This is a genomic window from Granulicella tundricola MP5ACTX9 (genome assembly GCF_000178975.2).
Lineage (GTDB): Bacteria > Acidobacteriota > Terriglobia > Terriglobales > Acidobacteriaceae > Edaphobacter > Edaphobacter tundricola.
In genome coordinates, this window is sequence record NC_015057.1 from 229996 (window position 1) to 345338 (window position 115343).

Here is a 115343-nt window from a genome sequence, read left to right on the forward strand (position 1 = left end):
CGGATGCCCTCCACAAAGGATGTAGCCGAGAAGGCGGATGAGGGTGAGTTTGTGTGTTAGCGAACGGTACTCCCTCTCCCCCTGTTTTTATCCAAAGTATTCATTCCAGATACTTTATGGTGAAGTATGAGTGCAAAGTATTCATTCTAAATGATTTATTGGTAAAGTATTCATTTTGAACGGGTTATAGGTTAGCTGTGGCTTATATCAGCTCCCTGGCGAAAAGCCTGAGTTGATCAAGATTGATAAAAGCGATCAAGACTGATTAAGGCAGAGGTGCGTTTTTTGTTGTGGATGTGGATGAGGTTCACGACGGTGGTTCGTCCTGGACCTCTGGGATTTTCTCTGTACTTCTATTTTATCAAGGTGCGGGGGGGCAAATACCCCAACTATTTTATTGGTATAAGTGGTTTTGATTGTTATAGTTGTGGGGATTTTTGGGCTTCCGGGGGCTTGACAACGGAGTTTTGGGTTGTTTTCCTGGAAAATAGTTGTAAGTGATTGATGGGGAATGAGTTGTGGTTGCTGGCGAACGTCAGGCCGGGTGAGGGTTGTTCCGCTAGAACGACAACTACGGAGGTTCTGCGCTCCGCGCAGAATGACGGCTGACGGCTGACGGCTGACGGCTGGCGGCTGGCGGCTGGCGGCTGGCGGCTGGCGGCTGGCGGCTGGCGGCTGGCGGCTGGCGGCTGGCCGGGAGGGTAGCGGTTGGAGTTGGCCTACTTCCTTCAGGGAGTTGTGCTGCTCCAACCCATGTCCGAGAATCCGGACATGGGGCACCCAGTTGTGGTGAGGGTGAGATTTTTGGTGGGTGGGGGCGTGCTAAGTTTTGAGGTGTGAAAACCTCTCTTTGTTCTTTGGCTTGCTCTCGGCGTGGTTTGGTTTGGGTGGTGGCGGTTCTGGCGGGTGTCGGAGGAGTGGCTGCGGGGCAACGTGTGACTGCTCCGGTGCCGGCGGCGGTTACACGGGATCTCGATCCGGGGCTGATGAAGGTGATTGACGGGGCGAGGGCTGTCGATAACCATGCGCATCCGGTTTTGCCGCCGCCGAACGATAAGACCGACCGTGAGTTCGATGCGCTACCGGTGGACAATATGGAGGCGGAGACCGATACGGTGGCTTGGCGGACGGATAATCCGCAGCTTCCGGAGGCTTGGAAGGCGCTTTGGGGGTTCGACGGGAAGGTGCCGCTGGATGAGGCGGGGATGAAGGGCTTGAACGCCGCCCGGGAGAGGGTGAAGGCGGCTAAGGGGACGGGATATGCGGCCTGGGTGCTCGATGAGGCGGGGGTTGGGACGATGCTGGGGAATCGGGTTGCGATGGGGCCAGGGGTGATGCGGCCGAGGTTTGAGTGGGTGCCTTATGCGGACGCGCTGCTGCTGCCGCTGGATACGAGCAGGTTGGCGAAGGGGTCGCCGGATAAGGCTCTGTTTTATCCGATGGAGGATACGCTGCGGGGTAAGTACCTGAAGGCGCTGGGGATGGGGGCAGTTCCGGGGACGCTGAGTGAGTATCTGGCGAAGGTGGTGACGCCTACGCTGGAGCGGCAGAGGGCCGGCGGGGCGGTGGCGGAGAAGTTTGAGGTGGCTTATCTGCGGGGGTTCGACTTTACGGTGGTGACGCGGGAACGGGCGGCTGCTCTTTACGCGAAGGGAGCGCTGAGCGCGGGTGAGTATAAGGAGTTGCAGGATTTTCTGTTCCGGTACATTGCGCTGGAGTGTGGGCGGTTGGGGATGGCGGTGCATCTCCATGTGATGGCGGGGGGTGGCGGGTACTTTGGGGTGGCGGGGGCCGATCCGCTGCTGCTGGAGCCCTTGTTCAATGATTCTGCGCTGAGGAAAACGAAGTTTGTGATGCTGCATGGGGGTTGGCCGTTTGTGCGGGAGGCCGGGGCTCTACTGCAGAAGCCGAATGTTTACCTCGACTTATCTCAGGAGGCGCTAACCTTTTCTCCACGGACTTTGTCTGGGTGGCTTAGGGAATGGCTGGAGACCTATCCCGAGAAAGTCATGTATGGGACGGATGGGTATCCGCTTTCGGACGCGATGGGGTGGGAGGAGGCTACGTGGATTGCGGATCGGAATGTGAGGCTGGCGCTGGGACTGGCACTGACGGGGATGCTGCGGGATGGAGAGGTGACGCGGGAGCGGGCGGAGGGAATTGCTACTGAAGTGCTTCGGGGGACGGCTGCTGGGGTTTATGGGTTGAGGTAAGGGGTGAGCCGGCTGACTATCATAACGACTCGGCGGCGATATCGGCGAAGGCCTGGGTGGCCGCGTCGAGGTGGGCCTCCATTTCGCGGGCTTTGCTCTTGCCTACGAGCTTTGCAACGGTCTGATTGAGTTCATCTCTCACCTCTGCGCAGGCGGCCTTCACCGACTCACCGCGTGGCGTCATTCTGACGACCTTAGCGCGAGTGTCGGTGAGATCCGGCACCTGCTCCAGATACCCCTCACGCTCCATCTGCTTCAATTGCTGGCTCATGGCCTGCTTGGTCACGCCCGCACGCTGGGCGAGCGTGGTTGAGCGCGTGCCGCCTTCGTCAAGCAGCCACAGAACATTGGCGGAGGCAAACGGGAAGTCGACGTATCCACGCTGGGCAAGCCTGGCCACGACGGCTGTGGTGTGGGCACGCGCGGCTGTCAGGAGGCCTCTGGCGACATTGGGCAAAAGTTTGTTCATGGTAATTTGGTAAATTTGGTTGACTATCCACAAACCGTATGGGAAGCTTGTGGGTAATGGTCAATTTAGTTGACTAATTTCGCAGAGCCACTTTAGGTGGCCTGAAAGGAATCATATGGCAATCCTTCTCAATATCCAATCGAGCCCGCGCGGAGCGGATTCGCTGTCTCGCATCCTCAGCCAAGAGTTTGTGTCTGAGTGGAAGCAAAACCACGGCGATGGGACGGTCGTTCTGCGTGATCTTGCGGAGACCCAGCTTCCCTTTATCAGTGCGCCTTGGATTGGCGGTATTTTTCTTCCGGCAGAACAGCGATCGACGGCGCAGCAGGATGCGATCAAGGTCTCGGACGAGTTGATTGCGGAGTTGTTTGCGGCGGATCACATCCTGATCGGGACGCCGATGTATAACTTCACCGTTCCTGCGAATCTGAAGGCGTGGATTGACATGGTCGTGCGTCCGAAGGTCACGCACTCGGGACCGCCGGAGCGGAGAGGGCTTGTCACGGGGAAGCGCTGCACGATCATCATCGCCTCGGGCGGCGTCTACGATGAAGGCCTTCCGGCGGCGGCTTCCGACTACGAGTCCGGCTATCTCAAGCGCATTCTCGGGTTCATTGGGATCACGGAGGTTGAGGTTGTGATGGCGGGTGGAACGGCCGCGGCAGCCTTTGGAGCGACGACCATGGAGGAGCTTGCGGGCCAGTTTCGACCGGCTGTGCTTGCGGCAGCTCAGTAGAGCGATCGGAGTATGGGCGTTCGCGAGCGACAGGTCAGAGTCCGGCAAGATTGGACTTTGGATGTCGCTCGTGGATCGTGAGCTGGGAACCAAGGCTTCGCCCTTGACTGATCTGTGTCTATGCCTCTATGTCTATGCCGCGCCTTCAGCAGTTTGTATGCGGGCGGATTTCGTGCGACGGGAGTGGACTGATGGTTCAGGTGGCGGGGTGGCAGCCTTGACCGTGTGCTCGGGATGGGGCATCCAAAGAGTAAGCGATGTAAAGTTAAGGAAGCGGCTACATTTCCCTAATGAATCGTGGATTGTGTAGTATGCGGCACGGCGGACTGTGCTGTTAAGAGATTGATTGAGAAGAGGATCTGGACGATGGCAATGACGACGAATGTGAGCGCACCGGGGATCGGCAGCGAGAGAACGAAGACCGATTTGCGGGCGATGTCGATTGCCACGGCACTGTTTTTTCTTTGGGGATTTCTTACGAGTTTGAACGACATCCTGATTCCGCACCTGAAGGGGATCTTCGAGCTGAGCTACGCGCAGGCGCTACTGGTGCAGTTCGCGTTCTTCTCCGCTTATTTTGTGTTTGCGCTGCCGTCCGGCAAGCTGGTGGACTGGCGCGGGTATAAGCAGACGATGGTGATCGGGCTGGTGGTGATGGCGTGCGGAGCGCTGCTGTTTTTACCGGCTTCGACCGCAGCGAGCTTTGCGCTCTTTCTGACGGCGCTGGTGGTGCTGGCGGCGGGGATTACTTGTCTGCAGGTTTCGGCGAATCCTTACGTGACGAGCCTGGGACCGGAGAATACGGCGGCGAGCCGGTTGAATTTCTCGCAGGCGTTCAACTCGCTGGGGACGTTTCTGGCTCCGCTGGCCGGGGGCGCGTTGATTCTGGGTGGGACGCAGATGGCTCCGGATAAGCTTCACTCGCTGGCTGCGGCGGCGCGGCAGGCTTACCGGGCGGAGCAGGCTTCGTCGGTTCGGCTGCCTTACTTGGGGATTGCGTTGGCGCTGCTGGCGTTGGCAGCGGCGCTGGGGCTGCTGAAGCTGCCCTCGGCTTCGACGAATGAGTACACGCAGGACTTCCGGCCCGGGGAGCTGAACGAGGACAAGGGGAGCATCTGGGGGCATAAGTGGCTGCTGCTGGGGGCGATGGGGATCTTTGTTTATGTGGGGGCGGAGGTTTCGATTGGGAGCTTCCTGGTGAACTACTTTGGGCTGCCGCAGATTATGAGCATGAGCGAGCAGACCGCGGCCAAGTATGTCAGCTTGTACTGGCTGGGGGCTATGATCGGGCGGTTCATCGGGTCTGCGCTGCTGCAGAAGCTGCGGACCGGGATGGTGCTGGGGTCGGCGGCGATGATGGCTTGTTTGTTGGTGCTGGTCTCGATGGCGACGCATGGGCCGACGGCGATGTGGGCGATTATTTCTGTGGGACTGTTCAACTCCGTCATGTTCCCGAGCATCTTTACGCTGGGGCTGGCTAACCTGGGGGCGCTCACGAGTAAGGGGTCGAGCCTGATGGTTTGTGCGATTGTGGGCGGGGCGCTGCTGCCGCTGTTCGAAGGCTTTCTGGCGGACCGGGTGGGCGTGCAGCATGCGTTTATCGTGCCGGTGCTCTGCTATGTGTTTATTGCATTCTTTGGGTTTTCAGCGCGGAATCTGATGACTTCTACGGAGAAGGTTTCGGCTTAGAGACGAAGGCGTAACGCGGACGAGACGGATTGAAGTACGGATCAGAGCGGATTTGAGGCGAGGCTTGGGCTTGGCTTTGGGTCCGCTCTTTTGTTGAGTTGGATTGCTGTATAGCAGCTACATTTGGTTTTGGAGATTGTGCGATGAGCAATGTGATGAAGCGGTGTGGGTGGGCTGAGAGCGATGAGCTGATGCGGGGGTATCACGATGAGGAGTGGGGGGTGCCTCAGTATGACAGCCGGGCGCTTTGGGAGATGCTGATGCTCGAAGGGTTTCAGGCGGGGCTTTCATGGGCGATCATTCTGAAGAAGCGGGAGGGGTTCCGGAAGGCGTTCAAGAAGTTCGATCCGAAGAAGGTGGCGAAGTTTGGCGAGGCGGATGTGGAGCGCTTGATGGGGGATGAGGGGATCGTGCGGGCTCGGGCGAAGATTCTGGCGACGATCGGTGGGGCGAAGATCTTTTTGGAGATGGAGAAGAGCGGGGAGGATTTCTCGGAGTTTGTGTGGGGGATTGTGGGTGGGACGCCGATTGAGGGGACGGGCGTGGTGATGGCGAAGACGGAGCTGTCGGAGCGGATGTCCAAGGAGCTGAAGGAGAAGGGCTTCAAGTTTGTGGGGCCGGTGATTGTGTATGCGTGGATGCAGGCGGTGGGGATGGTAAACGATCATGCGACGGGGTGCTTTCGTCGGACCGAAATGGGAAATGGCTGAGAGTTCTTTGGGGCAATGAGCGGGATGCAAGGGGAGTGAGGCACTGCCCGATGAGAGAATCGGGGCGGCTTTCATGGATCGTTCCAATGCTTTGGGAGTTCAGGGTTTAGGACAAACGATCATTTCTGCCCTGATAAAGCAGAACGGCCCAGCATCTCTGCTGGACCGCTCCATCCACTGAAGGAGACTTATGCGAAACCTGTTTCGCGTTGAGGCCTCGGGTCAACTGGAGGTACCAGGACTCCTAATCCTGGCACTTGCTGGTTTTCTCGCTGTACTTGCCGCAGCTGCTCTACTGCTGCTCAGGTAGTTCACTCACTCCTTCCAAACGGCTGGAACCGTTTGGGAGGACTACAAGAGCTATGACTGATGAGATTCCTGGGCGTGGAAAAAGTCAAGAATAGTCTTGGATCAAAGTGTGTTCTTGGTCCCGAAGTGGTCTTGTAGGGGCGGGATGAAGATGTAATTGGGCCTTTCTTTTCACTTTGAGGAGCGATCAAGGATCAATGGGATTCGAGCTATACTGGGAGCGAATCGCGGACCCTGCGGGGTGCGGCTCATTCCGCTGCAAGGCGAGATCTCGTTGATCGACAGGTATAACTTATGGCATTGAAGAGCACGAACTCCATGACGGCGCGGGTTGAAGGATCCTTCAAGCAGCTCTCTTCTGCTGCGCAGACACTGCACAGCGCCACAGACGATTTGAGCAAGGTGATCCGTCAACTGGACGTGAGCCTGAAGAAGCTGGGTCTGGGCTTTCCGGCATGGGTGCAGGTGAGCGGTGAGGCCGACGAGGTTCAGTACCTGAGCCACGATCTTGGCTATGCGAAGGTGGATGGGAAGTGGGGTCTCGCACTGCGCGAGGTGACCGGCAACCACCTGGATACGGACGACGACGCGGAAGAGATCTGGGGCTTCAACGATGCGCCGCGTGCGCTGCGCGTGGATGCGGTTGGGAAGATTCCCGACTTGCTCGAAAAGCTGCTGGCGCAGACGGAAGAGACGACCAAGAAGCTGCAGGCGAAGATTGCCCAAGCTGCCGAGCTGGCGAGCGTGTTCTCCGACCTGACGGGCGGGGTTCCGGCGCTGCCGCAGTGGAATCGTCATGGGATTGCGTCTGAGAGCGCACGTGAGATTGAGGGCAACGGTGGGGAGAAGCCTGCGGCGGCCTCGTTTCGCGAAGGCGTCTCGTTCCCGGGCGAAAGGGCGCTCCCGGTCGAAAAGCCGCTCCCGGCGGAACGCAGCTAAGGATCACGAGCAGGAGATTCTGGATCACGACGCGCTGCTCCGGGCGATGCTCTACGAGCCTTTCCCGGGGGGCGCGGCGGTGGTGCTGACTCAGCTTGGACTGCTGGAAGAGGGACAGGCCGAAGGGCTTGGGGTCCGAACTTTTGATGCTGAGAGTGGCCGTTTGTCGCTGGCGATGGACGACGGGCGCGTGATAGAACTCGTGCGTGCGACCCATGCGCGGATTGAAAACCGGTACGCGGTGCTGGTGCGTGCGGGCGGACTTGCGGAGGATCGCGGGTTCATACAGATCGACCGGAATTTTGGAGTTACGGATTTGCTGAAGCATCAGGTTGTGTATCCGGAGACCGCGCACGACGAGCCCGTCTCTCACGTCTCCGAGGATGAGATGGTGGATGCTCCCTCGGATGAGGTTGTGGACGACGAGACGACCAGGATTCATGAGGTGAAGAGGCCCGTGGAGACTCAGGTTACGGCTTCAGACGAGATTGAAGCTTCAGGGGACGACAAGGCTGACGCTATCGTGGCTGAAGCGGCTGAGGCAGAGGTGGAGCCGTTGGCTGAGGTGGAAGAGGCCAGGATTGAGGATTGGGATTGGGCTGAGCCTGTCAGGCCTTTCGAGCCTGTAGATGAGGCGAAGGCTGTATGGATCGAGCCCGTCTTCGAGGTTGTGCCGGACGTTGAGGCTGGGCGTGTTTCGCAGGTCGAAGCAGAGGTTGAGAGTGTTCCTGTTGTCGTGACGGAGGCTGAAGATCTGCCGAACGTCGAGACGGAGGCGCTGGCGGTAGCCGAGGCTGAGTTGGAAGACGAGTCAGTGGCTGCGGCTCCCGAGGTTCATGCGGAGGACGAGGCTGATGCGGCTCGGATGAGGTACTACCGTCCGTTGGTGGAAGCGTTTGAGCCGGATGTGGTGGTGATGTTTGGGTGGATTGCGGAGACGGGGACGATCCAGACGTACGAGCACCGGGCGACGGGACGGTACATGCATATCGATGGGGCGAGCGGGCTGTTTTACGACCAGACCCGTACGCCGATCAGCCAGGCGGCTGCGCTGCGGCATGCGATGCCCACGGACTCTGTCCGGGAGCGGGCGAAGGCTGCTTTCTTTGAGGAGCCTCCTATTGAGGAGACTCCTGAGGCACCGGCTATGCTGGCTACGCGGCAGAGTGTCAGGGTGAGTGACGAGGCTCCGCATGGCGATGAGCTTGGGCTGGATACGTTTGTGCGGAAGGATGCAAACGGTGGCGAACCGAACGAGCGGGAGAGCTGGCGGAAACGGATTGCGGGACTGGGTAGGACGTTTCGGCTGGGGAAGAATATGGGGCGGGGCGAGGAGTAGGTCGGTTGTTGGAAGTACAGAGACAACGACAACGGCTTGGCATTGAACAGTTTCGAGTCGTGAGTTTCGAGTTACGAGTCAGGCGTTAGAAGACTTCCAAGCTTTGGGTCAGCCAGGTGTGGGCTGCTTTGGATTGAGCTTTGAGGAATTGGGCGTGGGTGGCGGTGAGCTGGGCCAGGGCCAGGGTAGCGGTGGGTGGGATGACAAGGGCGACGATCAGGAGGGATTCCGCAGCGAGGACGCGGCTTTTCTGTGTCTGGAGCTCCATGCGCGGGCGGAGTTGGAGTAAGAGGGAGCGGGCGGCGAAGTAGGTGGCGAGCGCGCTGAGGGGGATGAGGATGAAGGCGGGGATGGCCGGAGGGCGGATGATTGCGGCGAGGGTGTAGAGGGCCAGGCAGAGATCGATGAAGGCCCTGATGAGACGGAAGCGGCGGAGGTTGAGGAGCAGGCCGAAGAGGGCTGCAAGAAGGCACGCGGCGGCGGCGAAGTCCAGGAGCAGGTTTGCGAGGAGGTTGAAGGCGAGCCATAGGGTGACTGCGGCCGAGACGATGGAGGCGAAGACAATAGACAAACCGATGCGCCGGGTAGAGCGGGGTTGGGGCGGGGGTAGCGTTGGCCTGGTGATGGGGATTGGGGGACGGGTTCTTTTGGGAACGGTGGGGGTGAAGGTGTTGGGGCGGAGGGGGGTTTGGGTGGGGCTCTTTGAGACTGGCTTGAGAGTGGGATAAGGGTCCAGGCCTCTGAGGAGGATGGTGCGAGCGCACCAGGGGCAGGCTTTGAGGTGAGGGGAGAACTCATGGCGCGGGTTGACGGTGCAGGTGCTTAGGGATTGGCCGAGGTCGCGGAGGGCCTGCTGCCATTCTTTGGGCGCTGGGCGGGAGGCTGGGTGGGTGTGGCCCTGGATGAAGGCTCGGAAGAAGAGGCCCTGAAGGGTGGGCGGGAGCATGTCAAAGGGCGGCGCGGAGGGCATGGGGAGGATGCGTTGGTCGATGGTGGGGGCGTAGGGATAGTCGTTGTTGGCGATGCGGAGGTGGAGGGATGGAGCCTCGCCGCGGGCCTGCCAGATGCCGGAGTATGGGTGGACGCCTTCCATGACGAGGAGGAAGATGAGGACGGCGAGGGCGAAGTCGTCGTGCGCGGGGGCGCGGTCGACGCGGGTGAGGTCGAGGCCGTGGAGTTCGGGGGCGAGGTACTCGGGTTTGGCGACGGTGCAGCGGAAGGGGCCGGCTTGCATGGAGTCACAGTCGACTAGGGTGACGAGAGCTTGATCGGAGACGAAGAAGTTGCTTTCGTTGATGTCGCCGATGACGTAATGGGCGGCGTGGAGGGAGTCTACGACGGAGGCTATGTTTTCAGCGGTGCGGAGGAGATAGGACCAGGTGAAGTTGGGGGCTTCGAGGGTTCGGCTGGCGGGGTTGTAGAGCTTGAAGAGCTCGCGGTTGCGGGAGAGATCGAGGCGCGGCATGGTGAAGCCGATGCCCTGCCCTGCTGCGTTGAAGAGGACATCCTGGGGCCAGCAGATGGAGACGTGGCCGGCGGATCGCATGGGATCGTGCGGAGGATGGGCGAGCATGGCGCGGAGCTTTTCGAGCCGCTCGGGCGTGGGATGGGAGTAGATTTTGGCGGCGGTGCGGGGGTGGCCTTTGAGGGCGTGGATGGTGGCTTCGCCGCCTTTGCCGATGGGCTCGGCGAGGGTGATAAGATCTCCGGCCTGGGTGCGGAGGATCATGGACGACGCTTTCGGGATTTGGTGGATTGCTTAGACTTTTTCTTTGTGAACTGCTGCGCGGCGGGCGAGGGCTTGTTCCAGGAGCTGGAGAGTGGTTCTGGGGCGGGTGTTGGGGTGGCGGTGGGAGCAGGTTGGGGAGTGGGCTTTTGTGGTGCTGCTATGGGAGTGGCTGGTTCGGATGCGGGCGGTTCTGGGGTGGCTGGCTCACTTGCTGCTGGTTCGCGGACGGCGAGGATGAGGGTCTTGTCATCGTCTGTGAGGGCATTGACGCGGGCGGAGGTGAGGATGGCCTCGAGTTCCTGGACGGCTTGATTGTGGGTGGCTTCGGGGGCGGCGACGTAGTCGAAGAGGGGGTGGAAGAAGGCGGGGTGGGCGGTGTTGGTGGCGTGATGGAGGGCGAGGACCTCGACTCCGTCTGTGAAGAGGGCGAGGGCGGCGATGCCTGAGGCGGGGAGGATGGTGAGGACGGCGGCCTGGAGGTAGTTGTCGCCGGTGAGAAAGTCGGTCTCGTTGATGTACTCGGAGAGCCTGGGGTGGGAGAGGACGTGGAGGTCGCCGGTGGGGCTGCGGGAGACGATGGCGCCATCGCCAAGCTGGATGAGGGCGATGTGGTCCGGGGTGAGGATCGCGACGAGGAGGGTGGTGGCGAGATCGCGGAGGGGCTTGGTTTTGGCCAGGGTTTGGAGGGACTTGCGGGCGTGGGTGAGGGTCTGGGTGAGGAGGGTTCGCCAGGCGGCCTCAGTTTGAGGGATTGTGGTGAGTTGCGTGGTGAGGTGGTGGATGGCGGCTCGGACGGCGGTGGTGGAGCCTTCACGGGCGCGGAGGGCGGAGCCGGCACCATCGGCTACGGCGAGGAGGGTGATGGCGTTGGGGAGGGTCGCCTCTGCCTGGGCGTCCTGGCAGAGGAGGCCCGACTGCTGGTGGCTGGAGCCGGTGATGGATGCGGCGAGGACGCGCCAGGTCTGCATGGAGGGCTAGGCGGGTGAGCCGAAGGTGACGGCGGGGAGCGCGGTCTGCTCGTCGGCCTTGCTGCGGGAGATGCCTTTCTGGCTGGCGGAGACCCAGAGGAAGAGCTCGCGGAAGGAGAGCCCGTCGAGCTTGAGGACGCGATCCGTGATGGCTTTGAGGGTGTCCATGTCTGCGTCGCCTACGCCTACGGCGAAGAAGGTGAGGCCGCGTGCGGCGGTCTCGCGGCGGACTACGGCGGCGGCTTGCAGCCACTCGTCCGTGGGGGTGCCGTCTGTGATGAGGAAGACCCAGGGCTGGTAGTAGGAGAGGCCGGCTGCCTTGTACTCGGCTTTGCGGATGTTGATCATGCGGACACCTTCGTACATGGCTTCGCCCATGGGGGTGCCACCGCCGGTGGTGAGGACGGGGGCCTGGAAGGCGCCGGCGGAGACCCAGGGCTGGATCTGGCGGGTGATGCCGCCAAAGGTGATGATGGCGATCTCTACGCGGCGGCGGGCGAGGGCGTCATCCTGGATGTCGTGCTCGAAGGAGCGGAGGCCTTCGTTGAGGGCGTCGATGGGCGCGCCCTTCATGGAGCCGGAGGTATCGAGGAGGAAGATGCAGGCGCAGCGGGGATCAGGGTTGGTGGCGAATTCCAGGTTGAGCATGGGCGTGCGAGGCTCCTCTTGTGTCTCTTGTGGAGGATATCTCTGGACAGGAGGCATGGGAAGAACGTTTTGAGGTTCGGAGGGTAAGGTTACCGCTGAGTGGCAGCGGGGTTACTGCGATTGGTGGAGCTACGTTCTCTGCTTAGACTCGACGATGGCAACGCGCTCGTGGAGATCGGTCATGTTGCGGAGGATCGCCAACTTACGGTTGTGCAAGGCTTCAAAGACTTCGTCAAAACGGCGGTCGACAGAATCAAAACGCGCCTCAATACTCTCAGGCATGACGTCAGTATGTTCGTCTACAGTCTTTGCGCGCTGGTTGAGGACTACATCACGCCTGCTGCCGACGATCATGGACAACACGATGAGAGCACTAGGGATGCCGATGGAAAGCAGCAGTTGGATGTTCGTTACGATAGTCCCCTCCACTGCCGCGATGGTAGCAGAGCGCGAGGGTTACCAGGTGTAGTGGACGGTGTAGGTGTAGGTGGTTTGTCCCTTTGCGGGAACCTGGAGGGGGATCTCGATGGTGTTGCTGTCGCGCTTTTTGGAGTCGGTGGATTGTTCGGCGATCTTCCAGTTTTCGCCGCGGTTGAGGTGCTCGATGACCGTGACTGAGGCGGTGGAGGGCTTTTGGTTTTTGAGGGTGATGGAGTAGGTTTCGTCGAGGGTGTGGGCGCGGGTGTCGGAGTGGAAGTCGGTCTGGTGGCGCTCTCCGGTGATGTCGAAGGCGTTGCCTACGGCGAGCTTGATGGTCTCTTCCGTGGGGGTGTGGCCGATCTGGGTTTCTCCGACGAACTCAAGCTGGCCGCCGGCGCTGCGGCGATAGAGGCGGATACGGCCTGCAGGCATGGGGATGCCGAGGTGGTTAGCGGTTGAGTTCTTGAACTCCTCGCGGACGGAGACCTTGGTGTTGCTGCCGGTGTTGAAGGTGCGCTGGTAGTTGGGGTTGCCGGGATAGAACGGGGAGAAGCCTGCGCCGTCGTACTCGTAGACGCGGGACATGGTGACGTCCGTGGCGTTGAGGAACTCGACCTGCTTGGTCTCTCCGTCGCGGAGGGTGACGGAGCGGTTGAGATCGTAGAGGTGGAAGTCATCAAAGGCTTGCTGGGTGACCTGGGGAGCCGGCGCGGAGCCGGCCATCGCGCGCATCTCGTACATGGCGCGGCCGTTGACCGGTAGTTGCTGGAGCTTGGCGACGTCTCCGGCCATGAGCTTGATGTGGGCGTCTGCGAACTCTGTGCCGGTGTTGTTGTGGATGGTGACGGCTCCGACGACCTCGCCGCGCTCCGTGGGGCCTACGTCCCTGGTTTCAGGGGCGATGACGTTGTAGGTGCTCTGCCAGCTCATGCCGTGGGTGATGTAGGCGAGTTCTGCGTCGAGGCGGGCGGCGTGGGGGGAGTAGATTTGCCAACGGAGGGTGGGTTTGAGGAGGAGGCCGTCTGTTGAGGCGGGAAAGAGGGGGGTGCCGGGGAGCAGGAACTGGAGGTGGCCGCCGGAGTTGATGAGGGGCTGCTCTCCATTGCGGCCGGCGCGGATGATGGTGCCCTGAACAGTGGGGAGTGGGGCTCCGTTGGGTCCCGGACCTGGCTGGAAGTCGATGGTCTTGCCTTCGAACTTCTCGAGGAGGGAGTCCTGGTTGATGACGCCGGCGTCGTAGTTCTGTTCTGCGATGGTGAAGGAGAGTTTTGAGGCGGGGTCGCGGAGGACTACGGAGTCTGGCTCGAGGGAGCGGGTGACGTTGGTGGTGGTGACCTCCGTGGGGCCTTCTTTGAGGTCGAGCGGGACGTGGGAGCGGACTACGGCGAAGTCCTGGTTGTAGATGGTGAGGGAGGTCTGGGCGGATTGTTGGGCGAGAGCAGGCGAGGCGATGAGGAAGGCGGCGAGGATCGGAGTGTGTTTCATGAGTTTTTCTTTCCGGGCGGGTACTCCCCCACCCCCGTCAAAAGTATGTAAAGTATTCCATCCAATTGGACTTAGGTCCGGACATCCGAGCGAAAGTCTTTGTTTGACGCTTTGTGAGCCGCAAAGTCTTCATTCCAGATGAGTTATTGGTTGGCGAGGAAGCTCCACCCGAGCTTTTCCTACTGATTTAATTATAGTCTTTTGCGCCAGGGAACATGACATCTTTATTTCCTTTGGAATGTGAGACTTAGGTGGTTTTGGGGCTTGACAAGCGAATTTGCTGGTGTTTTTGAGGGTGTTTGAGAGCATTTTTTTTCTTTCCTTCGTTTTTGTTGTTCTGAATTGGGAAACAGCAACAGCAACAGCAAAAGAAAATACGGGGGTCCTTCGCTACGCTCAGGATGACGTGCATCTAGGGCCGTGTTGAAGGAGATCGCTCAAGATGACGTGCAGTCGAGGTGTATTGAAGCAGGGCGTGCAGTTGAGGTCGGTTAATAGTTCGTTAGTACATGAGGGCGGGGCGGTGGTCTGTGGAGTTTTTGAGTTTGAGGCGGCTGATGTGGACTTCCTGCGGGGTGTTGGGGAGGAGGGATTCGAGGTCGAACTGGTCTGTGGGGCCGGTGCGGATCTCGCTGTAGCGGTAGACACCGGCTTCGCCTTCGGAGTTCTCTGCTCCATGCATGGGGCGGCTGAGGAAGTGCTGGGCGTCTTCGAGGGTGGCTGCGGTTTGGTGGTCGGAGGCGGACGTGGTGAGGCCTTCGGCGGCGTAGGAGCGGATGAGCTTGGTCCAGTAACGGGTGAGGAGGTCTGTGTTGGAGAAGAGGTCTGCCCAGATGATGTCTCCGTGGACGGCTACGACGACACCGATGGCATGCTGCTGGCGGAGGGTGGCGAGGATCTGCTCGCGGGAGTGGGCGAGGTTGGACGAGGCTTCGTCTACCTTTGCGCTGACGGCTACGGACTGGAGGGCCTTGGCATAACTGGTGGTGGCGAGGGGTTGAACGTTGACGTCAGGGCGGAGGATGGTTACCTGTCCGTGGATGGCGCCAGCGGATGGAGCAGGCGGTGCGGCGGCCATGGCGGTGATGGAGTTGCTGACGGAGTTCCAGACCTGTTGCTGATCGCGTGCGACCATGGCCTGCTGGCGGACGGCGGGCTGGACCATGAAGGATTGGGCGGGGCTGTTGGCGGTGGTGCCGAACTTGTCTGAGGATTCTGTCCAGCGGCCGTGCTCGATGCAGAAGACGGAGAGGTCAATGGGGTCTGCGCCGATGGGGACGATGCGGTCTTTGGCGATGATGCGGTCCTGCTTGCCGCCGGTGACGATCTCTCCGGCGAGGAGAAGCAAAGGGCGCTGGGAGTGATTGACGAGGACGAGGGTGTTGACCTGGTCGCCGCGGTATTCGGGCTGGGCGATGGCGGGGTGCGCCCCGGAGCGGGAGCGGACGAGGCCGTGGACTCGACCGGCTTCTGTGACTTCTACCTCGCCGCTGCGGAGACCTTCGTCGAGGGTGAGGAAGGGATCGTCAGGAGAGGCTTTGGCGTTGGTGAGGACTACGGGAAAGAGGGTGAGATCGCCGGATTCGATTGGCTTGAGGATCTTGTAGGTGAACTCGGATGAGATGGGGCCGGCGTGGACCGGGGAGAGGAGGCCGGTGGCCAGGATCAAGGCGAGAGGGATGGATAACAGACTGACAGCACGCGGGTTCGTCATGATGGGTTCAGCTCCTTTTTGGCCTTGTGTGCCGCTTGATTGAGGAACGTGGGTTTGGGGGGAGCTTGCAGATTATTTTTTGGGAGATTGTAAGGGCAAGTGCAAAATGCAAGAACAAGAACAACTGCAACTGCCAATACGGAGGTTCTGAGCTTCGCTCAGAATGACGGGCTTTATGGGGAGGTCGGGCTTTATTGGCGTATCTTGAAGGCGTGGATTCTGTGTCGCTCCAAGACGCGGTGGTGCTGGAACCGGAGGAATCTCGGGGGGTGATGGGGGTGGCTTCCGAGGCGGTGCTCGATGAGCTTTGGCGGGGGGCTGAGGCGGAGAGCGTGGGGTTGAGCCGGGCGGAGTTTGTGGGGGCTTTGGTGCGGGTTGGTGAGAAGTGCGGGTATGGATTGGGGGCTGGGGTTGTGGCTGGGACCGCCGAGAAAGAGCGGTTCTGGCGGGGGTTGCAGGGGGCGGACCTGGCGTTGGCGCAGGCTTGTGCGCTGGGGCGGGAGGTGGCCTGGGAGAGATTTGTGGCGCGGTTCAAGGGGCCGCTCAGGCGGGCTGCGGTGGCGATGACTCGGTCGTCTGGATTGGGGGAGGATCTGGCGGACTCGCTTTACTCCGAGCTGTATGGATTGAAGGAACGGGATGGGGTGAGGGCTAGTCCGCTGGCTTCTTACTCCGGGCGTGGATCTTTGATGGGATGGCTGAGGACGACGCTGGCGCAGAGGCATGTGGACCGGCACAGGAAGACGGGGCGGGAGGAGCCGCTGGAGGATCATGAACCCACGTCCGAAAGTCCGGACGTGGGGCACCCCGTTTACGAGGCTGCTCTGGAAATGGCGGTCAAGTTGGTGCTGGGTGGATTGGGGGCGGAAGAGCGGTTTCTGCTTTCGGCTTACTTTCTGGATGGGCGGACACTGCTGGAGATTGGTGGGTTGCTGCGGGTGCATGAGGCTACGATCAGCCGCCGGGTGAAGCGGTTGACGGGGGATGTGACGAAGCGATTGCTGAAGGAGCTGCAGGCGAGAGGGTTGAGCAAGCGGGCTGCGGAAGAGGCTTTGGGGACGGACCCCAGGGATATTTCAGTGAATTTGAGGAATGTGCTGCAAAGTTCAGGGAGTGGAACGTTCTCTGAGAAGACGGGTTTGCGATGAGTGAGTTGATACAGGCCGGGCAGCATCTGGATGCGGACACGCTGAATGCGTTTGTGGAGCAGGAGCTGCCTGAGCATGAACGTATCGCTTGCCTGGCGCATCTGGGGGAGTGTGCTCGGTGCAGGGAGATTGTGTTTGTGGCTGGGGGAGCCGATGAGGTTGAGGTTGTGACGGTGGTGGCGCCGGAGCGGGCCTGGTGGCAGTGGGGTTCGGTGGCTTGGAGTGGGGCGGCGGCGGGGATTGCTGGTGTGCTGGTGGCGGTGACGATGCTGCATGGGCGGCACGCGGGGGTGGATCGTGTGGCTCAGGTTGAGGCTCCGGTGGCGGAGGCGTTGGGGTTGAAGGCTCGTGCTGCAGCACCACCTGCCGCCTCGGATGCCAAGGCCAAGGCAGCCGCGCCAAACCTAGCGAAAGCGCTCCGGTATGCAAAGCCAACTCCGCCTAAGGCTGTGTTTGAAGAACCCGAGGAGGCCGTTGCGAATGGTGCTTTGCAGGCACCGTTGCTGGGCAGGGATAAAGTCGTGACGATGCATGGATCGGCAACTGCGGGCGGGGTTCTGGCAGGATCGGCTGTTGCGGATGTGGCTATGCAAGCGCAGGTTTCAAGGCTGGCTACGGCTCCGGCTCCTGTCGCGACTACCGCTGCGCCGAAGGCCCTTCCGATGTACTCCCGGGTGGTGGGCAAGGCTTCCGCGATGCCTCAGACAGTGACTGTAGAGGCGAATTCTATGGCGCAGATCGTGGTGACGCAGCCGGCGCCTGTCGCGGGAGGGCTTGCCATGCGAGCTATGAAGACGGCGGCTGCTCCGATCGTTCTGCCGAACCGGCTGGCGGTGGCGGGCTCTGCTGAGTGGGGCGGGCGAGTCGTGGCTGTCGATACAGCGGGTGGTGTGTTCTTGAGGGTCGACGGTAATGCGGGTTGGACTAGCGTACGACCGGTCTGGACTGGTAAGGCCGTGGGCGTTGATGCGGGAGGGACTGCGTTTCGGTTGAGGGTGGTGGACGGGAGCGTGTGGGTGAGTGGGGATGGAGTGGAGTGGAAGCCTGCGGCTAAGGAGTAGGCGGGGTGGTTCAGGCTGTGGTGGTTTCGCCTAGCCACTTTGGGTTCTGGGCTGTGCCGTCGAAGTGGGCGGAGGTCTTGAAGAGCTCGTACTTGCCCTGGGATGCGGCTTCTTTGGTTCGGGCGAGGAGGGATTGGACCTCAGCCTGCGACATGGGCTTGAAGGTGCGGGCGGCTTCAAGGGCCTGGTCCAGGACCTGCTGGTTATCGATGCCGGTGATGAGGACGGAGACGGGTTGGGTGAAGCCGTAGTGGAGGGCTTCCATGGGCTGGACGGTTTTGCTGTCGAGGATGAAGTGATCGCCGAAGGTCTTCATGGCGAGGACGCCGATTCCCTGCTTGATGGCGACGGGCATGACCTCGTGGGTGAAGGAGCGGAAGTGCGCGTCCATGACGTTGATGGGCATCTGGACGGTGTCGAAGTGGAAGTTGTGACGCTGCGCGGTTTCAAGCATGCGGAGGTGGACGGCGGGGTCTTTGTGGCCGGTAAAGCCTATGTAGCGGATCTTGCCGGCCTGGCGGGCAGCTACGGCGGCTTCAATGGCTCCGCCTGCGGCGAAGATGCGGTCCGGGTCTTCCATGCGGATGATCTCGTGGAACTGGACGAGGTCGATGACGTCTGTCTGGAGGCGGCCGAGGGATTCTTCTAGTTGCTTGTTGTAGGCGTCCGCGGTGCGGCCGTCCATCTTTGACATGAGGAAGACCTTCTGGCGGTAGCCGGAGGACTTGAGGGCCTGGCCCATGCGGACCTCGGAGATGCCGTCGTTGTAGTCCCAGCAGTTGTCGAGGAAGGTGATGCCTTTGTCTACACCGGCGTGGATGAGCTTGATGCTTTCGGCGGGGTCTTTTTGTTTGCCGAGGTGGAAGCCGCCCATGCCGATGGCGGAGACTGTCTCGCCGGTGGTGCCAAGCTGGCGGTAGATCATGTCCGGGGACTGGGGGCGGGTGGTTGGGGCTGGGGTCGCTGCGGCGGCGGAAGCTTTTGTGGCTATGGCTGCTGTTGCGGCGGTGGCGGATTTGAGGAAGTCTCTGCGCTCCATGGTGGGTGGCTCCAGTCGGAGAGTGAGATGCGGACTGGAGGTGGAGGGTTACGGGAGTGGTTGGCGGGCGAAGAGTTGGGTTTGGGGGTCTTCGTAGATGAGGTGCCACTGGGGGCTGTGGAGGAGGAGATAGGGGAAGGGACCGCCGCGGGGGAAGAGGACGTGGGTGATGCGGTAGCGGTCTAGGATCTCAAAGACCTGGTTGGCGTTGAGGACACTGGCGTAGTCCTTCATGATGCCTTCGTGGACGAAGATGTCGGTGCGGCCGTCGAGGAAGACGGGGCGGGTGGGGATGTTCCAGGTGAGGTAGCCGCCCCAGTCGTAGAAGTTGAGGATGCGGGCGTTAGGGGGGAGGGCTCGGATGGCGGGGAGGGCGGCTTCCGGGAAGACCGCGGCTACCTGGGCGTGGAGTCGGGTTTGGGTGGGGTAGAGGTGGGCTACTCCGAAAATCAGGATGGCTATGGCTGCGGCGTTGATGAGGGGTTTGTTTGGTTTGGCGGCTTGATGGCCTAAGAGATCTTTGAGGTCCAGGGCGAGCAACGGGGAGAGGACTATTGCGGCGAGGAAGAGGAAGCGGGAGTAGGTGAGGGCGGCGTAGATGGTGATGGAGGCTAGCAGCAAATCTGCGAGGAGCCAGGTGCGGCGGCGGATGAGGTTGAGGGCGGCCATTCCGAGGAGGACGGCGAGCATAAGCTTGCCGCGGAAGAGATGGAAGTCGAGGCTGGCCCACTCTTCGACGTAGAGGAGGGTGAGTTTTTGCTGGAAGGCTACGTCTAGCGGGTAGGCTACGAGACGCCAACCGTAGGGATTGAGGAAGAGGGCGGCGAAGGTGAGGGCGGTGATGAGGAGCCACTTGTTGCGCTCGGGCCGGGGCCATGCGGTGGTGGCGATCGAGCCCCAGGTGACGGTGATGGAGTTGGCGGCTATGAAGACGAGGAGGAAGACGAAGCCGATGAGCCAGGAGCCGTGCAGGTTGATCCAGAGGAAGAAGAGTGGTGGGAGGGCCCAGGTGTAGTTTTTGTTTTCCTTGTAGGTCCAGAGGATGAGGAGCTCGGCGATGAGGCAGAGCCAGCCGAAGAGTAACGTGCGCGGGGCGAGGGAGACGGTGGCTAGTAGGGCTGCGATCCAGGTGGTGAGGAGCGCTGCGCGGATTTCGTGCGAGCGGAGCCAGGCGAGGAGGAAGATGCCGAGGATAATGGCTTCCGCGAGGAGCATCATGACGGCGAAGAGACCTCGTTCACCGAAGTGGAGGAAAGCGTAGTAGTAGGGGAGTTCGGAGAGCCACTCGAAGTTGATCCAGGGGTGGCCGTTGACGGTGAAGGTGTCAGTGTCGGCGCGGATGAAGTGGTGGGTGGTGACGAGGTGGCGGGCGTTGGTGAGGTGCCAGTAGACGTCCGGGTCGGTGATGGGTGGGTCGGTGTTGAAGGCGGCGAGGACGAAGACTACGGCCATGAGGGCCGCGATGAGGACGGCGGGGAAGATGAGGAGGCGGGAGAGCGGGTTGGGGGTGGGGCTCGGCACCATAGGGCTCCTCATGGGGTTGGGATGAGGATAGCCGATGGGGTGGGTGGTGGGAGTGTGAGTGCAACGGCAAAAGCAGATGCAAAAGCAATAGCAAAAGCAACAGCAAGTGCAAAGACAAATACGGAGGTTCTGAGCTTCGCTCAGAATGACGGATTTATTGGGGTGAATGGCGGTTGTGGTGGGGCGAGAGTAGTGAAGGGTTCGGTTGGTGGGGTGTAGGTGGTGAGCCAGGGGACGTGGAGGGCTTCGTGGGCGGCGTTGAGAAGGGTGGCGGTGGGGGTGTCTTCTCCGAGGTGCCAGATCATGAGGCCGCCTAGCTGCTGCTCTACGGCGAAGGCGGTTTTGTGGCGGATGCTGGTGGGGTCGTCGTAGGTCCAGAAGGCGTCGCCGTCGTAGAGCCAGGGGGATTGGGAGGACTCCTCGCGGTAGACGGTGGATTTGGCGATGAGGGCTTCGATGTAGGGATAGGGGCGGTCGCCTCGGATGGGTTCGCCCTGCTGGAAGAGGCCGTTGTTTTCCCTGGAGACGACGTGCCAGCCGTAGCCGTAGAAAGGCAGGCCCATGAAGAGCTTGGAGGCAGGGACGCCGGCAGCGATCCAGGCTTGAACGCTTCCCTGCACCGAGCCTCCGAAGCCACCGGGGCGGGCGTTTGAGAACGGGGCGATGAAGCCGGTGGAGCGGGCCCAGGGGCCGGTGTAGTCGTACGACATGATGCCGATGTGATCTACGAGGCGGGCGATGGCGGGGAGGTTGGCGGGGTCGCCGGTCATGCGCGGGCTGGGGCCTACGGCGATGGAGAGGAGCGCGCCGGGGTGGACGGCTTCGGACTGGCGGCGGAGCTCGGTCAGGAGGGCGAGGAAGTTGGCGGAGTCCTCCGGGTGGGGGAACTCCCAGTCAACATCTATGCCGTCAAAGAGGCCGGGGGCATGGACGCCAGGGGCAAGGTCGCCGCGCAGGAAGAGATCGACGCAGGAGGCGACGAAGGCCTGGCGCTGGGCGGCTTGGGCGTCAGCGGCGAAGTCTCGGGCCTGGCCTTCCAGCGAGATGAGGATCTTGAGGTTGGGGTAGAGGCGCTTGAGCTTGAGGAGTTGGTTGAAGTTGCCTCGGAGGGACTGGGTGGGGGTATCGGCTATGCCGTCGAGGCTTTGGTCCGCAGGGACGATGCGGGTAGTGTCGGCGTTGGGATCGGCGATGGAGCAGCGGCCGTTGGTGACGAAGGCCTGGGCGTAGATGAGTTGGTCAAGCTTTTCCGCGGCGTGGGAGGTGACTAGGTTCTTGACGGTGTACTGGGGCTGATCGTAGAGGCCCCATTGGGGGAAGTAACCGGTGAGGAGCGGGGTCTGGGCGTGGAGCGGTAGTACGGGAGTGAGGATGATTGCGACGAGCGAAAGCAGGAGACGAGAGAGACGCATTACGAGATTGGACGCGCGGTTTGGCTGCGGGGACTCTATGCAGGAGCGTTGGAGCGGGATTGAAGCGGAGTGGAATTCTTTTCGATGGTTTGTTGACTGGGGCGATGTTAGGATTGCCGCGAGTTGAAAGGAGTTTGTGCGTGGCTATTAAATTTCATCCTCAGTGGAAGATTGCCGATCCTTGGTATACACAACGGTACGGCTCGTATCAGGTCTTTCTCGATTCAGTGAATCAACAACAGATCATGGCGGCCCTATGGGCTGCGAATGGTCACTTCCGGGGCCAACCGTGGGTCACCGAGATCCTGCAGGATGCGGCGAGCACGTCGCAGCATAGCTATGACGTGACGATCGAGCAGGGCGTGCATCAGCCTGAGAGCTACGCGGGTGAAGACGGCTTCATTCTTCACTTCACGATGCGCAACTCGCGCGGCAGGGCCTATCACCTCTACGTGAAGCAGAAGGATAACGGCGCACTGACCATTAACGAGATCAGCTTTATGCGGAACGGTGCGCAGGTCCAGGTTTTCTATAGCTAACCGTTTCAGGGCGTCTTTGTACCAGGGCCATCTTTGAAGATTCGATCAGAATAGAAGCTCCTCCCGCCGGGCATGCGTGAGGGGCTTTCGTGCGTAGGGGTGACGGAGGTTGCGAAACAATTTGGGATGGGGTGTCGTCCTATGAGAATCTAAGCCATTCCCTTTGCGCTGCCGGGCCTTGTGTTGTCGAGGCCAGGTGCGAGATGTTTCATTCCGATTGATTCGAGGATTTGTTTAATGCCGATTCGCCCCAGCCTGTTTCTGAGTGCCGTGCTTTGCAGTGCGGCCGCGTTTGCGCAGAGTGCGCCTATCAAGATTGTGGCCGACCTGTCCGAGGCCCCGCGACGGTTGTATCACGCTGAGATCGACATTCCGGTGAAGAGCGGGCCGCTGACGCTGACGACTCCGAAGTGGATTCCGGGGAACCACAGACCGACGGGGCCGGTGGACGACATTACGGGTGTGGTGTTTACGGCGAATGGCGAGACACTGAAGTGGCGGCGTGACGATGTGGATCTGTACGAGTTCCACCTGACGGTACCGAAGGGCGTGACGAACGTTCATGCGCATCTGGACTTCATCGTTGAGGGGCGGGTGACGGATCACATGGCGGTGCTGGAGTGGGAGAAACTGCTGCTGTATCCGGCGGACAAGCCGGGGCGTGAGATTGCAATTCAGCCGAGCATTACGGTGCCTGCGGGTTGGGGGATCGGGACGGCGCTGCAGCCTACTGGGGCGGGGACGAATGCTGTGAATACGGGGATCGGCGCGAAGGATCATGGGCCTACGGCGGGTGCGACGACGACCAACTATGCGGCTACGACGGTGGAACAGTTGGAGGATTCACCGGCGATTGCGGGGCAGTACTTTCATGAGTTTCCGCTGGCTCCGGAGATGGGTGTGAAGCACTATATCGACGTGGTGAGCGATCTGCCGGAGGACTCGAACCTGCGGCCTGATCTGCTGGCGGAGACGGCCAACCTGGTGCGTGAGGCGAATGCGGCGTATGGGTCGCACCACTACAACACGTATCACTTCCTCCTGACGCTGTCCGATGTTGCGGGCGGAGAGGGTTTGGAGCATGGGCAGTCCAGCGACAACGGTGTGGGCGAGAAGGCCTTCTCCACGGCGCATCCGGGAAGTGATCTGCTGGCGCATGAGTACACGCATAGCTGGAACGGGAAGTATCGGCGGCCAGCTCGTTTGTACCAGGAGAAGTTTTCTACGGCCGAGCAGGGTGACCTGCTTTGGGTCTATGAAGGCATGACGCAGTACATGGGGAATGTGCTGGCGGTGCGGTCTGGATTGAAGACGAAGCAGCAGTATCTGGATACGATTGCGACGACTGCGGCAGGGCTGGATACGAAGGCTGGGCGGCAGTGGCGCTCGACCGAGGACACGGCGATTGCGGCGAGTATTCTGCGTGGCGGCAGCCCGGCGTGGTCCAACTGGAAGCGTGGGCAGGACTACTACCAGGAGGGTGCTCTGCTCTGGCTGGATGCGGATACGAAGATCCGGCAGTTGACGCAGGGAAAGAAGTCGCTCACTGACTTTCAGCAGATCTTTCTGGCCAAGGGCGGGAGCACGGGTCCGATGATTGCGCCGTATGAACGGCCGGAGTTGATTGCGGATCTGAATACGATTGCGCCGTATGACTGGGCTACGTTCCTGCGGGATCGGGTGGATGCGATTACGCCTCGTGCGGATGTGGCGGGGATCGAGCAGGGTGGATACAAGCTGGTGTATCTGGATCATCCTCCGAAGCGTGAGGCGGGTGAGGGGCCTCAGCGTGGGGGCGGCGGGCCGGATGTCTGGTACTCGCTGGGGATCCGGATCGGCGGTGGTGGCCCCGCGGGACGGGGCGGCGGCGGTGAAGGGACGATCAGCGATGTGAGATGGGGTGGGCCGGGGGATGATGCCGGGCTTTATCCGGGGCAGAAGATCGTCGCAGTGAACGGGACGGCCTTCAGTGCGGAGGCTTTGATTGCCGCGGTGAAGGGGGCCAAGGGGACGTCTGAGCCGATTCATTTCCTGGTGGAGCATGAAGGGGCGGTGAAGACCGTGGACCTGAGCTACCACGATGGGGAACGGTATCCATCGCTCGAACGAGTGGATGGGACGCCGGATTTCCTTGGGGATATTGCCAAGCCTCTGGCTGCTCCGGTGACTGCTGCTAAGTAAAGCTGGAGTGATGTGAAGGCGGCGCGGAGATCACTCTCGCGCCGATTTTGCATTTTGGGTGATTCAAGTGGAGGCGGTCGTTTGCTTCCGCAAACGATACCCCACCCTGTCGCGATGAAGCCGCGCCGAGGATGGGGCACCCGGGTTACTGGTCTTCTGCAGGGCGGGGTTGGGTGACGAGGACTGGCGGTTCGCGGTGGTGGGTGAACTGCTCGTAGGCGAAGGCGTAACCGAGGAGGTCGCCGTCGTGCCAGGGGCGGGTTGAGAACTCAATGCCGGTGGGGAGGCCGCTGGCGTAGAAGCCTGAAGGGACGACTATTGCTGGGACGCCGATCTTGTTGACCCAGCCGGTGTTGCTGTGGGGGCCGCTGGAGGGGCGGCCGTCGGGCTGGGGGATGGTCTCGTCGTTGGGTGGCATCTGCAGGGCTGGGTAGACGTAGCCGTCGAGGTGATAGCGGTCAAGGCCTTCGTTGTAGGCGGCCAGCATGGCTTGCTGCGGGGCGAAGAAGGTGGCGTTGGCTTCGGGGTCGGACTCGAGATCGCGCTGGGTGACGGCGGGCTGTCGAGGTGAGTTGGAGCCGATGATGTTGCCGGGGATGGAGGAGCCGGTGGTTTTTTCGAAGTCGGCTATGGAGTGGTATTGGGTGGGGCCGTAGTCGCGGAGGAAGTGGTCCATGCCCTCGCGGAGATAGGGGCGGGTGGTGACGGGCATCCTGGCGAAGGACTCGGGCAGGAGGTCATCCGCGATGACGATGGTGGCACCGGCTGCGCGGAGCTCGTCTAGGGCCTTGAGGAAGAGGGCGCGGGTCTCGGGGCGGAGGGTGCTGTCACGCGACTGGCCCATGGTGGAGGTGGTTGGTGTAGAACTCTGCGCAACGATGAAGGCGGGGACACCGAGGCGCTTGCCTTTGAGGGCGTCGGGCTTGAGGTAGGCCGTGTAGGGGGCGGGTTGGGCTTTGGTGCCCGAGGCTTTGGTGCGGAAGTCTTGTGGGTCTTCTCCGGCCATGACGCCGAGAGCTATGGCTGCGTCGGTGACGTCGCGTGCGATGGGACCGGTGTTGTCTCGGAGCCAGTCCAAAGGCGCGATGCCGGCGATGCTGACGAGGCCTCGCGTGGGTAGGATGCCGACCACTGCGCTGGTGCCGGAGGGCATGCGGATGGAGTTGGCGGTGTCCGTGCCGGTGCCGAGGAGCGCGAAGTTTGCTGTGACTGCGGTGACCGTGCCGCCGGATGAACCGCCAGGGGAGAAGCGTGCGTCGTAGGCGTTGCCGGTGCGGCCGAAGGCGGAACTCTTGTTGGTGTCAGACGCGGCGAAGTCCGGCATGTTGGTTTGAGCGAGGAGGATGGCTCCGGCCGCGCGGAGTCTGGTGACGACGGTGGCATCCTTGGGTGCGACGAGTTCCTTGCCGGGGATCTGGAAGTCCTTCCAGCCGTCGTAGGTGATGAGGCCCTTGATGCTGGTGTTGGACTTGATGACCATGGGGATGCCCCAGAGAGGGCCGGGGTGGAAGCTCTTGCCTGCCTGTGCTGCCGCCTTATCTTCCGAGGCCGCCGTGGCTAGGGCGGCGGCGGTGTCTACGTGGATGAGGGCTTTGTAGCGGGTGTCGTATTGGGTGATGCGATCGAGATACCACTGGGTGACCTGGACGACGGTGTAGCGGTGAGTGGCATAGAGGGATTGGAGCGAGGGGATGGTGGCTTCGAGAAGATCGCGGTCCAACTGGGCCTTGGTGGCTGGAGGCGTTGCGAGGAGCAGAGGCGTGGTGCAGAGGAAGAGCGCAGCGGCGCTGAGGGAACGGATGGAAGTGAGGCGGATCATGAAGGCTCCTGAGGTCTGCGCGAAGTTCCTTGATTCTGTCATAGGTATGCCCTTGCGTTGATGCATGACGCGATGAGCTTGTGTGAACGGGCGATCAGAGCTTCGTGAAAAGAGTTGAGAAAGTTCTTGCGTTCGGAAGCGTCACTGCCTATAACTGGGTCTATAACGAAAAATCAGTTTTCACGGAACCGCAAGGGTCCGCTGAATCCCTGCGCGTCTACGCGGAGAGGGCCTCTCCGCGCAAGCTTCACTTCTCTATCGCGTTCCAAACGCCTGTGAACCCTTAGGAGTCTTTATGCTTTCGCACTTCAAGCGCAATGCCATCGTGGCATCCATTGCAGTCTTTTCCGCGGGCGCGCCTATGCTGGCGCAGACGTTCCACGGCACCGTTTCTGGTACGGTGAGCGACTCCAGCGGCGCCGTCATCACCGGGGCGAACGTACAACTGGTTAACCCTGCAACCGGGGTCATTTTGAACGCTACGTCGAGCAAAGCGGGCGAGTTCAACTTCCAGGAGCTGCCGGTTGGCACCTATACCCTCAGCATCTCCATGAGCGGATTTCAAAGCCGGAAGATCGAAGCGATCGACGTGGCTGTGACGAAGATCGAGAACTTTCCGGTTGTACTCTCGCCTGGTTCTGCCTCGACCGAGATTGAGGTGACTGCGAGCGGCGTGCAGGTGGATACACAATCCAGTGCGCTGGTTGCGGTTATCGATTCAAAGGCGGTGGAAGATATGCCGTTGAACGGACGTGACTTTACCCGTCTGACGCACTTTGCGCCGGGTGTTGCGGCGATCTCGAACTCCGTAAATGGATCTCGCACAGCGAGCATCAACTTCCAGTTGGACGGCGCGGATAACGTCGATCCGTGGCTTGGGATTGTGGCTTCCAATCAGGGCGGTATCGCTTCAGTTCCGGGTGGATTGATTCCGATTGAGGCGATCGATCAGTTCTCGATGCAGTCGGGCGGTGAGGCGGACCAGGGGCGCAACGCGGGCGCGAACTCGAACATGGTGATCAAGTCAGGCACGAATCACATCCATGGCGACGTGTTCTATTTCGACCGCAATGAGTTCTTTGCGGCGCTTTCGCCGGTGGCAGGAGCCGGGACGCGTAAGACACTTATCCGTAATCACCAAGGCGGCTTCACACTGGGCGGACCGATCTGGAAGGATCACACGTTCCTGTTTACGGCGGGCGAGATTCAGATTGCGAAGGCGAACGTTGCGCTTTCCGACACGGTTGTGTCAGATGCATGGATCACGGCTGCCACGGCCAATATTGCAGCGTTCAACAAGGCGGGCGCCATCGATCCAATCACGAAACAGCCCTATGCAGTGAGCGCCCTCAGCACGAACCTCTACAATCTGCTGTACCCCGCAAATTCAAAGGGATCGGCGGCGACGACGAACAATTATTTTGCGAGCGGCACCTCGAATTACAACAGCTATAACGGGATCGTCAAGCTGGACCATCACTTCAGCGATAAGCAAAGCCTTTCGCTCCGTTACTTAGGGACGACCGGAACGCAAACTGCGCCGACTGCGTCTGACTACGCACAATACTTCCAAACTGCGCCGATGCACATTCACAACTTCGGCATCATCCATAGCTACATCTTTAGTCCCCGGTTGCTGAACACGGTAACCTTTGCGACCAACTACTTCCTGCAGACGTTCAATGACGCCGATCAAAACTTTCATCCTCAGGCGAACGCAGGGCTGAATCTTGGGATCACCAATGCCATCATCGCAGCAGGTGCACCGAGCATTCTGATCACGGGCTTCGATCAGACCGGTGCTACCCAGCCCTCCGGGCGTACCGATGTGACTGGACACGTTACCGATAACTTTCACTGGACGCTGGGCAAGCATGAGCTCAAGTTCGGCGGCGAGTATCGTCACTCCAACGTGAACCAGCTTTACTTCTCAAGCGCGCGTGGAACGTTTACGTTCGACGGCTCGCGTGGTCCCTGGTCAAGCTCAGCCGGTACACAGCTTGCGGATCTTTCCGACTTCCTGATCGGCGCTCCGACCGCCTCCTCAGGCGCCCGCCTGCTCCAGGGGAACGCTCAACGTGTCTGGACCTACAACACCGAGGACTTCTGGGTGCAGGATGACTTCCAGGCGACGAAGAAGTTGAGCCTGAATTACGGTATCCGCTACACGGTCCCGGGTGTGATCCAGGCGGCAGCGAACGATATCTATCAGTTCGTCCCTGGTACGACGCCTGGTTTCCAGAAGGGCTACTACCCGGAGTACTACAGTGGCGTCGCCCCTCGCATAGGCTTCTCCTATGCCCCCTTTGCGGATGAGCGGACCGTTATCCGCGGATCGTATGGAATCTTCTATGACTTCCCGGCGATGAGCAGCTGGATTACGGGTACCACAACCAACGGCGGTGCAGCCTATGCACAGAACAACCCTGCCGGCCCGGATGCCGCCGTCATCTTCAACCAAAGCGGTTTCGAGTGGGCGCAGAACGTAAATCCCTTTGTGGGCGCGGCTGCTCCTCAGGTGGGTGCGTTTGGAGTGAATCAGAACTTCAAGATGCCGCGAGCCACGGTTGTCAGCTTCAATGTGGAGCAACAACTCTCGAAGTCAACTCTCTTCTCGGTTGGATATGTCGGTTCGTTTGGCTCTCACCTGGAGAATCTGTACAACATCAACCAGCCGGTTGCGAACGGAACGAAGGTCGCCAATACGAACCGTCCTTATGATGCAACGACCGTGTACCCCAATGAAAATCCCACCTTTCAGGGACAGAAGCTGCTGGCGATCAATCAGCTGAATTTTGAAGCTGCCTCCAACTTCCACTCTCTGCAGACGACTGTGAAACAGGCTTTGTGGAAGGGTATTACCGCCACCTTGAATTACACCTGGTCAAAGTCTATGGATGATGCGTCCAGCAGCACGACCCCAATGAACAGCTACAACCTGCACCAGGACTACGGGCAGAGCACCTTCGACAATCGCAATGTCGTCAACGGATTCGTCATCTACAGCATTCCTCAGTTCGGTCACTTCATGCCGAAGCTGACGAAGGGTTACCAGGTCAACGCCTTGTATACCTATTCCAGCGGAAACCCAATCAGCCCGCAGTACAGCACGAACGTCGACGGAACGGGTGAACTCAAGGACCGGCCCAACTACACAGGGGTGAGCCCTTTCACTGGCGTGCAACTCGCTACGAGCACAAGCTCACAGCGCACTTACCGCTATCTGCAGAACCTGGTCTCAAACCCGTCGTTCACATGCCCTGGAGCGGTCTCCACCTCAACTACCAACCCCGCCGTCTGCCCCACAACCGTTACGGGTGTCTACGGGAATGAAAAGCGGGACAACTTTACTGGTCCGAACTTCCGTACTGTCGATTTCTCGTTGATCAAGCACACGCCTGTCACTGAGAAGGTCATGTCTGAGTTCCGCGTTGAGATCTTCAACATCTTCAACTTCAATAACTTTGCCCCACCCACGGTCACTGCAACAAGCAGCTCGTTTGGAATCATCAGCAATACCCGTAACGGTGCTGCATCACCGGGTATCGGCTTTGGCGAGCCATTCAATATTCAGTTTGCTTTGAAGCTGACCTTCTAACCTTTGCAAGCAGGTCATCCCTATGTGCGTCCTGAAAAATGATTCGTAGATCTTGTTGCAATGCTTCTACTGGCGGCCACTCTCGGCCGCCAGTTTTATTTAGACGATGGCGAAAAGGGCAGAGTTTACAGAGACGCGTCAGTTAAGACGAACAATAACGTTTGTAGCACTTTACCCGGCCAAGAGCGTAATCGCTGGCCGGGTTTCTTGTGTGTGCCACGAAACTTTTTCGGGTGATTGACCATCCATCTATCCGAGGTAACAACTTTGGGCTCCGTTCGATTGCGTCGATGGCTTTGTGTCTCTGGTTGGAGGAGGACGTCCGATCAATGAGTGAAGAACAGCAAAGAGGAAGCAGCGGAGCGGAGTTGGGGGCGTCGTTTGAGGCGCATAACTCAGAGTCCTATGGTGGCGATGTCGGCCGAAGCTTCACAGAGAAGAACGGCGAAGAAGAACGGCACAAGCGCGAACACAAAAGCCATGCGTGGATCTGGATCACGGCGATCATTGTGATTGTGGTGGCTATCCTGCTGGTGGAACGTGGGAAGAGCGATAAGACTTCGACCAAAGCTGGGGCGGGTGGCGCGGCGGCCGGCAAGAGCGGTGGCGGGCGCGGACAGCAGGGGCCGGCGGCTATTACGGTGGGGCAATCGAAGACCGGCAACATCAATGTTTATGTGGATGCTCTTGGAACAGTGACGCCAACCAACACCGTCACGATCTACAGCCAGATCACTGGGAAGGTGATGGCGGTTTACTACCGCGAAGGACAGATTGTGAGGAAGGGTCAACCGTTGATCGATATCGATCCACGGCCTTATGAAGCGACACTCACACAGGCCGAGGGAACGCTTCAGCACGATCAAGGTGTGCTGGCTGAGGCGCGGATCGACCTGGAGCGGTATCAGATTGCTTTTTCAAAGAACGCGATTGCGCGGCAACAGCTCGAGGATCAGCAGCAGGTTGTGCTGCAGGATGAAGGGACCGTCAAGACGGATGAGGGCACGGTTGCTTACGACAAGGTGCAACTGTCGTACTGCCATATCGTTTCTCCGATCAATGGGCGGGTGGGATTGCGGCTTGTCGATCCGGGTAATACCGTGTTCTCCGGTACGGGATCGACGCTGGTTGTGGTGACGCAACTGCAGCCGATTACGGTTGTGTTCAATGTGTCCGAGGATGATCTTCCTGCGATTCAGGCGCAGTTGAAGGGTGGCCGGACGCTTGAGGTCGATGCATACGATCGGGCAAATGATAAGCAGATAGAAGCGGGCAAGCTGAACTCGTTGGATAACCAGATCGATACGACGACTGGAACGGTAAAGTTCAGGGCTGGCTTCAATAACACCGGACTGACGCTGTTTCCGAATCAGTTTGTGAATGCGCGGCTGCTGGAGAAGACGTTGAAGGGGACAGTCCTGGTGCCTTCAGCGGCGGTGCAGCATAACGGCACACAGGCCTTTGTGTATGTGGTGAAGCCCAACAAGACGGTTGGCGTGCAGAACGTCACCGCGTTGACGAGCGATGAGAAAGATACGGCTGTGCAAGGGCTTGGGGCCGGTACGGATGTGGCTACGAGCGGGTTCGACCGGCTGGAGAATGGAGTGCCGGTCCTCATCAACCAAAAGGCTCCAGGACAGGCAGCGGCACAGGGGCACGGCAGCAATGGCTCGGCTGGCGGAAGCACAACGCCATGAGTCCTTCACGGCCATTTATTCTGCGCCCGGTTGCGACTGCTTTGTTGATGGTCGCCATCTTTCTTGCGGGTGCGGTGAGCTACTTCCAGCTTCCGGTGTCTGCACTGCCGGAGGTCGATTATCCGACGATCCAGGTGCTGACGTTTTATCCGGGAGCCAGTCCGGATGTGGTGGCGTCCGGAGTTACGGCACCGCTGGAACGGCAGTTCGGCGAGGTGGCTGGGCTGAGCCAGATGACCTCAACGAGCGCGGGCGGTGTGTCCGTGATCGTGATGCAGTTTCAGCTGAGCCTGGACATCGATGTGGCCGAGCAGGAGGTGCAGGCTGCCATCAATGCGGCGCAGAGCTATCTGCCGGCGAACCTGCCTACGCCACCAATCTATAGCAAGTCGAATCCGGCGGATGCTCCGGTGCTGACGCTTGCGCTGACCTCTAACGAGATGCCTTTGAGCCAGGTGGAGGATTTGGCGGATACGCGACTGGCACCGAAGATCTCACAGATCTCCGGCGTTGGTTTGGTAAGTATTTCAGGCGGACAGAAGCCTGCGGTGCGTATCCAGGCGAATCCTACGGCGCTGGCGGCCTATGGCGTGAATCTCGAGGATCTTAGAAACTCCCTGACCGGGAACAGCTTAAACTCGGCGAAGGGTAACTTCGACGGGCCGACGCAGGACTACACGATCAATGCCAACGACCAGTTGCTTTCAAGCGGCGACTATAAGTCCGTTGTCGTGGCTTATCGTAATGGTGCTCCGGTGATGTTGGGCGAGGTGGCTAAGGTTGTAGATGGCGTTGAGAACTCCACGCTGGCAGCCTGGATGAACCAGACGCCCGCGGTGATTCTGAATATTCAACGGCAGCCCGGGGCGAATACGATCCAAGTGGTGGACAGCATCACGAAGCTGCTGCCGCAGTTGGAGACGACTCTGCCGAAGGCTGTACATGTGCAGATCGTGACGGACCGAACGACGGCGATCCGGGCTTCCGTGAAGGACGTTGAGTTCGAGTTGATGCTGACCATTGGGCTTGTGGTCATGGTCATCTTCCTTTTCCTGCGGAATGTGGCGGCGACGATTATTCCTAGTGTGGCTGTACCGATCTCGCTGATTGGAACGCTGGGAGTGATGTATCTGGCGGGCTATAGCCTCAACAACCTGACGATGATGGCGTTGACCATCTCAACGGGCTTTGTGGTAGATGACGCGATCGTCATGATCGAGAACATCTCGCGCTATATCGAAGAGGGTGAAGAGCCGATGGCGGCGGCGCTGAAGGGCGCGGAGCAGATTGGGTTTACGATTCTTTCTTTGACGATTTCGTTGATCGCTGTGTTGATTCCGCTGTTGTTCATGGGTGATATCGCGGGACGGCTGTTCCGGCAGTTTGCGGTTACGCTGGCGGTGACGATTGTGATCTCGGCGTTTGTGTCTCTGACGCTGACGCCGATGATGTCGGCTCGTCTGCTGAAGTACACGCCGCCAGAGGAACAGGGCTGGTTCTACGATAAGTCCGAAGAGGTGTTCGAGAGCATCATCCGGTTCTATGGGCGGACTCTGCGGTTCGTTCTACGGTTTCAGACGATCACCCTGCTGGTTGCTGTGGCGACGCTGATCCTGACGGTGGTGCTGTACATGACGGTGCCGAAGGGCTTCTTCCCGACGCAGGATACAGGGATCATTCAGGGGATCACGCAGGCCTCTCCGACCATTTCCTTTGAGGAGATGAGCAAGAAGCAGGAGGATGTGGCGAAGGTGCTGCTGGCCGATCCTGCGGTGGAGAGTATCTCTTCATTCATCGGCGCGGATGGAACGAACACGACGCTGAATAGTGGGCGTATTCAGATCAACCTCAAGCCTTTGGAGGATCGGGGGATCTCTGCGCCGGACGTGATCGACCGGCTGGGGCCGAAGCTCGAAAAGGTCGAAGGTATCAAGCTTTATATGCAGCCCGTGCAGGATCTTACCGTCGATGACCGGGTGAGCCGCACGGAGTATCAATACACGCTGGAGGATCCGAACCAGGCTGAGTTGAATACTGTAACGCATGACTTTGTGGCTCGGCTGAAGAAGCTGCCAGAGCTTGCAGACGTTGTTACGGACCAGCAGCTTGGCGGGGCTGCTGCTTCACTAGTGATCGACCGGGCTACAGCTTCACGGTTTGGGATTACGCCGACGACGATCGACAACACGTTGTACGACGCGTTTGGGCAGCGGCAGATCAACACCATGTACACGCAGTTGAATCAGTATCATGTCATCCTGGAAACAGCGCCTGAATTCCAGAAAAACCCGAACAAGCTGAACGATATTTATATCCAGGGCTCGACGAGCGGGACGGTCGCGGCGGTAGCTTCGAGTTCAGGTGGAACGTCTTCTGGCGCAGGGGCGGGAGCTACGGCACAGACCGGAAACGCACTGCTTACGGCTTCTTCTACGACCGGAGTGGGGTCTTCCGCATCTTCAAGCTCGGCACTCTCTTCAAGTTCTTCAAGCAGCGGAAGCTCTTCGCTGACGACGGTGAATGGCTCGTCCGCACTATCGAGTGCTGCCAATAGTCAGACGAGCACGACAGCGTTGGGGAGTGTCAGCTCTGCAGCAAACACATCGTCCAGCACCAATACTGCGACGAACGGAACGACGCGGTCAGGCTCAGGGACGTCGACTGCTTCGGGTAGTTCCGGAGGATCGTCTTCGAGTTCGAGTGGAACGATTTCCAATCCAGTGCCGCTGAGTGCGTTCACACACTTCACGAATTCCAGTGAAGCGCTCTCCATCAATCACCAAGGGCAGTTCCCTGCTGTGACGATCTCCTTCAATCTGGCAGCGGGCTACTCCCTGGGGCAGGCGCTGGATGCAATCAATAAAACGATCAAAGAGGCGAATCTGCCGGCGAGCGTGGTGAAGGACTACCAAGGCACGGCTTCGGCGTTTGAGGGCTCGCTGTCGAATGAAGGGTTGCTGATCCTGGCTGCGCTGGTGACGGTTTATATCGTGCTGGGTGTGCTGTACGAGAGCTTTGTACATCCGATCACGATTCTTTCCACGCTGCCTTCGGCTGGTGTGGGTGCTCTGCTGGCGTTGCGGTTCTTTCATCTCGATCTGGATATTGTGGCGATCATCGGGATTATTCTGCTGATCGGCATTGTGAAGAAGAACGGCATCATGATGGTGGACTTTGCTCTGGAAGCAGAGCGCAATGAAGGCAAGAACGCTACCGAGGCCATCTATCAGGCTTCCCTGCTGCGTTTCCGGCCGATCATGATGACGACGATGGCGGCGCTATTGAGTGGCCTTCCGCTGGCGTTTGGGTCCGGCATTGGATCTGAGTTGAGAAAGCCGCTGGGTGTTGCGATGGTCGGCGGACTTTTGTTCAGCCAAGTGCTGACGCTATACACGACGCCGGTGATTTATATCTTCTTCGATAATCTTGGTGCGCGGTTCTCCAAGCGTCCGAGCAACAAGACCGCAGCGCAGGGTAAGAATGTGCATGAAGCGCAGGCGGAGCACGCATGAATCCTTCGCGGCTTTTTATCGACCGGCCTATCGCTACGACTCTGCTAACGATTGCCGTTGCGATCGCAGGGTTCATTGCCTTTGCCGTATTGCCGGTGGCTCCTCTGCCGCAGGTGGACTTTCCGACCATTACGGTTGCAGCTTCACTGCCTGGTGCGAGTCCGGACATTATGGCTTCCTCCGTGGCTACTCCGCTGGAGCGCCAGTTCGGGCACATTGCAGGTGTGACGGAGATGACGTCCTCCAGCACGCTGGGGACGACGAGCGTTACGCTGCAGTTCGATCTGAGCCGGAATATCGATGGGGCGGCGCGCGATGTGGAGGCGGGGATCAATGCGGCGCGGACGTATCTGCCTGCTAACCTGCCAGCGAATCCGACTTACCGGAAAGTGAATCCGGCTGACTCACCGATCCTTGTACTGGGATTGCAATCGGATAATTATGACGTGCCAACGCTCTATGACGAGGCGTCGACCGTGATTGAGCAGAGGATCTCGCAGATCACGGGTGTTGGGCAGGTGACGGTTGTAGGTGCATCCCTGCCGGCTGTACGGGTGGAGTTGAACCCCACGCAACTTGCGAGCTATGGGATCAGCCTTCCGGCGGTGCAGCAGGTGATCGCGGGGCAGAACTCAAATGTGGCGAAGGGTCAGATCTCGAACGGAAGTACGACCACCGATATTCTGGCGAACGATCAGATCTCGAAGGCTGTGGCTTATCGTCCGCTGGTGGTTGGTTATCACAATGGCGGCGCGGTGCGGTTGCAGGATGTCGCGGATGTGGTGGACTCGCAACAGACGGTGCGGCAGGCTGGATTTCTGGACGGCAAGCCGTCTGTGAATATGCTGATCTTCCGGCAACCCGGCGCTAATATCATCACGACCGTGGATGCGGTGAAGGCTGCGCTGCCTTCGCTACAGGCCTCCATCCCCAAGGGCGAGCACCTGATCACCATTCTGGACCGGACGCTGACGATTCGTTCTTCCGTGAACGACATTGAGCTGACGTTGGTCATCTCTGTGATCCTCGTCATCCTGGTGGTGTTTGTTTTTCTGCGGAATGTGCGGGCTACGCTGATTCCTGCGGTGGCCGTGCCTGTTTCGCTGATCGGCACATGCGCGGTGATGTATGTGTGTGGGTTCTCGCTGGATAACCTCTCCCTTATGGCACTGGCGATTGCGAGCGGATTTGTGGTGGATGACGCCATCGTCGTAATGGAGAATATCTCGCGGCATTTGGAGGAAGGCTATACGCCCGTGCAGGCTGCGTTGAAGGGTGCGGCGGAGATTGGGTTTACTGTGTTCTCCATCTCCGTGTCCCTGATTGCAGTATTCATTCCGCTGCTGCTGATGGGTGGGATCATTGGCCGGCTGTTCCGGGAGTTCGCGATTACTCTTTCCGCGGCGATTCTGGTGTCCATGGTGGTAAGCCTTACGACTACTCCGATGATGTGCTCGCGCGTGTTGATTCCGGAGAGCGAGATCGAACATGGGCGGTTGTACAAGTGGAGCGAGCGGGGGTTCGATTTGATTCTGTCGGGTTATAGACGGACGTTGAACTGGACGCTGGACCATCCTGCGTTGATCCTGCTGATCTTTCTGGGGACGCTTGCTTTGAATGTGTTCCTGGTGATCAAGGTTCCCAAAGGATTCTTTCCGCAGCAGGATACCGGTGCCGTGCAGGGAGGGATGCAAGGGCCACAGGACACTTCTTTCTACGGGATGCGAGATGCGGTGCAGCACTCCGTCATGACCATCAAGAACGATCCTGGTGTGCAGCATGTGATGGGCTTTACGGGTGGTCAGGGAGCGACGAACAGCGGGTTCGCGTTCATCGCACTTAAGCCGCTGAATGAGCGTAAGGCGAGTGCGGCGACCATCATCAATCGGCTAAGACCGAAGCTTGCGAAGATTGCCGGAGCGGCTACCTTCCTTCAGCCTGTTCAGGATATTCGGATCGGCGGACGGCAGGCGAACGCACAGTATCAGTACACGCTGGAGGCTGAGACCACAGCGGAGCTGACGCAATATGGGCCGGCGCTGCTGTCCAAGATGAAGGCCACGCCGGGCTTTACGGATGTGAGTACGGATCAGCAGAACAAAGGACTGCAGGCACTCCTAACGTATGACCGCCCTACAGCCGCCCGGCTTGGCGTTACGCCGCAGCTCTTGGATAACACGTTGTACGACGCGTTTGGGCAGGCTGAGGTCTCTACGATCTATACGGAGTTGAACCAGTACTACGTGGTGATGGAGGTCGCGCCGAAGTACTGGGCTTCACCGCAGGGTCTGAAGGATGTGTTCGTTATACCGAACTCGGGTGGAGACGCGGTGCCTCTGGATTCTGTGCTGAAGTATGCGCCTTCCACCTCGCCGCTGGCTGTAAACCATACGGGACTGTTTCCTTCTGTTACCGTTTCCTTCAATCTTGCGCCCAACGTCTCGCTGGGTGAGGCCACGCAGAAGATTACAGAACTGCAGCAGCAGCTTGGGTTCCCGCAGTCTGTGCATGGGCAATATTCAGGAACGCTGGAGGCGTTTCAACAGTCGCTGGGCAGCGAGCCGTATCTCATACTGACGGCGATCCTTGCGGTCTACATCGTACTTGGCATTCTGTATGAGAGCTTGATCCATCCGTTAACGATTCTTTCGACGCTGCCTTCAGCTAGCCTGGGAGCTATGCTGGCGCTTGTGCTGACCAATACGGAGCTGGATGTGATGTCGATTATTGGCATCATCCTGCTGATCGGCATCGTGAAGAAGAATGCGATTATGATGATCGACTTTGCGTTGAACGCTGAGCGCAACGAAGGTATGAATACGCGGGATTCGATCTTTCAGGCCTCGCTTCTGAGATTCCGCCCGATCCTGATGACGACGATGGCGGCGTTGTTCGGCGCGGTTCCGCTGGCGGTGGGCACCGGGATTGGGTCAGAGCTGCGGCGGCCTTTGGGAATCTCAATCATCGGCGGGTTGATTGTGAGCCAGGTGCTTACGCTTTATACGACGCCAGTTATCTATTTATTCATGGACAACCTGCGGCTGAAGCTTGCAGGCGATAAGAGCGCGCGGTTGCTCACGGCGAGTGTAGCGGCTCGATGAGAGGTTTAGTTATGGGAAACAAGCTGGTTCTGAGTTTTGCGGCAGCGGGCGTAATGGTGTTGAGCGGATGCCGTGTGGGTCCGCGTTATGTGGCGCCCGCGCCCCCTGCTCCGCCGGCCTATAAGGAGTCTGCGCCAACGGCTTACAGCGGCGCGACCGATGCTGTGTGGCAGCCTGCTCAACCGCAGGATGCGATGCTAAAAGGTAAGTGGTGGGAGATCTTTCGTGAGCCGGAGTTGAATGGCCTGGAAGATACCTTGAACATCGACAATCAGAATATTGCGCTTTATTTTCAGAACTTCATGGCTGCTCGATCGCAGGTTAAGCAGGCGAAGGCGAGTTACTACCCGACCGTTGGTGTTGCTCCCGCTTATACGAGGGAGAAGTCCCCAAGTACTTTACGGGGTGTCGGAGTTTCAAGCGGCACGACCACCGGGACGGGCACGACTGGAACAACGGGAACTACCGGGACCTCTACGACCTCAACCGGTGGCACGTATACGGATCTTTCGCTGCCGTTCGACGTATCGTGGGAGCCTGATCTTTGGGGCAAGATTCGGAACACGGTGCGCGAGTATCAGTACGCCACGCAAGTCAGTGCGGCCGACCTCGAAAACGAACGGCTTACCGAACAGGCCGACTTGGCGGAGTACTACTTTGAGCTTCGTGGACAGGATGCGTTGCAGCAGGTTTATGACGCCACCATCGATGCAGATCGGAAGTCGCTTGATCTGACAAAGGTACTCGTAGAGACCGGGATCGACAGCCCGGAGGCGGTGGCGCAGGCTGAGGTGACGCTGAAGAACGCCGAAGAGGCTGGTGCGGGAGTGGCGCAGAATCGCGCGATCTATGAGCATGCGATTGCGACGCTGATTGGCAAGCCGGCTTCTAGCTTTTCCCTGCCGGTGAGAGCGGCTACACCAGCGGCTCCGGCCATTCCGGTTGGCGTGCCTTCACAGTTGCTGCAGCGTCGGCCGGATATTGCCGCCGCGGAGCGAACGATGGCCGAGGCGAATGCGCTGATCGGCGTAGAGAAGGCCGCTTACTATCCGACGTTGAGCCTGACCGGGACTGGTGGCCTGGAGTCTTCGCACATCAGCTCCCTGTTCTCCGTACCGGCGTTTTTCTGGACGCTTGGGGCTTCCGCTTCAGAGACGATCTTCGATGCGGGACTGAGGAAGGCCACCGTTGCGCAGTACACCGCGCAGTTCAACGCAGACGTTGCGAGCTACAAGGAGACTGTGCTGACTGCGTTCCAGCAGGTGGAGGATTACATCGCTACCCTGCGCGTGACGTCACAACAGATTGCGAAGCAGCAGGAGGCGATCGACGCGGCACAGCGGTATGTCGACATCGCGACCGCTCGCTATCAAACCGGGCTCGATCCTTACCTGAATGTGATCAGCGCGCAGACTACTTTGCTCAGCGATCAACAGACCCAGGTGACGTTGAAGGTCAGCGAGATGACTGCAGCGGTACAACTGATTCAGGCACTGGGTGGAGGATGGGATACTGCCCTTCTGCCTGGAGCAAGCCAGGTCAATACAAACGGAGCGGTGCGGCAGGTCAGCCAGACGCCCTAATCAACCTTTCGCAAGGTAGGCGAAGCGAAAGACGAAGAGCGCTGCGAGAAGATAGAGCATCCAGTCCTGACGACGGGCTTTTCCGGTGAGGAGTTGGATGAGGGCGTAGCTGGTGAGACCGAAGCTGAGGCCATCGGCGATGGACCATGTGAGCGGGATCATGACCAGCGTGAGAAACGATGGGATGGCGATCTGGGGATCGCTCCATTCGATCTTGCCGAGGCCCGTGAGCATGAGAGCTCCGACCAGGATGAGCGCGGGGGATGTGGCGTAGACGGGGATGGCTCCGGCTAACGGGGCGATGAACAAGGCGATGAGGAAGAGCAGCCCGGTGACGATGGCGGTGACGCCGGTGCGGCCTCCGGCTTCTACTCCCGCGGAGGATTCGATGTAGCTGGTGACGGTGCTGGTGCCGGCTAAGGAGCCGACTACGGTGGCTGTGGCATCGGCGAGGAAGATGCGGCTCAGACGTGGGATGGAGTGGTCGGGCGCCATGAGACCGGCGCGTTCTGTGACGGCTACGAGAGTGCCGATGTTATCGAAGAGATCGACGAAGAGAAAGACGAAGACGATCTCGAAGACTCCGAACTTTGCGGCTCCTCGCAGATCGAGATGGAAAGCGGTTGCCTTGATTGCGGTGAGGTCGAAGGGCGTGGGCTGCCAGTGAAGCTGATGGAAGGCGAGTCCGGCGAGCATGGTGCCGAAGACACCGAGAAGCATGAAGGCTTTGACTCTCAGGACTTGAAGCACTGCAATGAGGAGAAGGCCGAAGAGCGCCAGCAAGGTGGCGGGGGCGCGGAGGTTGCCCAGGGCTACCGTGTGGGCGGAACTGGTGACGATGAGGCCGGAGTTAGTCAGGCCTACGAAGGCGATGAATAGCCCGATTCCTCCGCCGACGGCTGCGTGGAGTTGGTGAGGAATCGCGGCGACGAGACGCTGACGTATGCCTCCGAAGGTGAGCAGGAGGAAGATGATGCCGGAGAGGAAGACCGCTCCGAGCGCTGTCTGCCACGGTACGCCCATGCCTTTGACTACGGTGTAGGTGAAGTATGCGTTGAGGCCCATGCCGGGGGCGAGGGCGAGCGGGTAGTTGGCGATGGCTCCCATGAGGATGCTGCCAAACGCGGCGCACAGGCAGGTTGCAGCGGTAACTGCGGCGATGGGCATTCCGGTCTGACTGAGAATGGCTGGGTTCACGAAGATGATGTAGGCCATCGTGATGAAGGTCGTGAGGCCGGCGAGAATCTCAGTCCGCCAGGTCGTGTTGTGCGCGGTGAAGCCGAAGTACTGTTCGAGACGGGTGCGCATGAGCGTCGCCTTGGTGATGCAGGAGTGGGTTCAGGATAGCTTGAGTTGAGGATCGTGCAAGACGAAATGCTATGCTTGCGCATCCGCCTTTCATTCAGGAGCCTCTTATGCTGCGACGTGTCGCTGTCTTCGCCTTTCTCTTGATGGTGGGCTGGTGTGCGTATGCCAACGCTCAGACGAAACCGTGGCCGATCAAAGTTGTGATCGTGACGAGCTTCGAGATCGGCAAAGACACCGGCGATATTCCGGGCGAGTTTCAGCTTTGGGTAGAGCGGGAGCATCTGACTGAGTCGCTGGAGTTCGCAGGCGGCGTGCATCCAATTCTGACCAATGCGGATCACTCGGTAATCGGAATCGTCAGCGGGACGACGCTGGTGAATGCGACCGCCTCTGTGATGGCTTTGGGGCTCGATCCGCGCTTTGACCTTACGCACGCTTACTGGCTGATCAACGGGATCGCGGGTGTCGATCCTGAGGATGCATCGATCGGCTCTGCGGCTTGGGTTCACTACACGGTGAGCGATATCTCACGGTTCATCGATCCACGGGAGATGCCTTCGGACTGGCCTTACGGATACTTCACCATCGGGGCTGTAAAACCTAACGAACTGCCGCCTGCGAATGGGATCATTCATGATCGACAGAATGTCTATGAGTTGAATGGAGCCTTGACGCAGTGGGCCTACGAGCAGACTAAAGGCGTCGAGTTGTTGGATGTGGATGCGGTGAAGACGTTCCGTGGTGAGTATAAGGGCTACCCAAATGCGCAGCGGCCGCCATTTGTGCTCGTGGGTGATACGTATGCGTCAGACTCATACTGGCATGGCGCAAAGATGACTCAGTACGCCAATGAATGGGTGAAGCTGTTCACCAAGGGGCATGGGCAGTTTGTGATGACGGATATGGAAGACTCCGGGTACGCGGAGGCTTTGCAGAGGCTCGACCGGATGCACCGCGTGGACTATCAGCGTGTGATGCTGCTGCGGACGGGGAGCAACTACTCCATGCCTAGACCGGGGCACACTGCCGTCGAATCGGTGACAGCACCTTATATTGGGACGCGGCCCGCGGTTGAGAATGCGTTTCGTGTCGGTGACGTGGTGGTGCGGGAGATCCTGGCGCACTGGACTCTTTATGCGAACAAGATTCCGGGACAGTAACTACTGGCGCTGATAGCGTTTGAGCACATCGTCCAGCGTGAGGACGCCTTCGAGAGCTCCGCGCATGGCTCGGTTGGAGACCGGAAGCAGCGGCCAACGGCGGAAGTGCGGGAGAGCGCTTGCGAGTTGCTGATCCGGAAAGATGAGCGGTGTGCGCTCGGGGCCTAAAGCCTGCTGAAGAGGAAGGCTCGGGTCAATGGAATCTTCTTCGGCATCCAAATGAGCGAAGAGCGTAGTGAGCTCGGCGTTATAAGCCGCGTACCAGGTAGCGTCTGAGCATTGAATGAGGAAGATGGTAGCTTCAGGGCTCGTGGTTCGTCCGTTCAGTGCGATACGAGTGTTTGCGACCGTGTCCGCCCCTTGCAGGATGGGGACAGATACAGGCTGCAGCGCATCTTCAAAGTGGAGCTCACTCTCCTCGCGTTGCTCTTCCATGGAGGGCAGGTAGAGGCCGTCCTGATGCGTGAAGAGCTCGAAGATGGGGACGGGCTGTAGGGCTCTTGAGATAAGGTACGCGATCGTGTTGGCCAGGATGACGGGAAGAATGATCGAGTAGTTGCCGCTGACCTCCAGAACCATGAAGACGGAGGTGAGGGGGACCCGGAGAAATGCCGCAAAGAGTACGCCCATGCCAACCAGCGCGTAAGAGCCAATGGAGCCGGTGAGGCTGGGGAAGAAATGATGCTCGAATGAGCCGACTGCGGCGCCGAGCATCGCGCCGGTGAAGAGGGTCGGAGCGAACATGCCGCCGGGGGTTCCGCTCGAGAAGGAAAGGGTGGTGGCGATAATCTTGAACGCCGCGAGCAGCAGCAGCATCTTGAAGGCGAACTGGGCGTGCATGGCCTGGTCGATAGCGCCGTACCCGGCACCCATGACCTCCGGGAGACCGAAGTAACCGATGCTGCCGACGAGGAGGCCGGCCAGGGCAGGCTGCATCATCTGGAACCACTGCGGCTGCTTGCGAAGAGCTGGACGAAGCCAGCCGAGAGCTTTGGCGAAGACGAGGGAGGCTACTCCTCCGACGATGCCGAGGACCGCGTAGGCCAGGAGCTCGCGTGGGTCGCGGAGGCTGATGGCGGGGATGCGGAACATGGGGGACGCCCCCCAGAACCAACGGGCGACCACGACGGCCGCGACCGCGGAGAGGACGATGGAGCCGAGGACTGCGGAGGTCCACTGACCGATGACCTCCTCGATGACGAAGAGGATGGCAGAGATGGGGGCGTTGAAGGCGGCGGCGAGGCCGGCGGCGGCCCCCACCGGGGCGAAGAGGCGGAGCCGCTCGCGGGAGAGGCCTACGCGGCGGCTTATGAGGGAGGCGACGCCTGCGCCGATCTGGAGGGAGGGGTCCTCCGGGCCTAGGGAGTGGCCGCTGCCGATGGCCAGGGCGGCCAGGAGGAACTTGCCGATCATGGTGCGGATGGAGATGTAGCCGTTGTGGATGTAGAGGGCGGCCTTGGTCTGGTTGACTCCGCTGCCTTTGACCTGGGGGAAGACGTAGCGGGTGAGGAGTGCGATGGCGATGCCTGCGAGGCAAGGCGCTACGAGGAGGCGGGTCTGGTGCGGGGCGGGCGCGGAGCCCTGGAGCAGGACGCTGAGCCACTCGATGGCCATGCGGAAGCTGACGACGAGCAGGCCGGAGATGATGCCGATGAAGATGGAGAGGAGGAGGAAGAGGCGTTCTTCGCGCTGCGGGAGGGGTTGGTCTTCGGAGATGGTGGGCATCAGTGTCTGCGCCTCGGTTCTGGTCTGGCGCCGTATTTCCGGTAGTAGGTGTAGGCGTTGTCGGGGTCTCCGGACTGCTCGAACATCTCTGCGAGGGTGAGGTCTGAAGCGGCGGTATCGGGGGTGTTTCCGGCGGCTATGAGGAGCTCGGCGCGGGCGAGGGGGAGTTCGTGCTGATCGATGAGGTAGGCGGCGAGCTCGAGGCGGACCTCGCGGCGGCGGGTTATGGCATCTCCCTGCCAGGCTCCGAAGATGGAGGCTCGGTAGAAGTCGATGGCCTCATGCGCGGTTCCCTTTTTGCGGGCGAGGCGGGCCAGCTGGAGGTTGATGTTGCCGTCGCCGGGGTGGGCTTCGTGAAAGGCCTCGTAGTAGGCGGTGGCCTCGTCTGTGCGACCGTCGTTGGCGAGGGCCTGGGCCAGGAGGAGCTGGTAGGGCTCGTCGTCGGGTGCGTAGGTCAGGGCCGCGCGGAGGTCGATGATGGCCTCGGCGGGTCTTCCCTGCTGGATGGCCTGCTCTCCGCGCTGCGACCAGCGCTTGCCCAAGTCCTCGCGGTGGCTCTCGAAGGAGTGGAAGAGGAGGGTGGTCACGCCGTAGAGGACGAGGGCGATGAGCGCGAGGGTGAGGAAGGTGATGCTGTCGCGGAGGAGGAGTTTTCGCTTATCTAGAGTTGCGGGGGGCGCTATCGTGGTGGAGTCTAAAGCCATACCGTTGTTAACAGTTTAGCTCTTCGATGCCGGTCCACCCTCCCCCACCCCCGGTAAAAGGATGCAAAGTCTTCATTCTTTTGCGGTTAGGTCTGGACATGCTGCGCGAGGTCTTGATTCTATTGGAGACACGGCTGCAAAGTCTTCATTCTGATGTGCTTATCGTTCTGGCTCAATGGAAATGCTTGAATGGGACTTAGAGAGGATCACGACGGTGATTCGTCCTGATTTAATGGATACTTCTATTTTATCAAGTTGGGCGGGGTAAATACCCCAACTATTTTCAAGTTTTATCTCTTTTGGAATGAGACGTTTACATCATTTTTGGCTTGCTTAGGGGCTTGACACGCGATTTTTGGGCCAAAAGCGAGGGTGCCCGTTGTGGGCACCCTCGCTTTGTTGGAGTTACAGGCGATTCGTTAGAAGCTGAAGCGACCCTGGAAGGAGATGGTGCGGCCTCCGAGGGCTGTGGTGTCCTGTCCGAAGTTGGCGGCGATGTTGGTGTTTACGCTGCCGGGGTTCAGATTGAGGATGTTGAAGAGATTGAAGACGTCCGCGCGGATCTCAAAGCGAGCGCCTTCACCCAAGATACGGGTATTGGGGATGCCGAAAGACTTGGTAAGCGAGGCGTCCACGTTGCGGTAGTTGGGGCCGTCAAAGGAGTTTCGAGCGGTTCCCGGCTGCCCCGGAAGGGCAAGGTTGGCTGACTCGACTCCATTGGAAGACTGGATCAGGTTGGCGTAGTTGGGAACGTTGAAGTATTTGTTGTTGAAGGCAACGACCGTCGTTTGCCCGTTGACGACGGCTGTGAGGGGGATGGCCGTGTTGTTGGGGTTGGCGAAGTTGCTGCCGTTGATGAAGGCATGGTTGCTGTGATCGTTTCCGGCTCCGCCAAGGTACTGCGGACGGACATTCTGATAGCCGCACTGCTGGCAGTAAAGCGACTGACCGATGCCGTACGAGGGCGAGAAGGGGAAGCCGGTGTGGTACTGGAAGATGCCGCTGAGCGACCATCCGCCACCGATCTTCTCCAAGGCGCTGTGGCCCTTGAAGAAGACGGGCTGCCAGAGGCCGAAGATCTTGACGGACTTACCGACGTTGAAGTCCGACCGACCGTAGGAGAAGGCTGGGTTGGCAGGGTAGTAGGGGTCTTCATAGTACGGACCGGAGCCGTTGGTGTCCATGCTCTTGGACCACATGAACTGCCCGTCAAGCGAGAGCTGACGGGAGTTGTGCTTGGCTTCCAGGAGCAGGGCGTTGTTGTTGGCAGAGCCTTCGTTATCCCAGAAGTCTCCGCCGCCGTTGGGAACGAGGGGATTGAGCGCGGCCCCGGAGACGACGGCCAGGGAGTTGGGTGTCTGGTGGCTGATGAGGTGGCGGCTTACGCTGCCCTGGTAGCCCGCAGAGAGGACTGCGATCCTGCCCAATTGATACTGCGTATCCAGCGAGAAGTGCTGGGTATAGGTTGTGGGAAGGCTGCCGTGTCCGTCCCCGATGATGATGATATTTGCATTGCCAGCGGCGGGCAGACCGTTGGTGTTATACGCGGCTTTTGTGAATGGGTTTGCGGCAAATCCGTTCAAGGAGGTGGGGCTGCTGGAGATGCCATAGATGATGTCTCCGCCGTTCGTTCCAGGATTGGAGGGGCTGGCAAAGGAGAAGTTAGCCTGATTGGCCAAACCGGGGTTGAAGCCGGAGTTTGCCGTGATGGCGATCTCTTCCTGGTTGTAGTTCAGACCGTAGCCGCCGCGGACGACGAGGTTGCCGTGGAAGGCGTCCGGGCTGTAGTTGAAGCCGAGCTGCGGGCCGAAGTTACCCTTCTGCGGGGTCCAGAGGCCGTCAAAGTTGCGAACGCGGAGCCCGGTGAAGGAAGCTGTTCCTGCGCCGAGCTGGACTCCGTTGAGGTTGCCCTGCTTGGCATAGAGCGGCCCAAAGTAGGAGTAACGGATGCCGGCATGCACGGTGAGGTTGGGCAGGGCCTTCCAATCATCCTGAACGAAACCGCCAAAGAGGTTTTCCCGATCGTCCGAACGGCTGGAGCCGGGGAGTCCGGTTGCGGCGTTGAACTGGCCGCTCTCCGCGTAGGGAGCGTCATTGAGGAAGTCCCAGACGTTGTAGAAGTTGTAGCTTGGACGGCCGATCGGGTTGTTGAGGTAGTGGAGGTTGGTGTAATCGCCGCCCATCTTGATGGTGTGCGCACCAGCTACCTTGGTCAGGATGTCCTTGTAGCCATAGGTCCACTGGTTGAGGATGCTGCCGAGGGAAGAGCCGAACTGGTTGATCGTGGCCGAGGAGGTTCCGAAGTAGGTGATGTTGTCTTGCGGAAGACCCACTGGCTGCTGAGGGTTTGATGTGATCTCATTCCAGCGCCAGCCTGAGGCATTTGCACGAACCTCATTGAGCAGGTTGGACGAGAAGGTGTGGTTGTAGATGACCGAGAAGGCATCATTAACCTGAGCGTGGTTGAAAAGGTTGTAAGCGCGGGCTCCGCCGTTGTAGTTTGTGGTGCCCTGGGGGACCCAGTAGATGGTGAAGGAGAGGTGATCCTTCTGGGTGACGTTGCCGTCCATGCGACCGTTGAACTGGCGATAGTATGAGCTGGACGGGGTGGCGGTGCTGTAGAAGGCTACGTCCGCAACGCCATCGAGGCCGCCTCCAACGCCTGGGTTGTTGGCGGTTCCGTCCGCGGTGAGATCCTGCTTGCCGAGGCCGGTCTTGACCGGCGATCCGATGTCCAGGCCCTGGCCGGCGATGGTGCGGCAGTTGACGCCTTCGACCCGGCCGACGAGCGCGCAGGTCTCGCCGGTAGTGACAATGGTCCCCGCTACCGCGCTGCCGGGGAAGTTGAGGAAGGTGGAGGCGATGCTGCCGGATGGTGCGGCGGCGCGGAAGGCCGTGGTCTCATACCAACCTGTGCTGGTGGCTGTGGAGTTGTTGGGCGAGGACTCGTAGGCGAAGAAGGCGAAGAGCTTGTCACGCCAGATGGGGCCACCGATGGAGCCGCCGTACTGGTTGAAGCGAGCGGTATCACGCAGCGGGGTACCGACGCCCGTGGAAGGCTGGAAGGCGTTGAGGCCGGGGCGATGGATGGCGATGAAGGCGCTGCCGTGAAGGTGGTTGGTGCCGGCCTTGGAGGTAACGAGGGTCTGGGCGCCGCTGAAGCGGGAGTTCTCTGCGTCGTAATCGTTGGTGACGATGCGGACGTTATCGATGGAGTCTTCCGTGGGAGTGATGACGGAAGCGCCGCCCCAGACTGCAGAGACGGTACTGATGCCGTCGATGGAGATACCGTTGGCGTCATTACGGGAGCCGTTGGCGTTGGCCTGAGGACGGTTTTCCGTGGGAGCCGCGCCACCCGAACCGGAGCCGCCGGGTCCCTGGTTGCCGGGGAGGGAGTTGACACCGCCTCCTGCTGACTGGGAGCCATCGCTGACCGCACCAGGCGCCAGCTGGGTGAGGGTGAAGACGTCACGGTTGAAAGATGGGAGGTGCTGGATGTCGTTCGCACTGATGGTTGCGCCGATATTGGCGGTGGAGGTGTCCAGGATAGGGTTTTCTGACGCGTCCACCGTGACGGTCTCAGAGACGCCGCCGAGTTCCAGGGGGACGTTGAGGTTGTTGGGCTGCTCCGGGATGAACTGGAGGTCAGACAGAACTTTGGTCTTGAAGCCGGGGACGGTAACGGTGAGCTTGAAGTGATCTGCCGGGAGGGCGTTGAAGTTGAAGACGCCGGATGCATCACTGGTATGGGTGACGGTGGCGTTGGTGGCCAGGTTCTGCAGGGTCAAGGTGGCGTTGGGGACGGCTGCGCCGGTGTTGTCCGTGACGGAGCCCTGGACCGAGGTGCGGAACTGCGCGTAGGCGCTGGGCACGGTGAGGCTGAGGGCGGACGCGGCGAGGCCGGTGGTGAAGGCGGTGCTGAGGAGCATCCGGGAGAGTAGGGCTGATGGTTTGGTTCGGGACTGACTGCGGGGTTGGGTCTTGGTTCCTTGCATACTGCCTCCAGTGAAGCCTTGGGTGTTGCGAATTTTGGTGTGAGGGCGTCCGCTGATGGGTGTCTGCCGATGGTTTGGCGGGCGGGGCGCTCACTTTCGGGTGGTGCTTGCGGGGCTGGGGTCGGATGCGCTTCTCACAAAGGAATCCCGGGGAAGGCTTTTAGGCAAACGATTGAGCCGTTGGTGAATATGCTCTTCCGGGATAACGAGTGTCAAGCGATTCGATGCGAAAAGGAGGGAATTTGGGTTGATGAGGTCAACGGGGGTGTAGGTGGATTCCCGAACCGGGCTGGCAATATTGGGGATGGGGGCGGGGGACAAAGGTTTGTTTTGAGCGAATGGGCGGGAGTTTTCAATGAGGAATCGTTTCCAGACGAGGGGTGAGCAGGGTATAGTTCACCTTGATTCTGGCGAGGAAAAACCTGTGCGCGTGATGAAGACGGTGGTTGCGGCGGCTTTGGGGATGGGGCTGATTTTCGGTTCGACGGCTGGCGGGCAGGAGTTGCCGCGGGTGGAGATGCGGGATGGGCGGGCTTCGCTTTTTGTGGATGGACGGCCGTACTGGGTGCTGGGGGCGCAGGTGGATAACAGCAGCGGCTGGCCGGAGAGGCTGGAGGCGCTGTGGCCGGCGACGGAGAGGATGCGGCTGAATACGCTCGAAGTGCCGGTTTACTGGGAGCAGATGGAGCCTGCCCGGGGGAAGTTTGAGTTTGGGGTGGTGGATGCTTTGATGGCGCAGGCCAGGGCGCATCATGTGCGGTTGGTGATGCTTTGGTTTGGGACGTGGAAGAATGGGCGGTCGCACTATGTGCCGGGATGGGTGAAGGCGGATACGGTGGCTTATCCGCGGATGAAGACTCGGGAGGGCAAAGCGATTGATGTGCTGAGTCCGAATGCTCCGGCGAACCTGGCGGCGGATCAGGCGGCTTTCACGGCGCTGATGCGGCACCTGAAGGAGACCGACCAGCAGCATACGGTGGTGATGATGCAGGTGGAGAATGAGTCGGGGTCGCTGGGGAGTGTGAGGGACTTTGGGGCTGATGGGGCGCGGGAGTTTGCGGGGGCGGTGCCTTCTGAGTTGGTTCGGGGGTTGGGGAAGAGGCCTGGGACTTGGGCGCAGGTTTTTGGAGAGGATGCGGATGAGACGTTTGCTGCGTGGTCGGTGGGGCGGTATATCGAGCAGGTGGCGGCGGCGGGGAAGGCGGAGTTGGGGCTGCCGATGTATGTCAATAACTGGCTGAAGAGTCCGCGGGGGTATCCGGTTGAGACGGTGCCGGGGGAGGACTATCCGAGCGGCGGCCCTACGGTGAATATGCATGGGGTTTGGAAGATCGCGGCTCCGTCGCTGGCGCTGCTGGCACCGGATGTTTATGTGCCGAATAGCGAGCAGTACAGGGGGGTGATGGAGGCTTTTCATACTCGGGGGAATGCTCTGTTTATTCCGGAGAGTTTGGGGTTTGAGCCTTTTCCGGGGGCCAGCGGGTATGGGAGATATCTGTACTACGCGCTGGGGGAGGGGGCGATCGGATTTGCTAACTTTGGGCTGGAGCGGGTGAGGCTGGAGGGGATGGATGCGGAGACTTCAGCGCAGATTGAGGGGTTTCGACTGCTCGGGGGGTTTGACCGAGAGCTTGCGAAGCTGGCGTTTGAGGGGAAGGTGAGGACGGCGGTGGAGGAGAATGGGATCGCGCAGAAAGAGATTGTGCTGGGCTCGGGTTTATCTGCTGTAAGGGTGGTGGTTTCTTTTCCTCCGGCTTATGATCCTCCGGCTTCTCCGGTCTCTGTGAGCTCGGATACGACTCAGTTGCATGAGGGGCGGGTTGTTGTGGGGGAGCTGGGGGGTGGGGAGTTTCTGGTGGCGGGGATCGACTGCAGGGTGATGTTTGAGGCTCCGGTGCATAGCAAGACGCAGGTGCAAATGCTGACGGTCGAAGAAGGGCGGTATGACGGGGAGACTTGGGTGCCGGGACGGCTTTGGAACGGCGATGAGACGGACTATGGATTGAACTTTGGCGGTAAGGGATCGCTGCTGAAAGTGAAGATTGGGAGCTACTGAGATGAAGACAATTTTGGCGGGGATGATGATGAGTTTGGCTTGCTGTGTGAGCGCGCAGCAGCCGTGGCAGAAGATACAGATGGTTTCGGCGGATGAGGTGAAGAAGGGGTGGGTAGCGCCTGCGGCGGAGTATGGGCCGGAGCCTTACTACGGGTTGAATGGGGCGGTCGACGCGAGCGTGTACGAGCGGGATCTGGATACGATGAAGCGGCTGGGGTATGGGGCGGTGACCGTGCAGGCGGGGTACGGGATGACGCAGGCGTATTTGTCGCCGGAGTATATGGGGTTCTTCCGGGAGTTTGTGCTGGCGGCGAAGAAGCGGGATATGCGGGTTTGGATCGTGGACGATGCCGGTTATCCGAGTGGGTTTGCGGGGGGCAAGTTTACGGAGCTGCATCCGGAGTTGAGGATGCAGGGGTTGGCTGTGGCGGCGAAGTATCCGGCGCAGGGTGGTGAGACCGTCAAGCAGGCTGTGGGGGCGGGGACGGTATCTGTAACGGCGATTGATACAGATGGGAAGACTGTGCCTGTTCCGGTTACAAATGCCGGGATTGCATGGACGGCACCGGCGGGGAGCTGGACGGTGATGGTGGTGGAGCACAGGTTTATGACCTCGCCTACGCGGTCCGACACGAATCCGAAGCGGGTGAAGGATGGGTCGCAGTCGCTGGAGGACTATATGGACCCGGCGGCTACGGCGGTGTACCTGGCGTTTACGCATGAGGCTTACAAGAAGGCGATTGGGGATGAGTTTGGCAAGACGGTGATGGGATTCCGAGGGGATGAGCCGGATTACTCGATCGGCGGGCTTCCGTGGACGCCGAAGTTCTTCGATCATTTCATGGCAGTGAAGGGCTATGACGTTCGGCCGTATGTAGCTTCGTTTCTGATTCCGATGGCGAAGGAGACTCGGGATGCGAAGCTGACCGAGGTGCAGAAGCGGGCGCGTGCGGATTATTACGATGTGATCTCGCAGATGTTTCGGGATGGGTTCTTCAAGCCGCAGGGTGACTGGTGCGCGGCGAATCACCTGGAGTACCAGGTCCATCTGAACCATGAAGAGATGGAGATGCAACTGGTGAAGAGTGAGGGTGAGTTCTTCCGCGATATGAAGTACGTGCAGGTGCCAGGGATCGATTCGATCTGGCACCAGATCTGGACGGATACTGTTTCTGATTTTCCGCGCCTGGCTTCCTCGGCCTCGCATGTTTACGGGCATCCGCGTGCGTTTACGGAGAGCTTTGCAGCTTACCGGCCGGAGCCGGATGTGACGATGGCCCGGTACATCCTGAATGAGCAGTTTGTGCGCGGGGTGAACCTGGTGGAGACGATGTACTTCCCTGCCTCGACCGGCGGTAAGGGCGGCCCGGCGAAGTATATGCAGGACCCTGCTTATCCGGCGCTGCTGCAGTATGTGCGTCGGATGAGCTATGTGATGTCGATGGGCAGGCCCGATGCGACGGTGGGGCTGTATCTGCCATCGAGTTCGATGTGGATGGGCGATGCTTCGTCCGATGCCATGTTTGTTTCGACCGAGCGGCTGCTTTCAGAGCATCAGATCGACTTCGACATTGTGAGTGAGGATGCGCTGGGCGGTGAGTTGAAGGTTGATGGGGCGGCGTTTGTGACGGCGAGTGGCAACAGGCTGCGGACGGTGGTTGTGCCGGGTGCGAGTGTGTTGTCCGAGGCGGTTGTGGCTCGGCTGAAGAAGTTTGCCGCTGCGGGTGGGCACGTGCTGTTCCTGGGACGGACGCCAGGGCTGGTGTTTGGCAGGACTTTGCTGGATGCGCGGGCGGCAAAGACAGATGAGTTTGCATGGGCGAAGAGTGTGACAGATGTTCAACTGCCTGAGACACCGACGCCTCCTGCCTATCCTCCTACTGTTGCGCCAACAGAGCTGCTTGCGGCTCCTACGATTGTTCGTGCGTTGTCTGCGGTGACGGGCTTTGAAGAGATGAAGCTGGCGCACGAGGACAGTGCGCTACGGTATACGCACCGGAGGCTGAAGGATGCGGAGGTCTATCTGTTCTTCAATGAAGGGGCCGATGCGAAGACCGATACCGTGATGCTGCAAGGCTCGGGGGGCAAGAAGATTGAGGCGTGGGATGCTGAGACTGGGACGGTCCGCGCGGTTGTGGCGAAGAAGATGGACGGCGGAGTTTCTGTGCCGCTTGATCTGAAGGGGTATGAGACCCGCATACTGGTGGTGAGGTAAGCGGAGGAATCAAAATGCCCGGACCTGGCTGGTATTTTGTGTGGTTTTTGATGTTGGGGAGTGCTGTGGCGCAGAGCACTCCTCTTGAAGGCAGGCTGCGGGAGATTGCCGCTGCGCATCATGGCAAGGTGGCAGTGTTCGCGGAGAACCTGAAGACGGGTGAGACGGTTGGCCTGGACGCGGACAAGGTGGTGCAGACGGCGTCCGTGATCAAGCTGACGATCCTGTTCGATGCGATGGAGCAGGTGCGGGCGGGTAAGGTGAAGCTGGATGATGCGATTGTGTTGAAGAAGAGCGGCCAGGTGGGCGGCAGCGGGATTCTGCAGTTGTTCGATACGCCGCTGACGTTGACGCTGCGCGATGTGTTGATGCTGATGATCACGCAGAGCGACAACACGGGAACGAACCTTGCGATCGATAAGCTGGGACTGGCGAATATCAACGGCGAGACTCGCGCATTGGGGCTCAAAAATACTTGGCTTTATAAGAAGGTGTTTACGCCTGCGACTGAGCCCATGCCCGCGGATCAGAAGATCTACGGGCTGGGTAAGACGACCGGGCGCGAGATGGCTAAGGTGCTGGAGCGGATCTACAAGTGCCAGTTCATCACTGCGCCCAAGCCTGGTGACGAGGCTTTATGTACGGAGATGCTGGGGATGCTGAACAAGCAGGGCTCTCGCGATGGTGTGCCGCGGTATCTGAACAACGACTCGGCCGTGGGGAACAAGACGGGGGCACTGGAGGCGGTGAGGGCGGATGCGGGGATCGTGAGTACGAAGGCTGGGCCGGTGGTGATGTGCCTGTTTACGTACGAGAATGCCGACCGGCGATGGACCGCGGATAATGAGGGCGAGGTCACGATTGCGAAGATGAGTAAGGCGATCGTTGAGGCGTGGTCGCCTGAGGGGATGGATGCTGCGGGGTACAAGGTGAGTGTGGGTAAGTGAGGATTTCCAATGAAGTGCGGGCTTTGAAGAGAAGGCTTACGACGGATCAAAGGGAAAGACGGATCAGAGCGGGATAGTACAAAGGCTAAGGCCGTGAGCGTTGAGAGGCTAAAAGAGGAGGCCCTGGCCGTTGGCGAGACTCCATTCTTCGTAGGATGCCAGGTCTAGTTCTGCGATGACCTCTTTTTGCAGGGCTTTGAGGAGCTCGCGGCGGCGCTGGTCTTGCGTCATGCGGGTCAAGGAGGCCGCGATCTGGGGGTCTTTTGCCAGCCGGGTGCGGAGGGTTTTGAACTGGTCCTGGAGCTCGTCCGGGGTGAAACGGGACTCGATGGCTTCAGTGGCTTGATCAAGGCACCAGGACTTGTAGCGGTCGCGCAGGTGCATCTCCGCGAGGTCCTCCGCGGCCTGAGCTTCCCGGTGCTTGACGGTGCCGTTGGTGCGGGATTTGGCTTCGCTGCGCTTGATTGCGGAGGGGAAGGTGGTAGGGATGGGCTGGCCGGATTCCAGGAAGGCGATCATGAAGCCGGCGGGGTTTTTGATGCGTCTGCTACCGTTGCGGCTTAGGTCGCGGGAGATTTCGGAGTCGAGGTACTCAAGCTGCTCCTGCACGGCGGCGAGTTCCCTGCCCTGGGCGAGGCTACGGGCCTTTTCCGGGTTGATGCCGCGGGCGATGAGGGCGGCGGAGATCTCTGACTGCTCGTTGGTGAGCTGGAGGATGGGGGCGGCGCCGTTGGCGGGGTGCGTGAGCTGGCGGCGCTGGGTGCTGGCGATCACGTCCAGAATGGCTCGGCCGGGGGTGAGGATGAGCTTGAAGCCTTTTTTGGACGACATGGGGGCTATGTCCCATTTGCGGAGGTAGCCGATGCCAACGAGGTCGTCAAGCGAGAGGCCCATGGTCTCGCGGATCTTGGAGACGTGCTGGTAGGCGCGGACGTTGAGGAGAGCGCAGAGCTCGGCGTAGTCCTTTTCCACGTCCTTGCCGTGGCTGGCGTAGAACCAGACGTAAAGATAGACGAAGATGCCCTTGGCGGTGGGGCGGACGAGCTTGCGGTACTGGGTGAAGTCCTCCGGGACGACGTAGGACTGATTGAGATTTTCAAGGAGCCAGTCTTCGAGCTCGACCGCGAACTGGACGGTCTGGTGGGAGCCGTTGAGGTCGCTTTCACCTACGCGCGTGAAGCTGCGGAAGACGTGGACCGTTTTGTTCATGAACTGGCGGCGGGAGGAGGAGTAGATGATCTGCTCCGACGTGATGGTGGTGTCCGCCATGCGCATGCCCCATTGGTTGAGGTCTTCGTAGTTGGCGCCGGAGTCTGAGAGGCCCAGGGCTTTGAGCATGGAGTAGCCGGAGAAGCGGATGGGGTTGGTGATCTCGCCTTCACGGAGCTTGCGTTCCATGGCGATCTTCATGAAGGCCATGTATTTGTCGCGGTCGGCGGTGCTGGGGAGGCCGAGGGAGGAGCGGAACTCGGCGGATGCGCGGATTTTCTTGCCGTCGCGATTGACCCACTGCTCGATGCGGCGGGAGAGGTCCGGGGCGGCAGAGCGGCGGTCATGCGCGCTGAAGAAGCCTATCTGGAGGAGATTCTTCTCGAACCGGATGAGATCAATGGCATCAGGCACGGCAATCGCGGTCTGGGTTGCGGCTTGTGAGGATGCTTTCTTGGCCAATGTCGTCCGTCCGGGTGACTGCCTGTAATTGTGCTACAAACAGCAGGACTATGAGGCAGAAGTAAGTACTTTGGATGTGGAGAAGTGGTTTGTTTGCGTCAGATACGGTGCAAATATTTCCAGCGGAGTTCGGGATGATTTCCAGCCGGGTTCGGAATGGCTTCCGGCTGGGTGCGGAGCGGGGTTCCAACGGGGTGCGGAGGGTGTGCCAACCGGGTTCGGGTTGAATTCCAGCGGGGTGCGGGGAATTTCCAGCTGGGTGCGGAGGGGTGTGGTGGGGATTTTGGGACTGGTTTTCCACTCAGGTTCGGGATTAAGGGCTTGCAGTTGCTTAACAAATGGTGCAAATGGGGCTCAGAGCCTGAGTTGGGCTGGAACTTCTTCCAGCCGGGTTCGGGGTGTCTGGTTCCGGAGAACGTTTGGTTTCCAGCCGAGTTCGGGGCTTGGCGGAGGTTCTGGTAACTAAGTGTCTTGCTTGCAATGTTTATGGAGTTTTAAATATCGCTGATTTTGCTGCTGATCACGATCTTGTTTTCCAGCTGGGTTCGGGTTGCGGGAGTTGGAAGTTGCACCATGTATGGTGCGGGTTGGAGGTCTGGTTTCCAGCCGGGTTCGGTGTTAACCGGCTGGATTCCTCTTTGAGTAGGGTTTCTGAGCGTTGGCTTTGAACTTAATTTCCAGTGGGGTTCGGGAGTTTGGGTTGGGGCGATTCCTGTGGGTTAGCGGCGGTCGAGGAGTTCGCGGATGGCTTCGCTGTAGGTGAGGTGGGCGGCGTCGGCGAAGGCGAGGAAGTCGGCGTAGAGGGAGATGGGCATACGGATGGAGAGTTGGCGGGTCTCCTCGATGGGGGCTCCGCGGGGGGTGCGGCGGCCAAGGATGGGGGCTGGGATGGGTGCGGGAGTGGGGGCTGGGGTGAGATCGCGGCTGGAGTGGTCTCGGCTGGAGAAGCCGTGCTGGGCGGCTAGTTTGTCCGAAACTTCTGGATTGAGGTGCGGGCGCGGAGTGGATTTGGGGACGCTGGCGAGGAGCTCGCGCAGGTTGGCGGAGGGCTTGATGGGTTCTTCTTCTTTGTTTTCTTCGAGATCGAGGAAGTTGCTCATTTGGCGGGCTCCTTTGCTGCTTCTGGTTGCTGGGCGATGAGGGCGACGAGTTCGGTGGCGAGCTGGTCTGCGTTTTCGTAGGCGGCGGCGAGGTTGCCGGCGCGCTTATCGCCTACGAGCTCCTGGAGGGTGAGGCGGAGGTTGAACATGGCTTTGAAGGCCTGACGCTCGGCTAATGTGGTCTGGAAGCGGGGGATGCCGGCGGCGAGGAGGTCTTGCTCGAGTTCTTTTTGGGAAGCGGAGACGGGTGCTCCGGGTGCGGGGGTGCGGGTCATGAGGATTCTAAAGAGGATAGAGCGGGTGGAATCGAAGCGACGAACGGCTTTTTCTTCATCCTGGACGATCTTGATGGCTTTGCTGGCCTGGCGGACATCGATGGCGCTTGCCTGGACGGGGACGATGACGAGGCCGGCGGCGGAGATGGCGCGGGAGACGAGGAAGCTAGCAGTCCCCTCTAAGTCTATGAAAACAAACTGGAAGTGGGGGACCTGGGCGTCCAGGACGTCGAAGAAGTTGGATTCGTTGACGTCTGCGATGACGGTGAGGGTGGAGTTGGATTTGCCCTTGATCTTCCAGTCCTGAATGGGGCGGTTGGGGTCTGCATCGATGATGCAGACGCTGGCTCCGAGGTGGGCCAGATGTGTTGCAAGGATTAGGGTTGAGGTGGATTTCCCTGACCCGCCCTTGGGGTTTGAGACTGCGATGACCATGCTGTATACCGGCTTTCTAGCGGCTAGGTAGCTGGTAGTACTGTACTGCTGCTGTCTGCTATATAGCAACTACATTGCGTTTTATGGTGGTGTTTCTGCACCACAAATCACCATGCACTCACCACAAATGACCATAACGAGATAACAGGTGAGATCGATGAGTGTTTATTGCTATGTAGTTGCTACATTTCAGCTGTATAGCTTATAGATAGCTGCTGTGTAGTTTGTAGTTCACTAATTTGGACGCCTTGAGGAGTGGTGGGTAGCTTCCATGGCTTCCAGTTCGAGGAAGAGGGCTCGGGAGTCATCGTCGGCCAGGTTGGGTGGGGTAAGGGGCTTGATTTCGAAGCGGCGGGCCATCTCGTCGCCATCTGACTCCATGGACTGGGCGAGGCTGTAGAGGTGGCGGGCAAGCTGTTCGATGGTGGTGAAGCGGATTTCGAGGCGGCCGGTGGTGAGGTTGATCTCAGGGGGGAGTTCGGCGAGGGAGATGGGGTGGCGGTCGCGCTGGATGAGGGTGCGGAGACGGCTGCGGGGGGGTGGCGGCGGGTCTTTGCGGATGTCTTCAAGCTTGGCGGAGGGGTCGTCCGAGACGCGCATCTGCTCGAGGAAGGCAGCGAGCGACTCGCGGGCGACGAGGCGGGAGCGTCCGATGAGGGTGGTGGGGAGCATTTCGAGCAGGAGTTGGGCGGCGCGGGGCTGGAGCTCGAAGAGGGTTTCAATGTCCTTGCGCTCGTAGTGGGAGCGGACGGAGGAGTCTACGGTCTTGCGGATCTGGTGGAGACGGGGGAGCCAAGAGATTGGTCGGGGCATGGTTAACCTGCTTTTTCGCGATATTTGGACTATTTTCAGTGCAAGTGAGGCGTGTGGACAGGGTACCGGATAGGTGCGTGTTCGCGCAATATCCCCTCGGGGAGGGCTGAGGTGGCGCCCGCAGGAAGACTTTTCGACTATAAGGTCCGGTGGGCGCGGGTGCAACGGGCTGACTGCGGGATTCGGACCTCCGTGGAGCTCTCCTGAGAGGTTTTCACGGTACGTTCACTGTTAGACCATCCATATTCATCCAGCGTCAATCCTTCGTCGTTTTAAGCCATGCATAATCAGGCAATTGGCCCCCGATCGGCGTGATTCAAGCAACTCCCTTCCTTAAGGAAAGGCTCGCCGCTTAGTGTCTGCGAAAGCTTACTGCAAAGGCTTCGCTGAGGACGCCCGGAGGCCGGAGAGACCAAGGAGAACGATCGCATGTCGCAGTACGAAGATGAGAAGAACGACCGCCGCAACGATGAGGCGAAAGCCACGAACGTCAACCCACGTAGACGCTTCCTGAAGAACGCGATGTTTGGTGCGGGCGGTGTGGTTGCCACGGCGTCGCTTGCCGGATGCGCGGATGGATCGCATGCCGCAACCTCCGATACGGTCACGTTCACGGTGCCGAGCCATGTGTATGGGGATGTGCCCTTCGGCGTGAGCGCTACGGCGATGTCCTCTGGACAGATCACGTATACGGTGGTCTCCGGCCCTGCGACGATTGCGGGTTCGACGGTGACGTTGACGGGCGTGGGAACGGTGGTGCTGCAAGCCTCGGCTGCTGCCGACAGTAGTTATGCCGCTGCGATGCAGCAGGCGAGCTTTACGGTGGCACCGGGTACGCCGGCGATTGCCTTTACCGTACCGAGCCTTGCGTTTGGGGATGCCCCGTTTACGGTGGCCGCGACCTCAAACTCCACGGGTGCGTTTACCTACTCCGTGGTCTCCGGCCCTGCGACGATCAATGGCGCAACGGTGACGCTGACCGGTGCCGGCACGGTGGTGCTGCAGGCCTCGCAGGCAGCGGCGACGCCCTACGCGGCCGGCACGCAGAAGGCTTCGTTCACGGTCTCCGCGGGCGCACCGGCGAACACGCAGGTTCCGTCGGCTGCGGCGTGGAAGTTTGGGATCATGGCCGATTCGCAGTGGTACCAGACGGATGATGGCTACAACCCATTTTCAGTCGCGGTGGACATTCGCAACCATGTGCTGCAGCAGATGATCAACAACAAGGTGAAGTTCGTGGCGCATGTGGGCGATCTGACGAGCAATGCGGCGAACAGCGGTCAGTCGTTGGACATCTATGGGCACGCCTTGTTCTGCCAGTCGCTGTATAACGCTGGGATCGGGTACTTTACGATGCGCGGCAACCATGAGGACAGCTCGGACTGCGCGACGGCGCTGCCGATCGCGTTTCCGCAGACGCAGACGGGTGTTCACAATAGCGCGCCGGCGGTGGTGACCGGCTACAGCAATCCCGATACGAAGACGCTGCCGACGCCCGTGAACACCGGCGCGCCGTTTACGCTGGGGACGAACCTGAGCAGCCCTGACCCATGGGGGACGGGGGATCTGAAGGGACTGAGCTACTCGTTCGACTACAACAATGCGCGGTTTGTGACGCTGGACCAGTTCACTCCGTCCGATGCCGCGACCAATAAGCAGTACAGCATCACCACCAGCGTGGCTGCCCAACAGCCCTGGATTTCTGCGCAGCTTGCTGGCCGGACGGCGGGCAGCCATGCCTTTTTGCTGACGCATAAGGGACTGAATCTGCCGTATCACACGGACGTTTTGCTGGGGAACGATCCGAGCCAGAACGCTACGGCGACGGATGCCTTTATGGCGAGCCTGTCACAGAACGGGGTTCGGTACCTGATCTGTGGACACGACCATATGCACGACCGCAGCATTGTGACGGCGAACGACGGCAAGAGCTCCCCGGTCACGCAGCTTGTGTCGTCTTCCAACAGCAACTACAACTACTTCCCGCGCAATGCGACTGTGTCTCCGGGGGACAAGCTTAACGATTCCTATACGAGCGTGCGCCGCCGCAAGATCGTCGCACAGGAGCTGAACACGTTTGGCTACTACATCGTGACCGTCGATGGTCCGAATGTGACGTTTGAGTTCTACTCGTCGCCTTCGTATGCGGCGTTCGATCTTGGCCAGCACCAGTGGGATCTGGCGAGCGTGACGACCGTTCCTGCGACTCCGCCGCTGAACTTCTCACTCCACGAGACGTTTGGTTACAGCCTGGTGGGCAAGGACTTTCAGATCCCGTTTGGAAGCGCGTTCACGGTGGTCTCCGACACGTCTCCGAACGGCACGGTGGCGAAGCTGCTGAGCGGCTCCAATGTGGTGCAGGACACCGACTACAGCGGCTACCAGTTTGTGCGGTCTGTCAGCACAGGCTGGGCGACGGGCTCCGGTGCCCAGGTGAGCGATATCTTCTACCTGTGGGGACTCCACTCCACGCTGGTGAGCTCACAGAGTGAGACGTATGCGCTGCAGATGAGCTACAACGCCGGGGTCAGCTCTGCGTTGTTGAATGCGGGCAAGGTCTACATCGGCGCGATTGGGGATGGCGGCGGCTGGGTCAACGCGGCGAGTGCGAACTTTGGCGGAACTCCGGTGTTCGTGCTGGGTGCGTGGAACTCCAGCTATCCGCTTGGGACGTACGGTGTCGATGTGGCTAATGGCGTTGCGTGGGCAGTGGTGAACTACGACGGTGTGTTTGCGGTGACGCAGACCAGCTAACCACGGAGATTGGCTTATGGGGGAGCAGCTGCCGAAGAGGCAGGCTGCTCCCCCTTTTTCGTCCGGCTGTGAGGGTTGGGCGGCTAGATGGCTGGGTCGGTTTGGGGTTCGGCTGCCGGGCTTGTGGTAAGGGCCTGGTTTCTGTCGCGGAGGTGGAGGAAGGGGACTTCGACCATGCGGTAGAGGAGGGTGGCCGCTATGAGGCAGAGGATGGCTGTGAGTGCGGCGGCGGGCCAGGTGCGGTTGTTGGTGAGCCAGGGGATGGATTGGCGGGCTACGTGGGCGACGGCTTTGTGGGTGAGGTAGAGGCTGAAGGCGAGGGTGGCGAGTTGCTCGGTGGCGGGGATGCGGAGCTTTAGGGGGCCGTTGGTGGCGAGGGCGGAGGCGACCCAGAGGGTGAAGCCGAGGGAGAGGAGCGGGAAGGCGAGGAGGACGCCGAGGGTGCGGTCGGGTGAGGGGTAGTCAAAGCCGAGGGTGGCCATGGCGGCGAGGACGAGGAGGGTGCCGGTGAGGAAGGTGGCGGTTCCGCGGGATTCGAGGCGGGACCACCATTGGGGGCGGAAGAGGCGCAGGGTGGCGAGGGCGACGCCGCTGAGGAGGCCGTCGAGGCGGGTGTAGGTGGGGTAGTAGATTCGCTTCATGAAGACGGGCCAGAGGTCGTCGTCTGAGGCGGCGCGGACGATGTGGGAGAGCTCCCACCAGCGGAGGCAGATGCCGGCGAGGAGCAGGACGGTGAAGGCGGCGAGGGTCTTGCGAAGGGATGGGCGGCGGGTGAGGGCGAGGACGGCGAGGGGGAGGATGAGGTAGAAGTGCTCCTCGATGCAGAGGGACCAGGCGTGCGAGAAGGCGAGCTCGGCGGGGTAGTGCATGAAGAGGTTGCTGGTGAAGGTGAGGAGCTTCCAGGCGGCGGGGAGATGGGGCTGCTCGCGCCAGAGGGGGACGAAGAGGTAGAGGGCGACGACGGTGAGGTAGGCGGGGAGGATGCGGAAGGCGCGGCGGCGGTAGAAGTCGAGGATGCTCGATTGACCCAGGGGCCGGCCCTGGGCGTGGGGTTTGAGGAGCTGGGTGCCGATGAGGAAGCCGCTGAGGACGAAGAAGAGATCGACGCCGATCCAGCCGAAGCGCTGAACGACGCTGAGGGATGGCGGGAGGAAGGGTGCGAGATGGAAGATGACGACGGACACGATGGCGAGGGAGCGCAAGGTGTCCAGGCCGGGGAGTCTGGATTGGGGTTTCAAGAGGGGCCTGCCGGGGGCGAGATGGTTCACCGTAGCATTGGGGGCTGTGGAGAGTTGGGTGGGGAAGCTGGAAGGTTAACGGGTGGCTGTGGGTGGCGGCTTTCCAGGGATAGGAGGGAAAGATGGATATGGATGGTTATGGTTCGGGGTGGGGTGCGGATTGACTTTCGGGGGGATTGGTAATTTACTTGGAGTTATCCCTAGTTTCATGAGTCCGTAACGCGCGCTCGCGGCCGGAACTCCCATTTGCTCGTATCTGCCGGAAGTGTGTTTCCGGATGGCCGGGTCAAACGTTTGAGCGATATGTGTGTTTTGCAAGGAGCCTGTACCGATGAAGTTCTGCCAAGGTCTGTTTCGTCCCCGTTTTGTTGCTGCTTATCTGGTTTTGCTGGCTGGGTCTTTTGTGGGTGCAGCGGCGCAGGATATTACTGGAACCATTAGTGGAACGGTGACCGATGCGAGCGGCGCGGCGATCAAGGGCGCGACGGTTACGCTGACGAATACGGATCGCGGGCAGGATGTTCGGACGCTGACGACGAATGGGGCGGGGTTCTATACGGGTACGTCGCTGCCGCTGGGCGTCTATACGGTCAAGGTGGTGGACGGCGGGTTCAAGACGGAGTCGGTGACGGGGCTGGTGCTACATGTGGATGACAGCCTGACGGTGAATCGGCAGTTGCAGGTGGGCAGCACGGATCAGAGCGTGACAGTGCAGGCGGATGCGCTGGCTGTGAATCTGGAGAACTCGGCTGTGTCCGGGTTGATCAATGGGACGCAGGTGCGGGAGTTGACGCTGAGCACAAGGAACTATGAACAGTTGCTGAGCCTTCAGCCGGGTGTGGCGTATACGGGTGCGACGGATCAGATCTACCTGGGACCGACGAATCCGCTGGGCGGCGCGAATACGGTTGCGTTCTCGGTGGGCGGGCAGAGGACGAGCGCGAACAACTGGACGATCGACGGTGCGGATAACGTGGACCGTGGATCGAACCTGACGCTGCTGGCGTTTCCGAGTGTGGACGCGATTGCTGAGTTCCAGACGCTGCGCGGGGTGTACTCGGCTCAGTATGGACGATCTGCCGCGGGGCAGGTGAACGTGGTGACACGGTCCGGGACGAACCAGTTCCATGGCAGCGCGTATGAGTTCTTCCGCAACGACGTCTTGCAGGCGAACAACTACTTCAGCAACTTGTCGGCACTGAAGCGTCCTCCGCTGCGGTACAACGATTTTGGTTACACGATCGGTGGACCGGTCTTCATTCCGAAGATCTACGACGGACATGACAAGACATTCGTGTTCTTCTCGCAGGAGTTCCGGCGGGTGATCACATACTCGCCGGTGACGATGTATCTGCCGACGGCAAACGAGCGGACGGGTCTGTTTCCGGTTGCGGTGTGCGCGAACGTGAACTCCAGCGGTTCGTGTAATAACGCGGGCACGACGCAGCTTACGACGATCTCTCCCCTGGCCCAGGCTTATTTGAAGGATATTTACTCGACGCTGCCGCTGCCGAATCCGGCTGCCGGGCAGGACATGCACCAGTTCACGTACAACGGGCGCAACGTCTATAACGACACGCAGGAGTTCTTCCGGATCGACCAGGCGTTTGGGCAGAAGTTCAATGTGTTCTATCGCTTCCTGCATGACAGCATTCCGACGCAGGAGCCTTTCGGCTATGGCTCCGGGTCGGTTGGATTTCCGGGTGTGCAGAACTCGCAGACGACGTCTCCGGCGACGCAGCACCTGGGCCATGTGACGTATGTGGCGACCCCGACACTGCTGGTGGATGGCGGGTATGCGTACTCGTTTGGCGCGATCATCAGCCGTCCGGTGGGAACGGGCACGCTGGCTGGTTCTCCGGACATCAAGGCGACGCTGCCTTACCCGGTGACGCTGGGCGTGGTGCCGAACCTGTCGTTTACCAGCCTGACGGGCATCAACGACGCGGGCAATTATAACGACTACAACCGGAACCACAATATCTTCGCGAACGTGACGAAGGTGATCGGGAACCACACGATTATTGTGGGTGGGACGTTCGATCGTTATCAGAAGACGGAGAATGCGACGGGCGGCAATAACGGCACATTCTCGTTTACGGCGACGACCGCCCAACTTCCTACCGCGACGAAGGCGCTGAACAATGCGGATCAGCTTTACTACCAGAGCTTTGCGAACTTCCTGAGCGGCACGGCTACGGGCGGGTTTACGCAGACGGCGCTGGCGCGGACGCCAAACCTTCATGCGAACACGTATGAGGGTTACGTGCAGGACAACTGGAAGGTGACACCTCGGCTGACACTGAACCTGGGCGTGAGGTATTCGTACTTTTCCCAGCCGACGGATTCGAGCGGACTGCTTTCAAACTTCCTGCCTTCGACGTATGTTGCGGCGAATGCGCCGACGATCGATTCGACCGGAAGCATCTGCACCGTGGCACCTTGCGCGAATGCGTACGGGATCAACGGTACGGTTCCCAATGCGAGCTACGATCCTCTGAATGGACTGGCGTTCGTGAACCCGGCGATCGGTCATGCTTCACCCTACGGGAACAAGGTTGGGCAGGCAGATACGAAGAACTTTGGGCCGCGTCTAGGTCTGGCTTGGGATGTGTTCGGGACGGGGAAGACGTCATTCCGCATGGGATATGGACTTGCGTACGACGCGACACTGTTTGGCGACTACGAGATCAATGCCTTCAACAATCCTCCTGCGACGGCGGTGGCGAACTACACGTTCACGTCGTTCGACAATCCTGCAGGTGCCGGTGCGACTACGGCGGCTGCCGTGACTGCGCTGCCGACGATCTATTCAGAGTCCGAGCACTACCACACGCCTTACTCGCAGCAGTACTCGCTGGATATACAGCAGCAGATGACACCGAGCCTGATGCTGGATGTGGGTTATGTGGGGAGCCACGACACGCATTTGATCGGGTATATCGATATCAACTCGTTGCCGGTAGGCGCGGCGAAGGCTGCCGGTCTGATTCCCACGGGCGGGATCATCAACTCGACGCAGACGAAGGTGCTGAACCAGATCCGTCAGTACAAGGGTTATGGCGGCATGTATGGGGACGACACGATCTTCACGTCCAACTACAACTCGCTTCAGGTTGCGGTGAAGAAGCGCTTCCGGGGCAAGAGCCAGATCAATGGGGCGTATACGTGGCAGCGTCTGCTGACGAACAGCCCGGCGGACCGGAGCGGCGCACCGCAGGATCGGTTCAACATTCGGAACGAGTATGGGCGGAGCGTCCTGGACCGGACGGACTATGCGTCGATCGACTTCATCTATGAACTGCCGTTCTATAAGGACCAAAAGGGATTGGTAGGGCGTGTGGTTGGCGGCTGGGAGGTCTCCGGGATTGTGGCGCTGGACTCTGGCCTGCCGATCACGGTGGCCGCCAGTGCGGGCAATCCGATCAACGGCGTGACGTTTACGGACGCGGGCGGGCTGGGCATCATCGGATCAAGCCCTGCGGGTTTCCGGCCGGATCAGTTGTTCGATCCGCGTAACGGGACTGGGCTGAAGACTCGGCAGAAGTGGTTCAACACGGCTGCGTTTGCGGCTCCGAGCGCAGCCCTCGGGCAGCCGGGCAATGCGCGTCGCGGAACGATCATCGGGCCGGGGTTCAACAGGGAGGATCTGGGCATCTTCCGGAACTTTCGGATCTTCCGGGAGTCGGAGTTCCAGCTACGCGGTGAAGCGTTCAACGTGCTGAATCACACGAATCTGGGCGCTCCTGCAGTTACTGCTACGACTGCTACGACGTTTGGAACGATTACGAGTGCGCGTGAGGCTCGTATTCTGCAGATTGGTGGGAAGCTGAGCTTCTAAGGGGCTTGGCTTTCAGGCTGGTCGTTTTGACCGGGCGGCGTTCGCTTTATGCGGACGCCGTCTTTGTTTTGAGTGGGGTGTTGCGTGTTGGAGTGGTGGCTTGGAAACCCATGTCTCAGAGTCGAGACATGGGGCACCCAGATTCTTGGCTAGGTGGTGGGGGTTGCGGCGGGTTTGGGGGTGGGCTTCTTCTTTTTGGGCTTGGGTTTGGTGGGAGCCGGGGGTGGCGGGGGTGGGGCAGGGGCAGGGGTGGCAAGGGCTGTGGCGAGCTGGGCGCGGAGGCTGGTGATCTGCTTGTCCTGGGCGGTGGCGTCGGTCTGGATGGAGTCGCCGAGGGTGCGGCGGGCCTGATCGAGGGCGGCGAGGGACTTCTGGAGTCCGTCTGCCTGGGGGCGTGGGGCGGTGAGCTCGGCGGCGTTGGAGACGCGGAGGAGGACGTCATAAAGGGCGTTGATGTTGCGGAAGACGGGGAGGAGGGCGGTGACGGAATTAGGGGTGGCGTCGGCTGCCTTGACGAGCGGGGGGAGTGTGGAGTCGAGGTCGCGCTGGATGGAGTCGAGGTTGGTGCCGGCTGCGTCGCGGATGGGTGCGGGGGCCTTCCACTTTTCCACGCGGACGAGGATGAGAGTGGCGCGGAGGGATTCGACGGCGGGCTGGAGGGTTGTGGAGGGGGGCGGGGCGGCTGGGAGGGCGGCCGTGGGTTGGGTTGCGTTTTGCGCCGGAGCGGATGCCGGCTGCGCCGCGGGGACCTGAGGGAGGGCCGCGAAAAGGAGTGCCAGGGGGAGGAGCGGCATGACCATTGGCTTCATGGTAACGCGATTGGCCGAAAAATGAACCTTTTACGAGTGTTTTGGGGTAGAGAAGGGGCTGTGTGGGGGGAGTGGCGGAAGGGCCTTCGTTCGCAAGGACTTAGCTGAAAATGATGAAGGCCGTGAGGGGTACGACGTTCGATTTCAGGTGCATGTCATCTTTTGCCGGGTGGTCGATTTGCATTGAGCTCTTGACATGGCGTGGAGGGAACGGCAATCTGATGACGTTACTTTTCCATTGCTAAGAACTGTCCAAAATTTTTCTGAATGAAGGCGAGTGGTTTTCGCTGTGTTCGGGTTTGTCTCGTCATCCCGCTTTCTGGTCTTGTGAAGGACACCATGGTTATCCGGTCGCTGCGCTCCCTTTTCTCCTTTGCCGCTGTTGCGGTTCTGCTTCTTTCCGGCTCCTCTGCTGTGCAGGCGCAGGCTTCAGACGCCGGTAGTTTGAGCTCGGCTGTGGCGGTGCCTTCGCGGATTACGGCGAAGGTGGATAACGCGAGCCGGGTGACGCTGGGGCATACGATGCACCCGCTGGCGAATGCTGCGAACGACCGGGGTGCGCTGGCTGACGCGACGCCGCTGAACCGGATCCATGTGGTGCTGAAGCGGAGCGACGCGCAGGAGGCGTCGCTGAAGGGGCTGATTGGGGATCTGCATAATCCGAGCTCGGCGAGCTATCACAAGTGGCTGACGCCGGATCAGTTCGGCAAGCAGTTTGGGCCTTCGGATGGGGATATCGCTGCGGTGCAGACGTGGCTGCAGAGCCAGGGATTCGCGGTGGGGACGCTGAATGCCGGGCACCAGACGCTGGAGATCTCTGGAAATGCCGGAGTTTTCAAGAAGGCATTCGGGGCGGAGATTCACAAGTACCTGGTGAATGGGCAGACGCACTTTGCGAATGCATCCGATCCGCAGATTCCGGCGGCGCTGGCTCCGGTGTTCGGTGGATTTACTTCACTGAACAACTTCCGGCTGAGGAGCTATGCGAAGGCGCTGGGCGAGGCCTCGTATGAGCCGGCGACGAAGAAGGTAACGCCGAGCTGGACGACCGGGGATAGCTCCGGGGTATCTTTCGCGCTGTCGCCCGCGGACTTTGCGGTGCAGTACGATCTGCCGGCGACTTCAACGGGGACCACCGGTGCAGGGCAGACGATCGCGATCATCAACGACTCGAATATCAATGTTTACCTGGTGAACCAGTACCGCAGCCTGTTTGGCTTGCCAGTCAATGCTCCGACGGTGATTGTGGAGGGGCAAGACCCAGGAGTAGATGGGATCAATAATCCAGCGGGGCCGAACGGGGATTCGGTAGAAGCGTACCTTGACGTGGAGCTTGCGGGTTCGGTTGCTCCGAACGCGGCGATCGATCTGGTGATTGGCGCGGATACGGAGTTGCAGACCGGGTTGTTCCTGGCGGCGGAGCGCGCGGTCTATAGCAATATTGCGCCAATCATCAGCTTGAGCTTTGGCGGATGCGAGATCAACCAGGGAACCGGGAACCAGTTCATCAACAGCCTGTGGCAGCAGGCGGCGGCGCAAGGCATCACGGTGCTGGTTTCAAGCGGCGATAACGGCTCCGCGGGTTGCGACAACGACAATACGCAAGACTATGCGGTCAGCGGACACGCCGTGAACGGGTTGGGGTCCACGCCGTACAACGTCTCCGTAGGCGGAACAGATTTTTATTACAGCACTTATGCGCAGGGAATCGGCAGCACGGTGCTGACGACGCAGCTTGGAAACTATTGGAGCCTGACCCCGAACAACAGCACGCCGACGACCACCATCAAGCAGGTTATTCCAGAGCAGCCCTGGAACGACAGCCAGTATGGATTGAATATCGAGAGTGCTTACCAGAACAGCGGAGGCCAAGATACCTCAATTGCGGGCGGAAGCGGCGGGCCAAGTACGTGCGGGATTTACTCGACAACTGGGACGACTTGCTCTCCATATCCGAAGCCGAGCTGGCAGACGGGCGCGGGCGTGCCGGCCGATGGCGCGCGCGATCTTCCAGACGTCTCTCTGTTTGCAGCGAACGGCCTCAATCTGAGCTACTACCCTATCTGCGCGTCCGATGCCGACTGCCAGCCTGTGGCCGCAGGCTCGACGGTGCAGTTCTATGGGGTGGGCGGAACCTCGGCTTCGACGCCGGCGTTTGGCGGCATCATGGCATTGGTGAATCAGCTCTATGGTCGCCAAGGGCAGGCAAACTACACACTGTATCCGCTGGCGACGCAGTTTCCGGCGGCGTTTCATGACGTAACGGTGGGGACGAACTCGGTGCCGTGTGCAATAGGATCGACGAACTGCATTGCGGTGACCAATCCGATTACGTTGGGAGGGACCCAGGAGGGTCAGATCGGCACAGGGACGACTGCACAATACAACGCGACGGCGGGCTACGACCCGGCGACGGGTCTGGGTACGATCGATACGAACGTATTATTGGCTAACTGGAACAAGGTGACGTTCGCGGCTTCGACGACGACGTTGACACCTTCCACGACCACCTTCGCGCACGGGACGGCGGTGACCATCTCCGGCGGTGTGACGGGGAAGGGAACCCCGACGGGTACAGTTGCGCTGATGACGGATAGCGGCACCTCGTCGCAGCAAGGTCTGACGGACTTTACCCTTGCCTCCGGCAACTACACTGGTAGCGTCACGACCTTGCCAGGCGGTACTTACAACATCTTTGGCGTCTATAGCGGCGATGGAACGAACGGCGCGAGCACCTCCGGGAAGACATCGGTGACGGTAACACCGGAGGCTGGTGCGCTGGCGCTGGACCTGCTTTCAGGAAGTGTGAATTCCAACGGGCAGATCGCGCCATCGGTTCTGGGCGCGAATGCGTCGATCCAGTATGGACAATACTTTTCTCTCAGTGCGATCGTTGCTCCTACATCCGCGCTGGCTGCGGACCGGAGTTGCACTTTTGCAGGGAACTTCGCTTGCAGTGCCGGGTTTACGCGTCCCACGGGGAATGTGGTCTTTTCCGACAGCGGCACGGTTGCGAATACGGCGCCGTTGAACGCGGAGGGCGTGACCTCGTATTCGTATGCGCCCACGGTGGGGAGCCACTCGATCACGGCCGCCTACTCCGGCGATCCCAGCTACAACGCAGTGACTTCGAGCCCGGCAGCGCTCACGGTGACCAAGAATACGCCGAACCTCACGTATTCCACCATCAATGTCAACAACAACGGTCAGGTTATCGGCGGCCAGCAGAGCGTCATCACACTTCTCGTGGAGAACAGCATTAGCCTGAACGGGCTGTCCGCAGCTCCGACCGGGACGGTGACCGTTACGGGCGGTCCTGCAGGAACGCCTACAAGCGTGACGCTGACGCAATCGGTCGATTACTACTATGGGGCACCGATCGGCATGGCGACGATCATCGTTCCGGCAAATGCAACCCCGGGTAATTACAAGATCAGTCTGACTTATAACGGGGACAGCAACTATGTGACCAACGGCGGAAGTGTCTCGCTGACGTTTGTTGCAGGCTCCGGGCTGACGTCTACGACGACCGGTACGCTTTCCGCACCCTCTTCGACTCCGGCTGCGCTGGAACAGGTGACGGTGACGATTGCGGGTCAGAGCGGAAAGGCCGCGCCGACAGGCACGGTTTACGCGCTGGTTTCTGACGGCAATCCGAATCAGAACCAGAACGTACTTATTCTGAACTCTGCAAAACTTCCTACAAGTACGACAAGCAACGTGACGGTGACGCTGGCTTTCAGCTCCGCCAGCCTGCTTCAAGGCACGAACACCGTTACGTTGTTCTACGCGGGCGACTCCACATACAACTCGTCTTCCGGAGTTGTCACCATTCAGAACCTGCTGTCTGACTTTACGCTGACGGCGGCCACGCCTAGTGTAAAAATTCCTGCTTCCGGGACGGTAACGGACACGTTGAATATCGCTTCAACCAACGGCTTTACGGGGTCGGTGGCGCTGAGCTGTTCTGCTACGGGCGGAGTAACGTGCACCGTGAATCCTACGGTTACGTTGACAAGCGGGCAGACGCTGCCGGTCACGGTGACGCTGAACGGTGCGGGCGTCACGACGTCTGGCAGCTACCTGGCGACCATCACCGGCGTAGATGCGACCGGCAAGTATGTTCATACTGCGGGTATCCAGGCGATTGTCGGCGCCATCAGTACGACGCCGAACTTCTCCTTGAGCCCGGCTTCCTCGTCGGTTTTGGTGGCGATCGGCGCGACCGCTACGGACGTGGTGACGGTGGCTTCACTCAATACCTTCAATAGCGCGGTTACAGTGACCTGTGCGGGTGTGGCCGGGGTAACTTGTACCGCGGCCCCGGCGACGGTTACCCCTGCGAGCGGCGGGAGCGCGACCTCCACGTTGACACTTACCGGCGTGACGGCGGGGACCTACAGCGTGGTGGTGACCGGGACGTCAGGGACGCTGGTGCATACCGCGAATGTATCCGTGACGGTGACAGGTCCGGTGGTGCCTGACTTTACGCTGACGGCTGCTTCGAGCACGGCTTCGATCACGCTGGGGACTGCGCCTACGACCACCGATGTGATTACGGTTGGGGTGGTGAATGGGTTCAACAGCGCGGTTGCACTGACCTGCGCTGCGCCGACGGGTGTGACCTGCGCTCTGAATCCCACGTCCACTACGGGGGCTGGGACTTCGACGGCTACGCTGACGGGCACGGTCGCTGGAACGTATAGCGTGGTGGTTACCGGGATCTCGGGGACGTTGAGCCATACGGCTACGATCTCTGTGACGGTGAGCGCTGCGCCGGTTCCTGGCTTCCTGCTGAGTGCGAATGCGCAGGCGCTCTCAGTGGTCGGCGGTCAGTCTGTTCAGGATGGCATCAACGTGACGGCTGTCAATGGGTTTACCGGTTCGGTGGCGTTGACGTGCAGTGCGCCTTCCGGGCTTACCTGCTCTGTGGCTCCTGCTTCCGTCACGCCTGGCACGGCGGCTAACCTGACGATCACGACGACGACCTCCGCTGCGAAGCTGGAGGGTGCGCCGAGTGGCCTGTTTGGAGTGGCCGGCGGTACAGTGCTGGCAGGGTTGGTCTGCCTGCTGATTCCGGGTAAGAAGAGGCGTTGGCCTGCGCTTCTGGCTGTCATGTTCTGCGCTGCTGCGCTGGGGATGGCGACTGGATGCGGCGGCGGTACGCCGTCTAATCCGAGCATGAACTACAACGTGAGCGTAAGCGGGACGTCGGGCTCGATCACGACAGCTACGACGGTGGTTGTGACGGTGACGACTCGGTGATCTAACCGCAAAAAGGAAGGTGCAGCCGAAGAATTCGGCTGCGCCTCTTTATTGAGTGACTGCTTTATACGGTTTGGTCGCGGGCTTGTTCGAGGGGTGCGATCTCGAGCTTCTTCATGCTCATCATGGCTTTCATGACGCGGGCGGCGGTGGCGGGGTCCGGGTTGCTGAGGAGCTGGGCGAGGTTGTTGGGAACGACCTGCCAGGTGATGCCGAACTTGTCTGTGAGCCAGCCGCACTGCATGATGGTGCCGCCAGCGGCAAGCTTGTCCCAGTATTCGTCGATCTCGGCCTGACCTTCACAGTGGATGACGAAGGAGATGGCGGGCGTGAAGGCGAAGTGCGGGCCTCCGTTGAGTGCGGTGAACCTCTGGCCGAAGAGCTCGAAGTCCGCGGTCATGACGGAGCCGGGCTTGCCTGGGCCGGTCTCTCCGTAACGGGCGACTCGGAGCTGCTTCGAGTCCGGGAAGGTGGAGGTGTAGAAGTCCATGGCTTCTTCGGCTTGATCGTTGAACCAGAGGAAGGGGGAGACTTTCTGGGGTTGTAGGGTCATTGGGTTGCGCTCGTGAGGTTGAAGGTTGCGCCCTGGGGGTCGAGGCAGTGGGCGATCCAGGCTCCGCCGGGGACCTCGTGCGGGCCTTGCAGGAGCTGGCCGCCGGCTTCTTTGGCTCGCTCGACTGCTGCGGTGACGCTGCCCTCTACGGTGAAGTAGAGGCCCCAGAAGGAGACGGGGAGGTTGGGCGGTTTGTTCATCATGCCGCCTCCTTGGGGGCCGTTGACGACGAAGGTCTGGTAGAGGCCCATGGGACCCATGTCTACGGTCTGGGCTTTGGTCCAGCCGAAGAGGTTGGAGTAGAAGGCCCAAGCGGCGTCGAGGTCTTCCGTGAGGAGCTCATGCCAGCCCACGTGGCCGGGGGTTGCGGGGGTGGCTTCGCGTGGCTCGCCGTTGCCCCAGAAGAGGACGAAGGTTGCGCCATGGGGGTCTGCGACGACGGCGAAGCGGCCTACGCCGGGGATGTCTTCCGGTGCCCGATGGATGACGCCGCCGGCGTCTTTGACGCGGGCGGCGAAGGCGTCTACGTCATCGACGCCGATGTACATCATCCAGGTGGGTTTGGCGCCGGCGGCGGCGAGGTGTTCCCGGATGGGCATGATGCCGCCTACGTCTGTTGAGGCGGCGGAGAGGAGGGTGTAGTAGTCGCCGGGCATGCCGGCGTCGCGTGCGGACCAGCCGACGACGCTGGTGTAGAAGGCCTGGGCCGCGGGGACGTCGGAGGTCATGAGGTCGAACCAGACGAAACGGCCGTTGGGGTATGTGCTCATTTCAGGGATTTCCTTTTGGTTGAGCTGAGGTCAGGAATACGTTAGTCGAGTGGGTGGGGGGAGGCAAGTGAAAATCGCAACCACCGGCGGTTTGCTGCGAGAATGGAGAGCATGAATGTTTGTGCTCGGTTGGTCCGTATCGTTTGTGGGATGGCTTTGGTGGTTGTGCCGGCTGGGCTGTTTGCCCAGGCGAGTGGGTATGAGGCGGTGAATCCGTTCATTGGCACGGGTGCGGATGGGCATACGTATCCGGGGGCTACGGTGCCGTTCGGGATGGTGCAGTTGAGCCCGGATACGCAGATCAACTCGTTCAAGCACAGCTATAAGTGGGCGGCGGGATACCGGTATGAAGATGGGACGATTCTGGGGTTTTCGCATACGCATTTTTCGGGTGCGGGGCACTCGGATCTTGGGGACTTTCTGGTGCAACCGATCTCTGGTGAGGTGAGGCTGGAGCCGGGTGATGCGAACCAGCCGGGTTCGGGCTATCGGTCTGGGTTTAGTCATGCGACGGAGGTTGCTAAGCCGGGGTACTACGCTGTTACGCTGGCGGACTATGGCGTGCGTGCGGAGTTGACGGCGACGGCGCGGGTGGGGGTGCATCGGTACACGTTTCCTGCGGGGAAGCCGGCGCATGTGCTGATGGATATGCGGTCTTCCATCTATAGCTATCCGGGCAAGGTGCTGTGGTCCAGGCTGCGGGTGAGGAATGATGGGACCGTGACGGGGATGAGGGAGACTCGCGGGTGGGCTCCGGGACGTCAGCTTTACTTTGCGATGAAGTTCTCCGTCCCGATGGCAACGCATGAGATCTACGACAAGGAGCCTCTGCCGGTGGAGTACAGGGGCTTCAAGACGCCGGGCAATAATGCGGCCGATACGCAGGCGATGGAAGGCCGCGGGCTGATTGGGGTGTTCGACTTTGGCGAGATGAAAGGGCCGCTGGTGGTGAAGGTGGCGCTTTCGCCGACGAGCGAGGATGAGGCCATGGCGAACCTGAACGCGGAGGTTGCGGGGTTCGACTTTGACGCTGTTCATGCGCAGGCGAAGGCTACCTGGGAGAAGGCGCTGGGTGCGGTGCAGCTAACGGCTGCTCCTGATATGCGGACGAATTTATATACGGCGCTTTATCACGCGCTGCTGGCTCCGGGGACTGCGATGGATGTGGATGGGAGCTATCGCGGGCCGGATAACCAGGTGCATCATGCGGATGGATTTCATTTTGTGAGCAGCTTGTCTTTGTGGGATACGTATCGGGCGGAGCAGCCGCTGATGACGCTGCTGGAGCCTGAGGCGCGGACGACGGACCTGGTGCGGTCGCTGATGGCTTCACAGCAGGAGAGTCCGTTTGGGATGCTGCCGGTGTGGCAGTTTCAGGGGATCGAGACGTGGTGCATGATTGGGTATCACGCGGTGCCGGAGATTGCGGATGCGGTGATGAAGGGGATTGGCGGGTTCGACGCGAACAAGGCGCTGGATGCGATGGTGGCGACGGCTGACTATGCTCCGTATGGGCATCTGGGCGAGTACATGAAGCTGGGGTATGTACCTATCGACATCAGCAATGCGGGTACAGATGGAAGCTCGCACGATGAGTCGGTTTCGCAGACGATCGAGTATGCGTATGACGACTGGACGATCGCTCGGGTGGCGCGGAAGCTGGGGCGTAACGATGTAGCCGTGCGGTTCGAGAAGAGGGCAGGGAACTGGAAGAATGTGTTCGATACGGCGGATGGATTCTCTGAGCCTCGGAAGGCGGACGGGAGCTGGCGGGTGCCGTTCAATCCGGCCAAGGCTGGTGCGGGCAGCGGGTTTACGGAGGGGAATTCGTGGCAGTACTCGTGGTATCAGCCGCAGGATGAGGCGGGGCTGATCAAGCTTCTGGGTGGCGATGAAAAGCTTGTGGCCAAGCTGGATGCGATGTTCAATGCGAAGGTCGATCCGAAGGACTATGCGGATGTGGAGGATATGGCGGGGCTGATTGGGCAGTATGTGCATGGCAATGAGCCGAGCCATCACCTGGCGTATCTGTATGCGTATGCGGGGCAGCCGTGGCGGGTGCAGGAGAGGCTGAAGCAGATTGTGGAGAGCCAGTACAAGCCTGCGCCGGATGGGCTGGTGGGGAACGATGACCTGGGGCAGATGTCGGCTTGGCTGCTGTTTACAGGGCTGGGGTTTTATCCGGTGGCTCCTGGGACGAACGAGTATGTGATAGGGCGGCCGTTTGTGGAGCGGGCGGTGTTGAAGCTGCCGAATGGCCGCTCGTTTACCGTTGTGGCGGACGGGATGAGTGCGGAGCATCCGTATGTGGGAAGCGTGACGCTGGATGGGAAGGCGCTGACGCGGAGCTTCGTGACGCATGAGGAGATTATGCGGGGCGGAGAGCTGCGGTTTGTGATGTCGGGTACGGCGAATAAGAGCTGGGGGAGTGGGAGCGGGGCTCGGCCTTACTCTATGTCGCGGTAGGGTTTGGCTACCGGTTTTGAGGCGGAATCTGGTATCTTTACTGGCACGGAGGTGTCGGCGTGACGAATTTACAGTTGCTGCTTGCGATCGGCATTCCGAGTCTACTGGTGATGTTTGGGATTTTGCTCAATCGCCAAGAGGCGGCCTCGCTTCGTGCTGAGATTGGTCAGCTTCGTGGGGAGATGAAGTCAGAGATTGGTCAACTCCTTGCGGAGATGAAGTCAGAAAATAATCAGCTACGTAATGAGATCATCACTCTCCGGGACAATATTCACGAGGACATGATGGGTGTCCATGAGCGTCTGCGCGCGGTTGAGACTCGGCAGGGGATTTAGCTCGTGCGAGGGACTGCGTGACTGGACTCCAGGAACTTCTTTCGATTGGCATTCCGAGCTTACTAATCGCTCTCGCCTGGTTGAGTGAGACTGTTCAACTCAGGCGTATTGAGGCTGAGTTGATTGGCTTTCGGAAAGATCGATCAAGCATGCGTGAAGAGCATCGGCGAGATCGGCTCAAGCTGCTGGGTTCACGATGAAAAAGAGCTTTCAGGCTGCGCTCATTCTTTTTGTGCTGATGCAGTTTGCCGGACTTGCGTGGGGGCAGGCTCCTACGGGGCTTGGGGAGCAGGGTTGGTATGCCGATCCGGAGGCGCACGTTTTTGCCGGGGAGTACTGGATCTATCCGACCTACTCCGATCCTGCACCGTTGCCTGTGGGTGCGTCTCAGTTTACGGAGTTGCAGCAGGCTCGTCGTGATGAGAAGGGGTTGCGCAAGGCGTATCTGCAGCAGACGTTTATGGATGCGTTTTCTTCTCCCGACCTGGTGCATTGGATCAAGCATCCGCATGTGCTGGATGTGAAGAACGTGCCGTGGGCGGCGTATGCGGTTTGGGCTCCCTCCGTGATCGAGCTGAAGGGGAAGTACTATCTGTTCTTTGGCGCGAACGATATTCAGAAGGATGAGACTACGGCTGGTGGGATCGGGGTGGCGGTCAGCGATTCGCCCGGTGGTCCGTTTGTGGATGCGATTGGAAAGCCTTTGATTGGTGCGTTTTATAACGGTGCTCAGCCGATCGATCCGTTTGTGTACCAGGATGATGATGGCAGGATCTACCTGTACTACGGTGGGCAGGGGCACTGCAATGTGGTGGGGTTGACGGCGGATCTGAAGGCGGTGACACCGCTTCCTGATGGCGAACTCTATAAGGAGATTACGCCGGCCGAGTATGTCGAAGGGCCGTTTCTGATCAAGCGGAATGGTGTGTATTACTTCATGTGGTCGGAGGGGGACTGGGGCGATTCAAGCTATGGCGTTGCGTATGCGCGGAGCAGCAGTCCGATAGGGCCGTTTACGCGGGTGGGCAAGATTCTGCAGACGGATGCGCGTGTGGCGAATGGGCCGGGGCATCACTCGGTGATCCATCTTCCGGGGACCGATGAGTGGTACATCGTCTATCATCGTCATCCGCTGGGGAATACGGAGCCGAATCAGCGTTTGATGGCGATCGACCGGATGTACTTTGACAAGGACGGGAAGATCGTTCCGGTGAAGATGACGGCGAAGGGTGTGGCGGCAAGACGGCTGGGTGGAGATTCACAGGCTCGATAAGCGGGAGTGTGGCGGCTTGCTTCCGAGGGCCCGAGGGTGATCTTCTATAGAGCGTGACTATTTCTAAGAACTCCCAGAACGCCCTTTCCGAGAACCAGCCTGCTGCACTGCTGCCGATTCAGACCATCGTCAAAAAACTAGCGCTGCCTGAGCAGTATGTGGAGCAGCTTGGGCCTTATGGGGCCAAGGTCAAGCTTGGGCTGCTGGAGGATGTGGCGCTGCCGCGGCGCGGGAAGATGATCCTGGTGACGGCGACGACGCCGACGACCTCCGGCGAGGGTAAGACGGTTACGGCGATTGGGCTGACGCAGGGGTTGGAGCGGATCGGCAAGAGCGTGGTGATTACGTCGCGCGAGCCTTCGCTGGGACCGGTGTTCGGGATGAAGGGCGGCGCGGCGGGCGGTGGGCGTGCTCGCGTGGAGCCTGCGGACAAGATCAACCTGCACTTCCACGGCGACTTCCATGCGATTACGAGCGCGCACAATCTGCTGGCGGCGCTGATCGACACGCATTTGTTTCATGGGAACGATCTGGATCTCGATCCGGCGTCGATTACGTGGCCGCGCAGCATGGATATGAACGATCGCGCGCTGCGGCGGATCGTGGTGCAGGCGGGCGGGAAGCGCGATGGGCATGACCGTGCCACGGGCTTTCTGATTACGGCTGCGTCCGAGATCATGGCGATTTTGGCACTGGCGACCGGGCGTGAGAATCTGCGGGCGAGGCTGGCGAGGATTGTGATTGGAAGCACGCGGGCGGGTGAGCCGGTGCGGGCGGAACAGCTCGATGCGACAGGGCCGATGATGGCTCTGCTGACCGATGCGCTGCTGCCGAACCTGGTGCAGACGAGCGAGGGAACGCCGGCGCTGGTGCACTGCGGGCCGTTTGCGAACATTGCGCATGGGACGAGCTCTGTGCTGAGCCAGTATATGGGGTTGCAGCTTGCGGACTACGTGATCAACGAGTGCGGGTTTGCGAGCGACCTGGGCTTTGAGAAGTACATGGATATCGTGATGCCTGCGTCCGGCATCAAGCCGGCGGCGGCGGTGCTGGTGACGACGCTGAAGTCCGTGACGACGCAGGGTGAGGGCAACCTGGAGCGCGGGTTTGCGAACCTGGGCAAGCATATCCAGATCCTGCGCGGGTTCGGGCTTCCGACCGTGGTGGCGATCAATCAGTTCCCGAACGATGCGCCGGAGGAGCTGGCGAAGATCGAGCAGTTCTGCCGGGAGCAGGGTGCGAACTTTGCGCTTTCGCAGGCGTTCAGCAAGGGCGGCGAAGGTGCGGTGGCGCTGGCGGAGGAGGTCGTAAGGACGATCGAGGCGAACCCGGAGCCAAAGCCGATCAGCATGTATGGGCCGGAGGATTCGGCCGAGGAGAAGATCGGTAAAGTGGCTCGTGGCGTGTATGGGGCCAAGGATGTTGAGTTCAGCGATGAGGCTCGCGCGAAGCTGGCGAAGTTTGCCGAGTGGGGATTTGGGGCGCTGCCGGTTTGTATTGCGAAGACGCAGTACTCGCTGTCCGACGATCCGAAGTTGCCGGGTGCGCCGACCGGATGGACGCTGCACATTAATGATGTTTCGCTGTCGGCTGGTGCGGGGTTCCTGGTGGCGATCTCAGGCAGCATGATGCTGATGCCGGGACTGCCGAAGGAGTCTCGGGCTGCGCTGATTGATGTGGATGCGGATGGGAATGTTACTGGGATGAGCTAAGAACAACGGCAACTGCAACCGCAACCGACTGCGGGGATGAAAAGGATAAAAAAGCGATCAAGGCGGATTGGATTTGCTCCGGCCTTGATCGCTTTTTTGTTTAAGACCGACTTAGACTACTCGGTTCTCTTTGATGACTTGTTTGTAGAACTTGGCGCTTAGTTTGGGGGTGCGCTTCTGGGTTTTGAAGTCGACGTAGGTGATGCCGAAGCGCTTGTCGTAGCCGTCGGCCCACTCGAAGTTGTCGAGGAGACTCCAGAGGAAGTAGCCCTTGACGGGTACGCCCTCTGCGACGGCGCGCTGAAGCTGCGTGAGGTAGTTGCGCAGGAACATGGTGCGGTCGGTGTCGTAGACCTGGCCGTCTGGGGCTAGGACGTCGGCTGAGGATGCGCCGTTCTCCGTGATGTAGATCTCCTTGACGTTCCAGAGCTCGGCGCAGAGGCGGGGGCTCCAGTAGAGACCCTCCGGGCCGACGTGCAGCCAGGGGCTGAGCATGTGGGGGTAGGAGGCGGGGGAGGGGACGACGGTGTAGCCCTTGTCTGAGCCATCGGCGCGAACGTACTCCGGCTGGTAGACGTTGAGGCCGACGAAGTCCATGGGGGCGGAGATGGTCTTCATCTCCTCCGGCGTGAAGTGGGGGGCGTCGGCCCCGAGACGCTTGAGGTAGTGGTCGGTGTAACGGCCTTCCATGAGCACGGTGAGGAACATGGCGTTCTCTTCGCGGTAGGCCTTGCGTGCGGCTTCAATGTGCTCTGGCGTCTCGATGACCGGTGCGGTGGCGGTGGCGTTGTCCGCGATGCCGACCTTGGTGCCGGGCTTGGTCTGGGCGCGAATGGCCTGGACGCTGAGACCGTGGGCGAGGACGACGTAGTGGTTGAGCTGCGCGACGCGTTTGGCGTCGAGGCGGAGGCCGGGTGCGTGGCGGCCGTCCTTGTAGCCGATCTCGACGAAGGAGCGCATCTCGTTCATGGTCATGAAGTGCTTGACGCGGTCGTTGAGCTTGTTGGCGGTGTATCCGGCGTAGTCTGCGAACGCCTTGGCGACGTCCTTGTTCTCCCATCCGCCCTTGTCCTGGAGGGTCTGGGGGAGGTCCCAGTGGTAGAGGGTGCAGAAGGGCTGGATTCCGGCTTCAAGGAGGGAATCGCACATGCGGTTGTAGAAGTCGACGCCCTGCTGGTTGGGCTGGCCGGTGCCGGTGGGAAAGATGCGGCTCCAGGAGACGGAGAAGCGGCAGGTCTTGAGGCCGATGTCCTTCATGAGGGCGATGTCTTCTTTATAGCGGTGGTAGTAGTCGTCGGCGACGTCCCCGGTGTCTCCGTTGGCGACCTTGCCGGGGGTGTGGGAGAAGGTGTCCCAGATGGATGGGCCGCGGCCGCCTTCCTTGACTGCGCCTTCTACCTGGTAGGAGGCGGTGGCGGAGCCCCAGAGGAAGCCCTGAGGAAAGTGGCGGCGAGGGTCAGTGCTGATGGCGGGTGCGGCCTGCGCGGAGGCGGGCGTGGTGCCGAGATTGGCGAGCGAGAGCGCTGCGGTCGAACCGCCGATTACCTTGGCGAAACTGCGTCGAGAGAGTTTGTCGGACACGGAGGCTCCTTGGCCTTTTGGGGATGAGGGTTGATCTTGATGAGGCTGGTCCGGCGGGAGGGTTGAAGCTCCTGCCTGATTATCTGACAGTGCGGGTGCGAATGCTACGGGTGGGGCTAAGGTCAATCGTTTGCCTAAGCGCGGCGTACTTGGTTTGGAGCTGTCGTGGTGCTGGGGTCTGTTTTTGGGGCTTGCGAAACAGTGGGGAGGATGCCGCCGGATCGAAGCTGTTGGCTTCGATCCGGCGATTTCCTTTGCAACGGATGCTGGTTAGAACTGCGCCTTGAGAGCGAACTGGAGCTGACGAGGGTTGTAGTTCGGATCGTAGTTGGTGACCTGTCCGAAGGTTGAGCTGCCGAGTTGTGCGTTGGCAACGTTGTTATTGCCAATGTAGTAGTCGGGAGTGTTGGTCAGGTCGAAGGCTTCGGCGCGGAACTCCAGGTTCACCCGTTCGGTGATGTGGAAGTCTTTGAAGATCGACAGGTCGATGTGGCGGAAGTGCGGTCCGAACTCAGAGTTGCGCTGAGCGGTGCCGATCGTTCCAAGGGGCTGAGGAGCGTAGTTTGCTGTGTTGAAGTACTGGGTCAGGGTCTTGGGACCCTTTGCATTGCCGATCTTGTTCGGGCGATCGCTGCCGCCGCCGTTGATCGGTGTTGCACGGTTGCCATAGACGCTTCCTGCTGCGCCGGAGGGGAGGAGTGTGAAGTCGTTCTGTCCACCGTTCAGGATGGAGAACGGCTTGCCGCTCTGCCAGACCAAGATGGTATTGGCCTGCCAGCCGCCGAGCGCAAGACGCTTCAGACCGGTAAAGTTCTTGCCGTACTGCAGTTCATAGTTGACCGAAAGCGCGAAGCGGTGTTCGATGTCGTTCTCCGCAACGCCATAGTCGATTGCATTGATGCGGGTTGGGTCTCCGTTGCTCCAGCCCTGGTTCCCTTCCTGCGAGAAACCTGTGTTGGTGCTGAGCGCCTTGGCGTAGGTATAGTTTGCGTCGAATGCGAGGCCCTTGGTGAAGCGCCGCTGGAATGAGGTCTGTAGTGAGTTGTAGTTGGAGTAACCGCCGCTCGAAAGCCAACCGACTCCGCCCAGGTTTGGAAGCTGGGTCTGAAGGCGGAGGTTCTGAGCGCTTGCCGGGGCGGTGAGTGGGTTGAAGGGTGCCGGTGAGTTGATGTTGTTGATGGTCTGAGCGAGATGCTGGCCCAGGTTGCCGACGTAACCGACGGTGAAAACGTTTGAGCCAAACTGCTCCTCAACCTGCAGATTGAACTGCTGAATGAGGGCTGAACGGAAGTTTGGGTTTTCCGCCACGAAGGATAGCGAGTTGCTGTTCAACGTCTGCGCCGCCGGGAGTGGGAGGCCAGCAGCGAAGTTGCTGGTTCCATCGTAGGTTGGCGAGATGGTTGTCGTGCCGGGCGTGAAGCAGTGGTTGTTGAAGCTCGCCGCTGCCGTTGGATTTGCGGTCGTTCCAGGGGTACCAGCCGCAGTCGTATTGGTCTGAATCCGAAGCGCGGTCAGTGCCTGGGAGCAGTTTGGCGAGTAGACGGAGACGAAAGGAGCATTCTTTAGATCGGCGTTGGAGGTGTAGTTGCCGGGGAAGAAGCTGAGTCCATATCCGCCGCGGACGACGGTCTTAGGGTTGACGGAGAGGGAGAAACCGACGCGTGGAGCGAAGTTGGAGTAATCGGTCTTGATGCCGGCATGGCCATCTACCCCGTTGACGCCGGCTACCTTGAGAGCGGAGCCGACTGTGGCGGCCGTGCTGCCTGAGGCCTGCGTGAAGTCAAAGTTCGAGATGCGGTTATGAGCTTCAGTGAACGGCGTGAAGACGTCGTAACGTACGCCGTAGAGAACCGTCAGCTTGGGGTTGACCTTCCAGCTATCGAGCGCGAAGAAGCTCGGCTCCCAGCTGCGATAGTCGGGCGGATTGAGATCGTAGTTCCGGCTTTCTCCCGTAAACGCGCCTACGAGGGATGAGGCCAGCTGGTTGATCTGGGTCTGGGTTGTGCTGGCGACGTTATCGGTTGAAAGGCCGAAGGTGTACTGACCGGCCGCGAAGGCGCTTTGTACGTTGCGAGCCTGGCGACGGATAAGGCCGGCACCAAACTTCAGGTTGTGGTTACCTTTCGTGTAGCTGACCGATCCGGAGTACTGGAAGGTATTGTCGATATCCTGCAACGGAACATAAGCGCCGTCACCGATGTCCGAGAAGCCTCCGAACTGGATGGGGGTCAGGAACGAGGAGAGGTTGTTGAAGTTCATGTTGGAACCAAAGCCAAGCTTGGTGTCTGGCGCAGTTCCGTTATTGAGCGGCAGGGAAAGATTATTGATGCGGGTGTAAGCTGCGCGCAGATCGACCAGCAGATTCTGGCTGAAGATGTGCGTGTAGCCCAAGCCGTACTGCATCGCCTTATCGGTTGCGGGTCCGGCAAAGATGTACCGGCCGCCGCTGATCGCAAGGCCATTCTGCGTTCCGAGCGCCTGGGGAGTGTTGGTGTCCACCTTGTTATAGGTGTAGCGGGCGAAGAGGTTGTTATTCCCGTTGAACTTATGATCGACGCGTGCGTCGAAGGTGTTGCTGGTCTGGGTCTTGCTGGGGCTGACCACGTAGTTATTGGTCACGCCGGCGTTGGTTGGAGCAGGGAAGAGCTTCAGATAAGCGAGGGCGATGGGATCGAGAGCGTACGTCTGTGTTCCATTTCCTTGTGCGATTAGCTGCTGAGGTGTTCCGCCGCCGATGCTGTTGATCTGGTTGTACTGCGCGATCTGGGGCACTGAACTGGTGTAGGTAACGCCTGAGACGAGACGAAGACCCTCATAGTCGGCGAAGAAGAAGGTGCGATCTTTGAAGATCGGGCCGCCGATGCTGCCGCCGAACTGGTTCTGGCGAAGCTCCGGCTTGCGTCCGGTTCCCTGGAGCACGTTGCGGGCGTCGAAGATGTCGTTGCGGAAGAACTCGTAGGCCGATCCGTGGAACTGGTTGGTGCCGGAGCGGGTGATGATGCTGACGACGCCGCCAGCGGTACGGCCAGCTTCAGCCGAGTAGCTGTTGGTTTCTACCGTGATCTCCTGGATGCCTTCCACGTTCGGACGGACGCCGATGGTGCCGATGACGCGCTCGTTGTCGTCGGTGCCGTCGATGATGAAGTTGTTGAGGGTGTCATCCTGGCCGTTGACGGAGAAGCTGGCGCTTGCCCGGCGATCGTCCGGACGGCCGCCGCTGACGAGACCGTTTCCGGGGCCTTCATTTGCGCCTGGGACGATCTGGACCAACTGGACGAAGTTACGGCCGTTGAGCGGCAGATCCTGCACGGCTTTGGCAGTGACGGTGGAGCTGACGGTGGCGTTGTCTGCCTGGAGGAGAGGGGTCTGGGCTTCGACGTTGACGGTCTGCTCTTCTCCGCCGGTCTCGAGATGGACGTCGGCGCGGGCGCGGTCGCCGGCTTCCACGGCCAGGTTATTGGTGGTGGCGGTCTTGAAGCCTGACGATTTTGTGGTGACCGTATAACGACCGACCGGCAGGAGGGTGAACTGATAGTCGCCGCTGCCGTTGGAGGTGGCGGTGCGCTGGTCGTGGGTCTCTACGTTGGTTAGGACGACGGTGGCGTTGGGGATGACGGCGCCGGTGGCGTCGGTGACGGTGCCCAGGATGTCTGCGGTGGTGAGTTGAGCCATCGCGGATGGGGTGAGGAGGGCGGCGGCGAGGATGGGCGCCGTCGAGAAGGCGAGGGCCATGCCCAGGCTCCTTAGTTTGCTCTTGCACTGGCCAGTGGCAAGGGATGTTGCTTGCTTTCTATCCATCATGATCGTTTCCTGAGTTTCTTTGGGTGTCACAAGTCGGTTTTGGCGAGAACGGGCGTTTGCCCCAAGGGCTTTTCACCGCGCTCGCGGAGGAGGTTTGAGTTCGGCCTGAATAATAGGCACTGAAAATTCAATACGTAACGGTTCTTCTGGTATCTCACCTGGAGGTAAAGAGCGATTTGGCCCAAAAACGGACAAAAAGCCTGGGTAAAGGGGGCAGGTAAAGAGTTCCACTTGTCAGCTGTTGCAACAGGGGCCTATTCTGTTCCGCAGTTGAAAGAGGTAGAAGATGCGTTCTGTACTTGACGAGACGGCGCAGTGGATTCCAATGAGCACGGCGGAGCAGGACAAGGTCCGGGAACAGATGAATCGGCTGCTGGAGACGAACCACTTCAAGAACAGCCGGCGCTATCCGGCGCTGTTCCGGTTCATCGTGGAAGAGACTCTGGAAGGCCGCGGAGAATATCTCAAGGAGCGCTTGCTCGGCATCCGTGTGTTTGACCGGCCTGCCAATTACGACACGGCCACCGATCCGATCGTCCGGGTGACCATTGCCGAGATCCGCAAGCGGATCGCGCAGTATTATCACGACGAAGCGCACGACGCGGAGATGCGGATCGAACTGCTGCCCGGGCACTATGCGCCGGAGTTTCGCTTCCGAAAAGAAGCGGATTATGAGCGGCAGGCAGCGATGCCCCCCCTGGAGACTCGTCACGTCAGCGCGCCACGCGCCAATGTCCGTCAGACGACAGAGGCGGGTGCAGAAATTCCAGCAAAGCCTGTGCCCTTGGCGGCGAAAAAAGGCCTGGGTTCCCGAACCTGGCTGGCAATCTCCTCGGTTGCGTTGATTCTGGTATGCGCTGCCTCCACGCTTTTATGGCGTGCGGCCCATCCGTCTGCGCTCGAACAGTTCTGGGGTCCGGTTCTGGCTGGCCACAAGCCTGTGCTGCTTTGCATCCCGACCGGCGCAGGAAAGACCGGGGGAATGGCCGCCTTTACCTCCGCCGATCTGCACTCTCGTCCGGGGGTGCCGGTCATCCCAGGCGGCCCAACCTTTCTGGATCATGAGTCTCTGGAGGAGAACGTCGTCTTCTCCGATGTGCTGGCGATGGTCAAGGTTGGGGGGCTGCTCGCCGTGCGGGAGCAGGAGTATCGACCGCGTCTTAATACGTCAACGTCGCTGGACGATCTGCGGGAAGGTTCGGCGGTGCTGATCGGCGGTATGGACAATCAGTGGACCCTGGAGGCGATTGCACCGCTGCGGTATCGCTTTGCCGGTTCGGATGCGACCAGTTATTGGATTTTGGACACCACCAATCCCACCCAGAAGGACTGGTCGCTGGACCTGAAGACGAAGCTGGTGAACGTTCGGCGCGATTACGCGATCGTCGCCCGGCTGCACAGCGATCAGACCGGGCAGATGGAGGTCGTCGTGGCGGGGATCGGAATGGCTGGGACGGCGGCGGCGGGCGAGTTCGTGGTCGATCCGCAGCAGATGGAGGGGCTGCGGCAGAAGATCGGCAAGGACTTTGCGACTCATGATTTTGAGGCCGTGCTGGGGACGGATGTGATCAACGGGATTGCGGGCTCGCCGAAGGTGGTGGCGGTCTGGGTGCGGTAAGTTTGCTGGCTTGAATCGTCAAGGACCTTACTTATCGTGGAGTGGTTATGACAGAATGGTGCGGATGTCATAGCAGCCCGGCAAGAAGAGAGACGAGACCATGCCACGCCCGACGGTTGCCGATCCACGGAGTCATAAAACCGCCTCATCCCCAGAGATGTCGAGGCATCGCGCCATCTACGAGGAGTTGCTGAAGGAGATCCGGAGCGGAACCTATCAGCCCGGTGATCGCCTGCCGAGTGAAGCTGCCTTGTGCGAGCGGTTCGACGCTTCTCGGATCACGGTGGCGAAGGCGATCCAGACGCTGCAGCAGGATCGGCTGGTGATGCGGCGGCCCGGATCCGGCACCTACGTCGAGCGGCCGGAGCAGGTGGCTTCGATGCAGTTTGGGCTTCTGATTCCGGACCTGGGCACGACGGAGATCTTCGAGCCCATCTGCCAGGGCCTGATGCGCTCGCCGGTGGCAAAGGCTCACTCGCTGACCTGGGGCCACTCCGATCCTGGCGTTCAGAATCCTGAGGTCGTCGCCGACCAGCTTTGCCAGCAGTATATTGCCCAGCGCGTGGCCGGTGTCTTCTTCGCACCCATGGAATATACCGAGACGAGCGACCGCGCGAATCGGCGCATTGCGGCCACGCTGGAGCGTGCCGGAATCCCCGTGGTCCTGCTGGACCGCTGCGTGGAGCGCTATCCGGACCGGTCCAACTTCGACCTGGTAGGCATCGACAACCAGAGAGCCGGCCATCTGTTGACGCGGCACATGATCCAGGCGGGGGCCAAGCGCATCCTGTTTGCGGCCAGGCGGTTCTCCGCCTCAACGGTCGAACAGCGGATAGCTGGCTATCGCGAGGCTTTGCTTGCGGCTGATCGGGGCGCCACATTCGCGGTTGTGACCGGAGACTTCGAGGATGTCGCCTTCGTGCAGAAGATGCTCCAGAGCGAGCGGCCGGATGCGATCATCTGCGCGAACGATGCCACTGCGGCTCGGCTCATGCAGACGCTGCTGGGCCTGGGAGTCAGAGTTCCGGAGGAGATCCGCATGTCGGGAGTCGACGACGTGCGCTATGCAAGATTTCTGCCCGTTCCTTTGACCACCATCCGCCAGGACTGCCTGGAGATGGGCACGGTCGCTATGGGAATTATGATGGACCGGCTGAATAGGCCCGATCATCCTGTGCGCGATGTGCTGGTCAAGAGTGAGTTGATTGTACGAAGCTCCAGCGGAATGCCGCAGAGTGTTGAGTAGGACCGTACATCTGCTCTGACGGGTGCTATGGTGAGTTGCTGAAATAAGCTGTTGAGGAAGGCTCTGGGGATCTCTGCATGGATGCAACACGGATGAAGGCAATGGTGCTGCTGGGCAAGAGCGCCATGACGGGCGCGCTGGGCGGTCTGCTGTTCGGCTTTGATACGGCGGTGATCGCCGGTGCGACACACGCGTTGACCGTGCAGTACGGATTGACGCCGTGGCAGCTTGGTCTGACGGTGTCGATCGCGCTTTGGGGCACCGTGGCGGGCTCGCTGGGCAGCGGCGTGCTGGGTCAGAGGATTGGAAGCCGCGCCGCGCTGCGGATCATGGGTGTGCTCTACGTCATCTCCGCGCTGGGTTGTGCGTTTGCGCCGAGCTGGTGGTTCTTCCTGGTGTGCCGCTTCATTGGCGGGATCGGGATCGGCGGGTCCTCTGTGCTGGGGCCTGTCTATATTGCGGAGCTTGCGCCGGCCAAGTGGCGTGGGCGGCTGGTGGGGCTGTTTCAGATCAACATCGTCATCGGCATTCTGCTGGCGTATCTTTCAAACGCCATCATCGCGCACTTCAGCCTGGGGATGCTGGAGTGGCGGGTGGATCTGGGTGTCGCGGTGCTGCCTGCGATCCTGTTCCTGATCCTGCTGCTGAGCGTGCCGCAGAGCTCACGCTGGCTGGTCTCGCAGAACCGCATCGACGAGGCCATGCTGATTCTGCAGAGTATGGGCTCGCCTGACTCGAAGGCCGAGGTGGATGCCATCCAGGCGGGGCTGCGGGACGAGGTCGGTGAGGCGCAGAGCAGTCTGTTCAACAAGCGGCACAGCCTGCCTATTTTTCTGGCTATTACGATCGGCATGTTCAACCAGCTCAGCGGCATCAACGCCATCCTTTATTACCTCAATGACATCTTTGCCAGTGCGGACTTCGGACAGGTCTCGGCCAACATCCAGGCGGTGGCCATCGGCTTTGCCAACCTGCTAGCAACGATGCTGGGGATCTCGTTGATCGACCGGCTGGGACGCAAGACGCTGCTGATGATCGGTGCGGTGGGTTGTGCGCTGTGCCTGGCTGGCGTGGGCGTCGTCTTTGCGATGAACGCTCACCAGGGCCTGCTGCTGCCGCTGCTGATCGGCTTCATCATCTTCTTCGCGGTATCACAGGGCGCGGTGATCTGGGTCTACATCAGTGAGGTCTTTCCGACCAATGTTCGCTCCAAGGGCCAGAGCCTGGGCTCATCCGCGCACTGGATCATGAACGGCATCATCACGCTGGCGTTCCCGGTGGTCGCGCGTTACTCGAAGGCGATGCCGTTTGCGTTCTTTGCGGCGATGATGGTGGTGCAGTTCGTGGTGGTGCTGATGATCTATCCGGAGACCAAGGGCTATTCTCTGGAGATGCTGCAGGAGCAGATGCATAAGGGTCGTAAGTAACTTTTACTGATACACATCTGCCTCGATGACGTTCAGGATGGCTTTGCTGTCGTGCGTCACAGGCGCTACGCCTGCGCCGTCGTACTTGCCGTTGACCTCTATGGTGGCGGAGGCGGGCTTGTCGTCGATGGGCGCGCCCGTCAGCGCGATGCGAAGGTGGGTGCCTTGCGCGGGCTTCAGCGGAATCGTCGTATAGCCGAGGTTCATGGGCGTGATGCCTTCATAGATCGGGGTGCCGTCAAGCGTGATGCGGATCGGGTAGCGGCGCGTGCGGAAGGCGTTCAGCTTCAGGTCGATTTGGGTGGGCGTAGAGGCTTGCTTGAGTGTCAGGTCGATCCAGGCCGTGGAGAGCTGACCGTCGTTCGACCAGGAGGTCGTTTCGTTGTCGTCGTAAGCGCGTGCGGCTGTGTCAGGGTTCGAGCCTGCAGTTGCGCTGACTATGGGGATGGACGTGCGTGTGATGTGGACGGACGAGCCTGTGGGCGTTGGGCCACGCAGCAGGTTGGACGGTAGCGCGGCTGCGGGATCGTAGGTCGCGAGACCGTTGTCGACCTTGACCGGCACGGCCAGCAGCGTGATCATCGCAGAGCGCAGGCCGGGTGAGGTTGCAGTCACTGTGATCTTGCCCGCTGTGGGTTGCGTGCGAATGAGGACGCGGTTGATGCCGTCTTCGACAGGAAGAGTCCTGGAGAGGATGTAGTTGGAGAAGCTGGGAATGTCCGTGCCGGCCGCTGGTTGCGCAATGCCGCCGCGCCATTCCGCCGGGCCGTCGATGGCGAACGAGATCATGTTGTTCGCGGTGGGGCAGCGGCGGCCCAGCGAGTCCATCACCTCTACATCGACTAGCGCCAGGTCGGAGCCGTCGGCATGAAGACCGCCGGGGCCAGCATGTGCGAAGAGGCGGATGGAGGCTGGTTCGCCCGCCGTCTGAAGATGCGTGTCCGTGATGCGCTTGCCTGCGGCGTCATAGCCGATGGCCTCCAGCTTGCCTGTGGCAAAAGCAATGTTGGGGAAGGCGAAGAGGAAGTCGCTGGACTGGCCTGCGGGCACGCCAGCCTCATGGGGCATGTCAGGCAGAGCAGCCGTTCCAAGGGGCAGCGCGCGTGCTGGATTTGGATCCGTGTCGGATGCCGTGACCGAGCCGACCGTCTTACCGTTTAACGTAAGCTGCACACGTGCGACCTTGGCTGCGACGACGTACACCGTCTTTGTTGTGCCGGCCGGATAGCTCCAGTGGCCGAGGATGTGCATCGCCGGACGCTCGGGATCGACCCATCCGTTCCACATCACCTGGCCTGCGTAGAAGCCGTCCTTGGGCAGGCGCATTGCGTCCACGGCGCCGGAGCGGCGGTAGTTATTGTCTCCACGATGATGCGTGTTGGAGTCCGCGAAGATGATCTTGACGCCGCCCGCGCTGACGCGGTCACCCGTGCCCGGACGCGCGCGGTAGTAGTCATCCCAGCGCAGCACGTCTTCAATGGCGTGCGAGTCCTGATTGCGGTTGTACAGCGGCGAGTCTTTATGGAAGGGCGCGGACTCGTTATCCCAGAAGGCGCGTGCGGCCTCATCGCGGCTATACTCATGCGCCCAGAGCGGCTTGCTCGCGGACTTGTCGACGTAGAGCATCTCGCCGCCGTACTCGGCCACATGGCTCGCGAGCATCTCGCGTGAGCCGATGGCGCGGCCTCCGTGCGGATCGTACCGATCGCGGACGGCCTTCATCTCCGCCATGTGCTCATCCGAGATGCTCTTGTTGCCGGACTCATAGAAGAGGATGGAGGGGTTGTTGCGGTTGTAGATGATGGAGTCGCGCATGAGCTCCACGCGCTGCTCCCACTGGCGGCCCTTGGAATCTCCCTCAGAATCGCCTGCGGGCATGGACTGGATGAGACCCACGCGGTCGGCTGAGTCCGTATCCTGGCGCGATGGTGTGACGTGCATCCAGCGCACGAGGTTCGCGTTGCCTTCAACCATCAGGCGGTTGGAGAAATCGCTGAGCCAGGGTGGCAGATCGATGCCGATTGCGGGCCACTCGTTGGTGGTGCGCTGGGCGTAGCCGTGGATCTGCATGACGCGGCCGTTCAGGGTGAGCTCGCCGTGATCGAAGGCGGTCTGGCGGAAACCGGTGGTCGTGGTCACGGCATCGATGGGCTTGCCGTCGATCGAGATCGTCGTCGTGACCTTATAGAGATAGCCGTAGCCCCAGCTCCAAAGGTGGAGATGCGCTACCGGCTGTGAAGCGGAGACGACTTGCATCTCACCCGGCGCAAGTGTCACATCCGAGCCTTTCATCGTTCCGACGAGGAGATGATTCGCGTCCTCGATGCGTGCCGTGTAGCCGATGGTCTGCGGTGTCATGCTGTCGTTGCGAACCTGTGTCTCTGCGGTGATTTTGGCGGAGTTGGTTGCGAGATCGAAGTCGCCGGCCCAGATATACGTTCCCGTGGTGCCTAGTGATGAGAACAGTGGAAGCGTCTGATGGACAGGCCCGGTTACATGCAGCCAGACATTCTTGCTGATGCCGCCGTAGTTCGCGTAGAAGTTGGTGTCGTTCCAGTGAAAGGCCGTGCCGGTGGCGATCTCCTTGTATTTGAAGTCGTTGTCCGTGCGTACGGCAAGGATGTTGTCCTCGGCTGCAGGCTTCAGGGCGTCGGTGATATCGAAGCCGAAGGCGGAGACGCCGTCTTCATGCCGCCCCAGCAGCTTGCCGTTGAGGTACACGACGCCGGCCATGCGGATGCCTTCAAACTCAAGGTGGACACGCTGACCCGGCGCACCGGCGGGCACGCGAAAGTGCTTGCGATACCAGGCAATGCCCGTGGGAAGCTTGTCGATGCTGACCTTGAATGCGGAGTCCTCATTCCATGCATAGGGCAGCGTGACGGGCTTCCATGCCGAGTCGTCAAAGCCGGGCGCCTGGGCGTTGGCGGGATCGCCCGTCTGGACGAGCCATCCTGGATTGAAGTTAAAGCGGCTTCGATGAGGAGCCTGTGCTGGTGAAAGGCCCGAGCCAAAAACAAGAAGGACAGCCAGCACGAACTTAAGCAATACAGTTCTCCCCATTGGTTCAAGCACTAGCGTAGCAGCGCGGAGGCGGCCCAGAGCATCGGGGCTTGCCCGTGGAAGTCGCCCGTACGGCGTTTGCGTGCGAGGTAGTACGCCCGATCCGCAAGCTTGTTCGTGCCTTCGCACACGCTGGTGATGTCATGGTTCTGATCGACATAGCCCACCGTAGCGATCCAGCCGCGCCGCGCCGCAGGACCATACGACGCGGCATCCAGCCAGCCGTTCTTCACGCCCGTGATCATCGCGAAGCTGAACATCGCAGAGCTTGATGATTCAGGCCACGCATCGTCCTGATCGATCAACTGCCGCCACATGCCGTCCTTGCCCTGGTACTTCAGCAGCGCGGCCATCATCTTCTTATAGCCCGCCAGAATCGCAGGCCGCTGTGGATGATCCGCAGGGAGGCTGCGAAGCATCTCAGCCATGCCGGCTGCGACCCATCCATCACCGCGTCCCCAGTAGAAGGGCACATCCTGCGCATGGAAGAAGAGCCCTTTAGGCTGCTGCAGCCTGGCCAGGTACGAGACCATCTCCCTGGCGTCGCGGTCGAGATACTTGCGGTCACCGGTCGCGCGGAAGGCCTCCAACTGCAGGATCGTCAGCATGTACATATCGTCGATCCAGTAGCGTGTCTCGGAGGAAAGGCCATCAGGCTGCGGATTCTCCCACTGCCGGTCCGCCCACTTCTTGCCTTCGGTGAGGAAGCGAGGCTCTTTGGTTTGAAGGCCGATCTCCAGCGGGACGATGCCGAAGATCTCATCGTCCACATGCTTCCGCAGTGGAATGTGCGAGGCCTCAGCGCCGCCCGGCATCAGCGGCTCAAACTTCTTGATCAGCTCCGCGCGGAGTGCGTCGTCATGCGTCAGTTGCGCGAAGGTCAGCGCACCGTACCAGCTTGCAGCTTCCGAGTAGTGGATGGTCGCCGTGTACTGGTGGGGGCTGGTCACGAAATGTTCCGAGAGCGCCTTGCCCACCTCTGCAGGCGAGGTACCCTGCGGCCAGTTGTTGAAGTAGTCTGTCTGTGCGCCCGCCACCACCGCGCCCGAAGCAAGGATCAATCCCGCAGCCAGGCCTGTCAGCCTTCGTCCCATACTCATCATTCGTATCCCTCGTCTTTTGTTTCCCATGAAGCATACCGCCGCGCGTGGGCGCTTGTCGCGTCTTCTATTTCAAATAAAGAACTGTTTCTTTTCGGCCTTGGCTGAGGCTTGGTAAGGCTGTCCCCGCCGCACAGGGTATGATGGCAGACGCTGAACCCGCTTTCGTTCAGCCGGTAACCATGGCCATGTCATCCGCTCGTTCGCTCCGACTTTCGCTTGCACTTCTCGCCGTATGCTCGCCGCTGCTCGCGCAGACTCCGTTGGAAAGCCAGAAGCAATCCGCGCAGGAGGGTGCGCAGGCTCCGGGGCATGGAGGCTCCGGGACCGCCGGCATCTTTCCGCCCGTGCTTGATTCCGCCAAGCGTCCTATCACCGCGGGCGGCACGGTCAAGACTGGCCCCATTGTGTTTGCGGACATCGCCCAGAAGGCCGGGCTGACAAGCTGGCACCACACCATGGGCTCGCCGGAGAAGCGCTACATCATTGACACGCTTGGTTCCGGCGTCGCGCTCTTGGACTACGACAATGATGGCTGGCTGGATATCTACCTCGTCAACGGCAGCACCGCGCCAGCGCTCGCAGGCAAACAGCCCTCACCGCACGCTGCGCTCTTCCACAACAACCATGACGGCACCTTCACGGACGTGACCGCGAAGGCCGGCGTGGCGAACGATCGCTGGGGCATCGGCGTGGCTGTCGGGGACTACGACAACGATGGCTGGCCGGACCTGTACGTCACCAACTTTGGCGGTAACCGGCTCTTCCACAACAATCATGACGGCACCTTCACGGATGTGGCCGTCAAGGCGGGCGTGGCGCTCGGCAACTGGAGCACCGGCGCAACCTGGGGCGACTACGACGGCGACGGCAAGCTTGATCTGTTCGTCCCCGGCTACGTCCACTATGACCTCAAGAATCAGTCCGGTGACGCCACCGTTCCGCTGACCTTCTGCCAGTATCGCGGCGTCAAGACCATGTGCGGTCCGCGCGGTCTCCCTGGCGAGTCCGATCATCTCTTCCACAATAACGGCGATGGCACCTTCACCGACGTGAGCGAGAAGGCCGGCGTCAGCGACAAATCCGGCTACTACGGGCTGGCCTCCGTCTTCATCGACGTCAATAACGACGGCCGCGCGGACCTGCTCGTGGCCAATGACTCCACCCCGAATTATCTCTATCTCAACCAGGGCAACGGCACGTTTGAGGACGTCTCCTACGCCTCCGGCTACGCGCTCAACAAGGATGGCCGCGAGACTGCGTCGATGGGCATTGCGGTGGCGGACTACCGCAACAACGGCCTCATCGATATCTACAACACCACCTTCTCAGACGACTATAAGCCGCTGTACCGCAACGACGGCGACGCCAACTTCACCGACATCAGCTACGAGACCCACATCTCTGAGTTGACCATCCCGTTCCTCGGCTGGGGTACTGCGTTCCTCGACTACGACAACGACGGCTGGCGCGATCTGCTGGAAGTCAACGGCCACGTCTACCGCAACGCCGATACCAACAACTGGGGCACCACCTGGGCGCAGCGTCCGCTGCTGTTCCACAACGTCGCAGGCAAAAGCTTTGACACGGTTCCGGCGGTCGAGGGCACCGGCCTGGCTGCCGCCATGACCTCGCGCGGCCTGGCTGTGGGAGACCTCTTCAACGATGGCCGTACGGATGCGGTCATTAATAACCTGGACGCGGCTCCGGCGTTGTTGCGCAACGTGGACAACGATAAGCACCACTGGGTCGCCTTCCGCCTTACTGGTGGCCCGAAGAGCCCACGCGACGCCATCGGCGCAACGCTTTACCTCACTGCCAACGGCATGAGGCAGCGTGCGGACATCTTCTCCGGCGGCAGCTTCGCTTCCACCTCCGATATGCGCCCGCACTTCGGCCTGGGCAGCGCGACTACGGTTGAGAAGCTTGAGGTTCATTGGCCCAGCGGACTCAGGGAGCAGTTTGCCGTTCCCACCATCGACCAATTTCAATCGATCACGGAAGGGAAGGGAACGGAGATTGCGAAGCCGACCACCGTGCCGGACTCGAAGTAGCCGCCTCCACCTTTTGGTGGAGGACAACCGTCCCCATGATCCCATAGAATTCGCCAGTTAGCTAAAGCTGCTGTCCGTACCGATCGTCGTGAGCCAAGCCATCCGCAATCCGTCTCCAACTCGTTCCCGGCTCCTCGGTCTCTTCGCCGTACTGACGGTCGCCATCCTCTCTCTGTCTATGCCGCACGGAGTGCGCGCAGGCTCAGAGAACGATGCTGCCGCAGACGCGCGCAAGGCCTACAGCGCCAAGGAAGCCAAGGCCTACACCTACAAGTTCGATTCGACGAAACCGTTTCTCCCTTCGAACATGCAGACGGATACGGGCGAGTTCATCGACCCCAAATCCTTCCCCACGGCGCAGTACTGCCAGCACTGTCACCAGGCCGCGCATGCTCAGTGGCGTCAGTCCGCGCACGCCAACTCCAACCGCGTCCCGTACTACCTGCGCAACGTGAACCTGCTCATCGCGGAGAAGGGAATCAGTTTCTCTCGCCACTGCGAGGGTTGCCACGATCCCGTCGCGATGGCTGCAGGAGCGATCACGGATGGCGCGCCGCGTAAGCGTCCGTACGACCAGGACGGCGTTACCTGCATGGTCTGCCACTCCATCAAGAGCGTGGACACGCGCGGCACTGGCAGCTATGTTCTCGCGGAGCCCGCGGTGCTGGTCGACGAGACCGGCCAGCCCATCCACCGGCCTGTGTCCGATGGCGAGATACTGTCCCATCTGGACCGCCACTCCGCCGCAGTCATGAAGCCGCTCTACAAGACCCCCGAGTTCTGCTCCACCTGCCATAAGGCCGCGCTGCCGCATCAGCTCAACGACTACAAATGGCAGCGCGCCATCTCGCTCTATGACGAGTGGCAGAACTCCTCCTTCGCCAAAGAATCGCCGCTGCCGTTCTACAAGAAGGACGTGGTCTCCACCTGCCAGACGTGCCACATGCAGCGTGAGGATCTTGGTTCAGCGTCAGACTCCGGCGCGAAGAAGAACCAGCTTGTCTCGCATCGCTGGCTCGGCGCGAACACCGTCATTCCGCAGATCTATCACTATCCCGAGCAGGGCGAGAAGGTTACTGCCTTCCTGCAGAATGCAGTGTTCAACGTAGACCTCTTCGCGCTCGAGCCTGAGGCTACCGCATCCGGTCAGCCTGCGCTGATCGCACCGCTCGGCATGTCAGCTTATACGCTGACGCCCGGCCAGCGAGTCACCGCCTCCGTTGTCATCCAGAACAAGGGCAACGCCCACTCGCATGTGCCGGAGCAGCGTGACATGTACGAGTCCTGGGTTGCCTTCACGGTGAAGGACGCCGCCGGCAAGACCATTGCGGAGAGCGGGTTCATCCAGCCTGGCGGTGAGCTTGATGAGTCTGCACATAGCTTCACCAATCGCCTGATCAACAAGCAGGGAGGCATCAACAGCCTGCACCAGGTTTGGGATAATCGAGTCGTCGCGTACAACAACACCATTCAGTCTGGCCGCTCGCAGTTGATCCGTTACGCCTTCACGATGCCGAAGAGTGGCCCCGTTACGGTCACTGCAGCCGTTCGTTATCGCCGCTTCGACCAGCACTTTATTGACTTCGGCATGAGCATGCCCGCAGGGCAGCACTATCAGCAGCCCATCGTGGATATGGTGTCTACTACCCGCACCTTTGCAGTCGGCGTGAATTCCGCCATCAAGCCTCTGCCCAACGAGAATCCGGAGTGGATGCGCTGGAACAACTACGGCATCGGCCTACTGGACGCTCAGCAGTACGCCGGCAGCGTCGCGGCCTTTGAGCACGTGGCGAAGCTCCGCCCGGACTACCCCGATGCGCCCACCAACATCGGCCTCACCTACATCCAGTGGGAGAAGTACGACGAGGCCATGCCTTATATTGAAAAGTCTCTCGCGCTTGGCAAAGATAACGCCCGGGCCCTGTACTATCGGGCCCTTGTCGAGCGCAATCAGGGTCAGGTTGACGAAGCAATCGTCGATCTGCAGAAGGTGGCAGCCCAGTTTCCGCGTTCCAGAGATGCACACCGGGAGCTGGGCTTCTCCTACTACCAACAGCATAAGTACCCGCTTGCCCGCGCCGAGTATGAGACCGTCCAGTCGATCGATCCCGATGATCTGGCCGCGCACTATAACCTTGCAATCCTCTATCGCCGCCTGGGTCTCAAGGACAAGGCCACCGAACAGGCCGCCTACTTTGCGGACCAGAAGGACGATCCCACCGCGAGCGTCTACGCGCTGGAGTACCTGCGCAAACATCATGAGATCGCGCAGGAGTCCGTCCCATGGCACGTCCACGATCTCGACCACAAGGGTAAGGACGAGCCGCTCCCGGCCACCGCTGCGTCGGCTTCCGCTACCATGGCTGTCCTTCACCGCCTGGAAGCGCCGGAGCTTTTGCCTGACCCCACCGCCCAGGGCGGGCTCCACTAAACTGAACTCGTGCTGACTCCTTTCAAATCGATCCTGAACGTCTGTCTCGCGCTGACCTCAGTCTTTGCGGCACGCCTCCTGGTCTCTTCCGCCACAGTCCACGCCGACTCGACCTCCGTCCGCCGCGGGGCTGAATTATTTGCAGAGAACGGCTGCGCGCACTGCCATGGCACCAACGGCATCGGCGGAGGCAAAGGGCCGGACCTGAATAACGTCGCTCACCATATGAAACCAAAAGAGATAGCGACTCAGATCCATGATGGAGGCAAAAATATGCCCCCTTACGGCGACGCTCTCAGCGATCAACAGGTGGCAGATCTGATTGATTATCTTCACTCAAAACGCCGCTAAATGAGCCTCTACTGCGATCTTTGAGACAATCCTCGCCCTTCAAACTGCATCCAAACTCCTCAGCAGCAACGGTCTTGTCCGCACTCTTTCGCCTTTTGAAAAAGTTGCGGACGACATACCGATCAGCACCGTGTTTGACCTGAACATGAGCGGCAACCAGCCGCTGAGGAAGAGACGACCATGCTCAAGAAACTGGCAGTCGCAACACTATTCGCCTCCCTTTTGCCCCTCGCATCGCAGGCCCAGATTGCGATCCGTATTGGGCCACCGGCGCCCGTCGTCGAGCACTACGGGCCACCCCCGCATCCCGGCTATGTATGGCAGGGTGGATATCATCGCTGGGATGGTAACCGGTATGCATGGACCCCCGGCCACTGGGGCCGTCCGCCACGTCCCGGCGCGGTGTGGGTGCCTGACGCCTACGATCATCGCGGCGATGGATACCACTATCACGCGGGTTACTGGCGCTAAACCTTAAATCGATCTCAACCGGCGTACCAGTCCTATTGGGCTGGTACGCCGATCTTTATTGCACCAGCTTGCCTTTGCCTTCAACGAACTCGACCATCCGATCCACTCCCGCAACCGTAAACACTTCGGATTCGCCATTAGGCCAGCGGACCGTTACATCCGCCACATGCATCTCTGCCCCCAGCCCAAAGTGCAGTCGGAGATCGTTGGAGCTGTTATAGCTCGAGCCGCTCCGCACCTCATCCACCCAACTCCGCTTCGTACCCCGCACCACCACACGCCCGCCGATCCCATCCCGGTTCGACTTAGTGCCGGTGAGCTTGATCCCAAGCCAATGATTTGTGTTCTTCGCCTCATTCACCAGCAGCATCGGACGGTCGCTCAGATTGTTTACGATAGCCTCAAGCCGCCCATCGTTCCACAGGTCAGCGATCGCTAGCCCACGCCCCGCCATCGGCTCCGTCATGCCTGGCCCCGCACCCTTCGACACATCCTTGAACTTGCCATTGCCTTGATTCCAGTAAAGAAAACGAGGCTCCCGATAAGCCGCGCCCAGCTTGGCTGAATCAACCTCCGGGTACACATGCCCGTTCACCACGATCAGGTCCGGATACCCATCGTTATCGACGTCCGCGAACATCGCTCCCCAGCCCAGCGCATCGGAGTTGATCCCTAAGCCCGCAGCGAAGGTCTCATCCGTATACGTGCCGTCGCCGTGTGACTTGTAGAGGGTGGCCGTGTCGTCGGAGAAGTTCGTCTTGAAGAGGTCGAGGTGCCCGTCGCCGTCATAGTCCGCAGCCGTCGCGCCCATGCCCGCCTGCTCGCGCCCATCCTCATTGAATGCCACACCCACATCCGCTGCGACATCCGTGAACGTCCCATCATGATTGTTCCGGTAAAGGATCGAAGGTGTCGAATCACACGCCATGTAGATGTCCGGCCAGCCGTCTTCGTTATAGTCCAGCGTGGTGACGGAGAAGCAGTAGTGCCCAGCCGTCTTCTCGATCCCTGCCGCCTTACTGACGTCTGTGAACTTTCCCCCGCCGTCATTATGGAAGAGGATATTCGGCGCACTCGGCAACCCACGCGGCCCACACATCACGGGTGACCCCTTCCACATGCAACCCGCGTCCGCACCCGGCGCAGGAGTCTTGGCCAGGTCGAAGTGAACGTAGTTCGCGATCACCAGATCCAGCTTGCCGTCGCGGTCATAGTCGACGAACGCACACCCCGTTCCCCACTCCTTGCCGCTCCCCGCCACGCCCGCAGCCTCAGCAACCTCCTTGAAGCTTCCGTTGCCGAGATTATGAAACAGCCGGCCCTTGCCATAGCCCGTCACATAGATGTCGTCGAACCCATCGTTGTCATAGTCCCCAACGCAAGCGCCCTGCCCCCAGCCGGTCGAGACCATGCCTGCCTTCGCAGTCACATCGGTAAACGTGCCGTCATGGTTGTTGTGTAGGAGATGATTGCTCGCCGCCGTCTTGCCCGCGGAGCCCAGGTCAGTCCCGTTCACCAGGAAGATATCCGGCCAGCCATCGCGGTCATAGTCGATGATTGCCACGCCCGACCCCGTAGCCTCAACGATGTACTTCTTGTGTTCCTCGCTGCCGTTGACGTTGCGAACCGTGATGCCGGCCTTAGCCGCAACATCGACAAACCACGCCGGCGTTGGGTGCTCCGCGCTGGCCGGATACACCTGCTGAGCCTGCACACCCACAGCCAGCAGCAAAAATAAGAGAAGCATCTTCACTTCTTCACGCCGTCCATCGCCATCGTCTTCAACACCTTGCCACCCTCTTCAATGACGTATAGCTTATTCGCCGCAAGCCCCGTCAACGTATCCTTCGCGCCTGACGGCCAAGCCAACTCTACATCCGCCGTCTTCGCCCCATCCAACCCAAAGTGAATCCGCAGATCGTTCTGCGAGTAGTAGCTCCCCCCACTCCGCACCTCATCGATCTGCCTGAGCGGCTGCTTCCCCATGCCACTTTTATCCTGCGCCGCAGTAGCCGCAATCACGGTGATGCGCGTGCCAATCCCCGCGCGGTTGCTCTTCTTCCCCACCACCCGGATCTTGATCCAGTTCCGAGCTACGGTGGAATCACACCGCAGCAACTGGGGCAGGGAATTGACGCAGTTCACCACCACATCCATGTCCCCATCGTTATCAAAATCCCCGAACGCACACCCCCGCGCGGCCACGGCATCGGTCATGCCATTTCCAGCCAGGTTCGTTACTTCCTCAAACTGTCCATTGCGCAGATTCCGATAGACATACTTGTGCTCTGCATACGGCGCGTCCAAATGTGACCCATCGACCTCCGGGTAGACATGGCCATTGGAGATGAAGATATCCAGCCAGCCATCGTTATCCAGATCCACGAACCCCACGCCCCATCCGAGATAACGCGTATTCACCCCAAGCCCGGACAGATACGTGTGATCCTCAAACGTCCCATCGCCCAGGTTCTGGTACAGCGAATCCGTATCTCCTGCAAAGTTCGTCTTCACGATATCCAGCAGCCCATCGCGGTTGAAATCACCAACCGCCACACCCATGCCCGCCTGCGGCTTGCCGTCAGGCGAGTACGCAATCCCAGCCTCGATCGCCGTATCCTTGAACGTGCCATCCTTCTGGTTCTGGTAGTACGTCGCCGCGGTCGAGTCGTTCGCGACATAGATATCCGGCCAGCCATCGTTGTCCAGATCGGCGACGGTGACGCTCAGTCCATACGTCCCGATCGTCCCCCACATCCCGGCCTTCTCGCTGACGTCGGTGAAGGTCCCATCCCCATTGTTCCTGTAGAGAATGTTCTTCCCGCCTTCGAGCCCCGGCGGTCCGCAAGCCACCTGCATCCCCTTGTACGCGCAGCCCGCTGCCTCCGGCAGAGGAGCCGTCTTGATATCGAAGTCGATATAGTTCGCCACAAACAGATCGAGCTTGCCGTCCTTGTCGTAGTCCACAAACGCGCAGCCCGAGTTCCATCTCATCTTGCTCTGCGTCAGCCCCGCCTTCGTCGTCACATCGGTAAATGTGCCGTCGCCGTGGCTCTTGTAGAGGATGTTCTGCCCGTAGTACGTGACGAATAGATCGTTCAGCCCATCGTTGTCATAGTCGCCGACGCAGCAGCCCTGCCCCCACCCGGATCGGGTCATCCCGCTCTTAGCCGTGATGTCCGTGAACGTGCCGTCGCGGTTGTTCTTGAACAGATGACTCACCGGCTCCTGACCCTTGGCGAAGCCTTCCAGCCGAGTCCCATTCACCAGAAACAGATCCAGCCAGTCGTCATGGTCGAAGTCATAGAACGCGACGCCGCAGCCGGTCGTCTCCAGCAGATACCTGTTCTTGTGCTCGCCCCCATAGATCGTCTTCGTGGTCAGCCCGCTCTGCTTCGCGACATCCACAAAGCTGTACCCCAGCGGAGTCCCCGTCACCGGGGAAGCCACCCCCTTAGGCGCCGGCCGAGGCTTCGTGTCATACGTCGGCCTCGCCCCAACCTGCTGCGCGACCTCTTGCGCTCCCGCAGGCCACGCGAGCTTCAGCACATCCTCAAGCGTCAGCACTACAGCCGTGCGCGAAAGCGACTTGATCAATCCACGTCTCGTCCAGATCACCGCTCCACACTCCTTCGCGTCCACCCAATCTTAGTGCAGGTTCTCGAGCTTCGGTTCGCTCGCCGTTTGCAGCTTTTGTGCGGTGGACGTCTCGCGGCTTGCATCCTCCGTCCGACCCATCGTCCGGTAAGCCTGCCCCAGCAGCGAGTGCGTCATATAGTTCGCCGGGTCCATCTTCACCGCACGCTCCAGGTATGTCGTCGCACCCAGTGCATCACCCTGCTTCAGCATCGTCTTACCCAGCAGGATGTATGGCCCAGTGGAGTTCGGTTCCAGCAATACCGCCTCCTGCAGACTCGCTTGCGCGTCCGTATACCGGGCCGCACGGCCATACGCATCCCCCAGCCGGTCATAGACGCTCGGCTCCAGCGGGTTTGAGATCTTCTCCTTCTCAAACTGCGCGATTGCCTCCTCCAGATGATTCCCCGCCAACGCAATCTCCCCCAGCAACGCATGAGCGAGCGGCAGTCCCGGCTGCAACGCCAGCGCCTTCTCCGCGAACCCCTGTGCCACTGGCAGATACTCCCGCCTCAGCAGCATCCGAGCCGCCAGCAGATACGCCCCCGCCCCATCCGGCTCCATCCCGAACTGCGCTGCAAACGCATGCCGCGCATCGTCGTACTTGCGCGTGTCGATATAGCAAAGCGCCAGGACATAGTTCGGATCGGCCTTTCGGTCGCCTCCGTTCGCCTTGCCCTTCGACCCCTCGAGCAACGGAATCGCGTCCGCTGGCCGTCCCAGCCGGAACAACGTTAGCCCCCGCATCTGCGCGGACTCCACATCGCCCTTGTCCTCCACCAGCGCATCCGCAAACGCGGTGTCGGCCTCTCGCAACTTCCCTTGTGCGAACAAAGCGAGCCCTTCCATCCGGCTGAGCCCCGCCATCCGGTAGCCGGCGGCCCCCGGACCCGCCGTTCGCAGGGAGACAATCCGCTGCAAAGCCTCATCCGCATGCCCCGTATCGATCTGCTTCCGAAGGCCCCGCAGCGTCTCCGCCTCAGCCGTCGTTGCAGAGGCTCCCTGCGCCGCCGCAGCTGGCCGGACCTGTAGGCCCTTTGAATCCGTGCTCTGTGCAAGCACCCCGAAACCGCCTCTGATACAGAGCAGCCCCACCAACACCCACTTCATCTTCTCGATCGTCACGTAGCCCAAACTCAAAGCCTCAATCTTCCTTCGCTTCAGAAATCACGGTACCAAATAAAAAGCGGGAGAGCAGAATCGCTCTCCCGCAGTTCGACGTGTTTCGCTGGTTAGAACTGAAGGCGGCCCGAGAACTGTAGCTGCCTTGGGTTGGAGGAGGAGTTCGGGAACGGTCCGGAGCCGATTGCGCCGCCGTTCTCGATGTTGCCATTGGGCGTTCCGAAGTTGATGTGGTTGAACGCGTTGTAGCCGTCCGCCCGCAGTTGGAAGACCGTACCTTCGTGGATAGTGAAGCTTTTCTGTACGGAAAGGTCCGTGTTGAAGAAGTGCGGTCCGAAGGCAGTATTGCGGCCAACATTACCGAACGTATTCAAACCCGGAGCGGTGAAGGTGCCTTGTCCAGGAGAAGAGAAGACGTTGTCGGCTGCGTTATGCGCGAACGCCTGGTAGAACGTGAGGTTCTGACCGGGAAGCCCGCTCTGCTGCGAGTGGAAGTTGTTGATGTCTCCGCTCACATAGCACGGTGCGCCACTGACGTTGGAGCCCGTGCAGTTGTTGTAGCTGAGGGTGTATGGCAAACCACTGGAATAATTGATGACCGGGCTGATCTCCCATCCACCCACAATCTGGTTCACGATTCCGTTCGAGTGATTCAGGAACTGCTTGTGTGCACCGAAGGGAAGCTGGAGGAGCCCGTAGACGATGACCTGCTGCTGACGCAGAGCAGCCGTCACGTCCACGAACCACCGCACGATCCCATGTGGAATAGCCGGTCGCTTCACTGATCGCTTTCTGCCAGGCGTAGCTTACGTTGAGGGAGTAGCCATGGGACAAGTTCTTGGTGATCGTAGCCTGCATGGCGTTGTAGTGCGTGTCCATGTCATCGCCAAGGTATTTGATCCCATTCGTCCAGCCGCAACCGCCGTTGGCCGCATTGATGCCGCCAGCCGCTGCGTAGTTGACATCGGAGCAAGCAGGGAGCTTCACACCGTAGTACCGCTGAAGATAGTTGACGTTAGATGTTCCATTGTTTGCGCTGATACCAGTCGCAACCGAAGGATCGTAGTGAAGTGCCTGACCGTTGATGCTGTACTGCGCCGGCAGGAAATCACCTGGTTCGTTCGGATTCGTCTGCTGACCGGACTGGTCGCCCAGCGTATGGGTTCCCTTGTTGGCGACGTAAGCCAGGGTCGTAGACCAGCTTGATCCAATGGCCTGTTGTACGGCCATGTTCCAGGCATCCAGGGTCGGAAGCCGTTCAGTGGTCGGACGGGCGAATGAGCTGACTGCGTTGCCCGGATTGGGCAACTGACCGCTCGCCGGGGAGGTGATGAACGTTGGGTTGCTCGGACCTTGCGCCAAGGTAAACGCGTAGTTGGTGTTAGTCGCGCTATCGCCGCCGGGAGCCACAAGTGACTGCCCTGCGAGAACCGGAAGGTTCTGTGTCGCCGCATGTCCGAAGACAGAGCCGAAGACGCCGATATCGAAGCTACGACCGTATCCCGCGCGAATCACGGTACCCGGCTTCGCCTCCCATGCCACGCCAAGGCGCGGGTTGAAGGCATACTTGGGTGCTGCAATGTTCATGTCGCTTGCGACACTGCCCACACCCGCAACCTGGAGGTAGCCGGTCGCAAGGTTGAGCAGGGAGCCGTTGGAAGGCGCGTTGATGGTTTCAGGCGCGTAGTACTCGTACCGCAGCCCAAGGTTCAATGTGAGGTTGGACTTCGCACGCCACGTATCCTGCGCGTAGCCGAACGCACGCTTCTGGAACTCCTTGGCGTTTGTCGAAGTGCTCACAAACCGGCCGAACGTCGGAACCTCGCCCAGGGCGAAGGTTGCAAAGCTCAGGCCGTTGCTGCCGGATCCATCGCCGGTCGGGCCGGTGCCGATATTGAGGGCGCCGGTACGATCCGTGTCAGACGGGACACGCAGGTTGCGTGCATAGCGCAGGTCGACGCCGAACTTGACCGCGTGGTTTCCGAGCGTCTTGGTCCAGTTGTTTGCCAGTTGGTACTGATCCTCATGCTCCGTCAGCGGGCAGTTGCAATGCGTGAAGCCAAGCCCCTGACCATAGACGGAAGAGTTGTTGCTGTTGCCATAGGATCCCGGGTCGGCGAGGAAGAAGCCAGGCGCACCGCTTGTGATGATATCGCCCTTGTTCAGGTTTGGAATGCCAAGCAGCGTCGCGTACTGAACGCCTTCGTCATATTTGTGCGTCGTGATGTTGTAGCGGAAGTATCCAAGACGAACGTCGAAGACCAGCTTGGAGTTGACCGCTACGTCTACACCCGCCGCTGCGCTGGTGTTCTTACCCTGTGACGAGCCGGAATAGCCATTGAGCCCGAAGCCCTTGCCGCCGGCCTGCCCGAAGATCGGCGAACCGCTCAGAAGGTCGGTGAAGCGGCTGAAGCGTCCGAAAGCGTGAATGCTCTGGCTGAGCGAGTAGTCCACACGAACGTCGTACTGATCGTCGTTCAGACTGCCCTGTCCGCTGGCTGCATAGTTGTTGACCAGGCCCCCGAGGCTTCCTGCTGTGTTCGGCTTGTAAACCGAAAGCTGCTTCAGGAAGGCCAGGAACTGCGGCGAAAGGCGACCGTTCGGGATGATGCTGTTCGGGAAGGGGCAACCGTTCCCAGTGGAGTTGTCGAAGATATACGCGACGCCCGTTCCGCAGGCAGCGGTATTCTTCGTGTTCGCTTTGCCGAACTGCTTCGTATACTCGCTGAAGTCGCAGCCCGTGCCGCTCAGGCAGCTCGTGTAGACCAGATTCGTTGGAACGGTCTCCAGATTGGCCAGACCGACCTTCTGCCGAACGCCCTGATAGTCCAGGAAGAAGAACAGGCGATCCTTGAGGATGGGACCACCCAACGATCCGCCGAACTGATTCTTCAACCCACCCGGGAACGGGTTGGTCGCTGTGAGGCTGGACCGTGGCTGAGTAAAGGGATCTGTAGCCAAGTTCGCGTTGCTCTCGCGATAGTCAAAAGCCGAACCGTGGAACTTGTTTGAACCGGACTTCGTCTGCACCGTTACGACCGACGAAACAGCTTTACCGAACTCGGCGTCGAAGTTCTGCGTCGTGATCTTTGCTTCAGAGAGCGAATCGACGTTCGGGTTGATGACGATGATTCCAAGCAGGGGATCCTGGTTATCCGTTCCATCCAACTGGTAGGAAACGCCGGCAAACGCCTGTCCATCGACTTCAATCTGCTTGGACCCCTGGGGGTTTTCGCTGGCTGCGTGACCCCAGCCAAGCTGCTGCGCACCCGGAAGCAGAAGCTGAAGATTCGTGAAGTTACGATCCGGGATTGGAAGCTCCACAATCTCCTGAGCGCTGAAGGTCGTCGCGACGTCCGCACGATCCGCCTTCAACTGGGGAACCTGGTCTGCGTTGACCTCAATCGTTTGGTCTGCAGCGCCGATCTCAAGCGCCGCGGTGACCTTCGTCGCCGTATCCGCGAACAAGGTGATCTGTGTCTGCTGGAAGGTTTTGAAGCCGGTCGCCGCGACCTTGACGGTATATACGTCGGGGATAAGGTGATCTGCCGTAAACTCGCCCGAATCGTTGCTCTTCAGGGTCACGCTTGTGCCCTTGGCCAAGTCCGTTACGGTAACCGTTGCATTCGGAACTGCGGCACCCGTTGAGTCGGTCACGTTTCCGTTGATCGATCCGAAGATTGCCTGCCCAAATGCCGGAGCCACCAGCAGCAAACCCGTTGCTGCCAGGGAAGCGCCCCTCCGGAATTGCTTGAATAATGTTGTCATTGCCACTCCTCCAAAAATTGCTGCCATGTCGCGGTCAGAATCGTTCGTCCTCAAACCGTCCTCGAAGAACGTCGTTCAGTCTCCAAGCCGGCGTGCATGGCTTGGGTTCCTATCGTTTCAACGGGGGAAAAAGGGCCTGTCTGTTTGCGTTGAGAACACTACCGGCAGGAGGACGGCGATGTCAACCTTTTTGTGGAGAGGAACTTCTTCAAGAAACATGCAAGCTGTCATGACAGCTTTCCATCCTCCCGAAATCCATAGAAAGTAAAGATAAAGTGGCCGGACCACACGGATTTTCATATCATTCCACAGCTCAGGGCAGGTTCTCGCCCAGCCCTTTCGCGGGAAACCTGTTATGACAAAGCCGAGCCACCCGTCTCCACCAAATGGTATAGTCCTCTCCGTAGCTTTCGGAGGACTTTCATGCACCATTCCACGACCCGGCCAGCCCGTTTCCGAGCCCTTGCGCCCCTGTTCGCAGCACTCATTCTCGCCGCCTCGGCGTCTCTTCCGGCCCCGGCCCAGACGGTCCCGGTCAACATCGCCGCGCCCGTCACCTCGGACGTCTGGTGGAAGCACGCCGTCGTCTATGAGATCTATCCCCGCTCCTACCAGGACTCCAACGGCGACGGCCTCGGTGATCTCAACGGCATTACCCAGCGCCTGCCCTATCTCCAATCCCTCGGCGTGGATGCCATCTGGATCGCACCCATGTACCCATCGCCCCAGGTCGACTTCGGCTACGACATCTCGAACTACGAGTCCGTCGACCCGCAGTACGGCACTCTTGCCGATATGGACAAGCTCATCGCCGCTGGCAAGCAGCACAACATCCGCGTCGTCCTGGACATGGTCCTCAACCACACCTCGGACAAGCACCAGTGGTTCATCGACTCTGCCAGCTCCCGCACCAATCCCCGCCACAACTGGTACGTCTGGAACGACGGCATCCCCGCCGACGGCCCCGGCGTCACCGCCTACCAGAAGAAGTATGAGCATGAGGACCTGAACGGCAAAAAGGTCGTCCCACCCAACAACTGGACCTCCGGCTTCGGCGGCTCGGCCTGGGAGTGGGTCCCTGCCGTCCACCAGTACTACTACCACTTCTTCTACATCCAGCAGCCGGACCTCAACTGGCGCAACCCTGAGGTTGAGAAGGCAGCCTTCGGAGCCATGCGCTTCTGGCTCGACCGTGGCGTAGCCGGGTTCCGCCTGGACGCCATCCCCACCCTCTTTGAAGATCCCAAGCTGACCAACGCACCGGAGCTCGGTGGCCTCAACAAGCAGGGCGATCCCAACCTGAGCGACAAGTACCAGTCCAATCTGCCTGAGGTTCACGACGTCATCCGCCGCATGCGGGCGATGGTCGCCTCCTACGCCGGCAACCGTGTCCTGATCGGCGAGACCTACCTCCCCGATACCGCCGCTCTCGTCCCCTGGTACGGAGGAGAAAAGCTGAATGAGCTCCAGCTCCCGATGAACATGCTCGTGGGCTTCCACGGCGACCACGACAAGCTCAACGCAGCATCCTTCCGCACTCGCATTGAAGAGGCGGAGAATATCCTCCCCGGCTCCCAGCCTCTCTTCGTCTTTGACAACCATGACAACGTCCGGTCTTGGGAGCGTTATGGCGATGGTGTCCACAATGAAGCCATAGCCCGCACCATCGCTGCCGTTCTCTACACCTCACGCGCCACCGCCATGACCTGGGAAGGTGCGGAGATCGGCATGGTCACCACCACGCCCACCCGCAAGGAAGACGTGAAGGACCCCATCGGCATCACCGGCTGGCCCAACGAGAAGGGCCGCGATGGCGAGCGCACCCCCATGCAGTGGGATACCTCAAAGAACGCCGGCTTCTCCACCGCCGATAAGACCTGGCTCCCCGTTCCTCCCAACTACAAGACCATCAACGTAGCCACGGAAGAGAAGGAACCGGACTCGCTGCTCAACTGGAACAAGAAGCTGATCGCGCTGCGCCGTTCCAACCGCGCCATGCATGACGGCGGCCTCACCATGCTCAACCCCAACGACCCCAGCGTCCTCTCCTGGCTGCGCAGCACCGCACCCGGACAACCCGCCGTCGTCGTCGCCATGAACATGTCGGCCGAGCCGAAGACCATCTCGCTCGATCTCTCCACAACCGGCTTCAAGGGCAAGACCGTCAAGACTCTTCTGACAGACCAACCCTCCCTCGCCAACACCTCAACCGTCACCAACATCACCCTCCCACCCTTCGCCTCCTGGATCGCACAAATCCAGTAGCTGAACATAAACTGGGTGCCCCATCCTCGGCGCAGTCTCATCGCGACAGGGTGGGGTATCGTTTGCGGTAGCAAACGATGCACTCCGCCGTAGCAGTACAATCTCGAAGCATTCCACGAGACCCACTCATGCCCAAACTCTTCCTCGCAACAATCCTCCTCACCACCTCCGCCATCGCTCAGGCGACCCTCCAGCCCGCCCCCGCTCCACCCTCCACAGACATCCACGCCTACATCGCCAACGGCTGGCAGACCCTCTCCCGCTCCATGGTCGAGTGCAAATCAGTCGTCGACCCCAAGGTCACCACGACCCCCATCCTTTACCTCCCCGCCGGCCTCCCCACGCCACCGGAGGTCACCGCGATGCAGCAGCAGTGCCACGTAGAGGTCCGCAGCCTCCCGCACAAGATCAAGGACCTCGGCGACCTACGCCCCTCCGAACTTCCCAAGGAAGGCCTCCTCTATCTCCCCAAGAAATACGTTGTCCCCGGCGGCCGCTTCAATGAAATGTACGGCTGGGACAGCTACTTCATCCTCCTCGGCCTCGTCCACGATAAGCAGTTGGATCTCGCCCGAGGCATGGTCGAGAACTTCTTCTTCGAGATTGAAAACTACGGCGCCATCCTCAACGCCAACCGCACCTACTTCTTCACCCGTTCGCAGCCCCCGTTCCTCAGCAGCATGATCCGCGAGGTCTACGAAGCTCCCGGCGCACCGCAGGACCCCAAGTGGCTCGCCCATGCCTATGACATGGCCCGCCGCGACTATGCCCTCTGGACCTCGCCCGCTCACCAGGCAGGCTCCACCGGCCTTGCCGCCTACCACGACCTCGGCGAAGGCCCCGTCCCCGAGATGGCAGACGACTCCGCCTACTACCCCGACGTCATCCGCTACCTCGAAGCCCATCCCGACTCCGACCAGCAATACCTCGTCCCCGACTCCTCCGACCCCGCCACCGTAGCCCGTACCTCCTGCGACACGCAGATGTCCAAGGTCTGCGCCGCTGCCGTCGTCGACGGTCACCGCCTCTCCGCCGCCTACTTCCGCGGCGACCGCGCCATGCGCGAATCCGGCTTCGACACCACCTTCCGCTTCGGCACCTTCTCGGGCTCCACAGACCACTACGCCCCGGTCTGCCTCAACGCTCTCCTCTTCAAGTACGAACAGGACATGGCTCATCTCGCCACCCTTCTCCATCGCCCCGCGGAGGCTGCCTCATGGAAGGCCCGCGCAGAGATCCGCCACCAGGCCATCGACAAGTTCCTCTGGAACCCCGCCGCCGGCATGTATTTTGACTATGACTTCGTAGACCAGCACCGCTCCACCTATCACTACGTGACAACCTTCTACCCCCTCTGGGCTGGCCTCGCCTCGCAGGTCCAGGCCACCGCCGTCCGCAGCCACCTTGCGTACTTCGAGCGTCCCGGCGGCCTCGCCCTCTCGGACGTCACCTCCGGCGTCCAGTGGGATCAGCCCTACGGCTGGGCCCCCACTACCTGGCTCGCAGTCTCAGGCCTCGAGAAGGCTGGCTTCCACGAAGACGCCACCCGAATCGCCAAATCCTTCTCCGCGACGGTGGAGGATAACTTCAAGCGCGACGGCACCATCCGCGAAAAGTACAACGTCGTCAGTGGCTCAGCCAACGTTCAGGTCGCCACCGGCTACAAGTCCAACGTGGTCGGCTTCGGCTGGACCAACGGCGTCTACCTCAAGCTGCAGGACCTCATCCAGCCCACAAAATAACTCGCCTCCCACGTAAGTGCATGACATAATTCACCCAAATGGAACCTACCGCTAATCCTGAAGGCCCCGCCCGCCGAGCCTGGGGCGTCATCCTCGCATGGATCGGCGGCATCACCGCCGTCATCGGCTTCATCGGAACCGTCACCGGCACCTTCACCACTCTCTCGGACCGCCTCCACCGCAACTCCGACTTCGACGCCCAGATCGCCCTGGCTCAGGCCCAGGTCAAGCAGTCCGAGTATCCGCAGGCCGTTCAGACCTACGCCGCCGTCCTTAAGCAGGACCCCCACTACCGCCCCGCCCTCGATGGCCAGCTCCAGACCGTCGAGCACTGGGTCGAAGACTTCCGCGTCCCGCCCCGCGAAGACGAAAAGACCACCGTCACCGCCAGCAATCTGCTCGACCAGATCTTCCCCGTCCTGGACGCAGCGCTGGTCCGCACAAAAGCGCTACAAACCGCAGACATCCAGGCCCACATCGGCTGGGCTCACTGGCTTAATCAGCACATCGCTGAGCGCGAGTTCGGCTCAACCGCAGTAGACAATCTCCACGCCGCCCTTGTCACCGATCCCAACAACGTCTATGCCAACGCCATGCTCGGCAACTGGATGCTCCAAAACCACCAGAGTCTACCCGAGGCCATCCGGCACTTTGACACCGCAGTCGCCACTGGCAAGGAGCGCCCACTCGTCCGCCGATATCAGCTCGCTGCCTACGACAATCTGGACGCCCCGGGAGGCCGCACCGCCATCCTCAAGGCCGTCAGCTCAATGCGCCAGGCCAATGAGCCTCTCGACTCCGAGCGTCGCCGCAATGTCTTCGTCTACTGCTGCCGCCCCGGCACCATCTTTCGTAATGAGCTCGTCGAATCCTTCACCGCCCTTCCGCAGGACGAGTTCTGGCAGACCTATCTCTGGCTTGACGCAGACGACCCCCCGGAAGGCGAGCAGATCCGGCAGCTCAACCGCCGTTACATCCAGGCCTCACTCGCTGAAGTAGCCGGTCACCGCGCGGATGCCCTCACCCAGTTCCGCGCTCTGAAAAAGGACGTTCAGATTCCTGGCACCTCCCTCGACGAACTGGTCGCCGAAGCCATCCAGCGCCTCTCTACCTAAAAGTCACGCAGCTCTCCCACCGGTCATTGCAACAGCACGGCGCTGTCCCCATTCAACGGGGAGCCTATGTCCAGCGACGAGTAGTCGTTCCCGAACGTACTCAACACGTTGACATTGAATTGCAGCGTCTTCGCCACGACGATCGTATAAGCCGAAGAGATCGCACCCACGCCATAGGTCAGCATGGCGTTCGGAAGATAGATCGCACCTTCCAGCTTGCTCCCTGACACCAGGCTCGCAAGGAACACTCCAGTGGAAGTATTGCCGGGGTCCTGAAAGAACAGCACTCCTCCGTACTCGCCGCTGGTGGGCGCAGTCAGTGAGAAGTTACTCAGCCCCAGCGTAGCCGGAGCTGTAATCGAAATTCCCCCCACCGGCCCATAGTTATAAAACGTAACCCCTTGCCCCTGGATATTGGAAAGCAGACTGACGGTCAGGTTCAAACCTCCGGACGGTATCCCTAATAGCCCCGGCCCGGTCTTCAGGATGTACATTCCGGGATTGAACGTCACATTCGTCCCAATGCCTGCCGTTATGGAGATCCCTCCACAGTAGACCCCCGGATTGAACACGTAGTTACCAGCCAGCAGGATGGTCACAGCAGAGGCCGAGCCGTAGTAAGAATTCCCAACCTTGGACCCGCAGGCACCAACCGCAGGCGCCGGCAGGTAGGCCAGCGGATCGGCAGGGGTCGGATTCAAAGCCCCGGTCTGAAGACCGCTGCCCAGGCAAAGCAGCCCGGCCGCGCCCCCATGCACCTTGATGTACGGCGCGGTAAAGCCCAGGCCAAGCAGGCAACTGAAGGCATACGGCGAACTCGATTCAACCACGATCCCGCACTGTGAACTGATCCCCAATCCCACCGCGATCGACATGGCCCCTGCAGCCGTAGGGTCCAGTGCATAGATACAAGCGCCGCCGGGATTCCGCGCTGCCTCTGATCGTGCAGAGATATTGAATTGACTGATTCCCAGCATCTTCATGAAGTAAGTCGGCACGTGTTGCGCCACCTGGACCTCCACATACCCGCGCTTTCCATAGTTCGGGTCCGCAGACCCCATTGCGCACGGCGGAGAGTTGAGCACCAGCGTCAGGTCGTCCGAGCTCGTCGCGCAGTTCAACAGCAGCGGCGTAGCTGGATAGCCATTCTCGATAAAGGAGCTCTGCACCGCCGACTGCATGGCTGGGCAGCTCACCAGGCTTCCACACACACGAATCTCCAGCGCCGCCGCAGTCGCCGCCGTATCGGTCGCGCTCTGCAGCCTCAGCTTGGACAGTTGACGATGTCCAACGTCGATCGAAATTCCAAGGAACCCCAGGATGACCAACAAGCTGACCGCAGCGGCCACCAGCACCTGTCCGCTTTCGTTCGATACCAGGAAGATTCGATTCCGCATAGATGCGATCCTCGGATGGGGCAAGCTCAAGTCACTGGAGATCTCACGCACAAATCAAAGTCGAGGTGTCGGCTGCATCCTGAAAGACAAGCTTCGTGCGGAGACGCAGTTCGAGTAAGGTAACCCTCAGACCGGCCCCAGCGACGTTCCGTCCGCGATAGCCATTGAACTCGTCTTGTGATATGAAAATGCTGAATATCGGGCAAATCCGCGCATATCTGCCCGGAAAGTTGTATTGGGCACGACGCTTACGTGTCAGCGTCTATGAGCGGCATTCCTACCGGTGATCGTCGTGATCGGAGACTGAGCCTCGAAGACTATGAAGAGGTGCGAAGTTCGGATCGGCAGTGCGCCAGATCTCTTCCAGGCTTTCCTTCATGGCTCGGGCTCGTTCCGCCTGGCCCCCAGCCGCATACAGCTTCACCAGCGCCAGCCGCGAGAGCGGCAGATAGACCGACCGTGGACGCTGGTGGGCATTGGCCAGCAGCCGCTCGAACTCCGCCGCCGCTCCAGCACGATCGCCAGAGGCCAGCAACGCCCGCGCCCGGTAATAGATAGGCATCAACTCCATGGAGTTGTTGAGATCGTAGGGCCGGGCCGGAGCAAGCACCGCCACCGCATCGCGCGGCCGCCCGGCATGAAGCGCAACGATGGCATACGCCACCGGAAGCTCAGACTCATTCAGCAGCGTATCGGTGGGAGACAGCGCCTTGGCCGCCGCCGCAAACTCCCGTGCACGGCTCTCGTTACCCAGCGTCGCCCACACCATGGCGGCGCTCGCGTCCAGATCCGCTCCAGGCTGGGAGTGCGCCTGCTCATCCTCCGCCCATCTCACTGCGGTCGCACTCTCGCCCAGTTCGGCAAAGATCCCCGCGCCGTTCAACTCGATCACCGAAGCCAGCTCCGGCATCGCATGAGCACGCGCGGCATCGATCGCACCCTGAAACATCTCGGCCGCACGTCTCAGGTGCCCGCCGTAGACCTCAGCCTCCGCCGCATCGTTCAGCAACAGCGACTCCAGCGGCGTGCCATGGACGAACCGCTCCTCACTCTGCTGACGGCCCTGGTCTCCCTGCACGATCGCCAGCTCATGACACGCCATGTGGAAGCCCATGGAGGTCGATTCCTCCCGCTGCCGGTCATTACAAAGCGTAGAGAGGGCCGGCAAATCCCCACTGATCAGCAGAGCCTGGGCAAGCGTCGTATACGGCACAGGCAGCGCCGGCTCAAGCGCAATCGCACGCCGCACGGACGCAACCGCCTTTTGACCTTCTCCCAGCGAGAGGTACTCCGTCGCCAGGTTGTTCGCAGGGACCACATCATGCGGATAAAGCGAGCTCCAAAGCTCATACGCGCTGATCGCACGTCCCAGTTCACCGGTCGCATAGCCGTAGTAGCTCGTCGCAATGTATAGCTTCTCGCGGTCCGTCGTCCGGTCCCTCAGGTCGAAGGCCTTCTGGTAGTAAGCCCGCGAGAGCGACCGCTCGCCGTTATTCGAGTAGCTCCGCCCCATCTGCAGGTACGCCAGCGCAAAATTCGGGTCCAGGTCGATCGCCAGCTTGAAGTCCTCGCGTGCTTCAAGATCCCGCCCCGCAAAATGCTTCTGTTCACCCTCGCGAAACGCCCTCAGCGCCGCGAGTGAACTGGTCGTCGCCTGCGTCAAGGGCACGTCGAACCGCCCCAGCGTCGCAGTCGGCTCGCCCAGCCGCAGACGGATGGCATTGGCGGCGTCGCCCAGCGCGGCCAGCAAGGTCTCCGCGCTATTGGTGCTCGCCTCCGTCGACGCGATCTCGCGCCCGTCCGTACATCGTTCCGCCGCCAGCCGCACCGTGTAGCCGGAGCCCGACCGCAGCAAACGTCCGTTCAGCAGAGCTCGTCCCCCGGAGCTCCCGCAGACGGAAAGCTCCGCCGCAGCCCGTGAAAGCTTCGCCCCTTTACCCGATTGCAATACCGCACTCGCCCGCTCAAAGTGTTCCCCGGAGATGGCATGAAGAAACGGCGACTCCTCCATTTTGATCCGGAACGCCAGCGACAGCGCATCGTCCAGCGACGCATCGCCCGTCTCGTTCTCGATGCTCCCCAGCGCAACCGTATCGCCCTCCGCAAGGATCGGCCGGTGATGCCGCCAACCCCATGCCATCCACACCGCCAAC

The 115343-nt window shown here is 60.3% G+C and carries 69 protein-coding genes and 1 pseudogene (1 of these 70 running past the window's edge); 36 read left to right on the forward strand and 34 right to left on the reverse strand.

The genetic code is table 11. From position 1 onward, the window contains the following. The first annotated feature begins 857 nt into the window (after window positions 1–857). Window positions 858–2213, forward strand: coding sequence for an amidohydrolase family protein (locus ACIX9_RS19700; protein WP_157478158.1), 1356 nt, complete (start codon window positions 858–860; stop codon window positions 2211–2213). 19 nt (window positions 2214–2232) lie between these two features. On the opposite strand, the gene ACIX9_RS19705 is transcribed toward ACIX9_RS19700, so the two are convergent. Beyond that, entirely contained in the window at window positions 2233–2682 is a 450-nt protein-coding gene (locus tag ACIX9_RS19705) for a MarR family winged helix-turn-helix transcriptional regulator (RefSeq protein ID WP_013572851.1), read from the reverse strand. A gap of 115 nt (window positions 2683–2797) precedes the next feature. On the opposite strand from ACIX9_RS19705, the gene ACIX9_RS19710 reads away from it, so the two are divergent. The 5 genes from ACIX9_RS19710 to ACIX9_RS19730 all read left to right on the forward strand — a co-directional run bounded on the left by ACIX9_RS19710 (window position 2798) and on the right by ACIX9_RS19730 (window position 8404). Further along, on the forward strand, window positions 2798–3418 hold the full coding sequence (locus tag ACIX9_RS19710) for an FMN-dependent NADH-azoreductase (protein WP_013572852.1): 621 nt from the start codon (window positions 2798–2800) through the stop codon (window positions 3416–3418). A gap of 366 nt (window positions 3419–3784) precedes the next feature. Then, window positions 3785–5107, forward strand: a complete 1323-nt coding sequence (locus ACIX9_RS19715; RefSeq protein ID WP_013572853.1) for a sugar MFS transporter — start codon at window positions 3785–3787, stop codon at window positions 5105–5107. Window positions 5108–5250: 143 nt separating this feature from the next. After that, entirely contained in the window at window positions 5251–5817 is a 567-nt protein-coding gene (locus ACIX9_RS19720; protein ID WP_013572854.1) for a DNA-3-methyladenine glycosylase I, read from the forward strand. A gap of 603 nt (window positions 5818–6420) precedes the next feature. Then, on the forward strand, window positions 6421–7065 hold the full coding sequence (locus ACIX9_RS19725) for a hypothetical protein (RefSeq protein ID WP_013572855.1): 645 nt from the start codon (window positions 6421–6423) through the stop codon (window positions 7063–7065). A gap of 46 nt (window positions 7066–7111) precedes the next feature. Then, on the forward strand, window positions 7112–8404 hold the full coding sequence (locus tag ACIX9_RS19730) for a hypothetical protein (protein ID WP_013572856.1): 1293 nt from the start codon (window positions 7112–7114) through the stop codon (window positions 8402–8404). An 85-nt stretch (window positions 8405–8489) separates the two neighbouring features. On the opposite strand, the gene ACIX9_RS24155 is transcribed toward ACIX9_RS19730, so the two are convergent. From ACIX9_RS24155 to ACIX9_RS19760, 6 genes are all read right to left on the reverse strand, one after another. Beyond that, window positions 8490–10133 carry a helix-hairpin-helix domain-containing protein gene (locus ACIX9_RS24155; RefSeq protein WP_013572857.1) on the reverse strand — a complete coding sequence of 548 codons (1644 nt, stop codon included), beginning with the start codon at window positions 10131–10133 and terminating at the stop codon, window positions 8490–8492. Next, window positions 10130–11101, reverse strand: a complete 972-nt coding sequence (locus ACIX9_RS27475) for a PP2C family serine/threonine-protein phosphatase (protein ID WP_013572858.1) — start codon at window positions 11099–11101, stop codon at window positions 10130–10132. The genes ACIX9_RS24155 and ACIX9_RS27475 overlap by 4 nt, the downstream gene beginning before the upstream one ends. 6 nt (window positions 11102–11107) lie before the next feature. Continuing rightward, window positions 11108–11749 carry a vWA domain-containing protein gene (locus ACIX9_RS19745; protein ID WP_013572859.1) on the reverse strand — a complete coding sequence of 214 codons (642 nt, stop codon included), beginning with the start codon at window positions 11747–11749 and terminating at the stop codon, window positions 11108–11110. Between the two features lie 129 nt (window positions 11750–11878). After that, window positions 11879–12178, reverse strand: a complete 300-nt coding sequence (locus ACIX9_RS19750) for a hypothetical protein (protein WP_013572860.1) — start codon at window positions 12176–12178, stop codon at window positions 11879–11881. Between the two features lie 27 nt (window positions 12179–12205). After that, a complete protein-coding gene (locus ACIX9_RS19755) occupies window positions 12206–13654 on the reverse strand; it encodes a DUF4139 domain-containing protein (RefSeq protein ID WP_013572861.1) in 1449 nt (482 codons plus the stop codon). Window positions 13655–14156: 502 nt separating this feature from the next. Continuing rightward, on the reverse strand, window positions 14157–15368 hold the full coding sequence (locus tag ACIX9_RS19760) for an ARPP-1 family domain-containing protein (protein ID WP_013572862.1): 1212 nt from the start codon (window positions 15366–15368) through the stop codon (window positions 14157–14159). Between the two features lie 221 nt (window positions 15369–15589). Between ACIX9_RS19760 and ACIX9_RS27480 the strand changes: the two genes are divergently transcribed. Together ACIX9_RS27480 and ACIX9_RS19770 are read left to right on the forward strand one after the other, a co-directional pair. After that, window positions 15590–16516: an RNA polymerase sigma factor gene (locus tag ACIX9_RS27480; RefSeq protein WP_157478160.1), complete on the forward strand. Its 927-nt coding sequence runs from the start codon at window positions 15590–15592 to the stop codon at window positions 16514–16516. Beyond that, a complete protein-coding gene (locus tag ACIX9_RS19770) occupies window positions 16513–17577 on the forward strand; it encodes a zf-HC2 domain-containing protein (protein WP_013572864.1) in 1065 nt (354 codons plus the stop codon). Before ACIX9_RS27480 ends, ACIX9_RS19770 begins: the two co-directional genes overlap by 4 nt. Window positions 17578–17587: 10 nt before the next feature. Here the strand turns inward: ACIX9_RS19770 and ACIX9_RS19775 are convergent, their stop codons facing one another. The 3 genes from ACIX9_RS19775 to ACIX9_RS19785 all read right to left on the reverse strand — a co-directional run bounded on the left by ACIX9_RS19775 (window position 17588) and on the right by ACIX9_RS19785 (window position 21552). After that, the gene (locus tag ACIX9_RS19775) at window positions 17588–18616 is read right to left on the reverse strand and encodes an aldo/keto reductase (RefSeq protein ID WP_013572865.1); all 1029 of its coding nucleotides are present in this window, start codon (window positions 18614–18616) and stop codon (window positions 17588–17590) included. A 48-nt stretch (window positions 18617–18664) separates the two neighbouring features. Further along, window positions 18665–20152 (reverse strand): hypothetical protein, encoded by a 1488-nt coding sequence (locus ACIX9_RS19780; RefSeq protein ID WP_198152231.1) that lies wholly within the window; start codon window positions 20150–20152, stop codon window positions 18665–18667. Window positions 20153–20280: 128 nt separating this feature from the next. Beyond that, entirely contained in the window at window positions 20281–21552 is a 1272-nt protein-coding gene (locus tag ACIX9_RS19785) for a glycoside hydrolase family 18 protein (protein WP_049789451.1), read from the reverse strand. Window positions 21553–21692: 140 nt separating this feature from the next. Between ACIX9_RS19785 and ACIX9_RS19790 the strand changes: the two genes are divergently transcribed. Together ACIX9_RS19790 and ACIX9_RS19795 are read left to right on the forward strand one after the other, a co-directional pair. Beyond that, window positions 21693–22091, forward strand: coding sequence for a hypothetical protein (locus tag ACIX9_RS19790; RefSeq protein WP_013572867.1), 399 nt, complete (start codon window positions 21693–21695; stop codon window positions 22089–22091). Window positions 22092–22328: 237 nt separating this feature from the next. Continuing rightward, window positions 22329–24272 (forward strand): M61 family metallopeptidase, encoded by a 1944-nt coding sequence (locus ACIX9_RS19795; protein ID WP_013572868.1) that lies wholly within the window; start codon window positions 22329–22331, stop codon window positions 24270–24272. A 145-nt stretch (window positions 24273–24417) separates the two neighbouring features. Here the strand turns inward: ACIX9_RS19795 and ACIX9_RS19800 are convergent, their stop codons facing one another. Then, a complete protein-coding gene (locus ACIX9_RS19800) occupies window positions 24418–26091 on the reverse strand; it encodes an amidase (protein ID WP_013572869.1) in 1674 nt (557 codons plus the stop codon). A 295-nt stretch (window positions 26092–26386) separates the two neighbouring features. Here ACIX9_RS19800 and ACIX9_RS19805 point away from each other — a divergent pair, with 295 nt between their 5' ends. From ACIX9_RS19805 to ACIX9_RS19825, 5 genes are all read left to right on the forward strand, one after another. After that, entirely contained in the window at window positions 26387–29689 is a 3303-nt protein-coding gene (locus tag ACIX9_RS19805) for a TonB-dependent receptor (protein WP_013572870.1), read from the forward strand. A gap of 329 nt (window positions 29690–30018) precedes the next feature. Continuing rightward, the gene (locus ACIX9_RS19810) at window positions 30019–31386 is read left to right on the forward strand and encodes an efflux RND transporter periplasmic adaptor subunit (RefSeq protein WP_157478162.1); all 1368 of its coding nucleotides are present in this window, start codon (window positions 30019–30021) and stop codon (window positions 31384–31386) included. Continuing rightward, window positions 31383–34898: an efflux RND transporter permease subunit gene (locus ACIX9_RS19815; protein WP_013572872.1), complete on the forward strand. Its 3516-nt coding sequence runs from the start codon at window positions 31383–31385 to the stop codon at window positions 34896–34898. The genes ACIX9_RS19810 and ACIX9_RS19815 overlap by 4 nt, the downstream gene beginning before the upstream one ends. Then, window positions 34895–37999, forward strand: coding sequence for an efflux RND transporter permease subunit (locus tag ACIX9_RS19820; RefSeq protein ID WP_013572873.1), 3105 nt, complete (start codon window positions 34895–34897; stop codon window positions 37997–37999). Before ACIX9_RS19815 ends, ACIX9_RS19820 begins: the two co-directional genes overlap by 4 nt. An 11-nt stretch (window positions 38000–38010) precedes the next feature. Then, complete coding sequence (locus ACIX9_RS19825; RefSeq protein WP_013572874.1) at window positions 38011–39582, forward strand: efflux transporter outer membrane subunit; 1572 nt, start codon at window positions 38011–38013, stop codon at window positions 39580–39582. On the opposite strand, the gene ACIX9_RS19830 is transcribed toward ACIX9_RS19825, so the two are convergent. Continuing rightward, window positions 39583–40890 carry an NCS2 family permease gene (locus ACIX9_RS19830; protein ID WP_013572875.1) on the reverse strand — a complete coding sequence of 436 codons (1308 nt, stop codon included), beginning with the start codon at window positions 40888–40890 and terminating at the stop codon, window positions 39583–39585. It lies immediately after the preceding gene. A gap of 107 nt (window positions 40891–40997) precedes the next feature. Between ACIX9_RS19830 and ACIX9_RS19835 the strand changes: the two genes are divergently transcribed. Next, entirely contained in the window at window positions 40998–42050 is a 1053-nt protein-coding gene (locus tag ACIX9_RS19835) for a purine nucleoside permease (RefSeq protein WP_013572876.1), read from the forward strand. On the opposite strand, the gene ACIX9_RS19840 is transcribed toward ACIX9_RS19835, so the two are convergent. The 3 genes from ACIX9_RS19840 to ACIX9_RS19850 all read right to left on the reverse strand — a co-directional run bounded on the left by ACIX9_RS19840 (window position 42051) and on the right by ACIX9_RS19850 (window position 48408). Continuing rightward, window positions 42051–43775, reverse strand: coding sequence for a chloride channel protein (locus ACIX9_RS19840; RefSeq protein ID WP_013572877.1), 1725 nt, complete (start codon window positions 43773–43775; stop codon window positions 42051–42053). After that, complete coding sequence (locus ACIX9_RS19845) at window positions 43775–44479, reverse strand: tetratricopeptide repeat protein (RefSeq protein ID WP_013572878.1); 705 nt, start codon at window positions 44477–44479, stop codon at window positions 43775–43777. The genes ACIX9_RS19840 and ACIX9_RS19845 overlap by 1 nt, the downstream gene beginning before the upstream one ends. Window positions 44480–44898: 419 nt before the next feature. Then, the gene (locus ACIX9_RS19850; protein WP_157478202.1) at window positions 44899–48408 is read right to left on the reverse strand and encodes a TonB-dependent receptor; all 3510 of its coding nucleotides are present in this window, start codon (window positions 48406–48408) and stop codon (window positions 44899–44901) included. A 499-nt stretch (window positions 48409–48907) separates the two neighbouring features. Here ACIX9_RS19850 and ACIX9_RS19855 point away from each other — a divergent pair, with 499 nt between their 5' ends. From ACIX9_RS19855 to ACIX9_RS19865, 3 genes are read left to right on the forward strand one after another with little or no spacing between them, the layout of a single operon-like run. Beyond that, complete coding sequence (locus tag ACIX9_RS19855) at window positions 48908–50530, forward strand: DUF5597 domain-containing protein (protein ID WP_198152237.1); 1623 nt, start codon at window positions 48908–48910, stop codon at window positions 50528–50530. 1 nt (window position 50531) lies between these two features. Then, complete coding sequence (locus ACIX9_RS19860) at window positions 50532–52745, forward strand: glycosyl hydrolase (protein ID WP_013572881.1); 2214 nt, start codon at window positions 50532–50534, stop codon at window positions 52743–52745. A 14-nt stretch (window positions 52746–52759) separates the two neighbouring features. Beyond that, window positions 52760–53692 (forward strand): serine hydrolase, encoded by a 933-nt coding sequence (locus ACIX9_RS19865; RefSeq protein WP_013572882.1) that lies wholly within the window; start codon window positions 52760–52762, stop codon window positions 53690–53692. Window positions 53693–53800: 108 nt separating this feature from the next. Here the strand turns inward: ACIX9_RS19865 and ACIX9_RS19870 are convergent, their stop codons facing one another. The 4 genes from ACIX9_RS19870 to ACIX9_RS19885 form a co-directional block, all read right to left on the reverse strand. Next, window positions 53801–55363: a replication initiator protein A gene (locus ACIX9_RS19870; protein ID WP_013572883.1), complete on the reverse strand. Its 1563-nt coding sequence runs from the start codon at window positions 55361–55363 to the stop codon at window positions 53801–53803. A gap of 719 nt (window positions 55364–56082) precedes the next feature. Continuing rightward, entirely contained in the window at window positions 56083–56463 is a 381-nt protein-coding gene (locus ACIX9_RS19875; protein ID WP_013572884.1) for a hypothetical protein, read from the reverse strand. Next, window positions 56460–57173 (reverse strand): ParA family protein, encoded by a 714-nt coding sequence (locus ACIX9_RS19880; protein WP_013572885.1) that lies wholly within the window; start codon window positions 57171–57173, stop codon window positions 56460–56462. The genes ACIX9_RS19875 and ACIX9_RS19880 overlap by 4 nt, the downstream gene beginning before the upstream one ends. 234 nt (window positions 57174–57407) lie before the next feature. Continuing rightward, window positions 57408–57986, reverse strand: a complete 579-nt coding sequence (locus ACIX9_RS19885; protein ID WP_013572886.1) for a hypothetical protein — start codon at window positions 57984–57986, stop codon at window positions 57408–57410. A gap of 429 nt (window positions 57987–58415) precedes the next feature. Between ACIX9_RS19885 and ACIX9_RS19890 the strand changes: the two genes are divergently transcribed. Next, window positions 58416–60740, forward strand: a complete 2325-nt coding sequence (locus ACIX9_RS19890) for a metallophosphoesterase family protein (protein ID WP_013572887.1) — start codon at window positions 58416–58418, stop codon at window positions 60738–60740. Between the two features lie 83 nt (window positions 60741–60823). On the opposite strand, the gene ACIX9_RS19895 is transcribed toward ACIX9_RS19890, so the two are convergent. Then, window positions 60824–61978 (reverse strand): acyltransferase family protein, encoded by a 1155-nt coding sequence (locus ACIX9_RS19895; protein WP_041598000.1) that lies wholly within the window; start codon window positions 61976–61978, stop codon window positions 60824–60826. A gap of 331 nt (window positions 61979–62309) precedes the next feature. Here ACIX9_RS19895 and ACIX9_RS19900 point away from each other — a divergent pair, with 331 nt between their 5' ends. Further along, on the forward strand, window positions 62310–65819 hold the full coding sequence (locus tag ACIX9_RS19900) for a TonB-dependent receptor domain-containing protein (RefSeq protein WP_013572889.1): 3510 nt from the start codon (window positions 62310–62312) through the stop codon (window positions 65817–65819). Between the two features lie 149 nt (window positions 65820–65968). Here the strand turns inward: ACIX9_RS19900 and ACIX9_RS19905 are convergent, their stop codons facing one another. Continuing rightward, a complete protein-coding gene (locus tag ACIX9_RS19905) occupies window positions 65969–66613 on the reverse strand; it encodes a hypothetical protein (RefSeq protein ID WP_157478164.1) in 645 nt (214 codons plus the stop codon). A gap of 282 nt (window positions 66614–66895) precedes the next feature. Here ACIX9_RS19905 and ACIX9_RS19910 point away from each other — a divergent pair, with 282 nt between their 5' ends. After that, window positions 66896–71893, forward strand: coding sequence for a protease pro-enzyme activation domain-containing protein (locus ACIX9_RS19910; RefSeq protein WP_013572891.1), 4998 nt, complete (start codon window positions 66896–66898; stop codon window positions 71891–71893). Between the two features lie 64 nt (window positions 71894–71957). Here ACIX9_RS19910 and ACIX9_RS19915 read toward each other — a convergent pair whose 3' ends face one another. Then, window positions 71958–72446 carry a VOC family protein gene (locus tag ACIX9_RS19915; RefSeq protein ID WP_013572892.1) on the reverse strand — a complete coding sequence of 163 codons (489 nt, stop codon included), beginning with the start codon at window positions 72444–72446 and terminating at the stop codon, window positions 71958–71960. After that, window positions 72443–73216 (reverse strand): VOC family protein, encoded by a 774-nt coding sequence (locus ACIX9_RS19920; RefSeq protein WP_013572893.1) that lies wholly within the window; start codon window positions 73214–73216, stop codon window positions 72443–72445. Before ACIX9_RS19920 ends, ACIX9_RS19915 begins: the two co-directional genes overlap by 4 nt. Window positions 73217–73327: 111 nt before the next feature. Here ACIX9_RS19920 and ACIX9_RS19925 point away from each other — a divergent pair, with 111 nt between their 5' ends. The 4 genes from ACIX9_RS19925 (at window position 73328) to ACIX9_RS19940 (ending at window position 79002) form a co-directional block, all read left to right on the forward strand. Beyond that, on the forward strand, window positions 73328–75682 hold the full coding sequence (locus ACIX9_RS19925) for a GH92 family glycosyl hydrolase (protein ID WP_013572894.1): 2355 nt from the start codon (window positions 73328–73330) through the stop codon (window positions 75680–75682). 59 nt (window positions 75683–75741) lie between these two features. Further along, complete coding sequence (locus ACIX9_RS19930; protein ID WP_041598002.1) at window positions 75742–76017, forward strand: hypothetical protein; 276 nt, start codon at window positions 75742–75744, stop codon at window positions 76015–76017. A 238-nt stretch (window positions 76018–76255) separates the two neighbouring features. Then, window positions 76256–77290: a glycoside hydrolase family 43 protein gene (locus ACIX9_RS19935; RefSeq protein ID WP_157478206.1), complete on the forward strand. Its 1035-nt coding sequence runs from the start codon at window positions 76256–76258 to the stop codon at window positions 77288–77290. A 53-nt stretch (window positions 77291–77343) separates the two neighbouring features. Continuing rightward, window positions 77344–79002 (forward strand): formate--tetrahydrofolate ligase, encoded by a 1659-nt coding sequence (locus tag ACIX9_RS19940; RefSeq protein WP_013572896.1) that lies wholly within the window; start codon window positions 77344–77346, stop codon window positions 79000–79002. Window positions 79003–79113: 111 nt separating this feature from the next. On the opposite strand, the gene ACIX9_RS19945 is transcribed toward ACIX9_RS19940, so the two are convergent. Both ACIX9_RS19945 and ACIX9_RS19950 read right to left on the reverse strand, forming a co-directional pair. Beyond that, window positions 79114–80583 carry a GH1 family beta-glucosidase gene (locus tag ACIX9_RS19945; RefSeq protein ID WP_013572897.1) on the reverse strand — a complete coding sequence of 490 codons (1470 nt, stop codon included), beginning with the start codon at window positions 80581–80583 and terminating at the stop codon, window positions 79114–79116. 270 nt (window positions 80584–80853) lie between these two features. Beyond that, window positions 80854–84315 carry a TonB-dependent receptor gene (locus ACIX9_RS19950; protein ID WP_013572898.1) on the reverse strand — a complete coding sequence of 1154 codons (3462 nt, stop codon included), beginning with the start codon at window positions 84313–84315 and terminating at the stop codon, window positions 80854–80856. A gap of 355 nt (window positions 84316–84670) precedes the next feature. Between ACIX9_RS19950 and ACIX9_RS19955 the strand changes: the two genes are divergently transcribed. From ACIX9_RS19955 to ACIX9_RS19965, 3 genes are all read left to right on the forward strand, one after another. After that, a complete protein-coding gene (locus ACIX9_RS19955; protein ID WP_013572899.1) occupies window positions 84671–86002 on the forward strand; it encodes a hypothetical protein in 1332 nt (443 codons plus the stop codon). Window positions 86003–86159: 157 nt separating this feature from the next. Then, entirely contained in the window at window positions 86160–87248 is a 1089-nt protein-coding gene (locus tag ACIX9_RS19960) for a GntR family transcriptional regulator (protein WP_013572900.1), read from the forward strand. Window positions 87249–87325: 77 nt separating this feature from the next. Continuing rightward, window positions 87326–88675 (forward strand): sugar porter family MFS transporter, encoded by a 1350-nt coding sequence (locus tag ACIX9_RS19965; RefSeq protein WP_013572901.1) that lies wholly within the window; start codon window positions 87326–87328, stop codon window positions 88673–88675. 3 nt (window positions 88676–88678) lie between these two features. Here ACIX9_RS19965 and ACIX9_RS19970 read toward each other — a convergent pair whose 3' ends face one another. Next, window positions 88679–91738: a sugar-binding domain-containing protein gene (locus tag ACIX9_RS19970; protein ID WP_013572902.1), complete on the reverse strand. Its 3060-nt coding sequence runs from the start codon at window positions 91736–91738 to the stop codon at window positions 88679–88681. An 11-nt stretch (window positions 91739–91749) separates the two neighbouring features. Next, on the reverse strand, window positions 91750–92841 hold the full coding sequence (locus ACIX9_RS19975; RefSeq protein WP_013572903.1) for a glycoside hydrolase family 88/105 protein: 1092 nt from the start codon (window positions 92839–92841) through the stop codon (window positions 91750–91752). 185 nt (window positions 92842–93026) lie between these two features. Between ACIX9_RS19975 and ACIX9_RS19980 the strand changes: the two genes are divergently transcribed. The 4 genes from ACIX9_RS19980 (at window position 93027) to ACIX9_RS25050 (ending at window position 98145) form a co-directional block, all read left to right on the forward strand. Further along, window positions 93027–94892: a CRTAC1 family protein gene (locus tag ACIX9_RS19980; protein ID WP_157478210.1), complete on the forward strand. Its 1866-nt coding sequence runs from the start codon at window positions 93027–93029 to the stop codon at window positions 94890–94892. Window positions 94893–94980: 88 nt separating this feature from the next. Next, window positions 94981–97323 carry a tetratricopeptide repeat protein gene (locus ACIX9_RS19985; RefSeq protein ID WP_232298886.1) on the forward strand — a complete coding sequence of 781 codons (2343 nt, stop codon included), beginning with the start codon at window positions 94981–94983 and terminating at the stop codon, window positions 97321–97323. A 9-nt stretch (window positions 97324–97332) separates the two neighbouring features. Further along, window positions 97333–97674 (forward strand): c-type cytochrome, encoded by a 342-nt coding sequence (locus tag ACIX9_RS19990; protein ID WP_013572906.1) that lies wholly within the window; start codon window positions 97333–97335, stop codon window positions 97672–97674. Between the two features lie 180 nt (window positions 97675–97854). Then, the gene (locus ACIX9_RS25050) at window positions 97855–98145 is read left to right on the forward strand and encodes a YXWGXW repeat-containing protein (protein ID WP_013572907.1); all 291 of its coding nucleotides are present in this window, start codon (window positions 97855–97857) and stop codon (window positions 98143–98145) included. A 55-nt stretch (window positions 98146–98200) separates the two neighbouring features. Here ACIX9_RS25050 and ACIX9_RS19995 read toward each other — a convergent pair whose 3' ends face one another. The 5 genes and pseudogenes from ACIX9_RS19995 to ACIX9_RS20010 form a co-directional block, all read right to left on the reverse strand. Continuing rightward, on the reverse strand, window positions 98201–99892 hold the full coding sequence (locus tag ACIX9_RS19995) for a CRTAC1 family protein (protein WP_013572908.1): 1692 nt from the start codon (window positions 99890–99892) through the stop codon (window positions 98201–98203). Between the two features lie 2 nt (window positions 99893–99894). Further along, window positions 99895–101763, reverse strand: a complete 1869-nt coding sequence (locus ACIX9_RS20000; protein ID WP_013572909.1) for a CRTAC1 family protein — start codon at window positions 101761–101763, stop codon at window positions 99895–99897. A 30-nt stretch (window positions 101764–101793) separates the two neighbouring features. Further along, window positions 101794–102921: a tetratricopeptide repeat protein gene (locus ACIX9_RS20005; RefSeq protein WP_232298887.1), complete on the reverse strand. Its 1128-nt coding sequence runs from the start codon at window positions 102919–102921 to the stop codon at window positions 101794–101796. 92 nt (window positions 102922–103013) lie between these two features. Then, window positions 103014–103685, reverse strand: a complete 672-nt coding sequence (locus ACIX9_RS27920) for an outer membrane beta-barrel protein (RefSeq protein WP_456297997.1) — start codon at window positions 103683–103685, stop codon at window positions 103014–103016. A gap of 40 nt (window positions 103686–103725) precedes the next feature. Continuing rightward, window positions 103726–106698 (reverse strand): annotated as a pseudogene (locus ACIX9_RS20010) (TonB-dependent receptor domain-containing protein); the annotation flags it as partial. Between the two features lie 396 nt (window positions 106699–107094). On the opposite strand from ACIX9_RS20010, the gene ACIX9_RS20020 reads away from it, so the two are divergent. The 3 genes from ACIX9_RS20020 to ACIX9_RS20030 all read left to right on the forward strand — a co-directional run bounded on the left by ACIX9_RS20020 (window position 107095) and on the right by ACIX9_RS20030 (window position 111793). Continuing rightward, the gene (locus ACIX9_RS20020; protein ID WP_013572911.1) at window positions 107095–108936 is read left to right on the forward strand and encodes an alpha-glucosidase; all 1842 of its coding nucleotides are present in this window, start codon (window positions 107095–107097) and stop codon (window positions 108934–108936) included. Between the two features lie 128 nt (window positions 108937–109064). Then, window positions 109065–110678 (forward strand): trehalase family glycosidase, encoded by a 1614-nt coding sequence (locus ACIX9_RS20025; protein ID WP_013572912.1) that lies wholly within the window; start codon window positions 109065–109067, stop codon window positions 110676–110678. 38 nt (window positions 110679–110716) lie between these two features. Further along, window positions 110717–111793 (forward strand): tetratricopeptide repeat protein, encoded by a 1077-nt coding sequence (locus ACIX9_RS20030; RefSeq protein WP_013572913.1) that lies wholly within the window; start codon window positions 110717–110719, stop codon window positions 111791–111793. A gap of 23 nt (window positions 111794–111816) precedes the next feature. On the opposite strand, the gene ACIX9_RS20035 is transcribed toward ACIX9_RS20030, so the two are convergent. Then, window positions 111817–113190, reverse strand: a complete 1374-nt coding sequence (locus tag ACIX9_RS20035) for a pilus assembly protein TadG-related protein (protein WP_013572914.1) — start codon at window positions 113188–113190, stop codon at window positions 111817–111819. A 277-nt stretch (window positions 113191–113467) separates the two neighbouring features. After that, window positions 113468–115343 carry the 3' portion of a winged helix-turn-helix domain-containing protein gene (locus ACIX9_RS20045; RefSeq protein ID WP_013572915.1) on the reverse strand. 554 nt of this gene lie beyond the right edge of the window, so only the last 1876 of its 2430 coding nucleotides appear in the window; its start codon lies beyond the right edge, outside the window — the gene reads right to left on this strand; its stop codon occupies window positions 113468–113470.

Excerpts from the sequence above, each read along its gene's own strand:
- ACIX9_RS19705 (WP_013572851.1), bottom strand. The coding sequence starts at position 2,682 with ATGAACAAACTTTTGCCCAATGTCGCCAGAGGCCTCCTGACAGCCGCG.
- ACIX9_RS19710 (WP_013572852.1), top strand. The coding sequence starts at position 2,798 with ATGGCAATCCTTCTCAATATCCAATCGAGCCCGCGCGGAGCGGATTCG.
- ACIX9_RS19715 (WP_013572853.1), top strand. The coding sequence starts at position 3,785 with ATGGCAATGACGACGAATGTGAGCGCACCGGGGATCGGCAGCGAGAGA.
- ACIX9_RS19720 (WP_013572854.1), top strand. The coding sequence starts at position 5,251 with ATGAGCAATGTGATGAAGCGGTGTGGGTGGGCTGAGAGCGATGAGCTG.
- ACIX9_RS19725 (WP_013572855.1), top strand. The coding sequence starts at position 6,421 with ATGGCATTGAAGAGCACGAACTCCATGACGGCGCGGGTTGAAGGATCC.
- ACIX9_RS19730 (WP_013572856.1), top strand. The coding sequence starts at position 7,112 with ATGCTCTACGAGCCTTTCCCGGGGGGCGCGGCGGTGGTGCTGACTCAG.
- ACIX9_RS24155 (WP_013572857.1), bottom strand. The coding sequence starts at position 10,133 with ATGATCCTCCGCACCCAGGCCGGAGATCTTATCACCCTCGCCGAGCCC.
- ACIX9_RS27475 (WP_013572858.1), bottom strand. The coding sequence starts at position 11,101 with ATGCAGACCTGGCGCGTCCTCGCCGCATCCATCACCGGCTCCAGCCAC.
- ACIX9_RS19745 (WP_013572859.1), bottom strand. The coding sequence starts at position 11,749 with ATGCTCAACCTGGAATTCGCCACCAACCCTGATCCCCGCTGCGCCTGC.
- ACIX9_RS19755 (WP_013572861.1), bottom strand. The coding sequence starts at position 13,654 with ATGAAACACACTCCGATCCTCGCCGCCTTCCTCATCGCCTCGCCTGCT.
- ACIX9_RS19760 (WP_013572862.1), bottom strand. The coding sequence starts at position 15,368 with ATGACGAACCCGCGTGCTGTCAGTCTGTTATCCATCCCTCTCGCCTTG.
- ACIX9_RS19770 (WP_013572864.1), top strand. The coding sequence starts at position 16,513 with ATGAGTGAGTTGATACAGGCCGGGCAGCATCTGGATGCGGACACGCTG.
- ACIX9_RS19775 (WP_013572865.1), bottom strand. The coding sequence starts at position 18,616 with ATGGAGCGCAGAGACTTCCTCAAATCCGCCACCGCCGCAACAGCAGCC.
- ACIX9_RS19780 (WP_198152231.1), bottom strand. The coding sequence starts at position 20,152 with ATGAGGAGCCCTATGGTGCCGAGCCCCACCCCCAACCCGCTCTCCCGC.
- ACIX9_RS19785 (WP_049789451.1), bottom strand. The coding sequence starts at position 21,552 with ATGCGTCTCTCTCGTCTCCTGCTTTCGCTCGTCGCAATCATCCTCACT.
- ACIX9_RS19795 (WP_013572868.1), top strand. The coding sequence starts at position 22,329 with ATGCCGATTCGCCCCAGCCTGTTTCTGAGTGCCGTGCTTTGCAGTGCG.
- ACIX9_RS19800 (WP_013572869.1), bottom strand. The coding sequence starts at position 26,091 with ATGATCCGCCTCACTTCCATCCGTTCCCTCAGCGCCGCTGCGCTCTTC.
- ACIX9_RS19805 (WP_013572870.1), top strand. The coding sequence starts at position 26,387 with ATGCTTTCGCACTTCAAGCGCAATGCCATCGTGGCATCCATTGCAGTC.
- ACIX9_RS19810 (WP_157478162.1), top strand. The coding sequence starts at position 30,019 with ATGAGTGAAGAACAGCAAAGAGGAAGCAGCGGAGCGGAGTTGGGGGCG.
- ACIX9_RS19815 (WP_013572872.1), top strand. The coding sequence starts at position 31,383 with ATGAGTCCTTCACGGCCATTTATTCTGCGCCCGGTTGCGACTGCTTTG.
- ACIX9_RS19820 (WP_013572873.1), top strand. The coding sequence starts at position 34,895 with ATGAATCCTTCGCGGCTTTTTATCGACCGGCCTATCGCTACGACTCTG.
- ACIX9_RS19825 (WP_013572874.1), top strand. The coding sequence starts at position 38,011 with ATGGGAAACAAGCTGGTTCTGAGTTTTGCGGCAGCGGGCGTAATGGTG.
- ACIX9_RS19830 (WP_013572875.1), bottom strand. The coding sequence starts at position 40,890 with ATGCGCACCCGTCTCGAACAGTACTTCGGCTTCACCGCGCACAACACG.
- ACIX9_RS19835 (WP_013572876.1), top strand. The coding sequence starts at position 40,998 with ATGCTGCGACGTGTCGCTGTCTTCGCCTTTCTCTTGATGGTGGGCTGG.
- ACIX9_RS19840 (WP_013572877.1), bottom strand. The coding sequence starts at position 43,775 with ATGCCCACCATCTCCGAAGACCAACCCCTCCCGCAGCGCGAAGAACGC.
- ACIX9_RS19845 (WP_013572878.1), bottom strand. The coding sequence starts at position 44,479 with ATGGCTTTAGACTCCACCACGATAGCGCCCCCCGCAACTCTAGATAAG.
- ACIX9_RS19850 (WP_157478202.1), bottom strand. The coding sequence starts at position 48,408 with ATGCTCCTCAGCACCGCCTTCACCACCGGCCTCGCCGCGTCCGCCCTC.
- ACIX9_RS19855 (WP_198152237.1), top strand. The coding sequence starts at position 48,908 with ATGAAGACGGTGGTTGCGGCGGCTTTGGGGATGGGGCTGATTTTCGGT.
- ACIX9_RS19860 (WP_013572881.1), top strand. The coding sequence starts at position 50,532 with ATGAAGACAATTTTGGCGGGGATGATGATGAGTTTGGCTTGCTGTGTG.
- ACIX9_RS19865 (WP_013572882.1), top strand. The coding sequence starts at position 52,760 with ATGCCCGGACCTGGCTGGTATTTTGTGTGGTTTTTGATGTTGGGGAGT.
- ACIX9_RS19875 (WP_013572884.1), bottom strand. The coding sequence starts at position 56,463 with ATGAGCAACTTCCTCGATCTCGAAGAAAACAAAGAAGAAGAACCCATC.
- ACIX9_RS19880 (WP_013572885.1), bottom strand. The coding sequence starts at position 57,173 with ATGGTCATCGCAGTCTCAAACCCCAAGGGCGGGTCAGGGAAATCCACC.
- ACIX9_RS19885 (WP_013572886.1), bottom strand. The coding sequence starts at position 57,986 with ATGCCCCGACCAATCTCTTGGCTCCCCCGTCTCCACCAGATCCGCAAG.
- ACIX9_RS19890 (WP_013572887.1), top strand. The coding sequence starts at position 58,416 with ATGTCGCAGTACGAAGATGAGAAGAACGACCGCCGCAACGATGAGGCG.
- ACIX9_RS19900 (WP_013572889.1), top strand. The coding sequence starts at position 62,310 with ATGAAGTTCTGCCAAGGTCTGTTTCGTCCCCGTTTTGTTGCTGCTTAT.
- ACIX9_RS19905 (WP_157478164.1), bottom strand. The coding sequence starts at position 66,613 with ATGCCGCTCCTCCCCCTGGCACTCCTTTTCGCGGCCCTCCCTCAGGTC.
- ACIX9_RS19910 (WP_013572891.1), top strand. The coding sequence starts at position 66,896 with ATGAAGGCGAGTGGTTTTCGCTGTGTTCGGGTTTGTCTCGTCATCCCG.
- ACIX9_RS19915 (WP_013572892.1), bottom strand. The coding sequence starts at position 72,446 with ATGACCCTACAACCCCAGAAAGTCTCCCCCTTCCTCTGGTTCAACGAT.
- ACIX9_RS19920 (WP_013572893.1), bottom strand. The coding sequence starts at position 73,216 with ATGAGCACATACCCCAACGGCCGTTTCGTCTGGTTCGACCTCATGACC.
- ACIX9_RS19925 (WP_013572894.1), top strand. The coding sequence starts at position 73,328 with ATGAATGTTTGTGCTCGGTTGGTCCGTATCGTTTGTGGGATGGCTTTG.
- ACIX9_RS19935 (WP_157478206.1), top strand. The coding sequence starts at position 76,256 with ATGCAGTTTGCCGGACTTGCGTGGGGGCAGGCTCCTACGGGGCTTGGG.
- ACIX9_RS19950 (WP_013572898.1), bottom strand. The coding sequence starts at position 84,315 with ATGGCCCTCGCCTTCTCGACGGCGCCCATCCTCGCCGCCGCCCTCCTC.
- ACIX9_RS19955 (WP_013572899.1), top strand. The coding sequence starts at position 84,671 with ATGCGTTCTGTACTTGACGAGACGGCGCAGTGGATTCCAATGAGCACG.
- ACIX9_RS19960 (WP_013572900.1), top strand. The coding sequence starts at position 86,160 with ATGTCGAGGCATCGCGCCATCTACGAGGAGTTGCTGAAGGAGATCCGG.
- ACIX9_RS19965 (WP_013572901.1), top strand. The coding sequence starts at position 87,326 with ATGGATGCAACACGGATGAAGGCAATGGTGCTGCTGGGCAAGAGCGCC.
- ACIX9_RS19970 (WP_013572902.1), bottom strand. The coding sequence starts at position 91,738 with ATGGGGAGAACTGTATTGCTTAAGTTCGTGCTGGCTGTCCTTCTTGTT.
- ACIX9_RS19975 (WP_013572903.1), bottom strand. The coding sequence starts at position 92,841 with ATGATGAGTATGGGACGAAGGCTGACAGGCCTGGCTGCGGGATTGATC.
- ACIX9_RS19980 (WP_157478210.1), top strand. The coding sequence starts at position 93,027 with ATGTCATCCGCTCGTTCGCTCCGACTTTCGCTTGCACTTCTCGCCGTA.
- ACIX9_RS25050 (WP_013572907.1), top strand. The coding sequence starts at position 97,855 with ATGCTCAAGAAACTGGCAGTCGCAACACTATTCGCCTCCCTTTTGCCC.
- ACIX9_RS19995 (WP_013572908.1), bottom strand. The coding sequence starts at position 99,892 with ATGCTTCTCTTATTTTTGCTGCTGGCTGTGGGTGTGCAGGCTCAGCAG.
- ACIX9_RS20020 (WP_013572911.1), top strand. The coding sequence starts at position 107,095 with ATGCACCATTCCACGACCCGGCCAGCCCGTTTCCGAGCCCTTGCGCCC.
- ACIX9_RS20025 (WP_013572912.1), top strand. The coding sequence starts at position 109,065 with ATGCCCAAACTCTTCCTCGCAACAATCCTCCTCACCACCTCCGCCATC.
- ACIX9_RS20030 (WP_013572913.1), top strand. The coding sequence starts at position 110,717 with ATGGAACCTACCGCTAATCCTGAAGGCCCCGCCCGCCGAGCCTGGGGC.
- ACIX9_RS20035 (WP_013572914.1), bottom strand. The coding sequence starts at position 113,190 with ATGCGGAATCGAATCTTCCTGGTATCGAACGAAAGCGGACAGGTGCTG.